Origin of the sequence: Paenibacillus sambharensis, from assembly GCF_003233845.1 — a bacterium.
Taxonomy (GTDB): domain Bacteria; phylum Bacillota; class Bacilli; order Paenibacillales; family Paenibacillaceae; genus Paenibacillus_I; species Paenibacillus_I sambharensis.
Genome location: NZ_QKRB01000046.1, coordinates 115,343 through 197,664, shown reverse-complemented (window position 1 = coordinate 197,664; position 82,322 = coordinate 115,343). Strand labels below are relative to the sequence as shown.

Here is an 82,322-nt window from a genome sequence, read left to right as displayed (position 1 = left end):
CTCCTAGGCCCCCTAATTAAACTGGAGTCCTCCCATCCAATAATTTAAACTTAGGATAAGGGAGTGATCCGGTATGGGGAAAAGGCTGAGCAAAGACACGCAACTTAAAATAGTTAAAGAAGCACTGGCTGGGATAAAGGTGGGGGCTCTTGCCCGCATGTATGACATACACCCTGAAACCATTCGTACGTGGATAAGAGATTACCGTGACACGATTCCAGCAGAAGAGATTCCGCTTACTGACGAACATGTGCAGGAAATGCAGCGGCTGCAGGAGGTTGAGCAGCGGTATGAAAAAGCCGTTAAAGTACTCGGTGAGAAGGAACTCGAAATTGAGATTCTCAGAGAGTTGCTAAAAAAGAAAGACCCCGCTTATCTGAAAAACTTGAAGTAGCAGAACCATTTATTAAGCGGGGAGTGCCAGCAGCATTGGTTCTGCGCATTCTAGGTATCGCTGAATCCACCTATTATGATCGAAAGAAAAGAGAGATGTCTTGCCCGCCTGAGCGCCCTGCAGAAAACCGGCGTGGTCGCCCTGTGCCTGGATACTCTCATACGTTTGATGGCGAACGCGTAGTGGACAGCCAGATCAATGACTGGTTGCTTGAGCTCATCGAAGGCGAAGAGCATGTTTACGGGTATAAACTCCTTGCGCAATGCATACGTGACAAGTACAACGTGAGGCTAGACAAAAAGAAAGCATACCGGTTATGTAACGAGTTGGGCATTCTTCAAAAACCACGTCAGCGAGTTCAGGCGCATCCGCGCAGGCTGCCGAAAAACCGTGTCGTTACAGGCTCCAACCAGTTGTGGCAAATGGATATTAAGTATGGCTACGTCCGTGGGCTCGAGCGATTCTTCTATGTGCTCAGCATCATTGATGTGTTTGACCGCGTCGTTGTTCAGCAGTACAGGGGAACATCTTGTGAGGCTAAGCATGCCGTTCAGACACTTTGTTATGCGCTACAAAGCCGTCTACGCCCTGGTGATGAGATGCCTACTATTCGTACCGATAACGGCCCTCAATTCGTGAGCAAGCTGTTTGGAGATATGTGTGAGAGTCTCGGCGTGATCCACGAGCGTATACCTCCAAGAACACCTAATATGAATGCCTATATCGAATCCTTTCATAGCCTGTTGGAACGCGATCTATTCAGCAAGAGAGACTTCAGAACCTTTAAAGATGCATATGAAGAGCTAGACGGATACATGGACTTCTACAATAACCGTAGAATGCATGGCAGCTTAAAACGAAAACCTCCTGCCGTGTTTTCAGCTTGGGTTCAGACACTGGAGGATTCTTCAGCTTTTCATAAAGCGATGTAATCCCCCGAAAAAACGAGTAATTCTATGCCTGCATTATTTTTGGTGGGCAGGACTCCGGTTTTAGGGGGCCTAGCCGAAAATGCAGGTTTTCCAACCCTCTAACGGCTGTCTGGCCCGAAAGCCTGCAAATGTGCAGGTATTCTGGGTTGGTGGCGGGGTATGACGGCTATGAGCGATAAATTCCTGCATTTTTGCAGGAATTTATCGAGCCGAGTTAGTGCGCTAGAAAAAGGATGTACTTTAGCAGGAATTTTCAGGAATGTGCGCAGAACCGAGCGGGTTAGCGATGCATATGTGCTAAGTAACAGACAGGGTTTAGGTTCTACGTTCCAGTTTGCAGGTTCCAGGCTACCGGCTACAGGCTACAGGACTCAGGTTCCAGGTCCCTGGTTACCGGCTACAGGTTGCAGGTTACCAGTTACCGGCTACAGGCTGGACCCAGGTTTGAGGTTGCAAGTTCCGGGTTCCAGACTGCAGGATTACGAGACCAGATTGCAGGTTTCAGCATACAGGCCGGTCCTAATGCAGGTACACCGCTTGAATTCAGCAGTAGTCGCTCTCTAATACCCGCGCTATTAGCGTCATTGCATCTGTCATGCTGATTACTAGCAACGCTGCAAAACCCACAGGCAGGAACACCCTGTTCCTGCCGTTTCATTTTAACTCAGGAAAGAGATGACTGGAATGACGATGGATGCTGCCGTTGGTGCCTACTTATTCGTACTCGGGCTGGTGCTGGGTTCCTTCTATAATGTAGTTGGGCTTCGGCTGCCGCGCGGGGAATCGGTAATATATCCGCCGTCCAGCTGCGGAAGCTGCGGAATGAGGCTGCGAGCACGCCATCTGGTTCCGGTATTCAGTTATATAGCTTCAAGAGGCCGATGTGGCGGGTGCAGGGCGAAGATTTCCCTGCTGTATCCGGCCGGAGAACTGGCGACAGGTTTGCTGTTCGTCTGGGTTTACAGTCTTCACGGCGTATCGGAAGGCTTGTGGACCGGCCTGCTGCTTGTCAGTCTCTCCGTCATGGTTACAATTGCAGATCTTAAGTACATGCTGATCCCCAACAAGCTGCTGCTTCTATTCCTCGTACCGCTGGTTGCAGCCGTATCGTTTACCTCAGAGCTTCCGCTGTGGAATCATGCGCTGGGCGCCCTCACAGGAGGAGCGGTTCTGCTGCTGATCGTTATTGTATCCAAGGGCGGAATGGGTATGGGGGATGTGAAGCTCTTTGCCCTGCTTGGCTGGGTGCTTGGCCTGCCTCTTGTATTGCTTGCCCTTATCATGGCTTGTCTGGCAGGGACGGTGATCGGCGGAACTTTGCTGCTGACAGGACACATTCAGCGTAAGCAGCCTGTGCCGTTTGGGCCTTTTTTGGCAGTAGGCGCACTTGCGGCCTACGGGTATGGAGCAGCGATCGTAGATTGGTATATTACATTATTCATATAGCGGGATGTGATGGTCATGATGGGAATAGGCAGAGCGCGGGTCGGGATAACAATTGACCAGTCCGGTATCCGGTATGTGAAGCTGGCGAAGAGCAAGGGTTGGGAAGCGGAGGCCAGCGGCTCTCTGATGCTTCCGGAGGGCGCGATAACGGAAGATCAATTCTCGGATACAGCTGCCATATCGCCCGTTCTGAAGGATTGGGTTCAGAAGGAGAAGCTGACTGGTGAAGCGGCAGTCATTGCGGTTCCCACCTCGCAGCTAATCGTGCGCAAGATGCATCTTCCTTCGCGTAATGCCAAGGAGCTCCGTTCCCTGGTAGAGCTTGAGGTGGAGACGACGCTGCATCTGCCCTTCGAGGACCCTGTATATGATTATGTAGAGATGGAAAAGGATGAGGACGGCACTCAGGTTCTCGTGTTTGCTGCTCCCCGCAAGTGGGTGGATACGGCTGTCTTGCTCCTGGAGGAGGCAGGTCTGAAGGTCAGGGATGCGCAGATTGCTTCCTTTGCGCTGATTCAGGCGATCCGGCGGAATCCGGAGGAGACGCTGAACGAAACGATGCTTATTCACCTGGACAGCGCCAGTATGGAGATTTATATGTTCCATGCGGGTCACCCGGTCTTTATGCGCAGTATTAATCTCTACGAGAACCAGAGCTTCCGTGACCAAGAGGGTCTCATAAGCGAGTCACAAACAGCTGAATTGACGGCCGAAATCGCGCGCATGCTGAACTTCTATCAATTTGGCATCCAGCAGGGTGAATCCAGGATTGCTTCCATAATAGTTACGGGAGCTTCGGCGAGCCGCAGCAGTCTGGTTGAAGCAGTCCGTTCTTCTCAGCCGGAGATGTCCGTCTTGGAAGCAGATTATGCGGTTCAGTACCGGGAGGGCGCGCATAAAAATTCTAACAGCGGACTGAACGGCATAGCCGCCGGTCTGGTGATGCAGGGCTCAAATAAGAGCGTAAGCCTGCTTCCCCGTAAAGCGGCGGATGCCAAGCTGTTTCCGGTATTGGTCTACAGCGGCCTGGTGCTGTGGCTGGCTGCTGCAGGCGTAATTGGATACATGGCGGTTGATTACCAGAACCAGAAGGATGACAATGAGCAAGAGATTGCCCGACTGGAAGGCGAGCGGGCATTGGTAGAAGAGAGGTTCAGTTCGGGAGGTCAACAAGGCCAGGCGAATCCGGAAGCTGTGATCGAACAGTTGAGAGTAGCCCGCCGGGATGCTCCAGGTGTTGTCCGTCTACTTGAAAATGCTCTGCCCAAAGGCGGCATAATGCAGTCGATCACCTATTCGGCAGAAGGGAACCTGACCGTAGCTGGTACGTTCTCCAATTTGACGGCGTCGGCAAAATACCTGGACAGCATACGCAAGCTGCCCGAGATAAAGGCTGCTCATCTGGACACGGTTACCAAGGAAATGACACTTGGGAGTCCTGAAGAAGAGCAGAACGCGGGACGGACTGCTTATTCGGCTGTTTACACAATCGTAATGAAAAAGGTAACAGAGGGGGCGGATGAGTGATGGAACGGCTCCAAAACAACCGGCAGGCGCTGACGCTTGCCGCTGCAGCCTTGCTCTTGGTTCTGCTTGCGGGCGTTGTCTATCTGATTCTCCCCGCTTCCGAGTCAGTTAGTGAGCAGGAGGCGGAGATCGCAGCATTATCTTCCCAGCTCCAGCTGCTCGAGAACAAGTTGGCAGAGAGGGAGATGGCCGCAGGGGACATCGATACCGCGGCGATTCAAGCTGCTATGCCGTTATGGGATAACTCGGAACAGCTTCTGCTGGACCTGCAGCAGCTGGAGAATGACACCGGGGTTGAGCTGATGAGCAGCTCTTTTACCATAACCCCGGCGGCCTCGGACACTGAGATATCTAGCCAAGCAGCGGAAACCGGCAGCGGGACGTCTGACTTTTCCTCAACCGGAAGAGTTCAGCTGTCTCTAGTGGTCAGCGGCACTTACCTGGATCTGCTGAACTGGATGGACGGCGTGCAGTCGCTGCCGCGGCTGATAACGATTGATTCGTTTGCTATCAGCAAGCCGCCGGCAGACGAGGTCTCCTGGAAGCCATTGACGGTTAATGCTGCCTTGACCGCCTATTACGATTCTTCTTACTGGGAACTTGTGGATGAGGTGCTATGGCCGTTTGGTTCCTGACTATTGCTAATATAAACCAGCTAAACATAGAGCGTATGTTAACCGATAGTACTACTATCAGGATGACATGCGCTTATTTGTGTGTGCTTATCTGGTGCCTAAGGCTTAAAAAATCCTAATGTGACATTATTCACGTGTAGTGATCGGGCTAAGTGGGTATACGTATATAATGGTAATGTTTAATCTTTGCCTGATCTCGACTGTCGGGAGGTGGATACAGCCGGCCAAATCCAGAAGCTAACCAGACAAACGGAGTCCCGGGCAGCTCATCCAGGCCATGAACATGAGTGACTATTGAAAGGCGCACATACATAAACAACCGCCAGGTTGCCGCAAGAATGAAGCCTGTTCAACGGAATCACCTTGGTTCACTGACGGCCGATGAGTTGGTTTAAGGCCCTTGTCTTCACCCATTTGACCGGAATCAGGATTATTGTAGGATTGAATGTCGGAACATGGATGGATATAATACTCTATAATTGTAAAATTTAGTATATACCATTCGGATGACAAGACTTGCTGTTGGTCAGTCTATTCGGTCAGGGGGGGGACATGCCAATGCTTGAATCGTTGATGACGTATGCTGCAGTCTTGTTCGGCATCCTTATCGCCGTCTGGGGTGTGGTGGCCTATTTGCGAGTGACGAAGTCATCAAGATTAACCCAACGACCGAATGACATTGAAGGCATGCCAGCTGCTGCCAAGCGAATGGAATCGCCTGTGCCTTCCCTGCCAGCCAGGGAGAAACGTGACAAGGACAGTGCCACAGGGTAGGGATTCATCCCTTTTCATACCATAGGTTAATTGCTATAATGGAGGCACAACTGAATAGGTTTCGAACCATACGGTTCGGCCATGAACGATCCTGTGGAACATCCGGCGTCAGGCGACAGGTGCAGACGGAGATAATCGTCTTAATTGCAGCTGACATATTGCCGCCAACATTCTCGTAAATTGTTTTAGGACGACCATCCAACATTGTGGGAGGGGATTTCATGGCGAAACGGGGCCATAATGAAGTCAAAGAAAGTCTGAGAGAACTCACGAGAATTTTCCAACCGAAAGATCCGCGCAAATTTGTCCGCGACTACATCCGGAAGTACCGGATTACAGGCGGTTATGAAGATGAGCTGACGGTGCTGGTCGAGCATGAGCTTGGTAAACTGAATTCAGTAAGCTAAACAAACTTATAACTTAAATTGTTGAAGGGAACGCGCAGGCGTCCCCTTTTTTTATTTATTCATTGATCTGTTTCGAATGGTCCGTCAGCAGCTATATATAAATAGAAGCGATTTTATCTGAGCTCGTCACGGGCCGGTTGTGCCTGCCGCCTGCTGCTTCAGGTCCCGGAGCGGGACAGGCATGATTTTGCCGCCGGCGAATTGATGCTTGACCAGAACGTTGAACTGATTCAGCCAGGGATCGATGGAGCGACCGGCCCAGGCTTCCTTCGCGTATTCCGTGATTTCGTTCACGAAGTCCATGTTGGCTGATATATGGACCTCATCGACGCGAGGACTGAGGCCGCGGACCCGCGCTGCGATTGTCTGCTTCATTTCATCGGATAAGGTATGGTGATCCGTCGTTGTGAAGTAGGAGTTGTAAGGGGTAACCTGATGACTGTTATCCCAGTAAGGGCTCCCTGTATCAAAGTCGTAAACCCCTTCAATCGTTCCGCCATTGCTCTGGTCCCACTGTTTCAAGCTTCCGCCTTCATTCAGTGTTCCAGCAGCCGTATAGTCGACCGTAACAGCAACGTAGGCATTCTTGTCCGTCAGCATAACGAGGGCCGATCGTACGCCGTTCAGCTTCGTGACTTCCCTCGTAAGCAGACTGCTGTACTCGACGAAAGCATTGTCATGCTGCTTGGGGTTACCTGTGGTTGATCCGTACATACGGGCTCCCAGCATCTTGGGATCGCCCTTTTGGCGTGAGCCGTAATCGTAGTCACTGTCCTGTACGACACGCCTGTAGTTGCAGCCTGTTAGAATGAGCATGATGCACATGAAGATTGTGGTGAATTGTATCAGGCGGTTCATAATCAGCCTACCTCCCTGCATAGTCGGGCATTATGGAAGTTAGCTTCTGCCGGGGAAGCGGAAATATGCGTTTGAAATGTATACATAATTAACCATAACTTTGGTGCATAATGATACCATGAGAAATTGTGGATATGGACGGGACGAAGGATTGGGAAACCAAGGGAGTTTAGGACGTAAACAGGACACAAATTGGATTGAAATTGTGGAGGTCAAGCCCCTAAAAACCCTTTAATAATGCCGAATTTGACGTCTTTGAGAACAATTTGTGAACTCTCTGCGGAACATTGACAAAAATGGGCTTCAACTTTATATTTAATAAAGTGATCGAGATGTGCGTAATATCACAGAATTTTCACGTGTTCCACGCAGTTTGCCGCCTGCCACGCCACGTATTGGCAACTGTGAAATCGTAAAAAGCGGGGTTGATTAATGATGAAACGGTGGCACGTTCTGAAACGCCTTCTGCCATTGCTGGCAGGGGTCGCATTGCTCCTCTCGGCATGTGGACGAGCAGATTTATCCGCTCTGAATCCACAGGGACCGGTGGCACAAAGTCAATATGACCTGATGAAATTGTCGATTTCGATCATGATCCTGGTGGTCGTTGTCGTGTTCGCGATCGCCTTTTATGTGCTGATCCGATTCCGCCGCCGTCCGGGGAATGACAAGATTCCCGTACAGGTGGAAGGCAACCACAAGCTTGAAATTATTTGGACGGTTATCCCATTAATTCTTCTGGTTATCCTCGGTATTCCGACGATTCAGACCGTCTTCGCTCTTGCAGAGGATTACAGCCGCGACGAGAATGCTGTTGTCGTCAAGGTAACTGCACACTTGTACTGGTGGGAATTTGAATATCCACAGCACGGAGTCGTTACGGCACAAGAGCTTGTTATACCGACTAATGCGAAGATTGCTATTGAAGCCAAGACGGCCGACGTTCTTCACTCCTTCTGGATTCCAGCGCTTGCAGGCAAGATCGATACGAACCCGGGCGGCAACGTAAACCGGATGTTCTTCGAAGCCCCGAAGCCGGGTATCTATTATGGTAAATGTGCGGAGCTGTGCGGACCTTCCCATGCTCTGATGGATTTTAAAGTGAAAGCAGTTGAACCCGCTTCCTTCGAAAATTGGGTGAATGCGATGAAAGCGCCTGCCCAATTGCCTTCTGATCCTGCGATCGCAGAAGTATTCGAAAACAAATGTCTGAGCTGCCATGCTGTTGGTGAGCTTGGCGGACCGGCCTTCCCGAACTTAACAGGTATGGGCAGCCGCGAGTCTGTAGCAGGTATTCTCCTGAATACGGAAGAGCCCAAGTACGAGAATGAAGGCAGCACGTATGAAAACCTGTACAGATGGATTCAGGATCCACAAGCGATCAAACCAGGCAATGCAATGCCAAAAGTTGATCTGACTGAGGAGGAGCTTGAAGGCATTTCCCGCTATCTTGCGGAGCTGAAGCTGGAAGGCTTTAACCCGGCAGAACTTGAAGGCAACAGTGTGACTAACGATGATCAGGAAAAGCAGCAATAATTTTAACGGAGATAAAAGGGGGTACCACACTTGGCTCACGCTCATGCGGTGAAACGGTATAGCGGCCTGATGGATTGGCTGACGACCGTGGACCATAAGAAAATCGGGATCCTGTACCTGATCTCCGGCGGCTTCTTCTTCCTCATCGGAGGTCTGGAAGCGATATTGATCAGGATTCAGCTATGGAAACCGATGAACGATTTTGTAAGTCCGGATACGTACAACGAATTGCTCACCATGCATGGTACAACAATGATCTTCCTTGCGGCCATGCCGATCATATTTGCCTTGATGAATGCCATAGTGCCGCTGCAGATCGGGGCGCGCGATGTCGCGTTCCCGTTCCTGAACTCGCTCGGGTTCTGGACGTTCTTCTTCGGCGGCGTGCTTCTCAATATCAGCTGGTTCACTTCAACGGGTGCGCCGGCAGCCGGCTGGACATCCTATGTACCACTGGCAAGTCCGATGTACAGTGAAGGCCAGGGCGTGGACTTCTACGTTATCGGTCTTCAGATATCAGGTCTAGGCACACTTGTTGGCGGTATCAACTTCCTGGTAACGATTATCAACATGCGTGCACCAGGCATGAGCTTCATGCGGATGCCGATGTTTACCTGGACAGCGTTCATCACATCCGCGCTGATCCTGTTCGCCTTCCCGGCACTGACTGTCGGTTTGGTAGCGCTGATGTTCGATCGTTTGTTCGACGGCAACTTCTTCGATCCAAGCTCAGGCGGTAACGTTGTACTCTGGGAGCATATCTTCTGGATCTTCGGTCACCCTGAGGTATACATTCTGATCCTGCCGGCATTCGGTATTATCTCCGAAATTGTCAGTACGTTCTCGCGCAAGCGGCTGTTCGGTTACAGCTCAATGGTATTTGCGACCGTGCTGATCGGCTTCCTGGGCTTCATGGTCTGGGCGCATCATATGTTTACAACCGGTCTCGGACCTGTAGCGAACTCGCTCTTCTCCATTGCCACGATGCTGATCGCGGTTCCGACAGGCATCAAGATCTTTAACTGGCTGTTCACCCTGTGGGGCGGCTCGATTACGTTCACATCAGCTAACCTGTTCGCGATCGGGTTCATACCGACGTTCGTTATGGGTGGCGTTACGGGTGTCATGCTGGCGGCTGCGCCTGCAGACTTCCAGTACCATGATTCGTACTTTGTCGTCGCGCATTTCCATTATGTTATCGTAGGCGGTCTTGTGCTCGGCCTGTTCGCGGGTCTTCACTACTGGTGGCCGAAGATGTTCGGCCGGATGCTGAATGAAGGACTTGCGAAGCTGACCTTCTGGACCTTCTATATCGGCTTCCATCTGACGTTCTTCGTACAGCATTTCCTGGGTCTGATCGGTATGCCTCGCCGGGTATACACGTACCTGGACGGTCAAGGCTTCAACGGCATGAACCTGGTGAGTACGGTAGGTGCCATCCTGATGGGTATCGGTACAATCGTATTCCTGATCAATGTTGCGGTTACGGCTGCAAAGCCGAAGAACGCTCCTGCCGATCCTTGGGTGGATGGACGTACGCTGGAATGGTCCATTCCTTCACCGGCGCCGGAGTATAACTTTGCCCAAACTCCGCTGGTTCGCGGATATGATGCATTGTGGAAGGAAAAGATGGACGGCAACAAAGGCATGACGCCTGCGGAACCGCTTGGTCCGATTCATATGCCGTCACCTTCGATTCTTCCGTTCTTCATGTCACTCGGATTGTTCATTATGGGCTTCGGTCTGATGTATCACCAATGGATTTTCACTGGCATCGGAGCAGCACTGACATTTGGTTGTATGTTCCTGCGCTCCGTATATGACGATCATGGCTTCCATATCGACCCGGACGAACTTAAAGACAAGGGGGTTAAAGCGTGAGCGAGTTATCACATGTAGATGGTCAACTGCCGCATGAGCCGGAGAAGGCGACCCTCGAAGGACGTAACAAAGTGCTCGGCTTCTGGCTCTTCCTCGGCGGTGAAGTCGTCCTGTTCGGTACCTTGTTCTCCGTGTACCTGGCCCTCCGGGATCAGATACTCGATGGACCGACACCGCAGGAGCTGTTCTCGCTTCCGCTGGTTGCAATTGCGACGCTTATCCTGCTCACTTCGTCCCTGACGAGTGTGTTCGCGATTCAAGCGATGCACCGCAACAACCGGACCGCCCTGATTAACTGGCTGATTGTTACCGTTATTCTCGGCTTCGGATTTCTGGGCCTGGAAATTTACGAGTTCATGCATTATGCACATATGGGTCACGAGTTCAGTACAAGTGCCTTCAGTACATCGTTCTATACGCTGGTCGGCTTCCACGGCGCTCACGTAGCCTTCGGTGTACTCTGGATTTCTCTTCTGATCGCTCAGCTGTTCAAGAAAGGGCTGACGGTAGTAACGGCCCCTAAGGTATATGTTGCCGGTCTGTACTGGCACTTTGTAGACGTGGTGTGGGTATTTATCTTCTCCGTCGTTTACCTGATGGGAAAGGTGGGCTAAACCTATGGCAGACAATCATGCGACTGCTTCTGAGCCGAAGAGACGTCACCGGGTCGAAGGCCCGAAGAAGCATATTATCTCGTTCATTTTCTCAATCGTACTGACTGCGATCGCATTCGCGCTTGTTATGTCCGGCGAGATGAACACGATGTTCATTTACATCATGCTGATCGCGATGGCGGTTGGCCAGGTGTTCATCCAGATGGCATTCTGGATGCACATGAAGGACCGTGGTCATATGTACTCGATCATTGGTATTATAAGCGGCGTATTCGTCGTTTTCACCATGGTCATAATGGCATTGTACTGGGTTTGGTGGTAAACTAGATAGTAGTTATCGATTGATGGGGAGGCGCGTCGCACTTGAGACCGCCTCCCTTTCGGAATTTATAGCAGGGGGGATCCCAAATGCTGGACCTGCAGTACTTCAGCTTTGAAGAATTGTGGAGCCCGTTCTTCTTCTTCTTCATGGCTGGGCTGGTTATACTCTACTTCTACATGGTCGGCCCCTGGCGGGAAAAGCACGTCCCGGATGAACCGAAGGCGACCATTACGCAGCGCTGCTATTTTGTAGTGGCAGCTATACTATACTACCTGGCTCAGGGCGGGCCATTAGAGCTTCTGGGGCACTTGAATTTCACCTTCCATATGGTGAACATGTCACTGTCGTATCTGATCGTACCGCCGCTTGTGCTGCTTGGGGTTCCGGGTTTCCTGTGGCGCAAGGCATTTTCCGCGGATTTCTGGAAGCGTCTGAGCTGGCTCATGCATCCGCTGCTTACTCTGCTTCTGTTCAACATGCTGTTCTCGCTGTATCATGTGCCGGTCGTCCATGACTTCGTTATGACCCATTTTACCGTTCATCGCATCTACTATATGGTTCTGCTTGTTACCTCGTTCATGATGTGGTGGCAGATCGTGTGCCCGGTTCCAGAGTGGAGCCGGATCAGCGATGTGAAGAAGATGGGCTATATCTTCGCGAATGGCGTCCTGCTGACGCCAGCGTGTGCGCTCATTATTTTCTCTGGTGAGCCGCTGTATGCGATTTACAATGACCCGGCCGTGTGGGTCACGGCAATGGGGTACTGTGTTACAGGAGACCCGGCGCTGCTGCTGCAGCAGATTAGCGGTCCGGATCATTTCACCATGACGAATGCGCTGGAGGACCAGCAGGCGGGCGGCATCATCATGAAGCTCGTGCAGGAAGTGATGTACGGTGCTATTCTGGCCTATGTCTTCTACAGCTGGTTCCGCAGAGAGCACTCCAGTGAGGATGATATGCCGCCTCAGACCGAGCATGCAGGCGGCAATGCCTGAAATCGGTAGAATGCTGGGCAGGTCGATGACTATACAGAATTGAAGAGAAGAAGGCTGAACTCCTTGCGGGGTTTGGCCTTCTTTTTGTGCGCGGAGAAAGGAGTTGGCTGGTGTGGTAATGGGGCGGCAGCAGTCTTTAAGATTTCTTTACAATAAAATGCAGAAAACTAGATTGACATTTACTGTGATTGTGATTATAGTGTGTATAAAGATATACACAGTATGATGACTGATATGCACAGTACCAGCAAACCACTCACACAGCGACTGCTAGATGACATCAGCATTAAGGAGGACGGATATGAACGTATGGGCCGGCGGGTGGAGGATTGCTCAATTTGAACTAAAAAATTCCTTGATAGGCGTATTATTCACCATCCTATTCTTCACTTACATAGTCGTCATAGCCGGTCCGGCTTTGGGACACGATGGCATTCTGAACGAAACGAGCTATACGAAATGGCTGATGTTTGATTTTCTCTACTTAACGGTACTGCCGAACCTGGGATTTGTCATGAATGTTTCCTTCGTCCGTTACTGGCGGGAGGATCACTCCAGCAGGAAGCTGGCGATGTGGCGGACGATGCCAATCTCGATGGACCAGATTGCGCTTGGCAGAATCCTGCAGATGGTGCTGACGGCCGCTCCGGTAGCGGTATTCTTCTTCGGAATGCAGTTCTGGCTGTTTGGTGAATCAAGAGCTGAGCTGCCAATAGATGGTTACTTGAGTTACTGTCTACTCTGGTTCAGCTACAGCTTGCTGATCGGAACGGGATACATGCTGCTCGAATATGGAACCTCGGGGAAAAAGTACACGCTGTCCGGTTTCCTCTTCATCCTGCTGTACGTAGTCAGCGTATTGCTCCTGTGGTGGATGGAATTCAGCTTCCTGCGTCAAACCTTCGAATGGGCGGCTGCAGGCAAATGGACGCCGGCTTTAATCGCAGCAGGCATCGCTTTTACAGCATTAGTCACAGGATACTGGATACTGAAGCGGCGGCTGCATCGCCGAAATTTCATAGAGTGAAGAAGGTGAAGCCGTGTGGATTCCGGTCCAGATCAATGAGCAGAGTGCAGAACCGCTATACCATCAGATCAAAGTACAGCTGCGGGCATTGATTGTTAGCGGACAGCTGGCCGAAGGCACACTGCTTCCTTCCATACGAGAGTTTTCCCAGCAGGTAAAATGCAGCGTCATCACAATCCGCAGAGTGTATCAGGATCTGGAGAACGAAGGTCTGCTCCGTACGCGTCAGGGTACAGGCACCTTCGTGGCCAAGGTCGGAGAGCAGGAGAGAGACCGCCACCGGCTGGATAGTGTGGTGAAGGCGCTGGAGGAAGCAGTTGATGCTGGCAGGCGGGTTCAATGCGACGAGGAAGAACTGCGCAGGCTGTTCGAGCAGGTGGTTAAGGAGCGGTTCTCGGCTGAACAGAAGAGTCATAGTCCGCCAGAATAAGTATTAGCGTTAACCTGGAACCTGGCGACACTAAGGAGGGGAGCATAAGTGACAGATACAGCTGTAAGGCTGAGCGGTGTGAAGCTGAAGCGGCCGCATTTTCAGCTGGGACCGATTGATCTTGAAGTACCGCGCGGCTGTGTAACGGCCATTGTTGGACCGAACGGATCGGGGAAAAGCACGACATTTCGCATGATCTTGGATGTGACGAAGCCGGATGAGGGAGAGATTGAGCTGCTCGGCGAGCGTGTTGAGCCCGGCAGCAGCAGCGATACGGCGCTCCGCCAGCGGATCGGGTATCTGCAGGAAGAATCACTATCCCATGAACGGGGCTTCCGGGCTTCGGAGAAGGCGGGTTTCGTCAGCCAGTGGTACAGCGGGTGGGATGTGAACCGGTACCAGGAGCTGCTGCGAATATTCGAGATTGATCCTTCTATGAAGCTTGGCAAGATGTCGAAGGGGATGCGGCGCAAATTCGATCTTGCGGTTGTGCTGGCGCATAATCCTGAGCTGCTTATCCTGGATGAGCCATCCTCCGGTCTCGACCCGCTGGCCTGGAAGCAGATGATCGAGCTGCTTCACCGTTACATGGATGACGGAGATCGCACTATTCTGCTGTCCACGCACATTATTGAAGAAGTGAAACGTCTCGCGGATTATATCGTATTTCTTGTTCAAGGGCGTGTGCTCGGCGTATATGAGAAGGATGAGCTGTTAAGCAGCTGGCTCGGCTACTTCTTCTCCGAGCAGGAGCTGGCAGCAAGAGCGGACATTCGGATTGAGGCTATGCCCGGCAAGCAGAGCCTGGAGCGAATGACGGGTATGGTGAAGATCACCACGGACAAGGCCGTGGAAGCAGAGGAATGGCTTAGACAGCATGGCATAACAGCGGCGGGCAAGCAGGCGCTGGAGCTGGATGACATACTCGAATTACTGGTAGATCGACAAAGGCTGCTGACGCGGCACTCATGAAAGGAGAACGAACATGAATCCTCTAGTAGTTGACAAGGTAGTGAAGCAGTACGGGGAACACACAGCCGTTAATGGCATCAGCCTGGAGGTAGGGCAAGGCGAGATTTACGGGCTGCTCGGCGCCAACGGCGCAGGCAAGACGACAACGATGCGGATGGTACTCGGACTTATTTATCCGGATGGGGGAAGCATTCGCTATAACGGCAAGCCATACAGCAAGGACCAGCTCCGCAACATGGGCTATCTGCCGGAAGAGCGCGGCCTGTACCCGAAGGTCAAGATCAAGGATCAGATTATCTACCTGGCGCAGCTGAGAGGCGTTGACCGCAAGACGGCTGACCGCAACCTGAAGGTATGGCTGGAGAAGTTCAATGTGCCGGAGTACTACGACAAGAAGGTCGAGGAGCTATCGAAGGGCAACCAGCAGAAAATCCAATTCATCGCCGCTGTCATACATGAACCGCAAATCCTGATTCTCGACGAAGCGTTCAGCGGACTTGATCCGGTTAATGTGGAGCTGCTCAAGACGACGGTCAAGGAGCTGAGGGATGCGGGGAAAACGATCCTGTTCTCCACGCACCGCATGGAGCATGTCGAGGAGCTGTGCCGCAATATTACGATTTTGCACCGTTCCAATCCTGTTTTGCAGGGCAATATCAAGGAAATCAAGAAGCAGTTCCCGAAGGAGCGCGTCATGGTTGGCATCGACGGAACACTGACAGGACTGGATAAGCTTCCGGGTGTAAAGCAGGTCATCCAGCACGAGAACGGCTTCGAAGTGAAGATCGACAATGCCGGCGCCGCACAAGGGATTTTGGCCCATGCGATGTCGCAGGGCGAGGTTACCCGCTTTGAAGTAAAGGAACCAACGCTGAATGAAATATTTATCCGATCGGTGGGTGAGAAGATTGAGTAATTTCAAGAATGTCGTAGCTTTCACACTGGGCAATAAGGTCCGTGCCAAATCGTTCGTTATTACGACGCTCGTTATTGCTATTATTCTAAGTATCGTTGTGAATCTTCCGTATATCATTTCGCAATTTTCTTCGGATGAGGTCGACAAGCTGGGGTTTATTGAATCCAATGTTCCGCAGGTAAGCGCAGAATTGAAGGACTATTTTGACACGCAGGAGAACAGTGACATCAAGCTTGTCAGCTACCCGGATGCCGGTTCAGCGGAAGCCAACGAGAAGGCGCTGAAGGATGCAATGGAAGCAGGTGAAATCGAAGGCTATCTGGACTTCGTACAGCCGGAAGGTTCCGCATTCCCTAGTGTAGTCATCAAGTCGGAGGAGCTGCTTGATTCGATGTCGGGCGCTGTGTCCGCAGGTCTGAACCAGATCAAGATGGAGATGGTCCTGCAGGATGCTAAGCTGACCGATGCCCAGCGTGAGATGCTGTTTGCACCGGTTGATGTGAGCACCGTACAGATCTCGGCAACGGGAGGAGCCGGGTCAGTCGGAGACGGCAAGACACCAGAAGAGCGCGGCCTTGCGATGGGTCTGGTCTATGCCCTGATCATTGTTCTGTTCATGGGCGTCATGATTTCCGGTCAGCTCATTGCCAGTGAAATTACAGCCGAGAAGAGCTCGCGTGTTATGGAAGTGCTGGTAACCAGCGTGTCGCCGCTGACTCAGATGTTCGGTAAAATCATCGGCATGCTGCTTGTAGGTCTGATCCAGATTGGCGTCTACGTTGTCGTCTTCCTGATCAACCTGGGCCTGCCGCATAACAGCGAAATGCTCAGCGAGATGAATATTGACCTGTCAGCTATTGATCCCATGCTTCTAGTCTATGCGGTAATCTTCTACTTCGCGGGTTACTTCCTGTATGCCACACTGTTCGCGGCAGTAGGCTCGATCGTCAGCCGTACAGAGGACCTGGGTCAGGCGGTTATGCCGATTACGTTCCTCTCACTGGCCGGCTTCTACATTGCAATCTTCGGTATGACGACACCGAATGCAACGTTCATTGAAGTTTCATCGTTCATCCCGTTCTTCTCGCCATTCATCATGTTTCTGCGGATCGGCCTATCCGATCCTGCGCTGTGGGAAGTGCTGCTGTCGATCGGCATTCTGTTCGGTTCGATCTTCCTGTTCGGCTGGCTGTCGGCACGCATCTACCGTACCGGCGTCCTGATGTACGGCAAGCGCCCAAGCTTCAAGGAGCTGCGTAAGGCGATGAAGGCTTATAAGCTGTAATATAGTTCAAGAATACGAAACATGTCATCCCCTCACGGTATACAGTGTAAATGAACCTCATGTTATGATGAAGGTTACGGACACTGCCTAGCCGGGAGGGGTTTTTCTATGCCGCCTGAGACGGGTCAACCATTAAATGATGAGATCTTGTTAGGGAGGTAGGGGGAGCGTGTTAATCGCATTATTGTTATTTGTCATGACCTGATAGGAGCATCTATATGTATAATCGGCGTGTCCATCATGTTATGGGCACCGAGAAGCTAGCTTCCAGTATGTGGGTCACTATACGCAGAGGGATTAGCACACGAAATATGTTAATCTGTATGTATGTGTATGTATGTGTATGTATGTGTATGATTAAGAAAGGGTTGGTTGATGTGAAGAGGTTTCTGAATTCAATGCTGCTGTTGTTCTTGGCCTGTATCATCCTGCCAGTAACAGCAGATGCTCATACTGGGATAAAGTCATCCGTACCCGCGAGCGGGGAGACGGTGCAGACCGAGCTTTCAACAATCGAGATGGTCTTCAATACCAAGATAGAAGATTTAAGCTCATTCGATCTGCTGGGTGAACACAACGAGAAGATTCCGCTCCAGGAAGTCAGCGTTGAAGGGACCGTTATGTCGGGTACACTTAGTGAGGCGCTGCCGTCTGGCAGCTATAAGATCGAGTGGAAAATTGTTGGAGAGGATGGGCACCCCATTAAGGGTGAAATCCCATTTAGCGTTCAGCTGACTGAAGCTGAGAATCCTGAAAATCCAGAGAATCCTGAATCTCCGGCAGATTCAAGCGGTGAACAGACACCAAGTTCTGCTGACGGGACAGATGAACAGGCACCAAGTCCAGAAGATGGAACTGAAACTGCCGATCAAGCAGAGGATTCTTCGAACGAGCTGGGTGAGGAGCAGGCTAATGCACAGGGTCAGCCTGACGAGAACCGCGATTTTCTCAATCCTACGCTGATTGTGGTTTTGGCCGCTGTATGCATAGCAGGTTTGGGCGTCATTCTTTGGATTAGAGGAAGGGGCAAGGGTTAAAGGTGTACGTTGTTCTGGAATCTCTAATGTATCTTTGCTTGTCCGTTCTCTTCGGTGCGTTTATTCTCGAAGCAATACCTGATAACCGCAAACCTGTCGTTGTTGTTCCCAGGATATACATGACTGCTTCCATTATCGGGATTGTAGTAGGTTCAGGCGCGCAGGTAGTAAAGCTAATCATATTCTTTATGGTCGAATTAGGTTATGATCTTGACTTCGTAGTATTCCGGGTTCTTAGAGATTATGATATCGGGCATGGATGGCTGTGGACGCTAGTCCTTGGAATTCTGCTGTATGCCTTGCTGTTGATGAAGATCGAGCCCGAGTATGCGCAGCAAGTTCCTTATATCAAACTGGCTATTCTTGTCCTGATTGTTGGTGCGCAAGGGTGGGCGAGTCATTCCAAAACTGTTTCAGGAATGCCCGGATTCTGGTCGCATACCTTTCATCTGCTGGCGGTCACAGTATGGATTGGAATTGTGCTTGTCATTGGCTGGTTTACCCTGCGTTCGCAGAACTGGCGGCAGTGGCTAGGCTGGATGACTCCATTGTCGCTCCTATGCCTCTCCGTAACACTGATTGCGGGTTTCATGATGATGTTCGATCTGGCTCCGAATTACCGGAATGCATGGGTGCTGGATTATGGGCAGGCCCTATTGCTTAAACACATCATGATAGTGCCGCTGCTTACGGTAGCTGGAGTGAATAGTGTCTATCTACGCAGAAAACTCAGACGCATGCCGGATTACAATCCGCTTCCCATTCTCAAGCTGGAATCGATGCTCGCGCTGCTGATTTTTGTTACAACAGCCTATATGGGGCAGCAGGAACCCCCAGATGATCTGGCAGAAACGCTGACGGAAAGTGAAGTGCATGTTGGACCTTCGGCGTTGTTTACCTGGTTCTATCCGGGAGAGGTCTTCCCTGACATGCAGGTTCAGCTTGCGGTAAACCTCACCAGCATAGTGCTGTCCACTGTGGCGTGTTTGAGTCTACTGCTTGGTGTATGGCTTGCCGGGAAACGGAAAGCGGTTGGCAAAGCTTTTGCCGCCTTTATCGTAAGTATCCTTATGGGATATCTGGCTGTCATGACTGCGATTATATGAAGGAGCCTGACTCAATGGTAAACAAAAATGCTTGGCGGCCTTGGTGGCCTTTTCTAATTCTTAATCTTGTTATTGGTGCTATCATCTTCTCGCTCTATCTATATAAAAGCAGTCATGATGATTATATGTTCGCGGAGCTCATCTATTATTATTTATTCAGCAAGGTGCTCCTCTTCATATGTCTTGTTACGGGTATAATGACAGCAGTGAAAGTGAGACGATATCTTTTCATTTTATTTTTTGCGGCCTTTTATGTGGGTATCGTTTATTTCATTGATGTAAAAACGTAGAAATGTATCCTTGCCACCGAGAGGGCGGCGAATAGCGGTTGTCCCCTGATGAAGGGGCAATCGCTTTTTGTTTTGCCCTTATATGGATGGTATTGGAAATTCGGAGGAACTAGCGTTACTATTAAGGAGGGGCGAGTGACTCTCTCATCGTCCCCTATTCCCCCGGTTACACCGAATGAGAAGAGGAGCGTCTTCATGCCGATTAAAGAGATTTTCGTAATCCGCTGCATTTCCTGTCTGAGTGTTGTTCTGCTCCATGTTCTCTCCTTGGTCCTGATGCTGCATGCCGAACAGCTGGCGGGCATCTCGCATACGATTGATTCATTCCGCACACTGCTGATGTTCAGCACGCCAGCGTTCATCTTCATTTCCGAGTTCCTGCTGGCTCGTTCCTACCCGGGCGGGGTGCCGAAGGGGTTCTTGGCGAGACGCGGACAAGTGATCTTCATTCCGTTCCTGTTTATCGCGGCACTGGACGCGCTGATGATGGCGAGCGCAGCGGAAACGGGCCTCACGGTCAGCGCTTACCTAGAGAAGCTGGCGCAGAATGTGCTGCTGGGGAATTTCATCGGTTATTTCATTCTGGTCATCTTCCAATTCTACATCCTGCATAAGTTCTTGCATTCCTTCTTGCGACAAGCCTCGCCCAAATGGGTTCTGACCGTGTCCTTCCTGGTAACGGAGGCTTATTTAAGTTATTTTACATGGGTGGTAACGCCGGAAGCTGATGCCGTGTTCCCCTTCTTCTGGGTTCCGTTCCCCGGCTGGCTGTTCTACTTCTGTATGGCTTATTACTGCGGCAAAGAATACGAGACCTTCCTGGCGATACTGGACCGTTACCGGCGTGTGCTGTACAGCTCTGCCGTAATCCTGGCTGCTCTGGTCGTAGCCGTGTCCTATTACGGGAATATCGGTATGATCAGCTCGAAGCGCCCTGATATTTTGCTGTATTCCACGTGTATGATCTGTCTTTTCTTTCACGTCTTCTCCAAAGTGCGGCAGGTCCCTAAGCTCATTATGACGGTAAGCAACTATTCCTTTTCCATCTATCTGCTGCACTTCTACTTCATGAGTATCGGGTATGTAGTGCTGTCCAGTATGCCCGCTGTTCCGGCTCTGCTCGCAGTCCTGGTGGTGTTTGCTGCAAGCGTTATTGGACCGGTCCTCATGTCATGGGCGCTCAACAAGCTGCGTTACGGGTACCTGTTTGTCGGTAAGGTGTATCAGCCGAAGGGGCTGGAGAGGACAGCGGACAAGCGGGGAATCGCGGGTTAGAACGTGGCGGTTGTATCTGTTAAGTCATAACGGTTTCCCTTGGGAATAAAATATCCCTACCTAGCATGAAGACGTCTGCAATGTTAGCTGAAGTTGACCACCGGGTGATCTTATTTTCCTGCTAAGGAGATGATGAACGTGGTGCCATTCCTGGCTCTTGTGGCCTCCTTCCTGTTGTTTCGTCTAACTGGTTATCTCGGCTTGTCGTTCTTCGACAGCTGGCAGACTTCGCTTCAGGGAGCCGTGGCTGTCATGCTGCTGCTTGCCGCTTCTGCCCATTGGGGCAAGAGACGGCCGGACTTAATCCGCATGGTTCCTCCGGGCTTTCCGAAGCCGGGCTGGATCGTGACGGCAACAGGGTGTCTGGAAATCGCCGGAGCGATCGGCATCTTGATCCCAGGTGTTTCTAGTACGGCGGGCATCTGCTTAATCATCCTGCTGGTCGCCATGTTCCCGGCCAATGTCTACGCCGCCAAGAAGGGCTTAACGCTGGGAGGCCGCCCGGTGCCGAATCTGCTCATCCGCAGCATCCTTCAGGTCGTGTTCATCGCGGCCATCCTGCTCGCAATCTATTAAGAACGGGAGACAATTGGGCTGGCGAAGAACACCAGCTCAATGATCTCCCCTGTCAGATGAGGTCTTTATAAATCTCCCGCATAACGTGTTTTAACTCCGGGATGACAATCTTCCCCATTGCCAGCTTGACGGCTCCTGATGATCCCGGCATCGAGAAGACAGCAGTATCGTTGTACACGCCAGCTACAGCCCGGCTAAGGATTGCAGCGGAACCTATATCTTCAACATAGCTGAGATAGCGGAATATTTCACCAAAACCGGGCATTTCCTTATCCAGCACGTCACGAACGGCTTCATATGTTGTATCGCGTTTGGCGATACCAGTTCCGCCATTAATTAATATGGCTTCCACGCCATCTCTGTCGGCAGCTTCTCGTATGAGCGCTTGAATGGAAGCATATTCGTCCTTCACAATCTGGTAGCCGATAATTTCAAATCCTCCTGCTGCATGCAGCAGTTCTTTCATGGTGCTCCCGCTTATATCGGTATCGGGTGTTCTCGTGTCGGACACGGTAATGATCATACAGCGTACAATGGCGGGCGCCTGGTTCCGGTGTTCCTTGACTGAAGACATGGCTGCGGCTCCTTCTTCAGCCTATGATGCCGGTTCTACAATACACTTGGAGAACTGCTCCTGGAACCAGGCTTGGTCGAGGTTTCTGCCGATAATAACGATCTCGCTCTTCCTGACCTCATCTTCTCTCCAATCCCGATCTGGCGACGAGTCAAACAGCATATGTATCCCCTGGAAAACAACCCGCTGCTTAAGGCCCCTAATATTCAGAATTCCCTTATAGCGGAACGTATCGGGGCCATGATCCATCAGCCACCTGTTTATGAAAGCCTCCAGCTTGTTCAAGTCGAGGGGGCGTTCATCGCTCATCACGAAGGATACGACATCGTCATCATGGTCGTGATCTTCTTCCTCGAGAAAGCCGGGGTCTAGCTCCAGCTTCTTGTTGAGGTCAAAGGCGTCAATGCCCAGGATACGGTCAATGTCGATGCTGGACTTGCGGGTTCTGTAAATTTTGGAGTACGGGTTCATGGCTCGCAGCCTTTGCTCCAGCTTAAGCAGCTCCTCTTCCTCGACCAGATCGGTCTTGTTGAGCAGCAGCACATCCGCGAAGGCCACCTGCTCCTGCGCTTCATGACCTTCATCCAGATGTTGCGGAGCATGCTTGGCATCAACCATTGTAATGATGGCATCCAGCTTATAGAACTCTGCCATCTCTTCATCGACGAAGAAGGTCTGGGCTACCGGAGCGGGATCGGCAAGGCCGGTGGTTTCAATAACAACGCGGTCAAAGTCTGCCTTCCGGTCACTGATTCCTCGTTTGGCATCCATCAATTCTCCGAGGATGCGGATGAGATCACCGCGCACGGTGCAGCAAATGCAGCCATTATTCATCTCGAAAATCTCTTCGTCAGCTCCCACAACAAGCTGATTATCGATGCCTACTTCGCCAAACTCATTGACGATGACAGCAATCTTCTGACCATGATCGGCAGTGAGAATGTGGTTGAGCAGGGTGGTTTTCCCCGCGCCAAGAAAGCCGGTTAGAACGGAGACGGGAACACGCTCAGTAGTTGACCCAACATTGGACATTGTTAACACTCCCTAAATAAGAATAAAAGTTTATGCGTAAATATTACTAATAAGCAGTATAAGGATCATTTCCGTCTCTGTCAAATTAGGAAGGCATCCTGCCCGTGATCGTATTAGGTCATGCCGTTATTACGTTCAACAGACGGTTCCAATCCTGTTCGATCTGCTGACGGTCCAAATCGATGCCTATGAATACCAGATAGGATGGCCCGTGGTAATCCGTATCACTCCAGTAGATTCGTTTACCGGCAAATTGGACAAGCTTGCATGGCTCTTTCCTTTCAGAACCCGCGATGTAGCCTTTCGCCCTCAGCAGACCGTCCCGCCACTTCTGTATAAATTGATCTGCCTGTTTGACGGTAATGAGAGTATGCTCAGGCACAGCGAGAGTGACGGTTTTGACCCGTGTAAACGATCCTGTCCCGGCAGCAGCTGTATGCTCCTGTTCCTTTCCGGGTCCAGGTGAGTGCTCGTGTGTATGTGCGGAAGATTCCGGCCGTTTGCGAACGGAAACAGATACTTTCAGTCCTCTGCTTACCGCAGGGAGGCTGTTGGCGGCGGGCTGCAGGGAGGAGAATACAGGATTCAAATCCATGTCGCTGTGCCGGGTGTAGTGAACAGCTGCCTTATCATTTTGTCTTGCTATGGATTTGGTGATCTTGGCCAGCTGGGAGGACGAAGCCAGGTCGGTCTTGTTTATAAGAATTGTATCTGCCACCTCCATCTGGCGGCGCAGCGTGTGCTTTAGTGCCAGGTCGGTATTAAACAGGCTGTCGTACTCCAGCACCCATTCCGAGTCGAGGACGGTAATGATATGCCTGAGCTCTACACGGTTCAGCAGGGAAGGGTCTGTAAGTACCTCAACGACTTCTTCCGGATTGGCTACGCCGGTTAGCTCGATGAAGATGACATCAGGCTGCTGTTCGATTAGTCGTCTGATACAGCCGGCCACCTCAGACTTCTTGCTGCAGCACATGCATCCGTCCAGCAAATTTTCGAGCGAGGCTCCGGGCCAGTCAGCATGGATCAGTCCGCTGTCCACATCAGATTGTCCCAGCTCGTTCATTAATACGGCTGTCTTAAGTCTTCGGTCATTTGCCTGTTTGAGCAGCCTCAGCAGTAATGTCGTTTTGCCGCTTCCCAGAAATCCGCTTAGTATGATGACAGGAACTCTTCTCATGTCGGGCACCTCCAAAATGGTTGTGTGGATTAGCAGTAGAGAAAAAAACATCCCTGCTTCTTGTATATGCAGGTAGTTGTCATTATAATAGTAAATATTACGTTTAAGAAGCAAGTTATATAGTATTACGGTGAGGAGGGACTCAAGCGAATATTCATGTTTATCCTGACATCAACAGATTCAGAGATGGAATGGAAGGGGGAAGCGGGCGATGGGGAATAAGCTTTCATTGATTGTGAGGAGGCTGGAGCTCGCGGGCCTGCGAGTCACGTCGCAGCGGAGGACGCTTCTTCAAATCTTTAGCGAGGCAGATGGGTTTTTGCAGTCGCGGGAGTTATATGAACGAATGGCACGCGTGTACCCGGGAGTCAGTTACGATACCATTTACCGGAATGTCCGGCTGATGAGGGATGCGGGTATTGTCGAGCAGTTTGATTTTGACGACGGTTTTAAATATAAGCTGAGCTGTGTGGATCATCACCATCATCATCTGATTTGCCTCGGCTGTGATGCGATTCTGCCACTCCCCTTTTGCCCAATGACAGCCTTTGAAGCCCCCTCTTCCTTCATCATTGTCAGACATAAGTTTGAAGTGTATGGTTACTGCCAGCATTGTGCAGGCAGGCAAGGGCAGGGAGAAGAGAACGCCAATTCATAATGAAAGACCGCAATGAAAGCCCGTGGAGGCTGAGTGCGGACGGATTGGAGAGACATCGATTTTGGTCTGTCCAATGTACCACCACTAACTTTAACAGTAATTTTTACATATAGGAGAGGATTCATAATGGTAACCATCAAGAAGGCTTGGCTTACATGTGTTGGAATAGGTTTGCTTGCTGCCGTACTGGCAGGATGCGGCTCACCTGAGAAGCCCGCTTCCGAAACGGATTACACGCAGGCAGCCGCCGAGGTTCAGAGCATCACGATTAAGGATTCTATAGGCAAAGAATTTGTCTTTAACAAGCCTGCAGAGCGGGTTATTGTCCTCAACCGGAACGCTGCGGAAGCGATGAAGCTGCTTCAGGTGGAGGATAAGCTCGTGGGTGTAGGCGACCAGACGCATCGTTTCAACTCGTACTTAGGCTTGCAGGAATTGCCGGATGTCGGCAAGACGAATGAAGTAAGCTTTGAGACGATCATATCGCTTCAGCCAGAAGTCGTTGTCGCTTTCACCAATAGGCCCAGCACGGAGCTTGAGTCCAAGCTGGAGCCTGCGGGAATACAGGTTGTAAGACTTGATTTGCATAAACCGGATACCTACACAGCCGAATTTGGAACGCTTGCGAAGATGATGGGGGCCGAGAAGAGAGCGGAGGAGTTCATACGCTGGAAAGAGGAGATCGAGGCCACGCTCGCTGAGCGTGTTCAGCAGCTCAAGCCGGAGGACAAGAAGAGAGGCATGGCAATCTCTGCAGGCGCTTTGAACACAGGCAACTATAATGTTTTCACGAGCAGGGTAGGAGAAGGGCAAGGAATTCTAATGGCAGGAGGAGTCAGTCTGGACAGCGGCCTGGAGTGGGACCCGCAGAGTACGAGCACTACGGTGAAAGTGAATGCCGAGTACGTTGTAAAGGAAAATCCCGATTTTGTCGTGCTCAACAGCAGTTCCTTCGGCGGGTATGACGTGGCAGAACCGGTCGAAGCGAAGGCAGCCATTGACATGGCGCTCAAGCAGTCGGTGATCAGCGAGACGAACGCAGGGAAAACGGGACAGGTTTATTTTTTTCAGACGAATCTGCTGGGCTCAGACCGTACCTACATTGGAGCTATGTATTTGGCGAAGCACCTGTACCCTGATCTGTTCAGGGACATCCAGCCGGAAACCTACGCGAGGGAATATTTTGAAAGCTGGCTGGACGTTCCCTTCAAAGGGACCTGGCTGTATCCAACCCCATAAGCAGGAAGAGGTACGTAGGAGATGAATGGACTTCAGACCACAGCGTTAGTGAAGCATTACCGGAAAGACTGGACGAAGAAGCTGTCCTTGCTGGCAGCGTTATTAGCTGCGCTGATTGTAACGGGACTTTATTCCATTACAATTGGTGCTGTAGGCATTGAGCCTGGCGATGTGGCAAGAGTGATTCTGCACAGGCTGCTCTGGAGTGATGAACCAATGAGCCAGCAGCAGCAAATGAATGACTATATCATCTGGCAGCTGCGGCTGCCGAGGGTATGCCTTGGTATTCTGGCAGGCGCTGCTCTAGCCGGTGCTGGCGCGGTCATGCAGGGCATTCTCCGCAATCCGCTTGCCGATCCCTTTACACTGGGGGTATCAAGTGGGGCAGCCTTCGGGGCAGCGTCCGCAATCGTGCTGGGAACGAGCGTCTTTGGGCTTAAGCTGGTTGAGCACGGCCAGGTTGCTATTGTGCTTAACGCTTTCCTGTTTGCTTGTATGGCCATGATTGCGGTGTACAGCATAGCCCGGTTAAAGGGTGGAATCTCAGAGACACTGCTGCTTGCGGGTGTGGCTATTAGTTATTTATTCTCGGCCGGCGTCTCGGCCATGAAGTATTTTTCCAATAATGAAGCCCTGCGGGATCTTGTTATGTGGCTGATGGGCGGATTGTGGGGAGCTAAGTGGAGCTCGGTCGGGATTCTGTTCCCGATATTGATCATATCCTTGCTGGTATTGTTTCGTTACGCGTGGGATCTGAATGCTCTAAGCTCGGGAGAGGAGGTAGCGTCGACTCTGGGTGTCAACGTCAGCCGGATGAGAATGATTTGTCTGATACTGGTTACACTTGCCGCTGCGTCGACGATCGCCTTCACAGGCATTATCGGTTTCGTTGGCATGGTCGCTCCGCATATCAGCCGTATGGTAATTGGCGTGGACAACCGCTTCCTGCTGCCATGCTCATGTCTGCTCGGGGGCTTCCTGCTGCTGCTGGCGGATACACTGGCGCGGACGGTTATGGCTCCTACGGAGATTCCTGTCGGCATTATTACCTCGCTCATCGGAGCACCCTTCTTTATATACATACTAATCAAGAAGAAACGCACCATCTGGGCATAAGGAGAGGTTGACGGCTCATATGAAAACAGCCTTGGATATCGAGAATCTGTTCTTTGGCTACGGAAGCACCGGAATACTGAGAGGAATCAGCCTGCAGCTGGCCCAATCTCAGGTCGTGAGTATTGTAGGTCCGAATGGCTCAGGGAAGAGTACGCTGCTGAAATGCCTGGCACGTATTGTGAAGCCCGAGCAGGGGGAAATCCGGCTGTTCGGCAAGTCTCTGAATGCTTATTCAGGAGGAGAGCTTGCCAAGAAGCAGGGGTATGTGCCGCAGTCGACATCGGAGACATTCCCGCTGAGCGTTACGGATGCTGTATTGATTGGACGCAAGCCGCACATGAAGTGGGGGGTGAGCGACCGGGACCTGGCTATTGTGGGACATGTCATCTCGTTCCTCGGGCTGGAGCCGCTCCGTCATAATTACCTGAATGAGCTCAGCGGCGGTCAGCGCCAGAAGGTGGCCATTGCCCGTGCGCTTGCCCAGGAGCCGGAGGTTCTGATGCTCGATGAGCCTACCTCCGCGCTCGATATTCGGCATCAGCTGGAGGTTCTGGAATTGCTCAAGGACTTATCCCGCAAGAGCGGCAGTCTCGTTATTCTGGTACTGCATGATCTGGAGCTGGCAGCCCGTTATTCCGACCAGTTAATTCTTATGCGTCAAGGCGTTGTTCATGCCATGGGCAAGCCGGAAGAGGTGCTGACAGCTGATCATGTAAAGGAAGTATATGGCGTTGAAGCAGAGATTACCGAGGGCAGGCTGGGTCTGCAGATCCTGGCTCTGCACCCTGTATGAGGAGAGAAGGATGGCGATGTATACAGGTGTTACAATGCAGGAACGTTTCGCTGATACGTGGAGAGAGCTGGGGAAGAGTCCGGATGGAACGCTATCCAGGCGAATGACCGATGATGCTGCGGAGGATGCTTTCTGGGCGCAGCACCTGAAGCGTTATGATGGCCTTACAGAGATTGATCCTTATCTGGAGCCCATGCGTCAGCAATTGCTGGAATGGATGGATAGGGAAGATGAAGTGCTGGAGATCGGTCCGGGCTGGGGGAATTATACCTATCCGGTCGCGGGAAAGGTCAAGTCTCTGACATGTTTGGATATCTCCAGCAATGTGCTTGAATTCATACAATCAGGCCTGAAGCAGCAGGGTATTACGAATACCGGCTGTATGCAGGGCAAGTGGGAGGAAGCCCGCCTGGAACGCACCTATGATGTTGTCTTCGGTGTAAACTGCTTCTACCGCATGCAGGAGATTGAAGAGGCTCTGCTTCGTATGAACAGGCATGCCCGCAAGCGGGCGGTTGTCGGCCTGACGAGCGGTCCGGAGAAGCCGCATCTGGTAGAGCTGAGCAAGCTGAGCGGCTTCGATGTGCAGCTGGGACGCAGAGACTATATTCACTTGGTGAATATACTGTATCAAATCGGGATCCATGCCGAGGTTACACTTGTTCCGCTGGAGAAGGAGACGGTCTACGAGAACCGGGAGCAGCTGTTGGAAGATAATATGCGAAAAGTGCGATGCAGCGGCGAGGAACAGGTTGCTTACGCCCACGAGCTGATCAGCAAGCACGCCTTTGAGCGCGATGGCAAAATGGTGTACCCGCACCGATATTACGGCGTGTTCGTCCATTGGCAGACAGGGCGGAATGCGTAACCGCTTCTCTGGCGCACAAATTACCAAGGGCTGCCCCTAAGTCATGATGACATGCGGGACAGCCCTTTGCTGGGCCTGCTGCAGCAGGCCGGTTGTCTGATTACCTGGTATTAATAGCTGAGCTTCCTGAACAGATGCGGAATATACATAACCAGAAATGCGGATCTTCCCACCGCGAACAATAGGAAGGATAACCATAGCCCGTTGTTGCCGTAAGACGGAACGAGGATTGCAATGGCCAGCAGATATAGTGCCAAGGAGACCAGCATGGAATTGCGGATGGGATAAGTCAATGTCATTCCTGTAAAAACACCGTAGAAAACAAGGCCAGCACCGGCGCTCAGCGGGAACCAGATCAGCCAGTGGCTGTACGTGCCCGCGATCTCTTGTACGGCAGCATGCTCCGTAAACAAGGCAACCAGCGGCCGGCCCAGCCATCCATACAGGACACTGATGAAGAGCGCTACGGCAGCAGTCCACATCCAGGAAAGCTTGAGTGTTCGCTTTAACAGCAGAACGCTGGCGGATCCGCGGGCTTGCCCGGCAAGGATACTGCTGGCATTACCGAAGCCGTCGAAGAAGTAAGCCATCATATATTGCAATTGCAGCAGAATTGCGTTGGCAGCCAGCACCTCTGTTCCAAGTCCGGCACTCTGCGAGGTGAATAGATTGAACATGGCAAGCAGGCAGGCGGTCCGGATCATGAGGTCGCTGTTGGTCGACATGATTCTCTTCCACTGCGAGCCCTGGAACCACTGCTTCCATTCAGAAGTCTTATTCTGGCGCCATTCTTTCCATATTCGGGAACGGAGAACAAGCATAATGCCGAGCGCACATCCCAGCCCTTCGGCAATCAGGGTAGCTGCTGCCGCCCCGGGAACGTTCCAATGAAACACCTGAATGAAGAGCAGGTCGAGTATAATATTAAACACATTCATGAAGATCTGCACGAACAGCGTTTCCTTCAAACGCGACAAGCCCATCAGCCAGCCGACAAGAACATAATTCACGAGTGTCAGCGGCGCACCCCATATCCGGATATCGAAGTATTGAACGGCTTGAACGGCCACATCCGGCTCGGGGCCAATAAAATAAAGAGCCGCAGCGAGTAGCGGCTTTTGCAGCGCGATGAAGGTCATCCCGATCACTAAGGCGATCATTAACGGGCGGACAAGGGCTGCGATTCCCTCAGCCTGATTCCCCGATCCCGCCGCCTGTGCCGTAAATCCGGACGTGCTCACTCTAAGGAATCCGAACAGCCAGTATAAGGTATTGAAGATAAGCGTTCCGACAGCAATGCCTCCCAGGTAGGCCGGGTTGTTCAAGTGACCGATAATGGCCGTGTCCGCCGCCCCGAGCAGCGGAGTGGTGATGGTCGATATCGTCAGCGGCAGGGCCAAGGCCAAATATGCCCGGTGGGAGGGGAGTTGAAGTGACCGGTTCGTATTCATCATTCGAACATGGAGATCAGCTCTTGCGTATACGGATGACGGTCCGCAGCGAAGAGCTCTTCCTTGTCAAACTGATCCACAATGACGCCATCCCGCATAACCATCATATGCTGGCTCATCATATGTACAGCTGCAAGATCATGCGAGATGAAGAGATAGGATATACCCAGCTGCTCACGCAGTCCATCCAGCAGCCGGAGAACAGCAGCTTGGGAGAGAACGTCAAGACTTGAGGTCGGCTCATCCAGAATAATGATCGCGGGTTCAATGCTGATTGCCCGGGCAATCGTCACCCGCTGCTTCTGTCCGCCGCTTAGCTCATGCGGATACCGGCCTGCCAGCTCTGCCGGAAGCTCTACAGCTTCCAGCAGCTGCGAAGCAAAGTCTTGTTTATTCCGATAGCAAAAATGCTTCAGCTCCGTCTGTTCGCCGAACTGCAGATACGGGTCCATCAAGGAGTCGATGATCTTCAGCTTGGGGTTTAACGCGGCCGAAGGATTCTGCAGGACAGCTTGAATATGCCTGCGATAGGGTCTCAAGCTGCGTTCACTCTTGTTGTGAAGAGGGATGTTATGAAGCACGATACTCCCTCTATCAATGGGCTCTATGCTTAGAAGGCAGCGGGCAAGCGTGCTCTTGCCGCATCCGCTCTCGCCTACAAGGCCGAGACACTGCTTCTTGCCGATTGAGAAATTTACGTCCTGCAGCACTGCCGCCCCAGAACCGTATGTTTTGTAGACATTCTTAACTTCCAGCAAACTCATGGTGTCACTCCTGCAGCAGATAGTAGATTCTGGCTTCGAAATGCCGGCGTTGATTGGATCAGCAGCTCGGTATAGGCCTCTCTGGGGTTATTCAGCACTTCATGTTTACTGCCTGCTTCGATGATGCGGCCGTCCTTCATGACCGCAATGCGGTCCGCGTATTTCTTCACATGGCGCAGATCGTGGGTGATGAACAAAATCGCACAGCCCGTCTCCTTCTGCAGCCGGGATAACAGCTCCAGCACTCTGAAGGACGATACACTGTCCAAGGCTGTGGTAGGCTCATCGGCAATCAGCAGATCGGGCTTCAGCAGGAGCGCGATGGCAATCGAGACCCGCTGCAGCTGGCCGCCGCTTAGTTGCGATGGATACCGGGTGTACATGTCTTCGGACAAGCCAACGGAGACAAGCGCCGACTTGGCCTGACGGACCCGTTCGCTTCTGGGCAGCGACAGGTGTCTCTGCTGATACTCCTCGAAGTGGCGCCCGATCGTGAGGAAGGGCGTGAAGGAGCCCTGGTAATCTTGGAAAATATAAGATACATGCTTCCCGCGGATCTGGCGCATTTCAGAGGCGGAGAGCGTCAACAGATTCTTGCCCTTGTACGCTACTTCCCCTGCCGCTTTAAGGTTGGGGGGCAGCAGCTGGCCGATGGCTGACGCCGTCATGCTCTTGCCGCTGCCGCTCTGGCCAACGAGTGCCAGCCACTCTCCTTCCTTAATGTCGAATGAGATATCATGGACGATCCTATTGTGTGACCCGGCAACAGACAGATGATGAACCGTTATCATACTCATGATTGGACCTCTTTTTTTACATCGAATTTGTCACGCAGATAATCGCCGAGCAGGTTGGACAGGAGGACAACAAATACGATCATAAGGCCCGGAGCTATCATAAGTGAAGGGGTGGAATGAAAATATGGCCTGGCTTCATTAAGCATCGCACCCCACTCCGGTGCCGGCGGCTGTGCGCCGAGCCCGATATACGAAAGGGAGGAGATCAGCAGAATGATTTTCCCCAGATCCAGACTCGCCAGCACGAGAACGTGGCCGATAATGTGAGGGAACAGATGCTTGGTCATAATCCGGCCTGTACGCAGACCATTAATTCTGGCCATCATAATGTAGTCCTTCCGGCGCTCGGTCAGCACGGTACTGCGCGCAAGCCGGGCGTAGCTTACCCACTTCACGACCACGATGGCGAGCAGCAGATTTTCGATACCCGCACCAAGCAGGCCGGCCAGGACGATCGCCACAATCGTATCCGGGAAAGACAGGAAGGCGTCCGCGATTCGCATGAGAATCCGGTCCATGAGACCGCCTTTAAACCCCGCTAACAAGCCAAAAGGAACGCCGATCACCACTGCTGCGAGCAGCGCCAGAAGACCGTAGCCGACCGTCTGTGTGGAGCCATGAAGCAGACGTGTTAAGACGTCACGCCCCAAATGATCTGTTCCGAGCGGATGCTCGAGGCTCATCGGCAGCAAACGATCAGTCAGGGAGACGAGAGTCGGGTCATGCTTCAGCACAAGGAAGGCATAGAGAACAGCAGCCAACGGTAAAATCAGCATGAAGATCAGAGCGGCTGTTCTCCATAGTCTTCTGTAAGAGCTGGTGCTTATTGCCTGCGCGGTCTCCATCAGCTGCTCTTCCTTTCCTGTAGCCGGAGTTCGGGGTTTAGGTAGCGGTAGGACAAGTCCACCGCGCTGTTCACGAGGAAGACGATAACCGCCATGACAAGGATGTAGCCCTGGATGACCGGATAGTCCCGTGCTCTTATCGAGTCTACGACCAGTTTGCCGATCCCGGGGTAGGCGAATATCACTTCGATAACGACCACGCCTCCGATCAAGCTGCCAAGGCTGACGCCAAATACCGTAATAACAGGCGGGAGACTATGGCGGAAGGCATGCGTGAAGAAAATATGCATCTCCGTCAATCCCCGTGATCGTGCTGCCCGTATGAATTCACTGCTCAGCGAGTCGAGCAGGCTTGAACGCAGCAGCCGGACGTATACGCTTGTGATGGCAAGTCCTAATGTAATGGATGGAAGAATGGCCGAAACGAAGCCGTCTCTCCCCATCGGAGGAAGGACACCCCACCTCACGGCAAACAGATCAATGAAAATAAGAGCCATCCAGAAGCTCGGGACTGCCGCACCAAGCAGCGAGACAGCCCGGCTGATCTGGTCAATCCAGCTTCCGCGGTACAGGGCAGCGAGTGACCCGAGGGGAATGGCCACCGCAAGCATGACAATCAGCGAACCAATAGCCAGTTCAAGCGTTGCGGGCAGTCTGCCTATAACCATTTCCATTACGGGCTGATTCGTAAGGTAGGATTTTCCGAAGTCTAGCTGCACAAAGTCAGCCAGCCAGCGGCCATATTGAGTGAGAAGCGGGTCATTAAACCCGAGTTCTTCCCGCAGGGCTTCAACCTGTTCCTTCGTAACGGAGACATCATCCACACGCAGTATGGACAATACCGGATCACCCGGGGCCATCCGTGCAAAGGCAAAGCTGATGAACGAAACCGCGAGCAGGAAGATAACGACCTCGAGGAAACGTCTCGCTAATATCTGAAACAATTATTTCACATCCAGTTCATTCGTCAGCATGTAGTATTCGCTCCGGGATGTCACCCAGTTCTCGACCTTATCGGACTTGTAGGCGACAAGTGTGTTAGGGTGCAGCACAAATGAGTTATAAGCTTGTTCGTCTACATATAAAGCGATTTGTTCCGCAATAGCCGAACGCGCCTCTTGTCCGATCGCTCCGTTCAGCTTGTCGATCATAGCCGTAAGTGTCTCGTCCTTAACGCCGCTGAAGTTTAAAGCGCCCTTGGGATGAAACGTCGCGTTCAAATAATAACCGGCATCACCGCGAGGCGCCGTCAGATTGCTGTAGGTTGCCAGATCCCAGTCCCGGTTAGCAGCCATATACTCCTCGGGCTTTTCAATTTGTTCGATCGTCACGTTGATTCCGAGCTTGCCTGCATCCGACTGCAGGATCTGCGCGATCAGCGGCAGGTCGGCGCGCGAGCTGTAAGTCAGGAGCTTGAGTGCCAGCGTCTCACCGTCTTTTTGCATAACGCCGCCCTCTTCGGTATACCCTGCCTGCTGGAGATAGGATTTGGCAGCCTCTAAGCCGTGATGTTTAACAGGATAGTCTGGCGCAAAGGAAAAGGTGGACGGGAATGGGCCTGTCGCTGCTTCCGCATGTCCGTTCAGAATCGTATCTACAATAGCCTGCCGGTCAATCAGCGCGTCGATCGCCTTGCGTACATTCACATCTTGAAGCGGCTTGCGGTCCAGATTCATCGTGATTTGATGCACCCGGAAGGTGGACGTGGATTCGACGGTTACGCCCTTAATGGCCTTCAAGCTGTCCAGCGATTCCACGGCAGGCCGGAACACAATGTCAGCGGCGCCCGATTGAAGTGCGAAGGAACGCGCATTGGCATCCTCGTTAAAGGCAAATCTGGCGGTATCCAGCTTGGCAGGACCGTTCCAGTAAGCGTCATAACGAACCAGATCCACTGCAGAGCCCGGCTTGAATGACGAGACGGCAAAAGGGCCAGTGCCAATCGGTTTATTTATATAATCCGTCTCCTTTACATCGATGACCGATGTGTTGGGATGAACCAGCTCCGATGGAAATTCAGGGAAAGGTACTTCTGTCTTGATAGTCAGAGTGTAGCCATCCGCATCGACTGATTCAATGCGCAGGGCATTCTGAATGGCGACATTGTCTTTCACTGCCCGTTCAAGGGAGGCCTTCACAGCGGCAGCATCCACTGGTTTGCCATTGTGGAACGTGACCCCTTCTCTTAATTGGAACGTCCATACCTGCCCGTCTGTACTGTCCCAGCTCTCGGCAAGCCATGGCTCGATGGTCAGAGTCTTGTCATTGAGATGGATCAAGGTCTCCGTAATCCCTGCTCGAAGCGACACGTAGCTGGAATCCACATTCGGATCAAGCGAGCTTGTGGCAAAGTTGAAGAGGAAGTTCAGGTGTTTACCTGCTTCACTTTGTTTATCTGCCGTGCTTGAAGAGCATGCTGCCAGGAAAACAAGTGATAATAATAGGATCATGGATATTGGATGCCGTTTCGTCATTCTGATTCCCCCGCTAGGTTGATTGAATTGCATGATGGATAATATTGAATAATGTGTAATCATTACGACTAACACTGCCGCATAAGCCGGACGTGATGTCCGGCTGGGTTAACTGCTGTATAATCTGCTGATATGTATGATCTGCTGATAAGCAGGATAGGAAAGGCAGGACTAAGTAAGCAGATGGTTTAAATCGTAATGATTACATTAGAGTAGTATAGCAACCGTCCTACCGCTCGTCAATCCCTTACTAGATAAGCTGCACGTTAAACAGCTAAACTTGCGGCGGTTCGGTGTTTGCGGGTCATTTATGTTACTATTTTCGGTATGCAGACTGGTATGAAAGTAATGTGCGGCGATAGGATCGTTTTTATAGAGGGACGCTGCTTATAGAGAAGGGACGGTGATCGGATGGGAGATTTATTCGCGAAGTGGTACGACAGCTTGATGGGGCCGCTGGAGAAAAGGAGATTTCAAGCCGTCCGCAAGAAGCTGCTTGGGAAAGCTGAAGGGAAGGTGCTCGAGATCGGTTCGGGGACAGGCATCAATTTTAAACACTATAACCGGGTGGTTGAAGTCACTGCTGCAGAACCTGATCCTGTGATGCGTGAGCAATCCCGCCTGCGCATGCAGGAGGCGCCTGCCAAGGTGACCCTGATAGACTCGCCGGCGGAACAGCTCCCGTTCGCGGATCATACCTTCGATACGGTTGTAGCGACCCTTGTACTCTGCACGGTGAAGGACCCGGCCTTGGCTCTGCAGGAACTGCACAGAGTATGCAAGCCTGAAGGCCGTCTGCTGTTGTTCGAGCATGTGCGTCATGATAATCCTCTGCTCAGCAGCGTCCAAACGATGCTTACTCCGTTGTGGAAGAAGCTTTGCGGAGGATGCCATTTAAACCGGGATACGCTTACCCTTGTCGAGCAGCATGGTTTCCATGTGGTGAGCACCGAGCAATTTTACAACCGCATCTTCGTCGTCGTGGAAGCAGTCAGCATCAAGCGGCGGTAAGGGAAATCTGAGGCACGCTTGACATATATCTATGTCGGAGAGCATAATGTTAGTGTCCTAACATAAAGAGGTGATCTTATGCAGCAGCCTCCCAAAACAATCGGTTTTGAGGTAAAGGTGCTCGCAACTTTAATGAAGCGAAGCTTTGAGCATGATACAGCTAATACGGAGGTTGACGGCTTGACAGGGATGCAGGGCTGGATTATCGGCTATCTGCACATGAATGAAGGGCGGCCGGTATTTCAGCGCGATCTGGAGAGAGAATTTAATATCCGCCGCGCGACGGTGACCGGTGTTCTCAAGCTGATGGAGCGCGACGGCCTGATTACCCGGGAGCCGGTCGATTATGATGCAAGACTGAAGAAGCTGACGCTGACACCGAAGGCGGTGGAGCTTCACAAGCGGATTGTGGAGCGGTATACGGCGTTCGAGAAAAGGCTGCGCAGCGGGTTAACGGCAGAGGAGGTTGAAACCTTCTTCACGATAGTGGACAAAATCAAACAAAACATCGAGTAAGTCGTGAAGTCGTGGTGCTCACGGCTTTATTTACACGAACAAAGTTAGGACACTAACTGTAAGGGGACAAACGAATCAGGACAAAGCCAGAAGGAGCAGATTTATGAAACTTATAATGCGTTATTTGAAGCCCTTCGCGTTAACCCTTGTGATCAGCATCACCTTCCTGTTCGTTCAGGCATTATGCGAGCTTCAGCTGCCGAATCTGATGAGTGATATGGTAAACAAGGGCATTCAGGCAGGGGGCGTTGAGCAGGGCGCGCCGGAAGCGATCAGCGAGCAAGGCATGAAGCTGCTTCAACTGTACATGAATGAGCAGGATGCGGCCGCCATGTCTGCCGGCTATAACCTCGTTAAGGCGGGAAGCGCCGAAGCGGCAGATGCTGCGGAAGAGTATCCGTCTGCCCGGGAGAAGGATATCTATGTCCGGGTGGATCAGTCTGCTTCTGCCGGGGAGCGGACCGACGCCTTGTACACAAAGGCGGTCAGTGCCTTGGCTCTATCGCTGCAGTCTATGCAAGGCGGACAGGATGCGCAGAATTCCGGTTCATCTGATCTGCCTGGTTCATCCGATTCATCGCAGATTGCGCCGGAGATCAAGATGGAGGAGCTTTACCCGCTGCTGCCGCTGCTCGGTGAGATGAAGGCTGCTGGCGCGCTTGATGCCCATATCGCGGCGGCGGATGCCGAAGAATCACTGGCAGGCGCGCAAATTGCGGTGACCTTCACCCGTGCCTTCTACAGCGAGCTTGGCGTGGAGCTTGGGGATTTGCAGAGCAGCTACATTATCCGGAAGGGCATCCAGATGGGTGCAGTAACGCTGCTGAGTGTTCTCGCTGCAATTGCTGTCGGCTGGTTTGCCGCCAAGATCGGCACCACAGTAGCGGCCCGCATGCGCCGGGATGTGTTCGAGAAGGTCGGCCAGTTCTCCAACGCCGAGTACGATAAATTTTCCACAGCTTCGCTGATTACCCGCACGACCAACGATATACAGCAGATTCAGCAGCTGGTAATGATGAGCATCCGGATGATCTTCTATGCGCCCATTATCGGGATCGGGGGCATCATCCTTGCGGTGAACAGCAGCTTATCGATGAGCTGGATTATAGCGGTCGCTGTTGTCTCGATTATTGGACTTATCCTTACTGTATTCGCACTTGCGCTGCCGAAGTTCAAGATTTTGCAGCAGCTGATCGACAAGCTAAACCTCGTCAGCCGTGAAAATCTGTCCGGGATGATGGTCATCCGCGCATTTGGCAATGAGAGGTTCGAGGAGCAGCGGTTCGAGCGGGCCAATGACAACCTTAGGCTGACGAACCGTTTTGTCCAGCGGATTATGGCTTTTATGTTCCCGGCTATGATGCTGATTATGAATCTGATTACGCTGCTTATTGTGTGGGTGGGAGCCAGGTCAATTGCCGCCTCCGAGCTGCAGATCGGCAGCATGATTGCCTTCATGCAGTACGCGATGATTATTATCATGTCCTTCCTGATGATCTCGATTGTGTTCATTATGGTGCCCCGTGCTTTCGCATCGGCTGCGCGGATTCAAGAAGTGCTGGACACCGAACTGACCATTCGCGACAGCGGCCAGGTGAAGCCGATCTCCAGCGGACGGGGAATGATCGAGTTCAAGGATGTTTCGTTCCGCTACCATAACGCTGAGGAGGATGTGCTGAAGCATATCAGCTTCACCGCGAGGCCAGGAGAGACAACCGCCTTCATCGGAACGACCGGGGCAGGCAAATCGACACTGATTAATCTGATCCCGAGGTTCTACGATGTGACGGAAGGTCAGATCACGTTCGACGGGACCGACATTCGGGAGCTGTCCCAGCAGGAGCTGCGCAGCAGGATCGGCTATGTTCCGCAGAAGGGCATCTTGTTCAGCGGCGACATCGCATCCAACGTGCGGTACGGCAGGGATTCGGCTGACGAGGCGGAGATCCGGGAAGCGCTGGAGATTGCGCAGGCCACCTCCTTCGTTGACCGGATGGAGGACGGCATGCAGACCGCAATCTCGCAGGGCGGCACCAACGTGAGCGGCGGGCAGCGGCAGCGGCTGTCCATAGCCCGTGCACTGATTAAGAAGGCACCGGTGTATATTTTCGATGACAGCTTCTCAGCTCTAGATTTGAAGACGGATGCTGCTCTCAGGAAGGCACTGAAGAGGTACACCAGCGATGCAGCCGTTCTAATAGTGGCACAGCGGGTCAGTACGATCATGAATGCCGAGCAGATCATCGTGCTGGATAAGGGACAGATTGTTGGCAGGGGCACGCATCAGGAGCTGCTTGACAGCTGTTCGGAGTACCGGGAGATTGCAGAGTCGCAGCTATCGAAGGAGGAATTGGCATGAGTGAGTCCGGCAGAAGCGGCAAGCGTCCGCCTGCGGGTCCTCCAGCAGGGCCGATGGGCATGGGCAGCATGGAGCAGGCCAAGGATTTCAAGGGCGGCATTCGCAAGCTGCTGTCCTACATGAAGCCGTTCAAAGGGCATTTGATTGTGGTAGCGATGCTAGCGGTAGCGGCTTCAATCTTTACCATTATTGGTCCGAAAATATTGGCCATGGCTACAGATGAGCTGGCGGCAGGCGTAGCCAGAATGATGAAGGGCGCCGAGAGCGGTATCGACTTCGGTTATATCGGAACCATTGGTTTGGTGCTTATCGGACTGTATCTGATCAGCGCTGCATTCGGCTATATCCAGGGCCATGTCATGTCGGGTGTCTCAACCCGGATATCCTACAACCTGCGCAACGCGCTGATGCGGAAGATCAACCGGATGCCGCTCGGCTATTTCCACCGGAACAGCCAGGGCGACGTGCTGTCCCGGATTACGAACGATATCGATACTGTCGAGCAGTCGCTCAGCCAAAGCATTACCCAGCTGCTTACCTCAGCCGCTACCTTGATCGGTGTTATCGTGATGATGCTGACGATCAGCTGGCAGATGACATTGATCGCCATTGTGATGGTGCCGGTGTCCCTGGTTCTGGTAGCGACGCTTGTTAAGCTGTCGCAGAAGCATTTTGTGAGCCAGCAGCAGTATCTGGGCCGTGTAAACGGACAGGTCGAGGAGATTTACGGCGGGCATGTCGTGATGAAGGCGTTCAATGGCGAGCAGAAGGCGCTGGAGGCGTTCGATACAGATAACGAGAAGCTGGCCGCAAGCGCGAAGAAAGCGGAGTTCTTATCCGGCCTTATGATGCCGGTGATGCAGTTTGTCGGCAATCTTGGCTATGTCGTGATCTGTATTGTCGGCGCATCACTGGCAGCAGGCGGAAGCGTGAGCATCGGCGGCATCCAGGCATTCATTCAATATGTGCGCAGCTTCACGCAGCCGATCATTCAGATTGCGAATATATCGAGCCAGCTGCAGCGCATGGCCGCCGCAGCGGAGCGGGTGTTCGAGTTTCTAGATGAACCGGAGGAAGAGGAGCATCCGGTAACGGCAGCGGCAGACGAAGCCGGCCTGCAGGGGCATATCCGCTTTGACCATGTGAAGTTCGGCTATGACAGCGACAAGCTGGTAATCAAGGACTTCTCAATCGATGTGAAGGCCGGTCAGCGGGTTGCGATCGTCGGACCGACAGGCGCGGGGAAAACAACGATCGTCAAGCTGCTCATGCGCTTCCATGAGCTGTCCGGCGGGGTGATCTATATGGACGGCCATAGTTTGACGGAGTTCTCCCGGCAGGATCTGCGGAGCAAATTCGGCATGGTGCTGCAGGATACATGGCTGTTCACCGGGACGATAATGGATAATATCCGGTACGGAAGGCTTGGCGCCACGGATGAAGAGGTATATGAAGCGGCGCGGGAAGCGCAGGCGGATCATTTTGTCCGGACGCTGCCGGGCGGCTACCAGATGGAGCTGAATGAAGAGACCAGCAATGTGTCGCAGGGACAGAAGCAGCTGCTGACAATCGCAAGAGCGATCCTGGCTGATCCGAAGGTGCTGATTCTGGATGAAGCAACAAGCTCCGTCGATACCCGGACCGAAATTCTGATTCAGAAGGCAATGGATAAGCTGATGGAAGGGCGCACAAGCTTTATCATTGCTCACCGGCTGTCCACCATCCGGGGTGCGGATATCATCCTGTGCATGAACGAAGGCGACATTATCGAGCAGGGCACCCATGATGAATTAATGGCACGCGGCGGCTTCTATGCCAATCTGTACAACAGCCAATTCGAACAGGCGGAGATGGCCGGTTAAGCGAGACTCCCCTTTAAGCAGACAGGTTATTAACTGCCGCTTGAAGGGGAGTTTTTTTGCCAGCACCTCAATAACTCGACAATGTATTATCACTATTTCATAGAAGTGGGAAATTTCACTACATTAAATATCTGCGATTTCCGATAATATGTCTAAGCTGGGGTTAACCCTGTTATATTTTGGGCTCAGTACATAATCTGTTTATGGGAATTGACAGCTGCGAAGGAGGAAGAAAGTGCGTATATGCGACAACGATTAGGAGTCGGCAGTCTGGCTTTTATGATTCTGTTCTGGTATTGTCTGCATCCCCCTCTGCCCGTTATTGCCGGATCAGCTGCCGGTTACGGAGTGAACGGTTACTCGGATAGCAATTTTGCTTCCAAGGCAGCTGATGCTCTTTACACATATGATTACTTCGGCAACGCCTTGTTAGTCATGACAGATGGCAATGCTGATTCAGGCGCCAATGAGGCCAGCTCGGTTCAACCGGGCGTCCTGCATCCTGAGGTGGAATGGGGGCTGACCTTTGATGCCGTCTATAACTTTAATACGCTTGTCTTTACGGCAGCGACCATCAATGAGCTTAACGGGGGATGGTATGCCGAGGAGCCCAGAGTGCAGGTCCGTTATCAGGGGATATGGCATGATGTGAGCACTCAGCAGGTTAGTCCGGCGTTTCCGGGCGACCCTGCGAGCAGCGGAATGACGTACCGGTTCACCTTCGAACACGCTTATGGTGATGCGATACGGATCATCGGTGTTCCTGGACAGGCACCGGGCAGGGACAATGCCTATGTCGATATCCGGGAGCTGGCTGTCTACTACAGCTATAATCCGGCGCAAGCTGGTGCAGAGATGCCTAGAGTACTGACGCCGGACCGGGCAAAGGATTATTTGATTTTTCCTGCGGTATTGAATGGAAGGAACGGCAGCGAAACGACGCTGCAGGAGATGGAGGAGTTTCGGCAGGACATGCTCAGTGTTGATCCGAACGCCACGGTGACATGGGCCATGACGAACCATTTTGTCTTTGATCCGGGGAATCGGCCGCAGCTGGCCAAGGTGATGCAGTATGCCGATTTGTACGGCGATGAGATTGCGTATTATTTTGAGTATACCAATAATGCCACGATGTCTCACTTTCAGACCCAGGTCCACGAATTCCTGTATATGTACCGCTACAACGCGATGCCTGAGCTGCATGTAGGCGGCACAGCGGGTGAACCGAGTGTATGGTTGAGCATTCCTGAACGGTACCGGCCTTCTTCGGTTATTACGGAGTCCATCAATCAGCAGCAGACCGAATGGGTACGGCAGACGTTTGGCATTTATGCTTATATGGGCTGGAATGCGACACAGTACAATGCGGGCTGGCTGACTGGAGATGGATCTCCTGCCCTGCTGCCCTATTATCCGGATACCGCTTCATCGATGGCCCCGGCGCAGCAGGTTGACCGGAGCCAAGGCAATATCCTGATGAATTCGTTCACAGTCGATCCGGTTGGGTCCGTGCATACATCCGGTGTGAACAGGTGGACCGTGCATCCGGCGGAACCGTACAGCCCGGATGCATATCCGCAGAAGGAGACGCTGCGGCGTTATTTTGACAACCCGTACCATAACCGCAATACGCTAAACCCTATCTTCATGATCGTGGACATTAACCGGACATTCCGGCATACGGGACTTAAGGAAGGCTGGGAAGCGGAAAAGCAGTTCCTGATCTCGCGCAAGAACCATCTGGTGGCTGCAGGAGTAAGAGAGTTTGCCGATCTGTGGGCGCAGGCAGCCGGCGGCAGCAACGATGCGAATGACTATGTAATCTCGTTCCGGGGCACCGGCTTTACGGCTGGGGCGAATACCTCGTCTGCTGATATGACGTATCTGTGGAGCGAGACGAAGACCGAACGTCTGATTCTCTCGAAGCTCGATGTCGACAGCAGCTGGAAAATCATCGATTTTACGGATTATGCCCGTATACCTGAACCGCTGCCGCTGACAAGTGGAGGCGCGCAGGAGGACGTCAGCTATATTACGGGAAGAAATTACAAGACAGCTCCTGCTGCGCCGCTGTCGAACGCGGAGAAGGAACGAATCAAGCTTCGTCTGCAGCAGATCGGCTTTGACGGCATCATAGATGAATCGTTGGATCCTGTGACCGATCCTGTGACCGATCCGGGGACAGATCCGGGGACAGACCCGGGAACGGATCCGGGAACCGATCCAGGAACGGATCCGGGCACCGATCCAGGCACGGATCCTGTGACCGATCCGGGGACAGACCCGGGCACCGATCCAGGCACGGATCCAGGCACAGATCCGGGGACGGATCCAGGTACCGATCCGGGGACAGACCCGGGAACGGATCCAGGCACAGATCCAGGCACAGATCCGGGGACAGATCCGGGGACAGATCCGGGAAGCGATCCAGGTACAGACCCGGGAACGGATCCAGGTACCGATCCGGGGACAGATCCGGGAACGGATCCAGGTACCGATCCGGGGACAGATCCGGGAACGGATCCAGGTACCGATCCGGGGACAGACCCGGGAACGGACCCAGGGCCAGATCCGGGAACGGATCCAGGGCCAGATCCGGGAACGGATCCAGGGCCAGATCCGGGAACGGATCCAGGGCCAGATCCGGGAACGGATCCAGGGCCAGATCCGGGAACGGATCCAGGGACAGATCCGGGAACGGATCCAGGGCCAGATCCAGGGACGGATCCGGGGCCAGATCCAGGGACGGATCCGGGGCCAGATCCAGGGACGGATCCGGGGCAACCACCAACGTATCCATATATACCTCCGGTTTTCACACCAGAAAGCCCCCCGGCTGCTGAACCGGCAGTTAAGCCTGTGTTCAGCGGAGTCGTGAACGTGGCTGAACTGTTGGCTGTCATTGCAGCAAACTTAAAGCAGACGGTTGTTGCGTATTTTGCGGACCTTGCCCAGCACTGGGCAGAATCCGAGATTGCGCTTGCCATCAAGCTGGGGTTCGTTCAGGGATATGATGACGGTCGTTTTCGGCCGAACCAGGCCATTACCAGAGCGGAATTCAGTGTCATGCTGGCAAGGGCCTTCAATATGAAGGAAGAATCCGGTACAGTACCTGTAGACTGCTTCGAGGATACGCACAGCCACTGGGCTGGTAACCAGATCAAGATTCTCCGTTCACTTGGTCTAATTAAAGGCTATCCGAACCATACGTTCAAGCCAAACAAGAGCATCTCGAGAGCGGAAGCAGTCGAAATTCTCGTCAGGTTGGTAGACCTGAATGGATTAAATGGTCAACACCCAGCCAAGACCTTTGCCGATGTAGATTACATCTGGAACAGGCAGAAGATAGCTGCTCTTGCAACTGCAGCTGTTGTAAACGGAAGACCTGACGGACGGTTTGATCCGAAGGCGGATACGACTAGAGCTGAAGCGGTCGTTATGATTAATCGTGTGCTATCCCTCCACCCGGAGATCAAAGAGCTTCTTGATACTTCTAAATAATCAATAACACATAACAAGGCTGCCGGTTAATCTGGCAGCCTTGCTGTATAAGTATAGGTTAAGAAGCTGGAGACTGGTGGATTCTAACGCTTAAGACCAGACCTACCGCGACCATATTGGTAAGCAGTGAGCTTCCGCCGTAGCTGATGAATGGCAGTGCAATTCCCGTGAGAGGCATTAGCCCCATATGCATCGCAATATTTTCAACTATCTGAAGGATTAACATCGACATGACGCCTACTACGATATAGGTTCCGGAGATGTCGCTGCTGTCATGAGCAATGCGAACCATTCTGTACATAAGGAGAAAGTATAGAATCAGTAACATTGCACTACCCATAAACCCGAATTCTTCCCCGATGACAACAAATATTGAATCGGCATAGTCGTATGGGATGAACCCGTTTTGCACGATAAACCCTTGCCTATATCCCTTACCGAACAATTCCCCGGTACTAATCGCACGGATGGAGTTTAGAACATGCCAGCTTTTATCCGGATCGGAAGCAGGATCGATGAATGCTTGTATTCTGGATAATTGATGGGGCTTGACAATCTTGGATAGAAACGCATGATTCGCTTCATATAACCAAACTAATAATGCCGTGGTAATAGCAAGCGTGGCGGTACTGATGGCTACGTGAATCCAGCGCATGTTGCCAAGCAGGAGCAATCCGGCCAGAATACCGAAATATACAATTGAAGTGCCTAGATCCGGCTGCATTAAGATAAGCAGGACCGGGATCAACGTAATAATTGAGATGGGAACGATATCTTTTATAATTTGGAGGGGGGCACCGTTGCGCTTTGTTAACATGCTGGCAATCATGAGAATAACAAATATCTTCACAACCTCTGAGGGTTGGAACTGGACAGGTCCCAAGCTGATCCACCGCGTGGAACCATTCAGATTCATGCCGTTAAAGTGCACGAATACAAGTAAGCCTACTCCCAGCACATATAATGCAGTAGAAAAGTAGCGGACTATTAACCGGTAATCCAGACAGGCGATAATAATCACTGGGATCAGCAAAACAGCGTACATCACCATATTATTGACATGAAGTCCCTCATATCTGGTGCCCATAGTAGAACTCTTGATTGCAAGCGTGCTAATAGCCATAAAACAAATCAGGATTAGTATGATCGGGTAGTCTAAACGCTTCGCTAGTATTTTCATCCTAATTCCGGCCTTCCTCACGTAGTTGTATTTATGACCCCGTTGTTCTATCTATATTAGGCCGATCAAGCGATACAAACTGTCTAAGCCGTTCCTCCAGCTCCTCTTGATCAGCGTCAACATATGGAGCATTCCATTGCCCCGGAAACGGCAGACTGTAAATATTGTCCCTGGTAATTTTCCCGTAGTATTGTCTTACTAATGAAATCATCATGTTCGGAGACATATCGGTTTTGAGATTGGATGAGACGATATCCATGATTTCGAACGCCTTAGGCAGGTTGTCCCAGGATGTCAGCTTATCGATGAGTGCAATAATGATCTGCTGCTGGCGCATACCGCGTTCAAAATCGTTGGAATGAAAGCTGCTGCCGCGGTTATCTTTGCGAAAACGAGCGTAATGAAGCGCTTTTTCCCCATCCAGTACCTGAAGGCCCGGCTCAAATCTTATGAACATATCCTCGGAAGGGGCATCATATTCCATGCTCCGTTCGACATTGATTTCTATGCCGCCTACCTCATCAACCAGTGAAATCAAGGATTGATAGTTTGCCAGGAATGTATAATCAATATGAATTCCCATATAACGCTCAAGCGTCTCTCTCGCCATTACCATGCCAGAACTTATGTATTCTTCAGGAACATTCTTATTACCCAGCTGTACATATTTGCCCGAAAGCAGACCAGGATTCTCCTGTGACTGCCGAACCGCGTAATTGTATCCATTGGCAAAAATAGAATTAATCTTAGCTGCAAAACCGCGCAGATTAGTGACACGCAAATCCCGGGGGATCGACATCAGCTTGATCATATTATGGCCGGGTATAACATGGGCAACTAATAACGTATCCGTATTAAGACCGGCATGGCTGTCACTGTTATCTAGGCCAATGATCAGTGTGTAGAAGTCTTCCTCGGTCACGGCTCCCATGTCAGACAGCTTCTGTTCACGATCAAGGTCCCGACTCTTACTATCTTCCTTCTCTGTCTCTTCCAGAATGACATTAGCCAAATTAATTGTGGATTTATGCATATTCTGGTATACTGCGACGCATCCCAGTGCACCGAAGAGTAAAAGGACTATCATGACTAGTATGCTGGCCTTTTGTAAACGTGAACGATTGGCATACCACTGCCGAAGGCGGGTAAACCCCGTTCTGGAACTACTGGTTTTCAAACATTGTCCCTCCTGATGATGCCAACTAATTCAATGGTGAATTGGCATGTTTATAGATTGAAGTATACCAATATACCCACCCGTTGACAAATTGTCAACGCAATAGATATATTGGTATAACATGCAACCCGCCTGCCTTGCTTGTATCGTTCAATGGCAGGATACCAGCAATTTTTCAGGAAAGGACATGCACATTATGGCCGAACAACCAACAGACAATAAACTGGGTTTGATATTAACAGACCTGTTAAACGAACGTTCGCTATCTATACGGAAGTTAGATCAGCTTACGGGTATCGATGCCGCTACTATATCTCGAATAATCAATGGCAAACGCAAAGCAACTCCAGCTCATTTGCAAAGACTGGCTGAGTGCTTGGATGTTCCTGTCTCGCGGTTATTTGCTGCTGCCGGTTACCCTGCATCTTCCGGCCAATCCGAGCTTAACAGCTCGATTGCCAATATCGAAGAAGTGCTGCAATCCACCCATTCCTATGACCAGAACTTTAGTATGGGGAGCATGCAGGAGAAATTGTCACAGTATGAGCAGTTCTCACAAACAGACGAAGGAAGACAGACGATTCTTCAGAAGTTTATCGGAAAACTCCAGGAAGTAGGAAGCTCAGGTCCATTCATTCAACAGCTAAAAGAAATGTACGACCGTTTCCGCTTAAAACGAGGCACTGCCCTTGAACTTGCGATAATCGGAAGTGCGCTGATCTACTTCATCCTGCCAACAGATTGTATCCCCGATTTCGTATTCCCAATTGGATATATCGATGATGCCGTCGCTGTAAATTTTGTCTTTAATACACGGTTAGTGAAGCAGCATGATAGCTAGGGCTAATCAGTAACTGAGCAGCCATCGGCTATCGGTGTGGACACTTTGCATATTCTCGCATCCATTAGCGGCTGGCCCTAACTTTCCAGTTAAGGCACAGCCGCCTTTTTATGCTCACAAAGCATTTTGTTGTTGGATACCCATCTAAGCACTTGAGCTACTCTGCCCCAAAAATCTTTGCAAACCTTCTGGATCTTGAACGTATGCTCCTCTATTTGCTACCTTTCCTTATCAGATAGGACCTACTATTGCTAGAGACTTGATTTGGTAACGGCGCTTGTCCGCCAAATCCGAGCACGTTGGAACCGCATATTTTAACCTTCGAGCAAATGTCACTAAAACCAAGTGTTTGTCACTAAAGTGACACGAAAGAGACCCGAAATTCCAATAAAATAACCACTCAAAACAATTTTCTACAAATTTTCATCATTATTACATAAAGAGTTACTAAAGGATATGATTCGACAGCATTAGACATATTGAGAGGAATATAATTACAGCTGTGTAGTAAGGAGGAGGCTTACGCTAAGTTTAGAGATTCATGGTTGCTGTTACTGAAAAAGAACGATTACATCTGAGAGGAAGTTTAAAGTGAAAAAAGCGATCATTCTGTTCATGTGTTTAGTACTCATGCAGTTACCGATGTTTAACAAAGTCACACATGCAGCTGTCCATGTTTCGGTAGGAAGTCAGACTCATTTGATAGGATCCGGTCCAGTTAATATTAACTACAGTTTCGATGATAGTGCACATCGAGCTACTCTTCAAGTTTTCTATAAGGGGCTGTCAGTCCATCATGAGTCTTTAGGGTTCACTCAATCCGGTAGACTTACTTACACTCCTACTCGTGGTGAAGGAGATTGGATCGGCTACACTTAGTTGGACAGAAAAAATAAGGGCTTGTAGAATAGACCTATCATCTTAAGGAGCGGATCACTACAATGCCAAAACAACAACGGCGTACCTTTACTCCAGCATTCAAAAAACAAATGGTGGAACTTTATGAATACGGGAAGTCCAGAGCTGCAATTGTGGAGGAGTATGACCTCACAGCTTCCGCTTTAGACCGCTGGATTAAGCAAGCTCAGACAACGGGTTCCTTCAAGGAGAAGGATAATCGATCGTCAGAAGAAAATGAGCTGCTCACTTTACGAAAAGAGAACGAGCGCCTGAAAATGGAGGTGGATATTTTAAAGCAAGCCGCGCTGATCATGGGACGAAAGTAGCTATCATCCAAAATAACCTTGATAAATACTCGGTATCAGCAATGTGCGACGTCCTGCAAATCGCAAGAAGTACGTTTTACTATGAAGCGAAAGAACAACCGAACGAAGACGATTTAACGGAAGCCATTGTGGAGATTTTCCACAAGAATCGAAAAGCATACGGCACACGCAAGCTGAAGGTTAAGCTCCAAGAACGTGGAATGGTCGTATCCAGGCGCCGCATTGGCCGGATTATGAACGAGCAAGGTTTGGTTTCTACCTACACGGTGGCTCAATACAAGCCCCTTAAAGCTGCTTCTGAATGAAGCAGAAACGGCAAATGTATTGGACCGTGAGTTCGAGCAGGAGGAAGCCAAGCGCTCATTGTCAGCGATCTGATCGATGTGAGGGTTCAGAACCAATGGCACTATATTTGCGTACTGCTCGATTTGTTTAACCGAGAAATCATTGGCCATAGTGCAGGTCTGAGTAAGGACGCTGCTCTGATTTTCCCGTGCGTCTGCAAGCGTTGAGGGCGATTTAGGCCAGATTCAATGGTTTCATACTGACCGTGGTAGCGAGTTTAAAAACCAAAAGATAGACGAGCTGCTAGGGATGTTTGGGATTGGCCCGTCCCTTAGTAAGAAAGGCTGTCCATACGACAATGCTGTAGCCGAAGCCACCTACAAAATCATGAAAACAGAGTTCGTGAATCAGATGAACTTTCAAAGTCTATGTCATCTAGAAGTGGAATTATACGATTACGTCAACTGGTTTAACAAGCATCGCATTCATGGGAGACTAGGCTACATGACACCTGCGCAGTATCGCCAAGAAGCCCTTAAAAAAACTGTCTGATTTACTGTTGACAATCCAAAGAGTGCCAACAATGAGAGTGCTTGGAGTTCGCTCACATCATTACAAACGTCACCAGCAGCTGAAGGTGTTGACTCAAGTGCATCAATAATTTCAATTCAGGAAATCAACATAGAAGGTAATACAGAAAAGATTGGCGAGCCTGGAAGTGAATTATTTGTAGGTGATGAGTTCAGTAGTATAAGAAATGTTCTTTTTGAGGACAACACAGTGAGTTATAAGTGGTTAGGATGGAGGGACAACGACTCAGAAACAACGTGGTCATATAAACACTACTCGTATTTCATATTTGCCATTGGAAGTTATAAAGTTTAAAAACTTCACTCCTCCGGTAATAGAAATATCCACTGGAGGAGTTGTATTAAGGAAAAAATTATAAGACGGCAATTTTGTATGAAGTTCTATAATGTCTTTTATTAAGATTGTGAGGAAGCAACATGATAGCAACCTTTCTTAGAGGTTTTATAAGCATACTAATAGTAGTAGGGGCATATTATGGTTTCGCCCGTTATTACGGCGCATCCTTTGAGGGCGTTGAAGAATGGCCTTTGACAGTTGGAGATTTATTACTGTTATCATTTTCAGTTCTAAATATTATCCAGATAAAGAGGGTTGGCGGTTTAATACTTTATTTTATATGGATTGGTATCTCAACCATACCAAACATATTAATTATGAGAGATATGCGCTATAGGGAAGAATCCGGTGGGGGGTGGATATCTTTTCCGTGGGATTGGCTGCTTTGGTCGAATATATATATCATTTATATACTGTCCCAAGTCGTTTTTTGGATTGGAACTGAAATGTATCTCAAATATAGGATAAAGAAGCAGAGCGGCAGCGGAGCTGCAAGTGAGTGAACGGCCGACATGATAGCGAGGAACCAGACATGAAGGGAATCGGCTATAAAGGACTAATAGGGCTATTGATTATTTTCGGGACCTATTATGGGTTTTTATGGGTTTGGGCGTGCTTATGGCTCAGACTTCAGGGATTTGGGAGGCGGTTATGGTATAGTCGTATGTGCAATTGTGCTTTTTATTTCCAGATTAAATCTAATTCAGTTGCAGAAATTCAAAAGTTTCGTATTGTACCTTGTGTGGCTGGTAATTTCAATTGTACCAGGCATATGGCACTTGACTGATGTGCGGTTTAGTTATAAAGTTGGTCAGTTGTCGCCCTTACCTTGGGATTGGTTGCTATGGGGGATTGGTATACTGGTGACTTACACCATTTCTCAGCGGCTCTTTCTAGGCTCAATAAAGTTATACCTATATTTAAAGGAACCAATAGAATAATATGTCAGCGCTTCACCATTCAAGCACAGATCTTAGCAATATCCTCACATCCGAGCGGCTGACCCTAACCTTCCAGTTAAGGGCGCAGCCGCCTTCTTATGCCCACAAATTCCTCGCCCTAAAGCAACCTGCGGTAGCGCCATGCAGCCCGTTTTGCAAATTAAAGTGATATTTTTAACGAAAGTGCCACAGAAATTATGACAAATTGATGATGGCTGATGGAGAAAACGAAACAACGGATGATTTTTATGATAGTATGTAGAGGATAGTAAGGGAGGAGGCGTGTTTGACACATGCGCACGATAAGAGAAAATCCGCTTGATGCCGGCTACGATATTTCCGCAGCTTCGTTCTCGAAGGTGCTTTTTGATACGATCAAGACAGGAATCATCAAGTCCAACCTCATCGCGATGTTCGCGGGGCTCAGTATGGCACTGCTCGTTCATCAGATCCCGTTCTTCGATAAAATCGGCAGCATCGTGCTGGCGCTGATCGGTTCGGCGCTTGTCATCGGCTCGGCAGGTGCCTTTAATAATTTGTACGACCGGGACATCGACATTATAATGGAACGAACCAAGAAGCGGCCGACGGTTACCGGTCAGATCACCACGAAAGCGGGACTGGCTCTCGGCTTTGTGATGGCGGCTGTGGGACTGGTCACATTATATTATGCTTCACCGCTTGCAGCGGTATTTGGTTTCCTGGGCTTGTTCCTCTACGTGGTTCCTTACACAATGTGGACGAAGCGTTCGACGATTTACAATACCGAGGTTGGCAGCCTTTCGGGGGCGACACCTCCGCTGATTGGCTGGGCTGCGATCTCGCCTGATATGATGCATACCGGCATCCTGGCGCTGTTCGTGATGATGCTGATCTGGCAGATGCCGCATTTCTACGCGATTGCGATCCGCCGGATGGAGGAATACCGCGCGGCCAAGGTTCCGATGCTGCCGGTTGTGAAGGGTCTTCGCAGAACGTACCTTCAGACGAACGTATATCTTGTGCTGCTGCTGCTCTCAAGCGTACTGTTTTGGGATTTCAGTCCATTCGTTGCTGTAACCGCGGGACTGCTCAGCCTTGCTTGGTTCGTGCTCAGTCTGGCCACCTACCGCCGCAAGCAGGCGGAAAGCTGGGCCAAGACGATGTTTATTTTCTCACTGAATCACATCACGGTGCTGCTGTTTATTATTATCGGATACTCACTGATTATGCCTTTGTTTAACTAAGCTAAATATATATCCGGCATCCCGCTCAGACTGCCCGGACACAGTGCGGTAACGCGCTGCGCCCGGTCTGAAGTGCAGGGGTGCTTTTTTTGCTGCCCGAAACAGCGGATTCAATGAAAATTTGGATACAGCGCACCTAATTACCGCATTTTGTCGTCTAACTGGGTAGAGATATTTTGCATGAAAGGCTGGGGACTCCATGAAGAAGTATTTCCTGCTTGGGCTCATGACTTTAATTGTGGTGCTGCTGAGCGGCTGTATGAAGGAGGAGGAGGTCGTCGTTCCCAAACCGGAGGATACGATGGCAGCCTACATAGACCACTGGGAGCAAGGGCAGTACGGAGAGATGTACGCGCTGCTGTCCGGTCAATCACAAGCAGCCATCACCAAGGATGAATTCGTCAAGCGGCATACATCGATCTATGAAGGAATCGGCATGCAGAATTTGAAGGTCGAGCTTGACCTGCCCGAAGAGGAAATCTTGGCAGAGGGAGCCGGTCAGACTAGACCGGTCAAGACACAACAAGTGGAGACAAGCACGAGCTACCCTTATCAAATGAGTATGGATACCTCGGCCGGTCCGGTTGAGGCCAAGGGCAAGCTGGAAGCGGTCAAGAACACGGAGACGAATGAGTGGATGATTAACTGGTCGCCTGCGCTGCTGTTTCCTTCCATGAAGGAGGGAGACAGAGTAACGGTTCGGACATTGAAGGCCCAGAGGGGCGGGCTGTATGACCGGTTCGGGCAGGGACTTGCTGTTAACGACAGCATGAAGGTGCTGGGTGTTGTGCCCGGGGAGCTGGGGGAAGACAGGGATAAGGCCATTGCAACGCTTGCGAAGCGTCTTGGCATGACAGAGGAGCAGATCCGCGGCAAGCTTGGGGCTTCATGGGTTAAGGACAATCTGTTCGTGCCGATTGCCAACCTGACCGGTGAACGGGCGAAGACAAGCTATAGTGACCTGTCAGGCGTCTCTATCCGCGAAGAGAGCGTAAGAACGTACCCTTACGGGGAAGCGGCTGCCCATCTGACAGGCTATATCCGCGAAGTCACGGCAGAGGATTTAGAGAAGAAGGCGGACAAGAATCTCGCCCCCGGCGATGTAATCGGCAAGGCAGGAATGGAGCTGGTCTATGAAGACCGCCTTAGGGGGCAGGATGGTCTGCGGATATCGATTCTTGCTGCTGACGGAAGCACGAGAGAAGTATTGACGGAAGCAGCTCCGGTACACGGGGAAGATATTTATGTTACCGTGGATGCGGATCTGCAGACGGCGATCTACGAAGCTTATGCCGGCGACTCGGGAACAGGCGCGGCTATACAGCCGCGGACAGGTGAAGTTCTGGCACTTGTCAGCAGCCCGTCGTATGATCCGAACGCCTTCATCCGGGGACTGTCCTCCGAGCAGTGGAAAGACTGGACCAATGACCCGGAGAAGCCGCTGCTGAACCGGTTTACAAGTCTATATGCTCCCGGATCGGTATTCAAGCCGATTACCGCAGCCATTGGCCTGCAGCTTGGTGTAACAACACTAGATGAGGAGAAGAGGATTGAAGGGCTGCGCTGGACGAAGGACGAAAGCTGGGGCAGCTACTATGTGAAGAGGGTTCGCAATGCGCCGGTCGAGAAGCTGGCGGATGCGATGGTGAATTCGGACAATATATTCCTGGCACAGGAAGCTGTTGAGATGGGGGCGGACAATTTCAGCCGGGAGGCGGAGAAGTTCGGCTTCGGACAGCCGCTGCCGGTTGCTTATCCTTTCCCTAAGGCGAGTCTGTCCAACAAGGGGATCACAAGCGAGATTCTGCTGGCTGATTCCTCCTATGGACAGGGTGAGGTGCAGATGACCTCGCTGCACTTGGCGCTGTCCTATACGCCTTTCATGAACGATGGGAAGCTGATCAAGCCCGTGTTCGAACTGCATGACCGGGTATCGGATGTCACCGGAGAGGCATGGGGAGACCCGCTAATGAATCCGGAAACGGCTCTGGCAGTTCATAATATGCTTCTGCAGGTTGTCGAGAACCCAAGCGGCACCGGTCACGGGGCATTAAAGCAGGGACGGAAGACTGCCGGCAAGACGGGAACAGCTGAGCTGAAGCGGAGCAAGGATGAGAAAGGGCAGGAGAATGGCTGGTTTGTCGTCTATGATGCCGATAACGCAGAGCTGCTGCTCAGCCTAATGGTAGAGAATGTTCAGGAGCGGGGCGGCAGTAAATATGTAGTGCAAAAGGCGGCGCCCGTTCTCCATAACTATCTAGATCAGCTGCGTTTTGATTGAATAATTCAAGTATGTTCCCACAATATTCATTTATTAGTTTTCCTGATAGCTATTATAAAATGTTAAGCTTTGACCGCTTCACACGGCTGTGTTACATTCAGATAAGTTAAACTGCGATTTTTGTAAAAAATTAATATTCGTTCGTTAGGTGAGGTGGGATTTAAGTTGGAACTTCAAGTGACTAACAGTCCATTCAATCAGGAGCAGGCAGAGCTGCTGAACCGTCTTCTTCCCGGGTTGACGGATGTGCAGCGGATGTGGCTCAGCGGGTATCTGACAGCGACACAGGGAGCAGCGCTGGCCGTACAGCCGGGCACAGCGGCAGCGCCGGCAGCAACAGCGGCGGCACCGGCTCCAGCGGCGCCTGTCTCCAAGGAAGTGACCGTGCTCTTCGGCTCCCAGACTGGGAACAGCCAGGGGCTCGCGAAGAAGGTAAGCAGCAAGCTCGAAGAGCAGGGCTTCCAGGTTACGCTGTCTTCGATGGGTGATTTCAAGACGAATAATTTGAAGAAAGTTCAGAACCTGCTGATCGTAGTCAGCACGCATGGTGAAGGCGAGCCGCCGGATAATGCGATCCCATTCTACGAATTCCTTCACAGCAAGCGGGCACCGAAGCTGGAAGGTTTGAAATATTCCGTACTGGCCCTCGGCGATCTCTCTTACGAGTTCTACTGCCAGACGGGCAAAGATTTCGACAAGCGGCTTGGCGAGCTCGGCGCAGAGCAGCTGACTCCGCGTGTGGACTGTGACGTCGACTTCGATGAGCCGGCTGCAGAGTGGATGAACCAGGTGCTGGATTCGCTGAGCGCGGGTTCGGCAGCTGTGTCCGTCAGCGTTGGTGAAACATCCGCGATCACCGGACCGTCGGTTGCTTCGGAGTATTCGCGGACCAACCCGTTCCGTGCTGAAGTTCTGGAGAACCTTAACCTTAACGGACGCGGCTCGGCGCGTGAGACTCGTCATATCGAGCTGTCGCTTGAAGGCTCCGGCCTCCAGTATGAGCCGGGAGACAGCCTGGGCGTCTATCCGGAGAACCATCCGCAGCTCGTTGAGGAACTGATTGCGGCGATGGGCTGGCAGGCAGACGAGGCGGTAACAATTAACAAGAACGGCGAGAAGACCTCCCTCTATGAGGCGCTTCGCACGCATTTTGAGATAACAGTATTGTCCAAGCCTCTGCTTGAGCAGGCGGGCAAGCTGGTTCCAGGCAGCAAGCTGAAGGATTTTGTCGAAGCTTCCAGCCAGCAGGAGCTGAGAGCGTATATTCAGAACCGTGATCTGCTTGATCTGGTTCAGGACTATGATTTGAAGGGTGTTCCGGCTGAGGAGTTCGTACAGGTACTTAGGAAAATGCCTGCCCGTCTCTACTCGATCGCGAGCAGCCCGCAGGCTTACCCGGATGAGGTTCATCTTACCGTTCGTACGGTTCGCTATGAGGCTAACGGGCGCAACCGTTATGGCGTATGCTCCACTCATCTGGCTGAGCGCGTGGCCGCAGGTGATTCCCTGCCGGTCTACATTCAGGCGAACCCGAACTTCAAGCTTCCGGAGAACCCGGATACACCGATTATTATGGTCGGTCCGGGAACGGGCGTTGCCCCGTTCCGCGCGTTCCTTGGCGAGCGTGAAGAGACCGGAGCAGAAGGCAAGACATGGCTGTTCTACGGCGACCAGCATTTTGCAACAGACTTCCTGTATCAGGTGGAGTGGCAGCGCTGGCTGAAGGATGGCGTGCTGACGCGTATGGATGTGGCGTTCTCGCGTGATTCCGCCGAGAAGGTATACGTACAGCACCGGATGCTGGAGAGAAGTGCCGAGCTGTACCAGTGGCTGCAGGAAGGCGCAGCAGTCTATGTGTGCGGCGATGAGAGCCAGATGGCACATGATGTTCACGCAACACTGCAGACGATTCTTATGCAAGAGGGCGGCATGAGCCCGGAGGAAGCGGCGGAATATCTGACCCGCTTGCAGCAGGACAAACGATATCAGCGGGATGTATATTAAGTCGGAGCCCCGGAAGGAGAGATAAGCATGTCACAGGAGAAGCATTATCCTCCGCACGATCGTCCGCACAGTGATGTTGAGGCGATCAAGCGCAGGAGTAACTATTTAAGAGGAAGCCTTACCGATACATTGGAAGACCGGATTACGGGATCGATCCCTGAGGACGATAACCGCCTGATGAAATTTCACGGCAGCTACATGCAGGATGACCGCGATCTGCGCAATGAACGGAACAAGCAGAAGCTTGAGCCTGCTTACCAATTCATGCTGCGTGTCCGTGCAGCGGGCGGCGTAGTAACGCCTGAGCAGTGGCTGATGATGGACCGTGTCGCACAGAAATATGCGAATGGCACGATCCGTTTGACGACACGCCAGTCTTTCCAGCTGCATGGTGTCCTCAAGTGGAACATGAAGAACACGATTCGTGAAGTGAACGAGTCGATGCTGAGCACGCTGGCGGCCTGCGGTGACGTTAACCGTAACGTCATGTGCAATCCGAATCCGTATCAGTCTGATGTGCATGGCGAGGTCTATGAGTGGTCCCGCAAGATCAGTGATCATCTGGACCCAAGAACAAGAGCTTATCACGAGATTTGGCTGGACGGGGAGAAGGTAATCGACTCCCGTGAGCTTGAAGGCGAGCAGGAGCCGATCTACGGACCGGTCTATCTGCCGCGTAAGTTCAAGATCGCGATTGCGGTTCCGCCATCCAACGACGTGGATGTATTCTCGCAGGATCTTGGCTTTATCGCGATCGTGGAAGACGGCAAGCTGAAGGGCTTCAACGTATCGGTAGGCGGCGGCATGGGTATGAGCCATGGCGATCCGAAGACCTACCCGCAGGTTGCACAGGTGATCGGCTTCTGTACTCCGGAGCAGGTCATTGAGGTAGCCGAGAAGACGGTTATGATTCAGCGCGACTACGGCGACCGTGCCGTGCGTAAGCATGCGCGGTTCAAATATACGATTGACGACCGGGGTATCGACTGGTTCATCGGCGAGCTGACGGAGCGTCTTGGCTGGCAGCTGCAGGATGCGCGCCCGTTCCACTTCGATTCCAACGGCGACCGTTACGGCTGGGTTAAGGGCAGCAATGGCAAATGGCATTACAACCTCTTCATCCAGAACGGCCGCGTTAAGGACGAGGATGGCTACCTGCTGATGACAGGCCTTCGCGAAATTGCGAAGATTCACGGTGGCGACTTCCGCCTGACAGCGAACCAGAACCTGATTATCGCCAATGTCAGCACGCAGAAGAAGAAGAAGATCGAAACGCTGATCAGCGAGTATGGCCTTACAGACGGAGCTCATTATTCGGCCCTTAAGCGTAATTCAATGGCTTGCGTATCGCTGCCGACCTGCGGTCTGGCGATGGCTGAATCGGAGCGCTATCTGCCTTCTCTGCTCGACAAGATCGAGCCGATGCTGGAGGAAGCGGGTCTGCGCGATGATGACATCGTCATTCGTATGACAGGCTGTCCGAACGGCTGCGCCCGGCCAATGCTGGCTGAAATCGCCTTTATCGGCAAGGCTCCCGGCAAGTACAACATGTACCTGGGCGGCGGATTTGCGGGACAGCGCCTGAACAAGCTGTACAAGGAGAATATCGGTGAAGCCGAGATTCTGGATTCACTGAAGCCGATTATCAGCCGCTACGCGAAGGAGCGCCATGAAGGCGAGCATTTCGGCGACTTTACCATCCGTGCGGGCTATGTGAAGGAAGTTCGCTGCGGACAGGAGTTCCACGCTTAAACCGGGTTGTTGCTTATATAAGAATAAGGGTAGGATACTGCAGATCATCTGCAGCATCCTACCCTTTGTTGTGTATATACAGACAGTATTCAGAGGCTTCTCGTCATACTAGCTCTCAGGATAAACTTCATCAGCGTTATCGTAGCGAAGCTTCTGGGAAGCCGTCTCGCTCTTGGATTGGAATGCCGCATGCTCACCTTTCATGTGAATATCGTTCTCATTCGATTCCTTGGCAGATGTGGACGGCGTATCTCCGTCTACGGCAGCATCCTGGTGGAGGTTCTGATGTCCATTATTGTGTGCCGGCATCTGTTGCACCATCCTCTCTAATCTGGACTCTTGTTACAGCAATTGTGCCCTAGGGAAGTCATGATTATTCAGCGGGTGGAAGCATTGGCTTAGCATGTAAGCGGTGGGTCGTTTGGGAGAGTGTTATTTAGCTATCAAGGTGATCTCCAGCTGGGTGTGATTACCGTGGAAATTATGGTATAATATGGGACTATAATTGATGTTCTTCTGTCTAACTTTCATTAAGTGATACAGGCTGGGCAGAGCACTTGTGTTGATAGATTAGGCCCGTATATGGAATAATGGTTGTGGTTGTTGACTGGGGAGTGGGCTTGTGAGAAAAATAGTTACCTTAATGATTGTTATTCTTCTAATTATGTTAATCGTAGCAGCGGCCTATTCCTTTAATACGCGTTCTGGGGAAGATCCCATAGATATCAGCTACAAGGGCTATGCCTATATGCCTGGCAACAGCTTTTACAGCCGAGAGGTTACGATTGCGCTAAAGGGCAGCTATGAAGCGGAGAATGATTCTTTTACCGGCTCCATGTCGGTCAACCGCGTTACGTTTACTGACTGTTCGCTGTCACCGTACTCGGGGCTGGTATGCAGCTATGAAGGCGGCAAAATCCGTAGCGGCACGGTGTATTTCAGCAGCGGCTTGAAGCAGTTGAGCATTCTGATAGGAAAAGGCCCGTTGTATTCCGCTATTGAAGAAAGCGGTGCCTACAATGGCGATCTAGTCATCACGATCCCTTCCTTCGACAGGGCTTCTGCGCTGCTGATTCATGACATGCTGAAGAATGAATTCCAGTCCAGACAGCAGACTGTTAAGGTTCCCTACAGCTAACTGTCCAGCCTCTGGGTACCTGGGCTTGTATGATTCAGAACAATTCCTCCAGGTTATGATAACTGGAGGAGGTGGTTACAATGGATCAATCACAAATCATTCAACAGTGTATTGATGAATGCTTGAAGTGTATGGAGGCCTGCAACACCTGCTATGATGCCTGTCTGAAGGAAGACAACATCGATATGATGCGCGAATGTATCCGTCTGGACAGAGAGTGTGCAGATATCTGTGCCTTTGCAGCCAGCGCCATGACCCGCCACAGCCCATTCTCGAAGCAGATCTGCGAGCTGTGTGCGACGATCTGTGAAGCATGCGGCAAAGAATGCCAGAAGCACAAAGCTGACCACTGCCAGCGTTGTGCAGAGGTTTGTTTCTCGTGTGCCGAGACTTGCCGTAAAATGGCTATGCAAATGCAATAATTCAAGGTCAAAAACCGGACTATCACATACGGCATAATATAATCAAGGCAAGGACGCTTCAGTGATCCTTGTCTTATTTGCTGTAAAATGCTTCTAACAGACTAGTGAATGAGTCCCAGGTTTGAGGTAAACTGTTCTCTTGAATATGTAGCTGGAACAGCAGAGGGAGAAGATGAGGACAGAATGGACAATGCAGTGAAGCAAGCGTGTTTTCGCCCCGGTCATAAACTTAGGCTGCGGGCAGCAGCCGGGTTAACGGCAATCATGATCGTGCTGTCGGGCTGCGGTGATGCGGCGAACACCGGTAAGACGAACGTCCCCGGGACAGAGAGCCGTGGTAATGCAGAAGCAGGGAGCGCCAGCGCAACTGGGGCCGGAGGAGAAGCGGTGGAGGTACAAGAGAAGGATAACGGGTCATCATCTGTCGATATGGAAATCATAACAAACGCTTCTGCAGAAAATGCACCCGAAGACCAGGGCAGTCCAGAGGCATGGATTCAAGCGACCGCAACCGCAGAAGAGGACAAGGTGGTCGTACAGGGGATAACGAACGTTGTGCCGGGTGCTGAGCTGTATGCGAATATCACGGCTAAAGGATATAATATGTGGGGCTATAACGACCGGGCAGAGGTCGAGGCGGACGGCAGCTTCCAGATGGAGATGGAGCGTCCGAGATTGAAGGACAGCACTGTGCTGGAGCTGGCGATTGAATTTGACCCATCCGGACAGTCTGCTGTACATGACCAGTATGGTCCGAATGGCGATAAACTTACGGGCCCGTATATACATAAGACAGAAGATGATGTAACAGTGAGCAAGCGGGCCGTGGCACTCATCCATATTGATTCCGACGCTCCAGCTTCGACTACATGGAAGACGGTGGAGCCGAGCAGGGATATTCCGGTGGATTACGGCGATCCGAATGTTTGGATTAAGCCGGAAGTAAGGCAGGAAGATGGCAAGTACATCATAAAGGCCGCGAGCAATTTGCTTGAAGGCACTGTAGTGAGAGCTGGTGTGGATATTCCGGATCATATCCATTACGGTTACAATGACACAGCTAACGTACAGCCGGACGGCTCGTTTGAACTGCAGATCGGTAAGCCGAAGAAGGCGGAGATGTTCTATCTGCTGCTCAGCGTGAAGCCGGATGACCAGACGGCCCGCTCGGTGATTAAAGCTTACGGAAGCAGCGGGGAGAATTTCTCTGGTGAGCTGCTGAAGATTGAGCAGACGGATGACGGCCCGGTAACCGGAATTGAGATGAAAATGAAGATAAACAACAGCTGACGCAGCTGGAATAAGACAGAAAACCGCCTGCCCGGTGTCGGGATGGCGGTTTTCTGTTCAGAACAGTCTGTTATGTAAGTGAATAGATGAGAACGGCGGTACCCGCGATAACACAGTACCACGAGAAGATTTTCAAATTGCCGCGTGCCATGATGTTCATGAACCAGCGTAAGGAGTAATACGATGCGACAAGTGAGCCGATGAATGCCAGAATGTAAGGAATCAGCAGGGTATCGAGATGCGGATCATTGGCCAGCTCCTCGAATTCGAGTACCATACCGCCCAGGCTGATCGGAATAAACATCAGGAAGGAGAAGCGGAGCGCTGTCGCCTGCTTCAAGCCTATGCCCATGGCAGCTACGATCGTGGCGCCCGAGCGGCTGATCCCGGGAATAAGCGCGACGGCTTGTCCCAGACCAATAATAATCGCATCCTTGATCGTAATCTCGCTTTCGCCCTTATGACCGCGCATGTTGCGAATCAGCCACAGGGCCAGAGCCGTAACGAGCAGCGTGGCACCGACGACAGTCAGCCCTTTCAGCCGGTCCGCGATAAAATCATTGAATAGTACGCCTGCCACACCTGCGGGAATGGTGGCAATGATAATGAAGACGATGAAACGGAAGTCGGATCTGTGCTCGGGATCCCGGTGTCTTATATAGAGCAGACCGCCTCGCGATAGACGGATGAGGTCCTCCCGGTAAACCAGCAGAACGGCAAGCAGGGAGGCGAAGTTAACCAGTACCTCGAAGCTCAGACCCTCAATCTTAAGCCCAAACAGATTTTGTGCGATGACCAGATGTCCGCTCGATGAGACAGGGATGGGCTCCGTAAAGCCTTGAAACAAACCTAGCATTGTGTACTTTAGCCATAACCATAGATCCATGAGTGTCGTATCCTCCTAGAATGACATGCTGCTGTTAAGCAGTCGGTGACGGTGTGTATCGGTTGCGCGTCAAATTGTATCATCACTGCCAGGATACTGCAACAAAATCTGCCCCTCTTCGTGATGAAAAGCACCGATTCCGGTATACGGATAGGCCGTCCCTTGGTATAGTTCCAACCTGCTTATCATAAAATGAGGTCAAGCCTATGTCAAAACAGGACAAGTATAGAGAAGAGGAAGGAATTCGTAACCGCTATTCCGAATACCTATAGTTGGCTTATTCCGATCACCGGCTCTGCACGCTAACATAACGAACAGCCTGGTGAAAAAGTTTGAGGATGATAGGGTTGTGTGTAATCAAAATTAGTAAATGATATCTAAAGGCCTATTACAGCACAGGGAGATACATATGGAGAATGCACTTATAGGAAGTTTGATTTCAGCGATGGCAACCGTGCTTGGGGCAGTGCCCTTGCTGTTTGTCCGGTCGCTGTCAGAGCACTGGAAGGATGTTCTGATTGCCTTCACGGCCGGAATCATGGTATCAGCCTCGATGTTCAGTCTGCTGCCGCAGGCGCTGGAGGAATCGAGCCTGCTGGCCGTGACCGTCGGCCTGCTGGTCGGAATCGTCGTACTGGATATTATAGAGAGGAATATTCCGCATATTGATGTGGAGAACGATAAGAGCGACAGCCCGTTTGACTATAAAACCTGGCTCGTTATGATCGCACTGATTTTACATAACATCCCTGAGGGCATGAGCACCGGCTTCAGCTATGCCAGCAGCAACGAAAGTCTGGGGCCAATGGTCGCCATAGCGATCGGGGCGCAGAATATGCCGGAGGGTCTTATTCTGGCGGTTTTCCTGCTGAACTCCAATGTTGGCAAGGGGAAGCTGTTCCTGATTGTCGCGTTAACCGGATTTATGGAGGTCATATCAGCAGGCATCGGATATTTTGCTGCCAGCTATGTGGTCTCTCTCATCGGGTATGGTCTCGCTTTTGCAGCAGGGGCGATGATGTTCATCGTTTATAAGGAGCTTGTACCCGAGTCACACAGTCATGGCTATGAGCGTCAGGCAACCTATTCGTTCATGTTCGGCCTGCTGCTCATGCTGTATATCAGTCACTGGTTCGGGTAAGGGAGCAAAGCTTGGGGGAGGCAGCGATGCCTCCCTCTTGTTATGCCGTCACCCTGTGAATTGAAACATATTGGCAGGTATAACGTAGTTATTGTACAGTACAGTTACGGAAGGGGTGTGTCAGTAATGGATACGATGCGGGTGATCGTGTATGAGAAGAAGACAGGCGGAGAACTGGTAACCATTGATGAGCGGAGATGGTCGGGGCTGATGATAGCCTCGCTTGAACATGCGAACTATATTACAATCGGCGGCAGGGAATACGAGACGGTAGAAGGGCGGCTTAATGTGGACCGCGAAACATTCGAGCTGCTGGTTGTTCCCATGCAGGGCTAGGACGGCCAAGTCGTTCTAAGGAGACCGGTCATTATCCAGCGGAAGGGAAGTGCAGGAATGAAAGAAGAAACGAGACGGCCGGCAGCTTCGCTGTTCTCGGCAGACGGCAAGCCGCTGCGTGTCTTATCGACCTCGCTCGGTATTGCGCTGCTCGCTAATACGATGCTGGTGCCAGGCGGCGCCGTTCAGGCATCCAGTGCCGAAGGGGATTCACCAAAGCTTGTGGAGTGGTCAACAGAAGAAGTCAAGGCGTTCTATGATCCGCAGGTCGATTGGAGCCTGCCTCTTCCAGCGAATGAAAGCACCGAGATTATTGAAGAGGACGGCCAGGGGGCAAGCGGCAGCGGCGGAACGACTATTATTCATTCGGGATTCGGCTGGGGCGATTTGATGCTGTATCATCTGCTGTTTAACCGCGGCGCGGCATATTCCTCAACCTCCTGGCATAACGACAAGCGATCGTACCGTGCGGGCAGCGGCGCGCCATACAAACCCAAGATGTACACGAGCGGCACGTTCCAGAATAAGCCGGTGACCGGCTCGGCTGTTCCTCCCAAGACCTCGAACAGCGCGGGCAAGATTACCCGCCGTTCAACCTCATCTTCGCCGGGAGGAATTGGCGGCAGCTCCAGCAGCATGAGCTCTTCAGGCTCTTCTTCAAGCTCGAAGTCAAGCTCCTCCAGCTCGTCGCGGTCAAGCGGGTTTGGCGGATGAGTGATACTGCTCCGGTGTTTGAAGTGTTTGGCGAGCCGTCATCTGACCGGAAGCAGCGCGTTCAGCAGCTTCGTGAGCTGGGCTTCGGCTGGGCCGACCTGGAAGAAGAGGCTTACTGGATTGACCAGGCCGCCGGGATGCGAAGGGATGTATACGATGATCTCATGACAGCTTCGGCGGGGCTGTGGCGGATATTTGATAAGGCAGCGCGTTATGTGATCCGGCGGCATGACCTCTACCAGCTGATTGGCATACCCGAGCTGCTCTGGGATCTGCTTGATGAGCTTCCGGTGAATGAGGAAGAAGGGATGATCAGCCGCTACGCCAGATTTGATTTTGCCGTGTCGGATTCTGGTGATATCAAGCTGCTTGAGCTTAACGCAGACACTCCGACAGGATATGCGGAGGCATCAGCGGCAACGCCATGGCTGTGCAGACAGCTGGGGCTTGATTCTCCCAATGAGCGGATGGCGGAGCTTGTTGCAGCAGCCTGGGCGGTGGAACAGCCGGAGGCAGCAGCCTGCGTGGCATACGGTTCTCATGTGGAGGATTCGGGTACAATTGAACTGCTCGCAAAGCACAGCGGTCTGGATGTGCGCTGTGTCGATTGTCTGGACCTCTGGGTTGATGAGGGTGTGCTGCGGGATGCGGAAGGGCGGGCGATCGAGCGGTTGTTTGCTCTGTACCCGAAGGAATGGATGGCTGTTGACGAGGGCGGCGATGCTCTGGCTTACGCGATCGAGACAGGGAAGCTCCAGCTGTTCAATCACCCTCATGCGATTATTCTGCAGTCCAAGGGATTGATGGCCGTTATCTGGGGCATGTATGAGCTTGGCCTCCTGTTCACGGCTTCCGAGCGGGATATGATAGCACGGTATATGCTGCCGACCTATAACAAGGCGGTCTTCGGCGGCAGCTTCGTATCGAAGTCGATGTTCGGACGCGAGGGCGGATCGGTTCAGCTGTTCGGGGCGGACGGCAGGCTGGAGCTGCGGGATGAGGACGGCTATGATACCAGCATCCTGTTTCCGCTTGTGTACCAGAAGCGGGCGGAGCTTGCGCGGGTTGCTACAGCGGCCGGGGATCTGCATCTGCTGACAGGTGTGTTCGTCATTAACGGCGAACCATGCGGCCTGCTGGGCCGGGCAGGCGGTCTGATAACCGGCAATACGAGCCATTTTATTGCTATAGGGGTGAGAGAGTAGATGATGCATGCGCAGAATGAACAAGGCGGGCAGGACGGACAGGGGCCTGTACCCGTGGAAATAGGCAGGTCTGCCGGGACAGGAAATAGGCGGCTAAGACATCATCTTAGCGGGCTGCGGCTGATAGGGATGCTGCTGGCGCTCCTGCTGGCTGCCGGCTGCGGGAACTCCCAATCCGTCTTCTATACGGGGTCTGAGACCGGGGAAGCTCTCCCAAGTACAGCTACAGTGCCCTGGGATTACCGGATTGTCGAAGGCAAGGTCGGTGACCTGATCGGAAGTGATATGACGGTGCTGCCGGACAATGAGATGCTGCCGAACGATGCAAATTATGCTACGGGAGATCCGGTATGGACCCTTCAGTATATGACAGCCGAGCTGGTAGCGGGACCGGATAACCGCAACGATCTGGTGCTGTCCTCCTGGCAGACCATCAAGTCGTACAAGACAGAAGCGGAGGCTAAGGCCGATCTGGAAGAATTGAAAGTGACGGTCACTACCGAGGTTGACCTGGTTGGCGTTTACAAGACAGAATACCAGGGGACAACCCGCAATTTCGCGGTACTGAGCCTTCCTTCGGGTCATGAGATCAAACAGCCGGTTAATGAGGAACGCTATGCCTCGCTTAAGGGCCAGAAGACAGCTAACGCAGTGCTGGAAGAAGTACATGATTATATTGATTACGATGCGGCTTATGCCAAGTTCAGGGGGTGGGCAGAGTGATAGTGGTGATGAATGTGGTTGTCAGCGTTGCGGTCATTATTGTGCTGCAGCTGCTGGGAATGTTAATTTTCAGCTGGATGACACCGTTTAACGATTTGGAGGAGCTTAAGAAAGGCAATCTGGCGGTCGGTCTGGCGCTTGGCGGCAAATTTATGGGAACAGCAATCATTCTTGGTGTGGCCGCTTATACGAATCATAGCATCTGGTTTATGATGCTGTGGTTCGCAGTCGGGTATGTCTGTCTCATTGTGACCTACTGGATATTTGAGCTCGCAACCCCGGGTCTTAAGCTCTCTGAGCATCTGAAGAACGGCAATGTCGCTGTTGGTGTACTGCTGTGCTTCGTGTTCATCGGCATGAGCTTTGCCATCAGCAGCTTGATTATATAGAGGCCCGGCAGTCATTCAGCAGTAACAGCATGGGCAATGACAGCCCGCAGGGCAGCCGTATCCGGTATGCAGAACCGGGTACGGCTGTTCTTTCTGTATGAGTTTGTACAGCAGCGGTCCGGCAGTCATCAGATGATAACAGTGGTTATAACCACTAACTTACTGGGATTCCCAGTAAACGAAACAAAAGTCCATGATGAAAACAAGAATGTCCATTCCAGCATTTGAATTATCGTGTAGAATAGTTGGAGGTGATAATGATTATCACTTGCGTTTGGTTCTACAGCATCACAAGCAGATCTAGCAGAAGCCTTACCAAGGACAGCAGGCAGTCATAATCTGTTGTAGGGCAGCAGCTCGCTTATAGGGGAGCTGCAGGCAGTACGGCATTTTTTTACAGGCTCTATTGAGAATGATTATCCATTACAGTCCAAAGGAAGTCCTATGAAAAAACGATATCTCTGGCTTGCGCTCATCGTATTATCGGTTACTTCGGTATTCGTCGGCGTTAAGAACATTACCCCGCTCGACTTGTTCAGCCTTACGGAAGACCAACAGCATATTCTGCTTGTCAGCAGACTGCCCCGGCTGATCAGCATCATAATCGCAGGGGTGAGCATGAGTATCATTGGCCTGATCATGCAGCAGCTTACCCGCAATAAGTTTGTCTCGCCGACTACGGCGGGAACGATGGACTCAGCGAGGCTGGGCATCCTGGTAGCCATGCTGCTGTTCACTTCCGCTTCACCGCTCGAGAAGATGCTTGTAGCCTTCGTCTTTGCGCTGGCAGGGACCTTCGTATTCATGCGGATTCTGGATAAGGTGAAGTACAAGGATGCGATCTTCATCCCGCTCGTAGGCCTCATGTTCGGGAGCATCATTGGCTCGGTTACGACTTTCTTTGCTTACAAGCATGACCTGATCCAGAATATATCATCCTGGCTGCAAGGGGACTTCTCGATGGTCCTGAAAGGCCGCTACGAGATGTTATACATAAGTATTCCGCTTGTCATTATTGCCTACTTGTACGCGAACCGTTTCACGATTGCCGGCATGGGCGAGGAGTTCTCAACTAATCTCGGCTTAAAGTACAAGCAGGTTGTCAATATTGGCCTCATTCTCGTGGCCGCGGTTACCTCGGTCGTCCTGCTGACGATTGGCTCGATTCCGTTCCTCGGGCTCATTATCCCGAATATCGTAACGATCTACATGGGGGACAACCTGAAGAAGGTGCTGCCGCATACAGCGCTTCTCGGAGCGGTGTTCGTGCTTGCTTGCGATATTCTGGGCCGAGTCATTATTTACCCGTATGAAATTCCAATCGGGCTTACGGTTGGGGTCATCGGCAGCGGCATATTCGTTTACTTACTCATGAGAAGAAGGGCATTCGCATGACATTAAAATGGAAATTCAGCCTGCTGGCTGCCGCAGCTGCCGCTTGTGCACTGCTGTTCATCCTCTGGAATGTGATCGGCAGCTGGGATTATGTAGTACCCCGCCGGTCGCTGAAGATCGCGGCGATTATTCTTACTGGCGGCGCGATCGCCTTCTCGACGGTCGTGTTCCAGACATTGACGAACAACCGGATCCTGACGCCAAGTATTATCGGACTCGATTCGCTCTATATGCTGATCCAGACGGGCATTATCTTCCTGTACGGATCGGCGAGCATTAACATGCTGAACAAGAACATCAACTTTATCTTCTCAGCTGTCTGCATGATTCTGTTTGCAGGTCTGCTCTATAGGTTACTGTTCCGGCGCGAGGGGCAAAATATATATTTTCTGCTGCTTGTCGGCATTATTCTGGGAACCTTCTTCGGCAGCGTTACAACGTTCATGCAGGTACTGCTGGACCCGAATGAGTTTGCGATTGTGCAGGACCGGATGTTTGCGAGCTTCAACAACGTGAACACGGACCTTCTGGTACTGTCGCTTATTGTGGTGGCGCTGGTCAGCCTGTACAGCCTGCGCTACACGAAGTATCTGGATGTGCTGTCGCTGGGCCGCGAGCATGCGGTAAACCTCGGGGTGAACTATGATCACGTCGTTAAGCGGCTCCTGATGGTCGTTGCCGTGCTCATCTCGGTAGCTACTGCGCTCGTAGGGCCGATTACCTTCCTTGGCCTGCTGGTTGCGAATGTTGCCTATCAGTTCTTCGGTACATACCGTCACAGCGTTCTGATCCCGGGCTCGATGCTGATCAGCATCATTGCGCTTACGGGCGGACAGTTTATCGTGGAACGTATCTTTACCTTCTCGACTACGCTCAGCGTCATTATCAATTTTGTCGGGGGCGTATACTTCATATATCTGCTCTTGAGGGAGAATAAGTCATGATTGAAGTGAAGAATGTTTCCAAGAAATATGGGAACAAGACCGTGGTAGAGCCGGTGTCCGTCAACGTTGCCAAGGGAAAGATCACCTCTTTCATCGGACCGAACGGCGCAGGCAAGAGTACGCTTCTGTCCATGATGAGCCGCCTGATTACGAAGGACAGCGGAGAGGTTCTGATTGACGGCGTGGAGCTCGGGAAGAGCAAGAGCAGTGATCTGGCGAAGAAAATATCGATCCTGAAGCAGTCCAATCATCTGAATGTCCGCTTGTCAGTCCGTGATCTTGTCGCATTCGGCCGCTTCCCGTATTCGCAGGGCAGGCTGAACAAGGAGGATTGGGTGTTCGTCGATGAAGCCATCCGGTACATGGAGCTGGATGATATGCAGGACAAGTTCCTGGACCAGCTGAGCGGCGGCCAGAAGCAGCGCGCTTTTATCGCGATGACGCTTGCCCAGGATACCGAATATATTCTGCTGGATGAGCCGCTTAATAATCTGGACATGAAGCATTCCGTACAGATTATGAAGGTGCTGCGCAGACTTGTTGATGAGCTTGGGAAGACCATTGTCATTGTCATTCATGACATCAACTTTGCCTCCTGCTACTCGGACCACATCGTGGCACTGAAGAACGGCCGGATTGTAAAGGAAGGGCCAACCGATGCGATGATCGACACGAATGTGCTTCGTGAGGTTTATGACATGGACATTCCGGTGCAGACCATCGGCGACCATAAAATCTGCGTTTATTTTGCTTAGCTTAACAAGCAGCTGAACAACTGGATAAAACTTATTCAGGCGGAGACGTCCGTCCGGATAAATTTTATATATATTACATTATTATAGGGGTGTGAAGCATGAGCAAGAAATTATCTATTCTTATCCTTACTGTCATTATGGCTGTGCTGGTAGCCGCATGCGGCGCTGGTAACAGCAACAATACGAACACGGCACCGGCCAATAATACGACTGGTGCTGCTGCTGAGAACACTGCAGCGAATGCACCGGCAGAAGCAGCCGAGACCGCAGAGCTGACGATTAAGCATCAATATGGCGAAACGAAAGTAGCGAAGAATCCTGAGAAGGTTGTAGTATTTGACTTTGGCGTACTGGATTCCCTGGACAAGCTGGGCGTTGAGGTTACCGGTGTACCGCAGGCGAATATCCCGCCTTACCTGGAGAAGTTTACGGATACAAAATATGAGAACGTCGGCAGCCTGAAGGAGCCGGATTTCGAGCGGATCAGTGCAATCCAGCCTGACCTGATCATTATCTCCGGCCGTCAAGGTGAAGCTTATGAAGAGCTTACCAAGCTTGGACCTACGATCTTCATGGGTGTTGATGCAAACCGCTACATGGAATCATTCGAAGAGAACATGAAGACACTTGGCGACATCTTCGGCAAGGAAGCGGAAGTAGAGCAGGAGCTTGCTGCAGTTGAGCAGTCAGTTGCCGATCTGAAGGCGAAAGCGGAAGCAAGCGGCAAGAAGGCGCTAATCATTCTGGCACAGGATGGCAACATCAGCGCATATGGCCCGGGTTCCCGTTTCGGCATCATCCATGACGTATTTGGATTCGAAGCAGTAGACCCTGATATCAAAGTGGACACGCACGGCCAGAGCATCTCGTCCGAGTACATTGTAGAGAAGAACCCGGATTACCTGTTCGTTATTGACCGTGCAGCTGTAGTGGGCGGCGAATCTTCCGCCAAGCAGACTGTAGAGAACGAGCTGGTTAAAGGAACCAAAGCGGCGCAGGAAGGCCACATTTTCTACCTGAACCCTAACTACTGGTACCTGTCCGGCGGCGGCCTGGTTTCGGTTTCCGAAATGGTGAACGAAATCGCAGCTACTCTGGAGTAATTGAATTGTATCTGTACCTGAGAAGGAGCCTCCTATCCATTCGGATTGAGAGGCTCCTTTGTTATTTGTCTGCTGTTAACTGTTAAATTGTCTATAGCTGCCGCGGGGCAGGCCCCGTAGAGTCACCAAGCAGCACACGGGATGAGATTCGAATATTCTCGAAGGGCCGGTGCGGATTACCCATCCGCCACAGCAGCTGCTCGAATGCACGCTGACCGAGCTCACTGCCGATCGCCTTCACAGTAGAGAGACGGAGCTGTACAGGGGAGGAATCCCACCATCTTGTCATATGGTCAAAGCCGGTCACCGACATCTGGCCGGGTACCCGGATATTCATCTGCGCCAGAATTTTATTCAGCTGCAGGGCGATCAGATCATTCGCGCAGACGAATGCGCTCGGAAGCCTAGGCATAGCGCGGATGGCAGGCTCAAGCTCATCCAGGCTGTAATAATGCTTGGGCATAGGCGCAACCAGGCAGTGTTCGGGCAGCACGCTGACGCCTGCATCCAACAGAGCCCGCTTGAAGCCCAGCCAGCGTTCCGTAAAGGAGCGGCAGTTGGCGATGTCGCCAATGAACCCGATTTCCCGATGCCCATGCTGAAGCAGGTGTTCCGTTAACTCATATACACTCTGCTCGCATTCCATCAGAACCACATCACAGTACAGGTCGTTAGTTCCAGTCCGGCAGTATCCGTCAATGGATACAACAGGCATATCCAGCTCCTGAACCGCCTTGACGTAATGATAGTCGGTCAGCCCGGCAAGCAGAATACCGCCAAGCCGGGGATGCGTCAGCTTGTTCAACAGGCTGCCTTTCTCTGCATCCTGCGCCGAGGCAAAATGAAAGACCATCTCATAGTTATGGCGTCTCGCCGCTTCCTCCACACCGCGCAGCACATCCATCCAATACCCTTCATGCAGGACATCCATCGCCGAATTTATGAGAAAAGCGAATGCTCTTCGCTGCTCGTTTTCACCGCTGGATATAACGGGAGTCGTGCTTGCTGAGCCAGCCTCCGAACCCGAATGAGTGCCGGGGTAGGTTGAAGCGTCAGATTCCGTTATCCGACCGTGACGGCTGCCGGAAGCAGTCTCACCAGTATGCGGCTTAAGCTTATCCTTAAATGACTTGTAGCCGACTCGCTCCGCGGCTTCCATGACAGCCCGCCTGGTTTCTTGAGGAACGCTTGGATGCTGGTTCAGTGCCTTGGAAACAGTCGTACGGGATATATTTAGCATTTTGGCTATGTCTTGTGTAGTATATTTCTTCTTCATCAGGTCCACCCCGGCGGTCAATATCGTAACAACTATTGTCTATTATAACAGATTGTAAGGATGATTTACGTTTTTAACGTATGTAAGGAGTGAACACTCAATTAATTGAACAATTTGAACATAAATATCTGTGCAAAGTGTATACTTTGTTAATTCAGGCCGTTATAATAGGGGCAAAAGCCGATAGAGGCTTACCTTATTGCTAATCGTAAACCAACAGCTCAGGGGAATAATAATCTATTATGCCGGATAACGGCACACTTACAGGAGGTACGCCATGATCGAGAAGCGGCAGGCACTTACGAACTGGAGGTTTAAGGCGGCAGATGAAACGGAATGGCTGCAGGCTGTCGTTCCCGGATGTGTACACACAGATTTGCTGCGCAGCGGGAGGATTGATGCACCCTTCTATGGAACGAACGAGCGGGGTCTGCAGTGGATTGACAAGAAGGATTGGGAGTATGAAACATCGTTCGAGATAGCGGAAGATATGCTGAGGCTTCCGCATATTGAGCTTGTCTTTGACGGTTTGGATACTTATGCGGATGTCAGCGTTAACGGCAAGCATGTGCTTTCTGCAGATAATATGTTCCGTGTATGGAAGGCTGATGTGAAACAGCTTCTTCAGGCCGGCATAAACCGGCTGCATATCCGGTTCCGTTCCCCGATCATGGAGGACCTCCCGAAGCTGGAGAAGCTCGGCTATCCGCTGCCGGCAACGAACGACCAATCGGAAACTGGGGGGCTTGGAGATAAGAAGGTCAGTATCTTTGCGCGCAAAGCTCCATATCACTATGGCTGGGACTGGGGACCGCGTTTTGTGACCAGCGGAATTTGGCGCGAAGTACGTCTGGAGGCGTGGACAGGCGGCCGGATCACCGACCTGTTCATCCGCCAGGATCAGATATCCGCCCTGGAAGCAAGGGTGACCGCTGTGATTGAGATCGAAACGGATACTGTCTGGTCTGGCACGCTGCAGCTGAGAACGGAAGGATTCAACTGGCACAAGGAAGTGCGGCTTTCGGCCGGTGTCAATACAGTTGAGCTGGAAGCTGTGATCCGCGAGCCGGAGCTTTGGTGGAGCAGGGGGCTTGGTAAGCAGCGGCTGTACACGTTCACAGTCTCGCTTCATGACGGCGGCCGTGAAGTGGCGAGCCGCAGTGCTCGAACCGGACTGCGGTCTATCCGGCTGGTGCGGGAGAAGGATGCTGAAGGAACCAGCTTCTATTTTGAGCTTAATGGCAAGCCGGTCTTCGCCAAGGGTGCCAATCATATTCCGAATGACAGCTTCGTTACCGAGGTGACGGAGGAACGTTACCGGCATGAAATCGCAAGTGCGGTACAGTCCAACATGAATATGATTCGTGTCTGGGGCGGGGGGATCTATGAAGCAGACCGCTTCTACGAGCTGTGTGACGAATACGGCCTGCTGGTCTGGCAGGACTTCATGTTTGCCTGCAGTATGTATCCGGGAGACGGAGCCTTTCTTGAGAATATCCGGATCGAAGCAGAGCAGAATGTGAAGCGTCTGCGCAATCATCCGTCCATCGCACTCTGGTGCGGCAATAATGAGATTGACTCGGCATGGGCCCATTACGACGAGAATGCGGGCTGGGGCTGGAAGCAGCAGTATACACAGGAGCAGCGCGAGAAGCTGTGGGCCGATTATGAGGCGATATTCCACCGGATTCTTCCGCTGGCAGTGAGCACATTTGATCCGCTGGCCGATTATTGGCCGTCCTCACCGATGCAGGATCTGACCGGCGATATTCATCAGCATGCCCATCCGGAGACATCCACTGGAGACATTCATTATTGGGGCGTATGGCACGCTGTTGAGCCGTTCGAGAATTACAAGTCCAAGCTGGGCCGCTTCATGAGCGAATACGGGTTCCAGTCGTTCCCGGAAGAGCGGACGGTCCGCTCCTATGCAGAGGAAGCAGACATGGAGCTGGAGTCGGATGTAATGGTCTGTCACCAGCGGCATAATTCCGGCAACAGGCTGATTAAAGAGTATATGGACATGTATCTTAAAAATCCGAAGGACTTCCCGTCCTTCCTGTATATGAGCCAGGTGCTGCAGGGAGAGGCCATGAAGATGGCCGTTGAAGCCCACCGCCGCCGGAAGCCTTACTGTATGGGCACCCTTTACTGGCAGCTGAATGACTGCTGGCCGGTTGCGTCCTGGGCGAGCATGGATTATTACGGACGCTGGAAGGCTGCCCAGTATTATATCCGGTCAAGCATGAAGGATATTGCCGTCTCCATAGATTCTGAAGACAGCCGGGTTGACCTTCATGTGATGACGGACCTTCCGGAAGCATTCGATGGCACACTGCTTATCAACGCTTACAAGTTTGACGGTACAGTCATTCGTTCGCTGGCTGTTGCGGCTGTGCTTCAGCCTAACAGCACGGCGGTGGTTTACTCCGCACCGGCCGTAGAGCTTTATGGCGAGTATGATCCGGCAGAGGTTGTTCTGCAGGCGACACTCACTAGCGGAAGCGAGATTCTGGACCGTAAGGAGCACTATTTTGTACCCGCGAAGGAAATTAAGCTGGCGAAGCCGGCAGTTCAAATCACGGAGTTGCAAGGCGCGGAGGGAATAGCGTACCGGCTGGAAACGGATGTGCTTGCAAAGCAGGTATGGCTGCAGGCAGCACAGGAAGGGATCTTCACTGATAATTTCTTCGATCTGGTGCCGGGCGTGCCTGTAACTGTGCAGTTTCTGGCCCGTGATCTGGACGGTAAGGCGTTTGCACCGGCTGCGGCAGAGTCGCTGAAGCTGCACTCGATGGCTGATTTTGTGTCGCTAGCGTGAATATACATGGGGTGTCCCTTAGTCATCGTAGATGACTAAGGGACACCCCTTTTCAATCCACAATAATACGTATGCATGACGGGCAAACTGATATATTTGTTATTGTTAATTGTTTGTAAATGCTATTGACGCGGGTTGACAGCAGTTGTACTATGTCACTGAATTAGTCCCCCCGTATTTATTCTGTGTAATCCCCGCTTCAAACCCACCCGAACCTTAAAAGGAGAATGCCTATGAGCAGGCGAATACTCGCTGTGTCTTATCCCTTGGTGAGCGTATACCCCAAGCACGCAATACCATTCTCAATTCTTTCCTGTTACGACTCCTCACAAGCCTGGATTTACAGCAACTACATTCAACTCAGGTGCAGCAAGACCTTCCTCGCTTACCACCCTTCCGATGCGTTCGACTTCTTCACGCTATACCCGGAATTTTATGAAAACAGCTTTTTTTGCAGTGAGAGAGTTACGGCAGATTCACTAACTAACTGGTACCCTTATGCGGTAAATTTCTTCGTAGACTGCATTAACAGGGGACTGTATCTTTACACTCATGTGGACGAGTTTTGGATCCCTGGCACCGCTGCCTATCAGCGTAAGCATTTTCCGCATGCTGTGCTGGTGTACGGGTATGATCACGCTGCCGGAACGCTTCACATCGGCGGATTCGATCAGGTAAAGTACAGCTTTCGTGAGGTTGCGTACGATCAGTTCGAAGCAGCCATACAAGGCATTGTTCAGCATAAGCATCAGCCTAACAGCCGGCATTCCGACCATCATAACTTTACTTATATGCTCAGAACGGATGGCAGTTCAGGTTATAGGCTGGATTTGGCCTGGATAGCGGATCAGCTATGGGACTATCTTAGCTCAAGCAATACAAGCGGCCGGTTCCGGAGCATCGCCAATCAAGCAGATGATTACTATGGTCTGGCTGTTTATGACAAGCTTGAGCAGTATTACGAGCAGGAAATACGCGAGACGCATGAAGTCGACCTGCGGCCTCTCTTCTTATTGTGGGAGCACAAAAAAATAATGCTTCGCCGATTGGCTTTTCTAGAGGAGCATGGCAGCCTGAGTTATGGCGGATTTGCGTCTCCTTATACTGCTGTTGAGCGGAAAGCCGGTAATCTTCTTAACAGGTTCATTAAGAGCAGGCTGGTAAGCGGGAACTCCCCTGATTATGCAATACTCGGAATATTAAAAGAGCTTACTGCCTCTATGAAGGCAGAGGAAGAAACCATACTGGCGCGCGTGCTGGAGCAGATTAACAACGATTAGCGAAAGGCAGCAGGAAATATGCGGCAGTCCGAAGAAACCTTAATAGGCATTCATATTGGACGATGAGGTGATAGCGAGTGGCACAGCCGTATGATCTTCCGCTTCATGAACTGGAAGAGTACAAACCGCAGCTGACGAAAGAGCAGGATTTCGACGAGTTTTGGGACAAGACGCTTGAGGATTTGCAACGCATTCCGCTTGAGGTCAAAATGACACCCTACGACTATCCGGTCAAAGGTGTCTCTGTCTACCGGATTACATATAGCAGCTATGGCGGGGCGCGTATCGAGGGATGGCTGGCCCTGCCGAAGGGAGAAGGACCGCATCCGGCTCTGGCCTTGTTCCATGGGTACAATTGGGCGATGGACGGCAATCTGCATGATACCGTTAACTGGGCGGCTCATGGCTATGCGGCTCTGCAGATGTTCTGCCGGGGCCAGCATGGGGGCAGTCAGGACACGACCATCTATAGTAACGGCGGACCGGCCGGGTGGATGACACGGGGCATCCTGTCACCGGAAGAATATTATTACCGTGCCGTCTATGCGGATACAGTCCGGACGCTTGAGGTGCTGGCTTCGCTGGAGCAGGTGGACGCATCCCGGATCGGCGTTTGCGGGGGCAGCCAGGGTGGCGCACTGACTCTGGCGGCTGCTGCCTTATCCCCGATTCCTGTTGTGGCAGCTGCCGATTACCCGTACTTGTCGAACTTTAACCGGGCCATCGATATTACGCCAGAAGGTCCATACGGCGAGCTGAACGAATACTTCAGGAAGGTAGGGGGAGATCCGGAGATTGAGCAGCAGGCGAAGCGGACGCTTTCCTACTTTGACATTATGAATCTGGCAGGCCGTGTCAGCTGCCGTACATGGATGTCGGTCGGGCTGGTCGATTTAATCACGCCGCCTTCAACCATCTTTGCGGTCTACAATCATTTAACCTGCCAGAAGCAAATATCGGTACACCGGTATTTTGGGCATGAGTTCATTCCGCGTGCGCACGAGGAGCGTCTGCGGGTGCTGCTCGAAACAATCGGCTGATTGACACAGGTTTTCTTAACTTCATAATCTTGGGCAAAGTCCCGCCTGCCTCGCAAGATACGTAGCGAAGCAGGCGGGACTTATGATAGATATGACTTATTTAATATAGACACCGCCGAAGGGCAGCAGCTCCCGCAGCAGCCGCTTGACGAACCCGCCTCCCTGCAGCTCCTCTGTAAGTGCCTGATCGCGGGAGCCGGTCTGAATGAGGACCGGCCCCCTGCCCGTAAGCTGCCACTGTACATTCATATGCTGACTGGCAATTTGGTTGCCGTAGACGGAGAGCTTCACCTTCGCGGATTCCGGATAAGCTACCAGCGAGCCGGCTTCTACGAACAGCGGTGTTTCCGGCTGGAGCTGCATGGGCACGAGATCACCGGTGGTGATAACACCCAGCTGGCCGGGGCCGCTGAACCGGATGCGGATCAGCTCTCTTGTGATCCAGGCTGTCTTGATCTTCTGAACCCGTGTCGCTGTTCCAATGCCTTCCGTGAAGAAGAGCACATGCCGAAAGTCAAAGAGGAGATCGCCGCCCTCCTCAATGTCGATGGTCTGCAGCATGCAGCCAGGAGGAAGGCCGATAATAAACTCGGACGGCCCCCTCATGCGGGAACGAATCCAGCGCTTCTTACGGTAGGCATCGGCGAGGTCGGTAATCTTGTCTTCCCGGTGTCCGGGGGGGCCCTGGTAAGCGATCACGGATTTAGGGTGCAGCACATGCAGCACTTCTCCATTCTCAAGCTCAACCCGCACATGTCCGACCGGCTGGGGAGCTGTAACCTTCACAGAATGGAACCCCCGCCCGTCTGCTTCTGTCTGCGCCATACGAGATAGCGCCATACACGGACCGACAGCAGGTAGAGCAGCCCCATGCCGGCAAATACCAGCACAGATTGGGCGATTTTCCGGGTGAAGGATGCCCGTTCAGCCTGGCTCTTCTCCATGGCCGCAAGACGGCCGGCCAACTGAGCATTCTGCTCGCTTAGCGCTTCATTGCGCTGCCTGTACTCCTCATTCCGGCGGAGCAGCTCTTCCTGCTGCTTGGCATAGAGGTCTGCTGCCTGCTCAGCTTGCTTCATCTGCTGCTCTAGAGCGGCTTGTGTCTCAAGATACTTGGACTCCAGCTCCTCCACCTTCTCGGGTGCATTATAAATATCCTTGATCCTGTCCATTACACCGGCTTTAGCGGGATGAGTGAAGAAGGGCAGAACAAACAGGCAGACGGTCAGGAATAAGGATGCGGTGACTGTTCGACTGGTCAAGGTTATCATTCCTTTCTTATATCGGGCCAGAAGGACAGGCCCTGAACTCATTGTACCTTGTTTTCCGCCATAATTGAACGGCAGACTACAGGTTTCGCCCGCGGAAGGGCGGCTTGTCTGCTGGTCTGGAGCCCCATTTAAAGGCATGTACTATTTAAAACGTTAACAAGCGTGTTTTGTTTCAAATGTTTTGCCGGAGGGCAGGCGCGGGCCGTACAGCCAAAAAGCTGTGGGAGACGATGAAAGCTATGCCTTGACAGGTATGCTGCGGACGATATGGCCCAAAATGAGGGAGCAGCGTATTTGACGGCAGTACGGCAGCGTTCTAAACTGTGTTTACTGTTATTTACAATAGCCCGCGTGAGACAACTCATGTGGGCAGAGAGGAACTCACATACTATGCAAACAGCTGCATCAACACGTACGGCCGCAGCCGTAACGCAGTCGACCGTGTACTCCATGCTCTTCGCTATTAGTATCGTACATATGCTTAACGATTCCATGCAGACGGTTGTCACGGCCATGTATCCCGTTTTCAAGGGAGCGCTGAACTTGTCTTATACGCAAATCGGCTGGATCGGATTTGCGCTCAATATGACATCATCCGTGCTGCAGCCTCTTGTTGGCGTCTATTCCGACAAGCGTCCGACACCATCCATGCTGCCGTTTGGCATGGGGCTGAGCCTGGTCGGTATAGCCGGTATAGCACTGGCTCCTAACTTCTGGCTGCTGCTGGCAAGTGTCATGTTTGTCGGCTTTGGCTCGGCGATCTTCCACCCAGAGGGTTCACGGGTCGTATATTTTGCTGCGGGCGGCAGAAGAGGGCTGGCCCAGTCTATCTATCAGGTGGGCGGGAATGCGGGTCAGGCGCTCGCGCCTCTGATGACGCTGCTGATCTTCATTCCGCTGGGTCAGATTGGCGCGATATGGGCTACTATTCTGGCAGCGGCGGCGATCCTGGTCCTGCTGACTGTCGTACCCTGGTACCGGATTCAGCTTGCCGAGAGGGGCAGACCGGTCAAGAAACGTAAGCAGGCTGGTTCGCACGTTGAGCTCCATGCCGGAAGCGGGTCGGCTGAAGTTAACCGCCGGGTCGGCCTTGCGATGTTCCTGCTTGTGTTCATCGTGTTCGCGAGATCCTGGTACGCGGCGGGCATTGTCAATTATTATCAATTTTACCTGCGAGATATCTATGGTATCCGGATAGAGAACGCACAGATTCCGCTCTTCCTGTATATGGCTGCAGGGGTAGCGGGCACTTATTTCGGCGGGCTGTGGGGGGACAAATACGGGCGCAAACGGATGATCATCTTCTCCATTGTCGGCGCCATCCCGTTTGCGCTGCTGCTGCCGCATCTGCCGCTCATGTGGGTATATCCGGTTGTTGTGGTGCTTGGCTTCATCGTGATGTCCGGCTTCTCTGTCAGTGTCGTCTATGCGCAGGAGCTGCTTCCAGGGAATGTCGGCATGGCATCAGGCCTGATTGTGGGTCTGGCCTTCGGAATGGGGGCGATCGGCGGACTTGCGATCGGCTCGGCTGGCGATGTATGGGGGATGGGACCTGTCATGATTGCATGCAGTCTGCTGCCGCTGCTGGGTCTGCTGTCCTTCCTGCTTCCGAAGGATGCGCCGCGGCAATAGCGGGGAAAGCGAAATAGGCATAACAAAGGAACGGCACCATACGGCAGTTAAGCTGCTGTATGGTGCCGTTCCTCTTGCATTCGTGACGCTGCGCTTTGCATCTAGGGCTGCATGCGGGCCGCGAATAACCGCATGGCCTGCCGCATGTAATCCGCCAGACGCGGGTGGTAGCTGTCATACAGCTTCCGGAAATCCGGGTGCTCCACGTAGAGGTCGCCAAGGCCGCTGTACATTTCAGGCGAGGGGTCATAGAAGCGGCTGACAACATCATAGTGCTGTTTTACAAGCTTCTGTACCTCTTCCTCACTGGGCTGAAGCCCCTGCTCAAGCAGCTGGGTGAAAGCCCGGTGCAGCTGATCGTATTCCTCCTGAACGGCTTCATAATCCTTGTTGTTCCAGTCCTTCAGGCGGCTGGTACTCTCATCAACCGGCTTGTCGCCGTATTTCGTGCGCATCTCCCGTTCATACTGCTCCTGCTTCTGCGCGTCGAAGCCGCGGTATAATTCCTTATCGCTCATGTCCTCATCTCCTTTTAACTGCCGGATCGTGCTGTCAATGGTCGCGACAAGCATCTCCAGCCGGTCCTTCTTCTCCAGAAGATGACGCCGGTGCTCATGCAGTGTCTGAATCTTGTCCTCTGATTCGGCTGCAAGCAGCCTCTGCAGGTCGGCAAGCGGGACGTCAAGCTCGCGGTAGAACAGGATGCTCTGCAGCTGCAGCAGCTGCTCCCGTTCATAATACCGGTACCCGTTATCACCGTAATAGGCAGGCTTCAGCAAGCCGATCTCATCATAATAGTGTAGAGTCCGCACACTGACATCCGAGAGCTCAGCCAGCTGTTTCACCGTATAAGCCACTGGTCATCACCTCCTTGCAGCAACAATAAAGGATCACGCGGCGTGAGAGTCAACAGGGGATATGCAAATATTGGCCTGTCTAAGAAGCAAGAGCGCTTGAGAGCGCTTGCCTGGTGGAGAGTTCATATGATGAAAAGGACTGTCACCAAGTCGTTATGACTTACGGGACAGCCCCATGTTAACAGCCAAGCGCAGCGGGCTGCCGCTGTTAAGCAAGCAGCTGCTCCCAAGCTTCATAAGCGGCCTGCAGGGCGGCTTTCTTCTCGTCGATAAGCGCCTGCTTCTCCTGGACGAGCACATAGTCGTTGTAAACATCCGGCAGAGTCAGCTCGGCTTCTACTTCGGCAATAGCCCCTTCAAGCTCGGCGATTTCCGCCTCAAGCTGTTCAAGCTTGCGCTGGCGCTGCCGCTCGTCCCGTTTGGCCTGCTTCTCGGCTTCATAGCCCGTAACCTCGGCTGCTTCGGCCTGCAGCCGGGTTGAGCCGGCTTTTGCTGTCGATTCCCGCTCCTGACGAAGCTCTTCGATTTCCCGTTTTTTCTCCATCATATCGTCATAATTTCCCAGGAAATGATTGGCGCCCTCCGGAGTGAGTTCGACAATCCGTTCCGCCATCTTGTTCAGGAAGTAACGGTCATGCGAGATGAAGAGCAGTGTGCCCTCATAGTCGAACAAAGCCGATTCGAGCACTTCTTTGCTGTAAAGATCAAGATGGTTGGTGGGCTCATCAAGGATGAGGACATTGGCACGCTCAAGCATAAGCTTGGCCAGTGCCACGCGTGCCTTCTCGCCGCCGCTGAGCGCAGCGATCTTCTTCAGAACATCCTCACCGCTGAACAGGAAGTTGCCAAGGACGGTGCGGATGCGGGCTTCCTCAAGATGCGGGTATGCGCTCCATACCTCTTCCAGTACAGTATTGGATGGCGTAAGGGCGGTCTGCTCCTGATCATAATAACCGAGCTTAACATTCGACCCGAACCGGAAGGAGCCTTCCTTGGGGGATAGCTGGTCGGTTAGTACCTTAAGAAGCGTAGACTTGCCAATACCGTTCGGGCCGATGAGTGCTACTGTTTCACCGCGCTGGAGCTGAAATGACACCTTGCGGAACAGCGGACTGGCAGCAGGGTCGAAGGATACGGACAAATCCTGCACATCCAGCACATCCTTGCCGGTCTGCTTGTCGATTTCGAAGCGGAAATGGGCTTTCTTCAGGTCGCCCAGCGGCTTGTCGAGCCTGTCCATCTTGTCCAGCGCCTTCCGCCGGCTCTGGGCGCGCTTGGTGGTGGATGCGCGGACAATGTTCTTCTGGATGAACTCCTCCATCCGCGCGATCTCGTCCTGCTGCTTCTCGAACTGCTTCATGGCAGCTTCATATTCCGCTTCCTTGACCTCTATATATCTGGAGTAATTGCCGGTATACCGCTTGGCCTGATGACGCTCGATTTCGACAATCGTACCCGCGAGCGCATCGAGGAAGTAACGGTCATGGGAGACGACGAGGATAGCGCCGCTATAGCTGCGCAGATAATCCTCGAGCCAGGTGAGCGTCTCAATGTCCAGATGGTTCGTCGGCTCGTCAAGCATCAGCAGA

At 51.9% G+C, this 82,322-nt stretch carries 73 protein-coding genes and 1 pseudogene (1 of these 74 cut by a window edge); 55 read left to right on the top strand and 19 right to left on the bottom strand.

The features are described from left to right. The first annotated feature begins 73 nt into the window (after window positions 1–73). From DNH61_RS15650 to DNH61_RS15615, 7 genes are all read left to right on the top strand, one after another. Window positions 74–394 carry a transposase gene (locus DNH61_RS15650; RefSeq protein ID WP_111147616.1) on the top strand — a complete coding sequence of 107 codons (321 nt, stop codon included), beginning with the start codon at window positions 74–76 and terminating at the stop codon, window positions 392–394. Window positions 395–417: 23 nt separating this feature from the next. After that, the gene (locus DNH61_RS15645; RefSeq protein WP_281272414.1) at window positions 418–1,326 is read left to right on the top strand and encodes an IS3 family transposase; all 909 of its coding nucleotides are present in this window, start codon (window positions 418–420) and stop codon (window positions 1,324–1,326) included. Between the two features lie 684 nt (window positions 1,327–2,010). Then, window positions 2,011–2,772, top strand: a complete 762-nt coding sequence (locus tag DNH61_RS15635) for a prepilin peptidase (protein ID WP_342771448.1) — start codon at window positions 2,011–2,013, stop codon at window positions 2,770–2,772. A 15-nt stretch (window positions 2,773–2,787) separates the two neighbouring features. Further along, window positions 2,788–4,299: a pilus assembly protein PilM gene (gene pilM / locus DNH61_RS15630; RefSeq protein WP_181438733.1), complete on the top strand. Its 1,512-nt coding sequence runs from the start codon at window positions 2,788–2,790 to the stop codon at window positions 4,297–4,299. Beyond that, a complete protein-coding gene (gene pilO, locus DNH61_RS15625; RefSeq protein WP_111147612.1) occupies window positions 4,299–4,934 on the top strand; it encodes a type 4a pilus biogenesis protein PilO in 636 nt (211 codons plus the stop codon). The genes pilM and pilO overlap by 1 nt, the downstream gene beginning before the upstream one ends. 558 nt (window positions 4,935–5,492) lie before the next feature. Next, window positions 5,493–5,708: a hypothetical protein gene (locus DNH61_RS15620; RefSeq protein ID WP_111147611.1), complete on the top strand. Its 216-nt coding sequence runs from the start codon at window positions 5,493–5,495 to the stop codon at window positions 5,706–5,708. A 221-nt stretch (window positions 5,709–5,929) separates the two neighbouring features. Next, window positions 5,930–6,115: a hypothetical protein gene (locus tag DNH61_RS15615; RefSeq protein WP_111147610.1), complete on the top strand. Its 186-nt coding sequence runs from the start codon at window positions 5,930–5,932 to the stop codon at window positions 6,113–6,115. Between the two features lie 126 nt (window positions 6,116–6,241). Here the strand turns inward: DNH61_RS15615 and DNH61_RS15610 are convergent, their stop codons facing one another. Beyond that, the gene (locus DNH61_RS15610; protein WP_111147609.1) at window positions 6,242–6,973 is read right to left on the bottom strand and encodes a YhcN/YlaJ family sporulation lipoprotein; all 732 of its coding nucleotides are present in this window, start codon (window positions 6,971–6,973) and stop codon (window positions 6,242–6,244) included. Between the two features lie 432 nt (window positions 6,974–7,405). Here DNH61_RS15610 and coxB point away from each other — a divergent pair, with 432 nt between their 5' ends. The 14 genes from coxB to DNH61_RS15530 all read left to right on the top strand — a co-directional run bounded on the left by coxB (window position 7,406) and on the right by DNH61_RS15530 (window position 21,235). After that, a complete protein-coding gene (gene coxB / locus DNH61_RS15605; RefSeq protein WP_111147608.1) occupies window positions 7,406–8,509 on the top strand; it encodes a cytochrome c oxidase subunit II in 1,104 nt (367 codons plus the stop codon). A 69-nt stretch (window positions 8,510–8,578) separates the two neighbouring features. Further along, window positions 8,579–10,390: a cytochrome c oxidase subunit I gene (gene ctaD, locus DNH61_RS15600; protein ID WP_111147630.1), complete on the top strand. Its 1,812-nt coding sequence runs from the start codon at window positions 8,579–8,581 to the stop codon at window positions 10,388–10,390. Continuing rightward, window positions 10,387–11,004 carry a cytochrome (ubi)quinol oxidase subunit III gene (locus DNH61_RS15595; protein ID WP_111147607.1) on the top strand — a complete coding sequence of 206 codons (618 nt, stop codon included), beginning with the start codon at window positions 10,387–10,389 and terminating at the stop codon, window positions 11,002–11,004. The genes ctaD and DNH61_RS15595 overlap by 4 nt, the downstream gene beginning before the upstream one ends. A gap of 4 nt (window positions 11,005–11,008) precedes the next feature. Further along, window positions 11,009–11,326 (top strand): cytochrome C oxidase subunit IV family protein, encoded by a 318-nt coding sequence (locus DNH61_RS15590; RefSeq protein ID WP_111147606.1) that lies wholly within the window; start codon window positions 11,009–11,011, stop codon window positions 11,324–11,326. Between the two features lie 86 nt (window positions 11,327–11,412). Beyond that, window positions 11,413–12,321, top strand: coding sequence for a cytochrome c oxidase assembly factor CtaG (gene ctaG / locus DNH61_RS15585; protein ID WP_111147605.1), 909 nt, complete (start codon window positions 11,413–11,415; stop codon window positions 12,319–12,321). Window positions 12,322–12,622: 301 nt separating this feature from the next. Further along, complete coding sequence (locus DNH61_RS15580; protein ID WP_111147604.1) at window positions 12,623–13,348, top strand: hypothetical protein; 726 nt, start codon at window positions 12,623–12,625, stop codon at window positions 13,346–13,348. Between the two features lie 13 nt (window positions 13,349–13,361). After that, window positions 13,362–13,778: a GntR family transcriptional regulator gene (locus DNH61_RS15575; RefSeq protein WP_111147603.1), complete on the top strand. Its 417-nt coding sequence runs from the start codon at window positions 13,362–13,364 to the stop codon at window positions 13,776–13,778. Window positions 13,779–13,826: 48 nt separating this feature from the next. After that, the gene (locus tag DNH61_RS15570; RefSeq protein WP_111147602.1) at window positions 13,827–14,750 is read left to right on the top strand and encodes an ABC transporter ATP-binding protein; all 924 of its coding nucleotides are present in this window, start codon (window positions 13,827–13,829) and stop codon (window positions 14,748–14,750) included. A 13-nt stretch (window positions 14,751–14,763) separates the two neighbouring features. Continuing rightward, window positions 14,764–15,666, top strand: coding sequence for an ABC transporter ATP-binding protein (locus DNH61_RS15565; protein WP_111147601.1), 903 nt, complete (start codon window positions 14,764–14,766; stop codon window positions 15,664–15,666). Continuing rightward, window positions 15,650–16,951: an ABC transporter permease gene (locus tag DNH61_RS15560; protein ID WP_425452257.1), complete on the top strand. Its 1,302-nt coding sequence runs from the start codon at window positions 15,650–15,652 to the stop codon at window positions 16,949–16,951. Before DNH61_RS15565 ends, DNH61_RS15560 begins: the two co-directional genes overlap by 17 nt. A 398-nt stretch (window positions 16,952–17,349) precedes the next feature. Then, entirely contained in the window at window positions 17,350–17,988 is a 639-nt protein-coding gene (locus DNH61_RS15550; protein WP_181438732.1) for a copper resistance CopC family protein, read from the top strand. Between the two features lie 119 nt (window positions 17,989–18,107). Next, a complete protein-coding gene (locus tag DNH61_RS15545; protein ID WP_181438731.1) occupies window positions 18,108–19,094 on the top strand; it encodes a copper resistance D family protein in 987 nt (328 codons plus the stop codon). Window positions 19,095–19,579: 485 nt separating this feature from the next. After that, window positions 19,580–20,659, top strand: coding sequence for an acyltransferase family protein (locus DNH61_RS15535; RefSeq protein WP_111147596.1), 1,080 nt, complete (start codon window positions 19,580–19,582; stop codon window positions 20,657–20,659). 138 nt (window positions 20,660–20,797) lie between these two features. After that, on the top strand, window positions 20,798–21,235 hold the full coding sequence (locus DNH61_RS15530) for a DoxX family protein (protein ID WP_111147595.1): 438 nt from the start codon (window positions 20,798–20,800) through the stop codon (window positions 21,233–21,235). Window positions 21,236–21,287: 52 nt separating this feature from the next. Here DNH61_RS15530 and DNH61_RS15525 read toward each other — a convergent pair whose 3' ends face one another. The 3 genes from DNH61_RS15525 to DNH61_RS15515 all read right to left on the bottom strand — a co-directional run bounded on the left by DNH61_RS15525 (window position 21,288) and on the right by DNH61_RS15515 (window position 24,021). Further along, a complete protein-coding gene (locus DNH61_RS15525) occupies window positions 21,288–21,809 on the bottom strand; it encodes a MogA/MoaB family molybdenum cofactor biosynthesis protein (RefSeq protein WP_111147594.1) in 522 nt (173 codons plus the stop codon). Between the two features lie 21 nt (window positions 21,810–21,830). Then, a complete protein-coding gene (locus DNH61_RS15520; RefSeq protein ID WP_111147593.1) occupies window positions 21,831–22,841 on the bottom strand; it encodes a CobW family GTP-binding protein in 1,011 nt (336 codons plus the stop codon). 118 nt (window positions 22,842–22,959) lie between these two features. Continuing rightward, window positions 22,960–24,021 (bottom strand): CobW family GTP-binding protein, encoded by a 1,062-nt coding sequence (locus tag DNH61_RS15515; protein WP_181438730.1) that lies wholly within the window; start codon window positions 24,019–24,021, stop codon window positions 22,960–22,962. Between the two features lie 211 nt (window positions 24,022–24,232). On the opposite strand from DNH61_RS15515, the gene DNH61_RS15510 reads away from it, so the two are divergent. From DNH61_RS15510 to DNH61_RS15490, 5 genes are all read left to right on the top strand, one after another. Next, window positions 24,233–24,679 carry a Fur family transcriptional regulator gene (locus DNH61_RS15510; RefSeq protein ID WP_111147591.1) on the top strand — a complete coding sequence of 149 codons (447 nt, stop codon included), beginning with the start codon at window positions 24,233–24,235 and terminating at the stop codon, window positions 24,677–24,679. Between the two features lie 126 nt (window positions 24,680–24,805). Continuing rightward, entirely contained in the window at window positions 24,806–25,918 is a 1,113-nt protein-coding gene (locus DNH61_RS15505; RefSeq protein ID WP_111147590.1) for an ABC transporter substrate-binding protein, read from the top strand. A gap of 21 nt (window positions 25,919–25,939) precedes the next feature. Beyond that, complete coding sequence (locus DNH61_RS15500) at window positions 25,940–27,034, top strand: FecCD family ABC transporter permease (RefSeq protein WP_111147589.1); 1,095 nt, start codon at window positions 25,940–25,942, stop codon at window positions 27,032–27,034. 19 nt (window positions 27,035–27,053) lie between these two features. Beyond that, window positions 27,054–27,827, top strand: a complete 774-nt coding sequence (locus DNH61_RS15495) for an ABC transporter ATP-binding protein (protein ID WP_111147588.1) — start codon at window positions 27,054–27,056, stop codon at window positions 27,825–27,827. Between the two features lie 10 nt (window positions 27,828–27,837). Continuing rightward, complete coding sequence (locus DNH61_RS15490) at window positions 27,838–28,695, top strand: class I SAM-dependent methyltransferase (protein ID WP_181438729.1); 858 nt, start codon at window positions 27,838–27,840, stop codon at window positions 28,693–28,695. 110 nt (window positions 28,696–28,805) lie between these two features. On the opposite strand, the gene DNH61_RS15485 is transcribed toward DNH61_RS15490, so the two are convergent. From DNH61_RS15485 to nikA, 6 genes are all read right to left on the bottom strand, one after another. After that, complete coding sequence (locus tag DNH61_RS15485) at window positions 28,806–30,149, bottom strand: MATE family efflux transporter (RefSeq protein WP_111147586.1); 1,344 nt, start codon at window positions 30,147–30,149, stop codon at window positions 28,806–28,808. Next, complete coding sequence (locus DNH61_RS15480) at window positions 30,146–30,910, bottom strand: ABC transporter ATP-binding protein (RefSeq protein WP_111147585.1); 765 nt, start codon at window positions 30,908–30,910, stop codon at window positions 30,146–30,148. The genes DNH61_RS15485 and DNH61_RS15480 overlap by 4 nt, the downstream gene beginning before the upstream one ends. Then, window positions 30,907–31,707: an ABC transporter ATP-binding protein gene (locus DNH61_RS15475; protein ID WP_342771447.1), complete on the bottom strand. Its 801-nt coding sequence runs from the start codon at window positions 31,705–31,707 to the stop codon at window positions 30,907–30,909. The genes DNH61_RS15480 and DNH61_RS15475 overlap by 4 nt, the downstream gene beginning before the upstream one ends. Next, entirely contained in the window at window positions 31,704–32,483 is a 780-nt protein-coding gene (nikC, locus tag DNH61_RS15470) for a nickel transporter permease (protein ID WP_111147627.1), read from the bottom strand. Before nikC ends, DNH61_RS15475 begins: the two co-directional genes overlap by 4 nt. 68 nt (window positions 32,484–32,551) lie before the next feature. Further along, complete coding sequence (gene nikB, locus DNH61_RS15465) at window positions 32,552–33,496, bottom strand: nickel ABC transporter permease (protein ID WP_111147584.1); 945 nt, start codon at window positions 33,494–33,496, stop codon at window positions 32,552–32,554. Further along, window positions 33,497–35,026 carry a nickel ABC transporter substrate-binding protein gene (nikA, locus tag DNH61_RS15460; protein ID WP_111147583.1) on the bottom strand — a complete coding sequence of 510 codons (1,530 nt, stop codon included), beginning with the start codon at window positions 35,024–35,026 and terminating at the stop codon, window positions 33,497–33,499. Window positions 35,027–35,437: 411 nt separating this feature from the next. On the opposite strand from nikA, the gene DNH61_RS15455 reads away from it, so the two are divergent. The 5 genes from DNH61_RS15455 (at window position 35,438) to DNH61_RS15435 (ending at window position 44,275) form a co-directional block, all read left to right on the top strand. After that, complete coding sequence (locus tag DNH61_RS15455) at window positions 35,438–36,037, top strand: class I SAM-dependent methyltransferase (RefSeq protein ID WP_111147582.1); 600 nt, start codon at window positions 35,438–35,440, stop codon at window positions 36,035–36,037. 78 nt (window positions 36,038–36,115) lie between these two features. Further along, window positions 36,116–36,553: a MarR family winged helix-turn-helix transcriptional regulator gene (locus tag DNH61_RS15450; protein ID WP_111147581.1), complete on the top strand. Its 438-nt coding sequence runs from the start codon at window positions 36,116–36,118 to the stop codon at window positions 36,551–36,553. A 103-nt stretch (window positions 36,554–36,656) separates the two neighbouring features. Next, complete coding sequence (locus DNH61_RS15445; RefSeq protein WP_111147580.1) at window positions 36,657–38,912, top strand: ABC transporter ATP-binding protein; 2,256 nt, start codon at window positions 36,657–36,659, stop codon at window positions 38,910–38,912. Further along, complete coding sequence (locus tag DNH61_RS15440; protein ID WP_111147579.1) at window positions 38,909–40,774, top strand: ABC transporter ATP-binding protein; 1,866 nt, start codon at window positions 38,909–38,911, stop codon at window positions 40,772–40,774. Before DNH61_RS15445 ends, DNH61_RS15440 begins: the two co-directional genes overlap by 4 nt. Window positions 40,775–41,017: 243 nt before the next feature. After that, window positions 41,018–44,275, top strand: a complete 3,258-nt coding sequence (locus DNH61_RS15435) for an S-layer homology domain-containing protein (protein ID WP_146241048.1) — start codon at window positions 41,018–41,020, stop codon at window positions 44,273–44,275. Between the two features lie 58 nt (window positions 44,276–44,333). On the opposite strand, the gene DNH61_RS15430 is transcribed toward DNH61_RS15435, so the two are convergent. Continuing rightward, a complete protein-coding gene (locus DNH61_RS15430; RefSeq protein WP_111147577.1) occupies window positions 44,334–45,455 on the bottom strand; it encodes an FtsW/RodA/SpoVE family cell cycle protein in 1,122 nt (373 codons plus the stop codon). A 31-nt stretch (window positions 45,456–45,486) separates the two neighbouring features. Further along, window positions 45,487–46,488 carry an LCP family protein gene (locus DNH61_RS15425; RefSeq protein ID WP_181438727.1) on the bottom strand — a complete coding sequence of 334 codons (1,002 nt, stop codon included), beginning with the start codon at window positions 46,486–46,488 and terminating at the stop codon, window positions 45,487–45,489. A gap of 340 nt (window positions 46,489–46,828) precedes the next feature. Between DNH61_RS15425 and DNH61_RS15420 the strand changes: the two genes are divergently transcribed. From DNH61_RS15420 to cysI, 7 genes and pseudogenes are all read left to right on the top strand, one after another. Beyond that, on the top strand, window positions 46,829–47,473 hold the full coding sequence (locus DNH61_RS15420) for a DUF1232 domain-containing protein (RefSeq protein ID WP_111147575.1): 645 nt from the start codon (window positions 46,829–46,831) through the stop codon (window positions 47,471–47,473). 941 nt (window positions 47,474–48,414) lie between these two features. Further along, window positions 48,415–49,536, top strand: a pseudogene (locus DNH61_RS15415) (IS3 family transposase). Between the two features lie 455 nt (window positions 49,537–49,991). Then, the gene (locus tag DNH61_RS15410) at window positions 49,992–50,414 is read left to right on the top strand and encodes a hypothetical protein (protein WP_111147574.1); all 423 of its coding nucleotides are present in this window, start codon (window positions 49,992–49,994) and stop codon (window positions 50,412–50,414) included. Between the two features lie 731 nt (window positions 50,415–51,145). After that, window positions 51,146–52,078, top strand: coding sequence for a heme o synthase (gene cyoE / locus DNH61_RS15405; RefSeq protein WP_111147573.1), 933 nt, complete (start codon window positions 51,146–51,148; stop codon window positions 52,076–52,078). A gap of 199 nt (window positions 52,079–52,277) precedes the next feature. Next, the gene (locus DNH61_RS15400) at window positions 52,278–54,359 is read left to right on the top strand and encodes a penicillin-binding transpeptidase domain-containing protein (protein ID WP_111147572.1); all 2,082 of its coding nucleotides are present in this window, start codon (window positions 52,278–52,280) and stop codon (window positions 54,357–54,359) included. A 165-nt stretch (window positions 54,360–54,524) separates the two neighbouring features. Then, a complete protein-coding gene (locus tag DNH61_RS15395) occupies window positions 54,525–56,363 on the top strand; it encodes an assimilatory sulfite reductase (NADPH) flavoprotein subunit (protein WP_111147571.1) in 1,839 nt (612 codons plus the stop codon). A 27-nt stretch (window positions 56,364–56,390) separates the two neighbouring features. Further along, window positions 56,391–58,115, top strand: a complete 1,725-nt coding sequence (cysI, locus tag DNH61_RS15390; RefSeq protein ID WP_111147570.1) for an assimilatory sulfite reductase (NADPH) hemoprotein subunit — start codon at window positions 56,391–56,393, stop codon at window positions 58,113–58,115. 108 nt (window positions 58,116–58,223) lie between these two features. Here cysI and DNH61_RS15385 read toward each other — a convergent pair whose 3' ends face one another. Then, entirely contained in the window at window positions 58,224–58,424 is a 201-nt protein-coding gene (locus DNH61_RS15385) for a hypothetical protein (protein WP_111147569.1), read from the bottom strand. Between the two features lie 313 nt (window positions 58,425–58,737). Here DNH61_RS15385 and DNH61_RS15380 point away from each other — a divergent pair, with 313 nt between their 5' ends. The 3 genes from DNH61_RS15380 (at window position 58,738) to DNH61_RS15370 (ending at window position 60,965) form a co-directional block, all read left to right on the top strand. Further along, window positions 58,738–59,253 carry a hypothetical protein gene (locus DNH61_RS15380; RefSeq protein ID WP_146241044.1) on the top strand — a complete coding sequence of 172 codons (516 nt, stop codon included), beginning with the start codon at window positions 58,738–58,740 and terminating at the stop codon, window positions 59,251–59,253. An 80-nt stretch (window positions 59,254–59,333) separates the two neighbouring features. After that, window positions 59,334–59,675, top strand: coding sequence for a four-helix bundle copper-binding protein (locus DNH61_RS15375; RefSeq protein WP_111147567.1), 342 nt, complete (start codon window positions 59,334–59,336; stop codon window positions 59,673–59,675). A 183-nt stretch (window positions 59,676–59,858) separates the two neighbouring features. Next, window positions 59,859–60,965: a hypothetical protein gene (locus DNH61_RS15370; RefSeq protein ID WP_146241042.1), complete on the top strand. Its 1,107-nt coding sequence runs from the start codon at window positions 59,859–59,861 to the stop codon at window positions 60,963–60,965. A gap of 70 nt (window positions 60,966–61,035) precedes the next feature. On the opposite strand, the gene DNH61_RS15365 is transcribed toward DNH61_RS15370, so the two are convergent. Continuing rightward, on the bottom strand, window positions 61,036–61,851 hold the full coding sequence (locus DNH61_RS15365) for an undecaprenyl-diphosphate phosphatase (protein WP_111147565.1): 816 nt from the start codon (window positions 61,849–61,851) through the stop codon (window positions 61,036–61,038). A gap of 409 nt (window positions 61,852–62,260) precedes the next feature. Between DNH61_RS15365 and DNH61_RS15360 the strand changes: the two genes are divergently transcribed. The 10 genes from DNH61_RS15360 (at window position 62,261) to DNH61_RS15310 (ending at window position 70,556) form a co-directional block, all read left to right on the top strand. Continuing rightward, complete coding sequence (locus DNH61_RS15360) at window positions 62,261–62,992, top strand: ZIP family metal transporter (protein ID WP_111147564.1); 732 nt, start codon at window positions 62,261–62,263, stop codon at window positions 62,990–62,992. A gap of 126 nt (window positions 62,993–63,118) precedes the next feature. Continuing rightward, on the top strand, window positions 63,119–63,328 hold the full coding sequence (locus DNH61_RS15355; RefSeq protein WP_111147563.1) for a hypothetical protein: 210 nt from the start codon (window positions 63,119–63,121) through the stop codon (window positions 63,326–63,328). A 57-nt stretch (window positions 63,329–63,385) separates the two neighbouring features. After that, window positions 63,386–64,042 (top strand): hypothetical protein, encoded by a 657-nt coding sequence (locus DNH61_RS15350; RefSeq protein WP_111147562.1) that lies wholly within the window; start codon window positions 63,386–63,388, stop codon window positions 64,040–64,042. Continuing rightward, window positions 64,039–65,247 (top strand): glutathionylspermidine synthase family protein, encoded by a 1,209-nt coding sequence (locus tag DNH61_RS15345; protein WP_111147561.1) that lies wholly within the window; start codon window positions 64,039–64,041, stop codon window positions 65,245–65,247. The genes DNH61_RS15350 and DNH61_RS15345 overlap by 4 nt, the downstream gene beginning before the upstream one ends. Further along, window positions 65,248–65,970, top strand: a complete 723-nt coding sequence (locus tag DNH61_RS15340) for a signal peptide protein (protein ID WP_425452254.1) — start codon at window positions 65,248–65,250, stop codon at window positions 65,968–65,970. Next, a complete protein-coding gene (locus DNH61_RS15335) occupies window positions 65,967–66,359 on the top strand; it encodes a DUF350 domain-containing protein (protein ID WP_111147560.1) in 393 nt (130 codons plus the stop codon). Before DNH61_RS15340 ends, DNH61_RS15335 begins: the two co-directional genes overlap by 4 nt. Window positions 66,360–66,803: 444 nt before the next feature. Continuing rightward, complete coding sequence (locus DNH61_RS15325; protein ID WP_111147558.1) at window positions 66,804–67,754, top strand: ABC transporter permease; 951 nt, start codon at window positions 66,804–66,806, stop codon at window positions 67,752–67,754. Next, a complete protein-coding gene (locus tag DNH61_RS15320) occupies window positions 67,751–68,698 on the top strand; it encodes an iron chelate uptake ABC transporter family permease subunit (protein WP_111147557.1) in 948 nt (315 codons plus the stop codon). The genes DNH61_RS15325 and DNH61_RS15320 overlap by 4 nt, the downstream gene beginning before the upstream one ends. Then, window positions 68,695–69,453: an iron ABC transporter ATP-binding protein gene (locus DNH61_RS15315; RefSeq protein WP_111147556.1), complete on the top strand. Its 759-nt coding sequence runs from the start codon at window positions 68,695–68,697 to the stop codon at window positions 69,451–69,453. The genes DNH61_RS15320 and DNH61_RS15315 overlap by 4 nt, the downstream gene beginning before the upstream one ends. Before the next feature lie 98 nt (window positions 69,454–69,551). Further along, entirely contained in the window at window positions 69,552–70,556 is a 1,005-nt protein-coding gene (locus DNH61_RS15310) for a siderophore ABC transporter substrate-binding protein (protein ID WP_111147555.1), read from the top strand. Window positions 70,557–70,647: 91 nt separating this feature from the next. Here the strand turns inward: DNH61_RS15310 and DNH61_RS15305 are convergent, their stop codons facing one another. Then, on the bottom strand, window positions 70,648–71,832 hold the full coding sequence (locus tag DNH61_RS15305; RefSeq protein ID WP_111147554.1) for a LacI family DNA-binding transcriptional regulator: 1,185 nt from the start codon (window positions 71,830–71,832) through the stop codon (window positions 70,648–70,650). 277 nt (window positions 71,833–72,109) lie between these two features. Between DNH61_RS15305 and DNH61_RS15300 the strand changes: the two genes are divergently transcribed. The 3 genes from DNH61_RS15300 to DNH61_RS15290 all read left to right on the top strand — a co-directional run bounded on the left by DNH61_RS15300 (window position 72,110) and on the right by DNH61_RS15290 (window position 76,973). After that, window positions 72,110–74,653, top strand: coding sequence for a beta-mannosidase (locus DNH61_RS15300; RefSeq protein WP_111147553.1), 2,544 nt, complete (start codon window positions 72,110–72,112; stop codon window positions 74,651–74,653). Window positions 74,654–74,886: 233 nt separating this feature from the next. Continuing rightward, window positions 74,887–75,933: a cysteine peptidase family C39 domain-containing protein gene (locus tag DNH61_RS15295; RefSeq protein WP_146241040.1), complete on the top strand. Its 1,047-nt coding sequence runs from the start codon at window positions 74,887–74,889 to the stop codon at window positions 75,931–75,933. Between the two features lie 77 nt (window positions 75,934–76,010). Continuing rightward, window positions 76,011–76,973, top strand: coding sequence for an acetylxylan esterase (locus tag DNH61_RS15290; RefSeq protein WP_111147551.1), 963 nt, complete (start codon window positions 76,011–76,013; stop codon window positions 76,971–76,973). A gap of 96 nt (window positions 76,974–77,069) precedes the next feature. Here the strand turns inward: DNH61_RS15290 and DNH61_RS15285 are convergent, their stop codons facing one another. Then, entirely contained in the window at window positions 77,070–77,759 is a 690-nt protein-coding gene (locus tag DNH61_RS15285; RefSeq protein WP_111147550.1) for an AIM24 family protein, read from the bottom strand. Continuing rightward, window positions 77,756–78,235: a hypothetical protein gene (locus DNH61_RS15280; RefSeq protein ID WP_146241038.1), complete on the bottom strand. Its 480-nt coding sequence runs from the start codon at window positions 78,233–78,235 to the stop codon at window positions 77,756–77,758. Before DNH61_RS15280 ends, DNH61_RS15285 begins: the two co-directional genes overlap by 4 nt. 399 nt (window positions 78,236–78,634) lie before the next feature. On the opposite strand from DNH61_RS15280, the gene DNH61_RS15275 reads away from it, so the two are divergent. Next, window positions 78,635–79,876, top strand: a complete 1,242-nt coding sequence (locus DNH61_RS15275) for an MFS transporter (RefSeq protein ID WP_111147548.1) — start codon at window positions 78,635–78,637, stop codon at window positions 79,874–79,876. A 101-nt stretch (window positions 79,877–79,977) separates the two neighbouring features. On the opposite strand, the gene DNH61_RS15270 is transcribed toward DNH61_RS15275, so the two are convergent. Both DNH61_RS15270 and DNH61_RS15265 read right to left on the bottom strand, forming a co-directional pair. Continuing rightward, window positions 79,978–80,733, bottom strand: coding sequence for a MerR family transcriptional regulator (locus tag DNH61_RS15270; RefSeq protein WP_111147547.1), 756 nt, complete (start codon window positions 80,731–80,733; stop codon window positions 79,978–79,980). A 208-nt stretch (window positions 80,734–80,941) separates the two neighbouring features. Further along, window positions 80,942–82,322, bottom strand: partial view of an ABC-F family ATP-binding cassette domain-containing protein gene (locus DNH61_RS15265; protein ID WP_111147546.1) — the 3' portion only. 554 nt of this gene lie beyond the right edge of the window; the window shows 1,381 of its 1,935 coding nt (coding positions 555–1,935); the start codon falls outside the window, past its right edge; the stop codon is at window positions 80,942–80,944.

Excerpts from the sequence above, each read along its gene's own strand:
- DNH61_RS15295 (WP_146241040.1), top strand. The coding sequence starts at position 74,887 with ATGAGCAGGCGAATACTCGCTGTGTCTTATCCCTTGGTGAGCGTATAC.
- DNH61_RS15615 (WP_111147610.1), top strand. The coding sequence starts at position 5,930 with ATGGCGAAACGGGGCCATAATGAAGTCAAAGAAAGTCTGAGAGAACTC.
- DNH61_RS15365 (WP_111147565.1), bottom strand. The coding sequence starts at position 61,851 with ATGGATCTATGGTTATGGCTAAAGTACACAATGCTAGGTTTGTTTCAA.
- DNH61_RS15300 (WP_111147553.1), top strand. The coding sequence starts at position 72,110 with ATGATCGAGAAGCGGCAGGCACTTACGAACTGGAGGTTTAAGGCGGCA.
- DNH61_RS15610 (WP_111147609.1), bottom strand. The coding sequence starts at position 6,973 with ATGAACCGCCTGATACAATTCACCACAATCTTCATGTGCATCATGCTC.
- DNH61_RS15340 (WP_425452254.1), top strand. The coding sequence starts at position 65,248 with ATGATGCATGCGCAGAATGAACAAGGCGGGCAGGACGGACAGGGGCCT.
- DNH61_RS15430 (WP_111147577.1), bottom strand. The coding sequence starts at position 45,455 with ATGAAAATACTAGCGAAGCGTTTAGACTACCCGATCATACTAATCCTG.
- DNH61_RS15520 (WP_111147593.1), bottom strand. The coding sequence starts at position 22,841 with ATGTCCAATGTTGGGTCAACTACTGAGCGTGTTCCCGTCTCCGTTCTA.
- DNH61_RS15650 (WP_111147616.1), top strand. The coding sequence starts at position 74 with ATGGGGAAAAGGCTGAGCAAAGACACGCAACTTAAAATAGTTAAAGAA.
- DNH61_RS15305 (WP_111147554.1), bottom strand. The coding sequence starts at position 71,832 with ATGAAGAAGAAATATACTACACAAGACATAGCCAAAATGCTAAATATA.
- DNH61_RS15445 (WP_111147580.1), top strand. The coding sequence starts at position 36,657 with ATGAAACTTATAATGCGTTATTTGAAGCCCTTCGCGTTAACCCTTGTG.
- ctaG (WP_111147605.1), top strand. The coding sequence starts at position 11,413 with ATGCTGGACCTGCAGTACTTCAGCTTTGAAGAATTGTGGAGCCCGTTC.
- DNH61_RS15490 (WP_181438729.1), top strand. The coding sequence starts at position 27,838 with ATGGCGATGTATACAGGTGTTACAATGCAGGAACGTTTCGCTGATACG.
- ctaD (WP_111147630.1), top strand. The coding sequence starts at position 8,579 with ATGGATTGGCTGACGACCGTGGACCATAAGAAAATCGGGATCCTGTAC.
- DNH61_RS15500 (WP_111147589.1), top strand. The coding sequence starts at position 25,940 with ATGAATGGACTTCAGACCACAGCGTTAGTGAAGCATTACCGGAAAGAC.
- cyoE (WP_111147573.1), top strand. The coding sequence starts at position 51,146 with ATGCGCACGATAAGAGAAAATCCGCTTGATGCCGGCTACGATATTTCC.
- DNH61_RS15275 (WP_111147548.1), top strand. The coding sequence starts at position 78,635 with ATGCAAACAGCTGCATCAACACGTACGGCCGCAGCCGTAACGCAGTCG.
- DNH61_RS15315 (WP_111147556.1), top strand. The coding sequence starts at position 68,695 with ATGATTGAAGTGAAGAATGTTTCCAAGAAATATGGGAACAAGACCGTG.
- DNH61_RS15385 (WP_111147569.1), bottom strand. The coding sequence starts at position 58,424 with ATGCCGGCACACAATAATGGACATCAGAACCTCCACCAGGATGCTGCC.
- nikA (WP_111147583.1), bottom strand. The coding sequence starts at position 35,026 with ATGACGAAACGGCATCCAATATCCATGATCCTATTATTATCACTTGTT.
- DNH61_RS15310 (WP_111147555.1), top strand. The coding sequence starts at position 69,552 with ATGAGCAAGAAATTATCTATTCTTATCCTTACTGTCATTATGGCTGTG.
- DNH61_RS15425 (WP_181438727.1), bottom strand. The coding sequence starts at position 46,488 with ATGCATAAATCCACAATTAATTTGGCTAATGTCATTCTGGAAGAGACA.
- DNH61_RS15400 (WP_111147572.1), top strand. The coding sequence starts at position 52,278 with ATGAAGAAGTATTTCCTGCTTGGGCTCATGACTTTAATTGTGGTGCTG.
- DNH61_RS15525 (WP_111147594.1), bottom strand. The coding sequence starts at position 21,809 with ATGTCTTCAGTCAAGGAACACCGGAACCAGGCGCCCGCCATTGTACGC.
- DNH61_RS15495 (WP_111147588.1), top strand. The coding sequence starts at position 27,054 with ATGAAAACAGCCTTGGATATCGAGAATCTGTTCTTTGGCTACGGAAGC.
- DNH61_RS15320 (WP_111147557.1), top strand. The coding sequence starts at position 67,751 with ATGACATTAAAATGGAAATTCAGCCTGCTGGCTGCCGCAGCTGCCGCT.
- DNH61_RS15410 (WP_111147574.1), top strand. The coding sequence starts at position 49,992 with ATGATAGCAACCTTTCTTAGAGGTTTTATAAGCATACTAATAGTAGTA.
- pilO (WP_111147612.1), top strand. The coding sequence starts at position 4,299 with ATGGAACGGCTCCAAAACAACCGGCAGGCGCTGACGCTTGCCGCTGCA.
- DNH61_RS15505 (WP_111147590.1), top strand. The coding sequence starts at position 24,806 with ATGGTAACCATCAAGAAGGCTTGGCTTACATGTGTTGGAATAGGTTTG.
- DNH61_RS15485 (WP_111147586.1), bottom strand. The coding sequence starts at position 30,149 with ATGATGAATACGAACCGGTCACTTCAACTCCCCTCCCACCGGGCATAT.
- DNH61_RS15590 (WP_111147606.1), top strand. The coding sequence starts at position 11,009 with ATGGCAGACAATCATGCGACTGCTTCTGAGCCGAAGAGACGTCACCGG.
- DNH61_RS15510 (WP_111147591.1), top strand. The coding sequence starts at position 24,233 with ATGGGGAATAAGCTTTCATTGATTGTGAGGAGGCTGGAGCTCGCGGGC.
- DNH61_RS15545 (WP_181438731.1), top strand. The coding sequence starts at position 18,108 with ATGACTGCTTCCATTATCGGGATTGTAGTAGGTTCAGGCGCGCAGGTA.
- DNH61_RS15350 (WP_111147562.1), top strand. The coding sequence starts at position 63,386 with ATGAAAGAAGAAACGAGACGGCCGGCAGCTTCGCTGTTCTCGGCAGAC.
- DNH61_RS15515 (WP_181438730.1), bottom strand. The coding sequence starts at position 24,021 with ATGAGAAGAGTTCCTGTCATCATACTAAGCGGATTTCTGGGAAGCGGC.
- DNH61_RS15450 (WP_111147581.1), top strand. The coding sequence starts at position 36,116 with ATGCAGCAGCCTCCCAAAACAATCGGTTTTGAGGTAAAGGTGCTCGCA.
- DNH61_RS15325 (WP_111147558.1), top strand. The coding sequence starts at position 66,804 with ATGAAAAAACGATATCTCTGGCTTGCGCTCATCGTATTATCGGTTACT.
- DNH61_RS15375 (WP_111147567.1), top strand. The coding sequence starts at position 59,334 with ATGGATCAATCACAAATCATTCAACAGTGTATTGATGAATGCTTGAAG.
- DNH61_RS15440 (WP_111147579.1), top strand. The coding sequence starts at position 38,909 with ATGAGTGAGTCCGGCAGAAGCGGCAAGCGTCCGCCTGCGGGTCCTCCA.
- DNH61_RS15535 (WP_111147596.1), top strand. The coding sequence starts at position 19,580 with ATGCCGATTAAAGAGATTTTCGTAATCCGCTGCATTTCCTGTCTGAGT.
- cysI (WP_111147570.1), top strand. The coding sequence starts at position 56,391 with ATGTCACAGGAGAAGCATTATCCTCCGCACGATCGTCCGCACAGTGAT.
- DNH61_RS15550 (WP_181438732.1), top strand. The coding sequence starts at position 17,350 with ATGCTGCTGTTGTTCTTGGCCTGTATCATCCTGCCAGTAACAGCAGAT.
- DNH61_RS15565 (WP_111147601.1), top strand. The coding sequence starts at position 14,764 with ATGAATCCTCTAGTAGTTGACAAGGTAGTGAAGCAGTACGGGGAACAC.
- DNH61_RS15455 (WP_111147582.1), top strand. The coding sequence starts at position 35,438 with ATGGGAGATTTATTCGCGAAGTGGTACGACAGCTTGATGGGGCCGCTG.
- DNH61_RS15420 (WP_111147575.1), top strand. The coding sequence starts at position 46,829 with ATGGCCGAACAACCAACAGACAATAAACTGGGTTTGATATTAACAGAC.
- pilM (WP_181438733.1), top strand. The coding sequence starts at position 2,788 with ATGATGGGAATAGGCAGAGCGCGGGTCGGGATAACAATTGACCAGTCC.
- DNH61_RS15475 (WP_342771447.1), bottom strand. The coding sequence starts at position 31,707 with ATGAGTATGATAACGGTTCATCATCTGTCTGTTGCCGGGTCACACAAT.
- DNH61_RS15355 (WP_111147563.1), top strand. The coding sequence starts at position 63,119 with ATGGATACGATGCGGGTGATCGTGTATGAGAAGAAGACAGGCGGAGAA.
- nikC (WP_111147627.1), bottom strand. The coding sequence starts at position 32,483 with ATGCTGATTTTACCGTTGGCTGCTGTTCTCTATGCCTTCCTTGTGCTG.
- DNH61_RS15370 (WP_146241042.1), top strand. The coding sequence starts at position 59,859 with ATGGACAATGCAGTGAAGCAAGCGTGTTTTCGCCCCGGTCATAAACTT.
- DNH61_RS15360 (WP_111147564.1), top strand. The coding sequence starts at position 62,261 with ATGGAGAATGCACTTATAGGAAGTTTGATTTCAGCGATGGCAACCGTG.
- DNH61_RS15480 (WP_111147585.1), bottom strand. The coding sequence starts at position 30,910 with ATGAGTTTGCTGGAAGTTAAGAATGTCTACAAAACATACGGTTCTGGG.
- DNH61_RS15345 (WP_111147561.1), top strand. The coding sequence starts at position 64,039 with ATGAGTGATACTGCTCCGGTGTTTGAAGTGTTTGGCGAGCCGTCATCT.
- coxB (WP_111147608.1), top strand. The coding sequence starts at position 7,406 with ATGATGAAACGGTGGCACGTTCTGAAACGCCTTCTGCCATTGCTGGCA.
- DNH61_RS15635 (WP_342771448.1), top strand. The coding sequence starts at position 2,011 with ATGACGATGGATGCTGCCGTTGGTGCCTACTTATTCGTACTCGGGCTG.
- DNH61_RS15580 (WP_111147604.1), top strand. The coding sequence starts at position 12,623 with ATGAACGTATGGGCCGGCGGGTGGAGGATTGCTCAATTTGAACTAAAA.
- DNH61_RS15435 (WP_146241048.1), top strand. The coding sequence starts at position 41,018 with ATGCGACAACGATTAGGAGTCGGCAGTCTGGCTTTTATGATTCTGTTC.
- DNH61_RS15620 (WP_111147611.1), top strand. The coding sequence starts at position 5,493 with ATGCTTGAATCGTTGATGACGTATGCTGCAGTCTTGTTCGGCATCCTT.